The 113,144-nt window shown below is 64.4% G+C and carries 101 protein-coding genes, 1 tRNA gene and 2 pseudogenes (1 of these 104 only partly in view); 46 read left to right on the top strand and 58 right to left on the bottom strand.

Going from position 1 to position 113,144, the window contains the following annotated elements:
* The 13 genes from lnt to murJ form a co-directional block, all read right to left on the bottom strand.
* On the bottom strand, positions 1–1,469 hold the 5' portion of the coding sequence (lnt, locus tag IVA98_RS10420) for an apolipoprotein N-acyltransferase (protein WP_247303842.1). It extends 145 nt beyond the left edge of the window; only the first 1,469 of its 1,614 coding nucleotides appear in the window; it begins with the start codon at positions 1,467–1,469; its stop codon lies off the left edge, out of view.
* Complete coding sequence (locus IVA98_RS10425; protein ID WP_247303839.1) at positions 1,466–2,584, bottom strand: hemolysin family protein; 1,119 nt, start codon at positions 2,582–2,584, stop codon at positions 1,466–1,468. Before IVA98_RS10425 ends, lnt begins: the two co-directional genes overlap by 4 nt.
* Before the next feature lies 1 nt (position 2,585).
* Positions 2,586–3,095: an rRNA maturation RNase YbeY gene (gene ybeY, locus IVA98_RS10430; protein WP_247303837.1), complete on the bottom strand. Its 510-nt coding sequence runs from the start codon at positions 3,093–3,095 to the stop codon at positions 2,586–2,588.
* 58 nt (positions 3,096–3,153) lie between these two features.
* Positions 3,154–4,149: a PhoH family protein gene (locus tag IVA98_RS10435; protein ID WP_247303835.1), complete on the bottom strand. Its 996-nt coding sequence runs from the start codon at positions 4,147–4,149 to the stop codon at positions 3,154–3,156.
* A gap of 64 nt (positions 4,150–4,213) precedes the next feature.
* Entirely contained in the window at positions 4,214–5,608 is a 1,395-nt protein-coding gene (miaB, locus tag IVA98_RS10440; RefSeq protein WP_247303833.1) for a tRNA (N6-isopentenyl adenosine(37)-C2)-methylthiotransferase MiaB, read from the bottom strand.
* Between the two features lie 188 nt (positions 5,609–5,796).
* The gene (locus tag IVA98_RS10445; protein WP_247303831.1) at positions 5,797–6,477 is read right to left on the bottom strand and encodes an HAD family hydrolase; all 681 of its coding nucleotides are present in this window, start codon (positions 6,475–6,477) and stop codon (positions 5,797–5,799) included.
* A gap of 4 nt (positions 6,478–6,481) precedes the next feature.
* Positions 6,482–6,937, bottom strand: coding sequence for a Fur family transcriptional regulator (locus IVA98_RS10450; RefSeq protein ID WP_247276470.1), 456 nt, complete (start codon positions 6,935–6,937; stop codon positions 6,482–6,484).
* 37 nt (positions 6,938–6,974) lie between these two features.
* Positions 6,975–7,460: a ribosomal protein S18-alanine N-acetyltransferase gene (gene rimI, locus IVA98_RS10455; protein ID WP_247303829.1), complete on the bottom strand. Its 486-nt coding sequence runs from the start codon at positions 7,458–7,460 to the stop codon at positions 6,975–6,977.
* A complete protein-coding gene (tsaB, locus tag IVA98_RS10460) occupies positions 7,457–8,152 on the bottom strand; it encodes a tRNA (adenosine(37)-N6)-threonylcarbamoyltransferase complex dimerization subunit type 1 TsaB (protein ID WP_247303826.1) in 696 nt (231 codons plus the stop codon). Before tsaB ends, rimI begins: the two co-directional genes overlap by 4 nt.
* A 157-nt stretch (positions 8,153–8,309) precedes the next feature.
* Positions 8,310–8,879 (bottom strand): NifU family protein, encoded by a 570-nt coding sequence (locus tag IVA98_RS10465; RefSeq protein WP_247303824.1) that lies wholly within the window; start codon positions 8,877–8,879, stop codon positions 8,310–8,312.
* 176 nt (positions 8,880–9,055) lie between these two features.
* The gene (locus IVA98_RS10470; RefSeq protein ID WP_247354825.1) at positions 9,056–9,529 is read right to left on the bottom strand and encodes a universal stress protein; all 474 of its coding nucleotides are present in this window, start codon (positions 9,527–9,529) and stop codon (positions 9,056–9,058) included.
* A 97-nt stretch (positions 9,530–9,626) separates the two neighbouring features.
* Positions 9,627–10,679 (bottom strand): tryptophan--tRNA ligase, encoded by a 1,053-nt coding sequence (trpS, locus tag IVA98_RS10475; RefSeq protein ID WP_247303820.1) that lies wholly within the window; start codon positions 10,677–10,679, stop codon positions 9,627–9,629.
* 94 nt (positions 10,680–10,773) lie between these two features.
* Positions 10,774–12,306, bottom strand: coding sequence for a murein biosynthesis integral membrane protein MurJ (gene murJ / locus IVA98_RS10480; RefSeq protein ID WP_247303818.1), 1,533 nt, complete (start codon positions 12,304–12,306; stop codon positions 10,774–10,776).
* A gap of 123 nt (positions 12,307–12,429) precedes the next feature.
* Here murJ and IVA98_RS10485 point away from each other — a divergent pair, with 123 nt between their 5' ends.
* The gene (locus IVA98_RS10485; protein ID WP_247334536.1) at positions 12,430–13,431 is read left to right on the top strand and encodes an adenosine kinase; all 1,002 of its coding nucleotides are present in this window, start codon (positions 12,430–12,432) and stop codon (positions 13,429–13,431) included.
* Between the two features lie 290 nt (positions 13,432–13,721).
* Here IVA98_RS10485 and IVA98_RS10490 read toward each other — a convergent pair whose 3' ends face one another.
* The gene (locus tag IVA98_RS10490) at positions 13,722–14,918 is read right to left on the bottom strand and encodes a serine hydrolase domain-containing protein (RefSeq protein WP_247303814.1); all 1,197 of its coding nucleotides are present in this window, start codon (positions 14,916–14,918) and stop codon (positions 13,722–13,724) included.
* 327 nt (positions 14,919–15,245) lie between these two features.
* On the opposite strand from IVA98_RS10490, the gene IVA98_RS10495 reads away from it, so the two are divergent.
* Positions 15,246–15,566: a hypothetical protein gene (locus IVA98_RS10495; protein WP_247303812.1), complete on the top strand. Its 321-nt coding sequence runs from the start codon at positions 15,246–15,248 to the stop codon at positions 15,564–15,566.
* Between the two features lie 164 nt (positions 15,567–15,730).
* The gene (locus IVA98_RS10500; RefSeq protein WP_247303810.1) at positions 15,731–17,224 is read left to right on the top strand and encodes an NAD-dependent succinate-semialdehyde dehydrogenase; all 1,494 of its coding nucleotides are present in this window, start codon (positions 15,731–15,733) and stop codon (positions 17,222–17,224) included.
* A gap of 161 nt (positions 17,225–17,385) precedes the next feature.
* Here IVA98_RS10500 and IVA98_RS10505 read toward each other — a convergent pair whose 3' ends face one another.
* A complete protein-coding gene (locus tag IVA98_RS10505) occupies positions 17,386–18,300 on the bottom strand; it encodes a phosphoribosylaminoimidazolesuccinocarboxamide synthase (RefSeq protein ID WP_247334538.1) in 915 nt (304 codons plus the stop codon).
* 63 nt (positions 18,301–18,363) lie between these two features.
* Positions 18,364–19,281 carry a pirin family protein gene (locus tag IVA98_RS10510; RefSeq protein ID WP_247303806.1) on the bottom strand — a complete coding sequence of 306 codons (918 nt, stop codon included), beginning with the start codon at positions 19,279–19,281 and terminating at the stop codon, positions 18,364–18,366.
* Between the two features lie 211 nt (positions 19,282–19,492).
* Between IVA98_RS10510 and IVA98_RS10515 the strand changes: the two genes are divergently transcribed.
* The gene (locus IVA98_RS10515) at positions 19,493–20,431 is read left to right on the top strand and encodes an AraC family transcriptional regulator (RefSeq protein WP_247354827.1); all 939 of its coding nucleotides are present in this window, start codon (positions 19,493–19,495) and stop codon (positions 20,429–20,431) included.
* Positions 20,432–20,637: 206 nt separating this feature from the next.
* The gene (locus IVA98_RS10520) at positions 20,638–22,062 is read left to right on the top strand and encodes a serine hydrolase domain-containing protein (RefSeq protein WP_247334540.1); all 1,425 of its coding nucleotides are present in this window, start codon (positions 20,638–20,640) and stop codon (positions 22,060–22,062) included.
* Between the two features lie 202 nt (positions 22,063–22,264).
* On the opposite strand, the gene IVA98_RS10525 is transcribed toward IVA98_RS10520, so the two are convergent.
* Positions 22,265–23,635, bottom strand: coding sequence for an MmgE/PrpD family protein (locus tag IVA98_RS10525; protein WP_247303803.1), 1,371 nt, complete (start codon positions 23,633–23,635; stop codon positions 22,265–22,267).
* Positions 23,636–23,757: 122 nt separating this feature from the next.
* Between IVA98_RS10525 and IVA98_RS10530 the strand changes: the two genes are divergently transcribed.
* Positions 23,758–24,873 (top strand): FUSC family protein, encoded by a 1,116-nt coding sequence (locus IVA98_RS10530; RefSeq protein ID WP_247303801.1) that lies wholly within the window; start codon positions 23,758–23,760, stop codon positions 24,871–24,873.
* Between the two features lie 101 nt (positions 24,874–24,974).
* Positions 24,975–25,373, top strand: coding sequence for a VOC family protein (locus IVA98_RS10535; RefSeq protein WP_247303799.1), 399 nt, complete (start codon positions 24,975–24,977; stop codon positions 25,371–25,373).
* A 34-nt stretch (positions 25,374–25,407) separates the two neighbouring features.
* Here the strand turns inward: IVA98_RS10535 and IVA98_RS10540 are convergent, their stop codons facing one another.
* The gene (locus IVA98_RS10540; protein WP_247303797.1) at positions 25,408–26,349 is read right to left on the bottom strand and encodes a LysR family transcriptional regulator; all 942 of its coding nucleotides are present in this window, start codon (positions 26,347–26,349) and stop codon (positions 25,408–25,410) included.
* Positions 26,350–26,465: 116 nt separating this feature from the next.
* Here IVA98_RS10540 and IVA98_RS10545 point away from each other — a divergent pair, with 116 nt between their 5' ends.
* Complete coding sequence (locus tag IVA98_RS10545) at positions 26,466–27,455, top strand: Bug family tripartite tricarboxylate transporter substrate binding protein (protein WP_247303794.1); 990 nt, start codon at positions 26,466–26,468, stop codon at positions 27,453–27,455.
* A 5-nt stretch (positions 27,456–27,460) separates the two neighbouring features.
* Complete coding sequence (locus IVA98_RS10550; RefSeq protein ID WP_247303792.1) at positions 27,461–28,051, top strand: dioxygenase family protein; 591 nt, start codon at positions 27,461–27,463, stop codon at positions 28,049–28,051.
* Positions 28,052–28,063: 12 nt separating this feature from the next.
* Here the strand turns inward: IVA98_RS10550 and IVA98_RS10555 are convergent, their stop codons facing one another.
* The 10 genes from IVA98_RS10555 to rpsT all read right to left on the bottom strand — a co-directional run bounded on the left by IVA98_RS10555 (position 28,064) and on the right by rpsT (position 40,478).
* A complete protein-coding gene (locus tag IVA98_RS10555) occupies positions 28,064–28,552 on the bottom strand; it encodes a DUF2867 domain-containing protein (protein WP_247303790.1) in 489 nt (162 codons plus the stop codon).
* Positions 28,549–29,940 carry an MATE family efflux transporter gene (locus tag IVA98_RS10560; RefSeq protein ID WP_247303787.1) on the bottom strand — a complete coding sequence of 464 codons (1,392 nt, stop codon included), beginning with the start codon at positions 29,938–29,940 and terminating at the stop codon, positions 28,549–28,551. Before IVA98_RS10560 ends, IVA98_RS10555 begins: the two co-directional genes overlap by 4 nt.
* 207 nt (positions 29,941–30,147) lie before the next feature.
* Positions 30,148–31,443 (bottom strand): UDP-N-acetylglucosamine 1-carboxyvinyltransferase, encoded by a 1,296-nt coding sequence (murA, locus tag IVA98_RS10565; protein ID WP_247354828.1) that lies wholly within the window; start codon positions 31,441–31,443, stop codon positions 30,148–30,150.
* A 119-nt stretch (positions 31,444–31,562) separates the two neighbouring features.
* A complete protein-coding gene (locus IVA98_RS36955; protein WP_256466489.1) occupies positions 31,563–31,685 on the bottom strand; it encodes a hypothetical protein in 123 nt (40 codons plus the stop codon).
* A 123-nt stretch (positions 31,686–31,808) separates the two neighbouring features.
* Entirely contained in the window at positions 31,809–34,244 is a 2,436-nt protein-coding gene (gyrB, locus tag IVA98_RS10570; RefSeq protein WP_247303784.1) for a DNA topoisomerase (ATP-hydrolyzing) subunit B, read from the bottom strand.
* Positions 34,245–34,463: 219 nt separating this feature from the next.
* Complete coding sequence (gene recF, locus IVA98_RS10575; RefSeq protein ID WP_247303782.1) at positions 34,464–35,612, bottom strand: DNA replication/repair protein RecF; 1,149 nt, start codon at positions 35,610–35,612, stop codon at positions 34,464–34,466.
* Between the two features lie 89 nt (positions 35,613–35,701).
* The gene (locus tag IVA98_RS10580; RefSeq protein ID WP_247303781.1) at positions 35,702–36,067 is read right to left on the bottom strand and encodes an endonuclease domain-containing protein; all 366 of its coding nucleotides are present in this window, start codon (positions 36,065–36,067) and stop codon (positions 35,702–35,704) included.
* 124 nt (positions 36,068–36,191) lie between these two features.
* Positions 36,192–37,310, bottom strand: a complete 1,119-nt coding sequence (gene dnaN, locus IVA98_RS10585) for a DNA polymerase III subunit beta (RefSeq protein WP_247303780.1) — start codon at positions 37,308–37,310, stop codon at positions 36,192–36,194.
* 247 nt (positions 37,311–37,557) lie between these two features.
* Entirely contained in the window at positions 37,558–38,967 is a 1,410-nt protein-coding gene (dnaA, locus tag IVA98_RS10590; protein WP_247282031.1) for a chromosomal replication initiator protein DnaA, read from the bottom strand.
* A gap of 1,244 nt (positions 38,968–40,211) precedes the next feature.
* Positions 40,212–40,478: a 30S ribosomal protein S20 gene (gene rpsT, locus IVA98_RS10595; protein ID WP_247303779.1), complete on the bottom strand. Its 267-nt coding sequence runs from the start codon at positions 40,476–40,478 to the stop codon at positions 40,212–40,214.
* 401 nt (positions 40,479–40,879) lie between these two features.
* Here rpsT and IVA98_RS10600 point away from each other — a divergent pair, with 401 nt between their 5' ends.
* The 3 genes from IVA98_RS10600 (at position 40,880) to IVA98_RS10610 (ending at position 43,047) form a co-directional block, all read left to right on the top strand.
* Positions 40,880–41,197: a hypothetical protein gene (locus tag IVA98_RS10600; RefSeq protein ID WP_008540289.1), complete on the top strand. Its 318-nt coding sequence runs from the start codon at positions 40,880–40,882 to the stop codon at positions 41,195–41,197.
* Positions 41,198–41,322: 125 nt separating this feature from the next.
* The gene (gene msrA / locus IVA98_RS10605; protein WP_247303778.1) at positions 41,323–41,979 is read left to right on the top strand and encodes a peptide-methionine (S)-S-oxide reductase MsrA; all 657 of its coding nucleotides are present in this window, start codon (positions 41,323–41,325) and stop codon (positions 41,977–41,979) included.
* Between the two features lie 321 nt (positions 41,980–42,300).
* Positions 42,301–43,047 carry a polysaccharide biosynthesis/export family protein gene (locus tag IVA98_RS10610; protein WP_247334543.1) on the top strand — a complete coding sequence of 249 codons (747 nt, stop codon included), beginning with the start codon at positions 42,301–42,303 and terminating at the stop codon, positions 43,045–43,047.
* Between the two features lie 164 nt (positions 43,048–43,211).
* Here IVA98_RS10610 and IVA98_RS10615 read toward each other — a convergent pair whose 3' ends face one another.
* From IVA98_RS10615 to IVA98_RS10630, 4 genes are all read right to left on the bottom strand, one after another.
* The gene (locus IVA98_RS10615) at positions 43,212–43,820 is read right to left on the bottom strand and encodes a hypothetical protein (RefSeq protein WP_247303776.1); all 609 of its coding nucleotides are present in this window, start codon (positions 43,818–43,820) and stop codon (positions 43,212–43,214) included.
* Between the two features lie 75 nt (positions 43,821–43,895).
* Positions 43,896–44,567, bottom strand: coding sequence for a dienelactone hydrolase family protein (locus IVA98_RS10620; RefSeq protein WP_247303775.1), 672 nt, complete (start codon positions 44,565–44,567; stop codon positions 43,896–43,898).
* Between the two features lie 162 nt (positions 44,568–44,729).
* A complete protein-coding gene (locus IVA98_RS10625; RefSeq protein WP_247303773.1) occupies positions 44,730–45,065 on the bottom strand; it encodes a hypothetical protein in 336 nt (111 codons plus the stop codon).
* A gap of 24 nt (positions 45,066–45,089) precedes the next feature.
* Complete coding sequence (locus IVA98_RS10630) at positions 45,090–45,854, bottom strand: alpha/beta fold hydrolase (RefSeq protein WP_247303772.1); 765 nt, start codon at positions 45,852–45,854, stop codon at positions 45,090–45,092.
* Positions 45,855–46,354: 500 nt separating this feature from the next.
* Here IVA98_RS10630 and IVA98_RS10635 point away from each other — a divergent pair, with 500 nt between their 5' ends.
* The 3 genes from IVA98_RS10635 to IVA98_RS10645 all read left to right on the top strand — a co-directional run bounded on the left by IVA98_RS10635 (position 46,355) and on the right by IVA98_RS10645 (position 50,563).
* Complete coding sequence (locus IVA98_RS10635; protein WP_247282023.1) at positions 46,355–46,843, top strand: (2Fe-2S)-binding protein; 489 nt, start codon at positions 46,355–46,357, stop codon at positions 46,841–46,843.
* Positions 46,840–49,122, top strand: coding sequence for a xanthine dehydrogenase family protein molybdopterin-binding subunit (locus tag IVA98_RS10640; RefSeq protein ID WP_247303769.1), 2,283 nt, complete (start codon positions 46,840–46,842; stop codon positions 49,120–49,122). The genes IVA98_RS10635 and IVA98_RS10640 overlap by 4 nt, the downstream gene beginning before the upstream one ends.
* A 346-nt stretch (positions 49,123–49,468) precedes the next feature.
* Entirely contained in the window at positions 49,469–50,563 is a 1,095-nt protein-coding gene (locus IVA98_RS10645; protein WP_247303767.1) for an HD-GYP domain-containing protein, read from the top strand.
* A gap of 74 nt (positions 50,564–50,637) precedes the next feature.
* On the opposite strand, the gene IVA98_RS10650 is transcribed toward IVA98_RS10645, so the two are convergent.
* Complete coding sequence (locus IVA98_RS10650; protein WP_247334550.1) at positions 50,638–52,215, bottom strand: ATP-dependent acyl-CoA ligase; 1,578 nt, start codon at positions 52,213–52,215, stop codon at positions 50,638–50,640.
* 231 nt (positions 52,216–52,446) lie between these two features.
* Positions 52,447–52,857 carry a VOC family protein gene (locus tag IVA98_RS10655; RefSeq protein ID WP_247303763.1) on the bottom strand — a complete coding sequence of 137 codons (411 nt, stop codon included), beginning with the start codon at positions 52,855–52,857 and terminating at the stop codon, positions 52,447–52,449.
* A gap of 124 nt (positions 52,858–52,981) precedes the next feature.
* Here IVA98_RS10655 and IVA98_RS10660 point away from each other — a divergent pair, with 124 nt between their 5' ends.
* The 5 genes and pseudogenes from IVA98_RS10660 to IVA98_RS10680 all read left to right on the top strand — a co-directional run bounded on the left by IVA98_RS10660 (position 52,982) and on the right by IVA98_RS10680 (position 56,052).
* Positions 52,982–53,956 carry a Bug family tripartite tricarboxylate transporter substrate binding protein gene (locus IVA98_RS10660; protein WP_247354830.1) on the top strand — a complete coding sequence of 325 codons (975 nt, stop codon included), beginning with the start codon at positions 52,982–52,984 and terminating at the stop codon, positions 53,954–53,956.
* A gap of 147 nt (positions 53,957–54,103) precedes the next feature.
* Positions 54,104–54,385, top strand: a complete 282-nt coding sequence (locus IVA98_RS10665) for a DUF3551 domain-containing protein (protein WP_247303759.1) — start codon at positions 54,104–54,106, stop codon at positions 54,383–54,385.
* A 105-nt stretch (positions 54,386–54,490) separates the two neighbouring features.
* On the top strand, positions 54,491–54,949 hold the full coding sequence (locus tag IVA98_RS10670; RefSeq protein ID WP_247303757.1) for an ArsR/SmtB family transcription factor: 459 nt from the start codon (positions 54,491–54,493) through the stop codon (positions 54,947–54,949).
* A gap of 11 nt (positions 54,950–54,960) precedes the next feature.
* A pseudogene (locus IVA98_RS10675) lies at positions 54,961–55,293 on the top strand (SRPBCC family protein); the annotation flags it as partial.
* A gap of 21 nt (positions 55,294–55,314) precedes the next feature.
* Complete coding sequence (locus IVA98_RS10680) at positions 55,315–56,052, top strand: DUF899 domain-containing protein (protein WP_247282058.1); 738 nt, start codon at positions 55,315–55,317, stop codon at positions 56,050–56,052.
* A 78-nt stretch (positions 56,053–56,130) separates the two neighbouring features.
* Here IVA98_RS10680 and IVA98_RS10685 read toward each other — a convergent pair whose 3' ends face one another.
* On the bottom strand, positions 56,131–57,378 hold the full coding sequence (locus IVA98_RS10685) for a S1C family serine protease (RefSeq protein ID WP_247354832.1): 1,248 nt from the start codon (positions 57,376–57,378) through the stop codon (positions 56,131–56,133).
* A gap of 198 nt (positions 57,379–57,576) precedes the next feature.
* Between IVA98_RS10685 and IVA98_RS10690 the strand changes: the two genes are divergently transcribed.
* The 5 genes from IVA98_RS10690 to IVA98_RS10710 all read left to right on the top strand — a co-directional run bounded on the left by IVA98_RS10690 (position 57,577) and on the right by IVA98_RS10710 (position 60,686).
* Positions 57,577–58,194, top strand: a complete 618-nt coding sequence (locus tag IVA98_RS10690; RefSeq protein ID WP_247303752.1) for a hypothetical protein — start codon at positions 57,577–57,579, stop codon at positions 58,192–58,194.
* A complete protein-coding gene (locus IVA98_RS10695) occupies positions 58,181–58,555 on the top strand; it encodes a transcriptional regulator (RefSeq protein ID WP_247303750.1) in 375 nt (124 codons plus the stop codon). The genes IVA98_RS10690 and IVA98_RS10695 overlap by 14 nt, the downstream gene beginning before the upstream one ends.
* A gap of 28 nt (positions 58,556–58,583) precedes the next feature.
* Positions 58,584–59,324: a di-trans,poly-cis-decaprenylcistransferase gene (locus IVA98_RS10700; protein ID WP_247303747.1), complete on the top strand. Its 741-nt coding sequence runs from the start codon at positions 58,584–58,586 to the stop codon at positions 59,322–59,324.
* A 164-nt stretch (positions 59,325–59,488) separates the two neighbouring features.
* Positions 59,489–60,175 (top strand): DNA-3-methyladenine glycosylase I, encoded by a 687-nt coding sequence (locus IVA98_RS10705; protein ID WP_247303745.1) that lies wholly within the window; start codon positions 59,489–59,491, stop codon positions 60,173–60,175.
* Between the two features lie 217 nt (positions 60,176–60,392).
* Positions 60,393–60,686, top strand: a complete 294-nt coding sequence (locus IVA98_RS10710; protein WP_018319488.1) for a hypothetical protein — start codon at positions 60,393–60,395, stop codon at positions 60,684–60,686.
* 57 nt (positions 60,687–60,743) lie between these two features.
* Here the strand turns inward: IVA98_RS10710 and IVA98_RS37215 are convergent, their stop codons facing one another.
* Positions 60,744–61,085 (bottom strand): ATP-binding protein, encoded by a 342-nt coding sequence (locus IVA98_RS37215; protein ID WP_346657705.1) that lies wholly within the window; start codon positions 61,083–61,085, stop codon positions 60,744–60,746.
* Positions 61,086–61,123: 38 nt separating this feature from the next.
* Positions 61,124–61,474: pseudogene (locus IVA98_RS10715) on the bottom strand (Y-family DNA polymerase); the annotation flags it as partial.
* A gap of 220 nt (positions 61,475–61,694) precedes the next feature.
* On the opposite strand from IVA98_RS10715, the gene IVA98_RS10720 reads away from it, so the two are divergent.
* Complete coding sequence (locus IVA98_RS10720) at positions 61,695–61,904, top strand: hypothetical protein (protein WP_247303743.1); 210 nt, start codon at positions 61,695–61,697, stop codon at positions 61,902–61,904.
* Between the two features lie 27 nt (positions 61,905–61,931).
* Here IVA98_RS10720 and IVA98_RS10725 read toward each other — a convergent pair.
* The 10 genes from IVA98_RS10725 to IVA98_RS10770 form a co-directional block, all read right to left on the bottom strand.
* Positions 61,932–62,008 (bottom strand) — tRNA-Arg (locus tag IVA98_RS10725).
* A gap of 59 nt (positions 62,009–62,067) precedes the next feature.
* Positions 62,068–63,120 carry a sensor domain-containing diguanylate cyclase gene (locus IVA98_RS10730; protein ID WP_247303741.1) on the bottom strand — a complete coding sequence of 351 codons (1,053 nt, stop codon included), beginning with the start codon at positions 63,118–63,120 and terminating at the stop codon, positions 62,068–62,070.
* A complete protein-coding gene (locus tag IVA98_RS10735; protein ID WP_247354834.1) occupies positions 63,120–66,230 on the bottom strand; it encodes a bifunctional diguanylate cyclase/phosphodiesterase in 3,111 nt (1,036 codons plus the stop codon). The genes IVA98_RS10730 and IVA98_RS10735 overlap by 1 nt, the downstream gene beginning before the upstream one ends.
* Before the next feature lie 135 nt (positions 66,231–66,365).
* Entirely contained in the window at positions 66,366–67,451 is a 1,086-nt protein-coding gene (locus tag IVA98_RS10740; protein WP_247303737.1) for a branched-chain amino acid ABC transporter permease, read from the bottom strand.
* Complete coding sequence (locus IVA98_RS10745) at positions 67,448–68,458, bottom strand: branched-chain amino acid ABC transporter permease (protein ID WP_247354836.1); 1,011 nt, start codon at positions 68,456–68,458, stop codon at positions 67,448–67,450. The genes IVA98_RS10740 and IVA98_RS10745 overlap by 4 nt, the downstream gene beginning before the upstream one ends.
* On the bottom strand, positions 68,455–69,177 hold the full coding sequence (locus IVA98_RS10750; protein WP_247303734.1) for an ABC transporter ATP-binding protein: 723 nt from the start codon (positions 69,175–69,177) through the stop codon (positions 68,455–68,457). Before IVA98_RS10750 ends, IVA98_RS10745 begins: the two co-directional genes overlap by 4 nt.
* A complete protein-coding gene (locus IVA98_RS10755) occupies positions 69,174–69,950 on the bottom strand; it encodes an ABC transporter ATP-binding protein (RefSeq protein WP_247303732.1) in 777 nt (258 codons plus the stop codon). Before IVA98_RS10755 ends, IVA98_RS10750 begins: the two co-directional genes overlap by 4 nt.
* Positions 69,951–70,121: 171 nt before the next feature.
* On the bottom strand, positions 70,122–71,306 hold the full coding sequence (locus IVA98_RS10760) for a substrate-binding domain-containing protein (RefSeq protein WP_247354838.1): 1,185 nt from the start codon (positions 71,304–71,306) through the stop codon (positions 70,122–70,124).
* 225 nt (positions 71,307–71,531) lie between these two features.
* Positions 71,532–73,265 carry a putative bifunctional diguanylate cyclase/phosphodiesterase gene (locus tag IVA98_RS10765; RefSeq protein WP_247303729.1) on the bottom strand — a complete coding sequence of 578 codons (1,734 nt, stop codon included), beginning with the start codon at positions 73,263–73,265 and terminating at the stop codon, positions 71,532–71,534.
* Between the two features lie 427 nt (positions 73,266–73,692).
* Entirely contained in the window at positions 73,693–74,658 is a 966-nt protein-coding gene (locus IVA98_RS10770) for a sensor histidine kinase (protein ID WP_247303727.1), read from the bottom strand.
* A 180-nt stretch (positions 74,659–74,838) separates the two neighbouring features.
* On the opposite strand from IVA98_RS10770, the gene IVA98_RS10775 reads away from it, so the two are divergent.
* Positions 74,839–75,678 (top strand): SDR family NAD(P)-dependent oxidoreductase, encoded by an 840-nt coding sequence (locus IVA98_RS10775; protein WP_247303725.1) that lies wholly within the window; start codon positions 74,839–74,841, stop codon positions 75,676–75,678.
* An 82-nt stretch (positions 75,679–75,760) separates the two neighbouring features.
* On the opposite strand, the gene IVA98_RS10780 is transcribed toward IVA98_RS10775, so the two are convergent.
* Entirely contained in the window at positions 75,761–77,137 is a 1,377-nt protein-coding gene (locus tag IVA98_RS10780) for a cytochrome P450 (RefSeq protein WP_247334568.1), read from the bottom strand.
* 330 nt (positions 77,138–77,467) lie between these two features.
* On the bottom strand, positions 77,468–78,703 hold the full coding sequence (locus tag IVA98_RS10785; RefSeq protein WP_247303724.1) for an LLM class flavin-dependent oxidoreductase: 1,236 nt from the start codon (positions 78,701–78,703) through the stop codon (positions 77,468–77,470).
* Between the two features lie 605 nt (positions 78,704–79,308).
* Between IVA98_RS10785 and IVA98_RS10790 the strand changes: the two genes are divergently transcribed.
* Positions 79,309–80,475, top strand: coding sequence for an extracellular catalytic domain type 1 short-chain-length polyhydroxyalkanoate depolymerase (locus tag IVA98_RS10790; protein WP_247303723.1), 1,167 nt, complete (start codon positions 79,309–79,311; stop codon positions 80,473–80,475).
* 26 nt (positions 80,476–80,501) lie between these two features.
* Here the strand turns inward: IVA98_RS10790 and IVA98_RS10795 are convergent, their stop codons facing one another.
* Positions 80,502–80,804: a hypothetical protein gene (locus IVA98_RS10795; RefSeq protein WP_247303722.1), complete on the bottom strand. Its 303-nt coding sequence runs from the start codon at positions 80,802–80,804 to the stop codon at positions 80,502–80,504.
* 138 nt (positions 80,805–80,942) lie between these two features.
* Between IVA98_RS10795 and IVA98_RS10800 the strand changes: the two genes are divergently transcribed.
* Entirely contained in the window at positions 80,943–81,329 is a 387-nt protein-coding gene (locus IVA98_RS10800; protein ID WP_247303721.1) for a winged helix-turn-helix transcriptional regulator, read from the top strand.
* 4 nt (positions 81,330–81,333) lie between these two features.
* Here the strand turns inward: IVA98_RS10800 and IVA98_RS10805 are convergent, their stop codons facing one another.
* On the bottom strand, positions 81,334–82,002 hold the full coding sequence (locus IVA98_RS10805) for an MBL fold metallo-hydrolase (RefSeq protein WP_247303720.1): 669 nt from the start codon (positions 82,000–82,002) through the stop codon (positions 81,334–81,336).
* A gap of 174 nt (positions 82,003–82,176) precedes the next feature.
* On the opposite strand from IVA98_RS10805, the gene IVA98_RS10810 reads away from it, so the two are divergent.
* A complete protein-coding gene (locus tag IVA98_RS10810) occupies positions 82,177–83,778 on the top strand; it encodes an alpha-amylase family glycosyl hydrolase (protein ID WP_247334569.1) in 1,602 nt (533 codons plus the stop codon).
* A 169-nt stretch (positions 83,779–83,947) separates the two neighbouring features.
* Here the strand turns inward: IVA98_RS10810 and IVA98_RS10815 are convergent, their stop codons facing one another.
* Positions 83,948–85,648 carry an alpha-amylase family protein gene (locus IVA98_RS10815; RefSeq protein WP_247303717.1) on the bottom strand — a complete coding sequence of 567 codons (1,701 nt, stop codon included), beginning with the start codon at positions 85,646–85,648 and terminating at the stop codon, positions 83,948–83,950.
* A 287-nt stretch (positions 85,649–85,935) separates the two neighbouring features.
* Between IVA98_RS10815 and IVA98_RS10820 the strand changes: the two genes are divergently transcribed.
* Positions 85,936–86,427, top strand: coding sequence for an MmcB family DNA repair protein (locus tag IVA98_RS10820; RefSeq protein ID WP_247303716.1), 492 nt, complete (start codon positions 85,936–85,938; stop codon positions 86,425–86,427).
* 120 nt (positions 86,428–86,547) lie between these two features.
* Here IVA98_RS10820 and IVA98_RS10825 read toward each other — a convergent pair whose 3' ends face one another.
* Together IVA98_RS10825 and IVA98_RS10830 are read right to left on the bottom strand one after the other, a co-directional pair.
* Positions 86,548–87,102 carry an ActR/PrrA/RegA family redox response regulator transcription factor gene (locus tag IVA98_RS10825; protein ID WP_164934823.1) on the bottom strand — a complete coding sequence of 185 codons (555 nt, stop codon included), beginning with the start codon at positions 87,100–87,102 and terminating at the stop codon, positions 86,548–86,550.
* Positions 87,103–87,205: 103 nt separating this feature from the next.
* A complete protein-coding gene (locus tag IVA98_RS10830) occupies positions 87,206–88,528 on the bottom strand; it encodes an ActS/PrrB/RegB family redox-sensitive histidine kinase (RefSeq protein ID WP_247303715.1) in 1,323 nt (440 codons plus the stop codon).
* A 108-nt stretch (positions 88,529–88,636) separates the two neighbouring features.
* Between IVA98_RS10830 and IVA98_RS10835 the strand changes: the two genes are divergently transcribed.
* From IVA98_RS10835 to IVA98_RS10850, 4 genes are all read left to right on the top strand, one after another.
* Entirely contained in the window at positions 88,637–89,443 is an 807-nt protein-coding gene (locus tag IVA98_RS10835) for an ABC transporter ATP-binding protein (RefSeq protein ID WP_247303714.1), read from the top strand.
* A 187-nt stretch (positions 89,444–89,630) separates the two neighbouring features.
* Positions 89,631–90,449: an ABC transporter permease gene (locus tag IVA98_RS10840; protein ID WP_247303713.1), complete on the top strand. Its 819-nt coding sequence runs from the start codon at positions 89,631–89,633 to the stop codon at positions 90,447–90,449.
* Between the two features lie 122 nt (positions 90,450–90,571).
* Positions 90,572–91,900 (top strand): polyhydroxyalkanoate depolymerase, encoded by a 1,329-nt coding sequence (locus IVA98_RS10845; RefSeq protein WP_247354839.1) that lies wholly within the window; start codon positions 90,572–90,574, stop codon positions 91,898–91,900.
* Between the two features lie 217 nt (positions 91,901–92,117).
* Positions 92,118–92,957: a M48 family metallopeptidase gene (locus IVA98_RS10850; RefSeq protein ID WP_247303711.1), complete on the top strand. Its 840-nt coding sequence runs from the start codon at positions 92,118–92,120 to the stop codon at positions 92,955–92,957.
* A gap of 276 nt (positions 92,958–93,233) precedes the next feature.
* Here IVA98_RS10850 and IVA98_RS10855 read toward each other — a convergent pair whose 3' ends face one another.
* A complete protein-coding gene (locus IVA98_RS10855; protein ID WP_247303710.1) occupies positions 93,234–95,444 on the bottom strand; it encodes a transglycosylase domain-containing protein in 2,211 nt (736 codons plus the stop codon).
* Between the two features lie 168 nt (positions 95,445–95,612).
* Here IVA98_RS10855 and IVA98_RS10860 point away from each other — a divergent pair, with 168 nt between their 5' ends.
* Positions 95,613–96,038 carry a DUF1330 domain-containing protein gene (locus IVA98_RS10860; protein WP_247335618.1) on the top strand — a complete coding sequence of 142 codons (426 nt, stop codon included), beginning with the start codon at positions 95,613–95,615 and terminating at the stop codon, positions 96,036–96,038.
* Between the two features lie 116 nt (positions 96,039–96,154).
* Here IVA98_RS10860 and IVA98_RS10865 read toward each other — a convergent pair whose 3' ends face one another.
* The gene (locus IVA98_RS10865) at positions 96,155–97,381 is read right to left on the bottom strand and encodes an ABC transporter substrate-binding protein (protein ID WP_247303708.1); all 1,227 of its coding nucleotides are present in this window, start codon (positions 97,379–97,381) and stop codon (positions 96,155–96,157) included.
* Positions 97,382–97,711: 330 nt separating this feature from the next.
* On the opposite strand from IVA98_RS10865, the gene IVA98_RS10870 reads away from it, so the two are divergent.
* Positions 97,712–98,242 (top strand): methylated-DNA--[protein]-cysteine S-methyltransferase, encoded by a 531-nt coding sequence (locus IVA98_RS10870; RefSeq protein ID WP_247303706.1) that lies wholly within the window; start codon positions 97,712–97,714, stop codon positions 98,240–98,242.
* Positions 98,243–98,289: 47 nt separating this feature from the next.
* Here the strand turns inward: IVA98_RS10870 and IVA98_RS10875 are convergent, their stop codons facing one another.
* Complete coding sequence (locus tag IVA98_RS10875; RefSeq protein WP_247303704.1) at positions 98,290–101,079, bottom strand: [protein-PII] uridylyltransferase; 2,790 nt, start codon at positions 101,077–101,079, stop codon at positions 98,290–98,292.
* A gap of 187 nt (positions 101,080–101,266) precedes the next feature.
* Here IVA98_RS10875 and IVA98_RS10880 point away from each other — a divergent pair, with 187 nt between their 5' ends.
* From IVA98_RS10880 to IVA98_RS10900, 5 genes are all read left to right on the top strand, one after another.
* The gene (locus IVA98_RS10880) at positions 101,267–102,238 is read left to right on the top strand and encodes an aliphatic sulfonate ABC transporter substrate-binding protein (protein WP_247303702.1); all 972 of its coding nucleotides are present in this window, start codon (positions 101,267–101,269) and stop codon (positions 102,236–102,238) included.
* Positions 102,239–102,278: 40 nt separating this feature from the next.
* A complete protein-coding gene (locus tag IVA98_RS10885; protein ID WP_247303955.1) occupies positions 102,279–103,124 on the top strand; it encodes an ABC transporter permease in 846 nt (281 codons plus the stop codon).
* 4 nt (positions 103,125–103,128) lie between these two features.
* On the top strand, positions 103,129–103,914 hold the full coding sequence (locus IVA98_RS10890) for an ABC transporter ATP-binding protein (protein ID WP_247303700.1): 786 nt from the start codon (positions 103,129–103,131) through the stop codon (positions 103,912–103,914).
* A 54-nt stretch (positions 103,915–103,968) separates the two neighbouring features.
* Positions 103,969–104,478: an OsmC family protein gene (locus IVA98_RS10895; protein WP_247303698.1), complete on the top strand. Its 510-nt coding sequence runs from the start codon at positions 103,969–103,971 to the stop codon at positions 104,476–104,478.
* Between the two features lie 167 nt (positions 104,479–104,645).
* Positions 104,646–105,443 (top strand): hypothetical protein, encoded by a 798-nt coding sequence (locus tag IVA98_RS10900; RefSeq protein WP_247335621.1) that lies wholly within the window; start codon positions 104,646–104,648, stop codon positions 105,441–105,443.
* 106 nt (positions 105,444–105,549) lie between these two features.
* Here IVA98_RS10900 and mutS read toward each other — a convergent pair whose 3' ends face one another.
* Entirely contained in the window at positions 105,550–108,288 is a 2,739-nt protein-coding gene (gene mutS, locus IVA98_RS10905) for a DNA mismatch repair protein MutS (protein ID WP_247303695.1), read from the bottom strand.
* A gap of 215 nt (positions 108,289–108,503) precedes the next feature.
* On the opposite strand from mutS, the gene pcaF reads away from it, so the two are divergent.
* The 4 genes from pcaF to IVA98_RS10925 all read left to right on the top strand — a co-directional run bounded on the left by pcaF (position 108,504) and on the right by IVA98_RS10925 (position 113,111).
* Positions 108,504–109,712: a 3-oxoadipyl-CoA thiolase gene (gene pcaF / locus IVA98_RS10910; protein WP_247303694.1), complete on the top strand. Its 1,209-nt coding sequence runs from the start codon at positions 108,504–108,506 to the stop codon at positions 109,710–109,712.
* A gap of 197 nt (positions 109,713–109,909) precedes the next feature.
* Positions 109,910–110,611 (top strand): protocatechuate 3,4-dioxygenase subunit beta, encoded by a 702-nt coding sequence (pcaH, locus tag IVA98_RS10915; protein ID WP_247354841.1) that lies wholly within the window; start codon positions 109,910–109,912, stop codon positions 110,609–110,611.
* Positions 110,612–111,214, top strand: coding sequence for a protocatechuate 3,4-dioxygenase subunit alpha (gene pcaG, locus IVA98_RS10920; RefSeq protein ID WP_247281972.1), 603 nt, complete (start codon positions 110,612–110,614; stop codon positions 111,212–111,214).
* Positions 111,215–111,422: 208 nt separating this feature from the next.
* Entirely contained in the window at positions 111,423–113,111 is a 1,689-nt protein-coding gene (locus IVA98_RS10925) for a methyl-accepting chemotaxis protein (RefSeq protein WP_247303689.1), read from the top strand.
* Positions 113,112–113,144 lie beyond the last annotated feature (33 nt).

The raw sequence follows: 113,144 nt of genomic DNA on the forward strand, positions 1-113,144 counted from the left end.
CCGAGACCGAGGCTGGCGATGGTGCGTCCCATCGGATCGATCACTGCGGAGATGCCGGTGTTGGCGGAGCGGACCAGCGGCAGGCCGAGTTCGATCGCGCGCATCCGCGCCTGCTCGAGATGCTGATAGGGGCCGGTCGAGATGCCGAACCAGCCGTCATTGGTGAGGTTAACGATCCAGCCCGGACGTTCGCTGCGTGCAGCCACCTCACCGGGAAAAATGGCTTCATAACAGATCAGCGGCAGCGCGGGCGGCGCGCTGGCGACCGGCAGCGCATGCCGCACGGTGCCGGCAATGAAGCCACCGCGCACGCGCGTCAGCTGCTCGAAACCGAGCTTCTCCATCAGCTCCTGATAAGGAAGAAATTCGCCGAACGGCACCAAATGCAGCTTATCGTACACTGCGAGCACGCTGCCATCGTGGTCGATCACGTAGATCGAATTATAGGCGCGCGTGATCGGTGTGCCCCGCGGCAGGTCCGGCGCGCGGACCGACCCCGTGATCAGCACAGTGCCCTTCGGCAGCAGATCGGCGATTTGCGCCATCGCGTCGGCTTCGCGGGTCAGGAAGAACGGAAAGGCGGATTCCGGCCAGATCAGGATGGTGGCATCGCGAACGCCGGTCGATTGCGGACCAGAGGCGCGGTCGGACAGCGCCAAATATCTCTTCATCACCTCCGCTTTGGCGGCGTAGTTGAATTTCGCGTCCTGCTGCAGGTTCGGCTGCATCAGGCGCAGCTTGGCGCCAGCAACCATCGTGGTCGGAGGCAGCGACAGGCGGATCGCGCCGAAAATGCTCATGACGATCAGAAGCGCGATTGCGGCGGCCGGTGCGCGCCATTGCAGGCGGCCATCGGGCGCGCGATCGATCAGCGTCGCAGGGCTCGCGAAGATCGCGACGGTCAGGAACGTCATGCCCCACAGGCCGATCAGCGATGCCGTCTGCGCCAGCGGCAGCGGCTCGGACAGCGCGTAGCCGAACGCGTTCCAGGGAAACCCGGTCAGCGCGTGGCCGCGCAGCCATTCGCTAATGGTGAGACTTGCTGCGAGCGCCAGCACGCGCGTGGCGTTCTTGGTCCAGAGCAGGCGCGCCAGCGCAAAGCCCATTGCCGTGAAGATCGAGAGATAGGCCGGCAGGCCCAGCACGGCGAACGGTGTGAGCCAGGCGAACACGTCGGCGTCGACGAAGAATGCGTAGCCGATCCAGTAGAGACCGGGGACGAAATAGCCGAGCCCGAACCAGTAGCCAGTCAGCGCCGCGGCAGGAACGCCGCCATATCGTCCGGCGCCGGCGCCGTCGATCAGCCAGACCAGCACCGGGAAGGTGAGGAACAGCACCGGAAACAGGTTGAACGGCGCCAGCGCCAGCACCGACAGCGCCCCGGCCGCCATGGCGATGACGGCGCGCTTCCATCCCCAGGTGAGGATGACGGCAAGCGCAATCTGCCGGAGTCGTTGCAATGGGCTCACTGCGGACCGGTCCCGTCGCTTGGCGGCGGGGTAGGCGTGTCACTGGCCGGTGGTTGGCCGCTCTCCGGCGCAGCCTCGCGGCGTCGGCTCTCGCGCTGGGTGCGGGGCGCGGGACGTTCCTTCCGCGTCGAGATGCGCAGCCGCTTGACGCGGCGCGGATCGGCATCGAGCACCTCGACCTCGTACGTGCCGGGGCCCGAGATCACTTCGCCGCGCACCGGCAGGCGCCCGACGAAGCTGACGAGATAGCCGCCCAGCGTCTCCACTTCCTCGCCGGCCTCGCCGGTGACGAAATCCTCGCCGATCACCGCGCGGACGTCGTCGAGGCTGGCACGGGCATCGGCGATGAAGGCGTTGTCGGGCAGGCGCACGATCGAGGGCGGCTCGTCGCTGTCGTGCTCGTCGTCGATCTCGCCGACGATCTGCTCGACGATGTCCTCGAGCGAGACCAGCCCGTCGCTGCCGCCATATTCGTCGACCACCAGCGCGAGGTGGATGCGCGTGGCCTGCATCTGCGCGAGCAGGTCGATCGCCCGCATCGAGGGCGGCACGTACAGCAGCTTGCGGATGATGCGCGCATCGTGAAGCGGCAGCGCGAGATCGACGGCGCGCAAATCGAGCCCGGCCGGCAGCGGTTTCTTGCGCTTGGTCTTGGTGGCCTCCGACACGCGCGCACGGGCGGTCATGAAGGCGAGCAGGTCGCGGATGTGGACGATGCCGACGGGATCGTCCAGCGTCTCGTTGTAGACGACGAGACGCGAATGGCCGGCGCTCTCGAAGCGGTCCATCAATTCGCCAAGCGGGATGTCGCGCTTCACCGCGACGATGTCGGCCCGATGGACCATGACGTCGGCGATGCGGCGCTCGTGCAGGCCGAGGATGTTGCGCAGCATGGTGCGCTCGACCGCGGAGAAGCCGGTGTCGTCGGGGGTGGCCGCGTTGAGCACGACCTGGAGATCGTCGCGCACCGATCCCGCCTTCCAGCCGAACAGCGTCCGGATGGCGCGCAGCAGCCAGCCTTCCGCGGTCGGCCGCATCACCTCACCTTGGGTCACGACGGCGGGTAAATTGCGCGTGTTGCGCGGGTTGTCCTGGATTGGATCGGAATCCGGCATCTCAGTTCGTCCCCGGGCGGTCAGCATAGGGGTCGGGGATGCCGAGATGCGCCAGGATCTGCGTCTCCAGCGCTTCCATCTCCTCCGCGTCGTCGTCGTTCTCGTGATCGTAGCCGATCAGATGCAGGAAACCGTGGACGGCGAGATGGCTCAAATGATGACCGAACGGCTTGTGTTCCTCGTCCGCCTCGCGCCGCATGGTCTCGTAGGCGATCGCGATGTCGCCGAGCATGCGCGGCGCATCGCCCGGCTTCCATTCGCCTTCGGGCTGGAGCGCGGGGAATGACAGCACATTAGTTGGCTTGTCGATGCCGCGCCAGTTGCCGTTGAGGGTGCGGATGCCGGCGTCATCGGTCAGCATCACAGCCACTTCCGCGTCGGCGAGGTCTTCGTCGACGCTCTCGGCGGCTGCCGCAAGCGCGCGCTGGATCACGGTCTCGGAATCGGGCTCGCTCTGCCAGCAATCGGCGACGACGAGGACCTCGGTGATGGGAAGGTTGGGATGGGACATTGTGCTGTCTGGGACGAAAAGGCGCCGTCCGCGCCCGCTTGGTCCGGCTGTTGTCTCGTCAGGATTGACCGCTGGCCGGCCGCTGCGGCGACCCTTCGTAGGCGGCGACGATCCGCGCCACGAGCTCGTGGCGGATCACGTCCTCGGCTTTGAAATGCACTTGCGCAATCCCCTCGACCCCGTTCAGGAGCCGGGTTGCTTCCGCCAGTCCCGAGGTCTGGCCGTTCGGCAGGTCGATCTGAGAGGGATCACCCGTCACGATCATGCGGCTGTTCTCGCCAAGGCGGGTCAGGAACATCTTCATCTGCATCGACGTGGTGTTCTGCGCCTCGTCCAGGATGATGGCGGCGTTGGTGAGCGTGCGGCCGCGCATGAAGGCGAGCGGCGCGATCTCGATCTCGCCGGTCTGGAGCGCCCGCTCGACGATGCGCGCATCCATGAGATCGTAGAGCGCGTCGTAGATCGGGCGCAGATAGGGATCGACCTTCTCGCGAAGATCGCCTGGCAAAAAGCCGAGCCGCTCGCCGGCTTCCACCGCCGGGCGTGACAGGATGATCTTGTCGACCTCCTTGCGCTCGAACAGCTGCGCGGCATGCGCGACCGCGAGCCAGGTCTTGCCGGTGCCGGCGGGACCGATGCCAAACACCAGCTCGTGGCGCTTCAGCGCGCGGATGTAGGAATCCTGCGCGGCGGTGCGCGCGCGCACCGGGCGCTTGCGCAAATTGATGCTGTCGAAGGTCGATTTGGCCGATTTGGCGTCGAACTCGAACAGCGAGCCCTGGGCGATCACGGCCCGGATCGCGCCCTCGACCTCGCCCTGGTCGAGATCCTGTCCCTTCACGGCTTGCGCGTAGAGCGCCTCCAGCACGCGGCGTGCGGCATCGCAGCCGTCGCGCGTGCCGCCGATGGTGATGTGGTTGCCCTTGGAGTCCACGACCACGCCGAGGCGCCGCTCGATCTGCGCGAGATGCTGGCCGTAGGGGCCGACCAGCGCGGAAGCGGCACGGTTGTCATCGAAATCGATGACGACCTGGGTCTCGGGCGGAACTTGCATGTCGCGGTCAAATTTGCGGCTGGGAGCGAACGAAGGCGAATCCGATGCGCTTTTTGGCAAGGGTTCAGGCTCCAGTGGCTTGCGATGAAGCGGGCTCGCGCGCGTTGCGCGGCGTCGCGAGGTCGCCGAGAAAGCTGTAGCGTTCGAGGCTGTCGATCCGGACCGGCAGGATCTGCCCGATGATTTCGGCCGAGGCCATCACATGCGCGGGCTGGAGGTAAGCGGTGCGGCCGACGATCTGGCCTTCCTTGCGGGCCGGACGCTCGAACAGCACGTCCACCGTTGAGCCAATCGCAGCCTTGTTGAAGGCCGATTGCTGGCTGTCGATCAGTTCCTGGAGCCGCTCCAATCGCTGGTCCATCTCGGCGGGGGACACCGTCTCCTGCATATCCGCGGCCGGCGTTCCCGGCCGGGCGGAGTATTTAAACGAATAAGCCGCAGCGTAGCCGATTTGCGTGACGAGCGCGAGAGTGGCGAGAAAATCTTGCTCGCTCTCGCCGGGGAAGCCGACGATAAAATCTGATGAAAAAGCAATGTCTTGGCGTGCGGTGCGGAAACGGTCGATGACCCGCCGGTAATCATCGGCGGTATGTTTGCGGTTCATGGCGGCCAGAATCCGGTCCGAGCCCGACTGCACCGGCAGGTGCACGAACGGCATCAGCGGGCCGAGATCGCGATGGGCCGCAATCAAACTGTCATCGACGTCGCGGGGATGGCTGGTCGAATAGCGCAGCCGCGCGATGCCCGGGATTTGCGCCAGATGCTCGAGCAATCGGCCGAGCGGCCAGGTTTTTCCGTCCGGCCCCTCGCCGTGATAGGCGTTGACGTTCTGCCCGATCAGCGTCAGCTCGCGCACGCCGTTGTCGGCGAGCCGCTTCACGTCCTCCACGATCTTCGCCACCCGACGGGAGACCTCGGCACCGCGCGTATACGGCACGACGCAGAACGTGCAGAACTTGTCGCAGCCTTCCTGCACCGTGACGAAGGCGGAGATGCCGCGCGCGCGAATCGCGTCGGACTTCGGCTGGGCCAAGAAGCCGAACTTGTCCTGAGCGGGAAATTCGGTCTCGATCGCGCGACCTTCGTCGCCCGCGCGCTTCAACAGCTCGGGCAGATGATGATAGCTCTGTGGTCCGACCACGACGTCGACGACGGGCGCGCGGCGCACGATTTCTTCGCCCTCGGCCTGCGCCACGCAGCCCGCGACCGCAATCTGCATCGCGCGGCCGCCCCGCGCCGCCTCGTCCTTGGCCACGCGCAGCCGGCCGAGTTCGGAATAGACCTTTTCCGAGGCCTTCTCGCGGATATGGCAGGTGTTGAGGATGACGAGGTCGGCGTCATCAGCGCTGGCCGTCTCCACGAATCCTTCGGGGGCCAGCGTGTCCACCATGCGCTGGGCATCGTAGACGTTCATCTGGCAGCCATATGATTTGATGTGCAGCTTGCGCGGCGGCGTCATGGAACCCGGAATTGAGGTGGAGGACGGCCCTCAGATATAGGTTGGAGCGGCGAAAATCCAGCGAATGGCGCCCCCTTGGGCCGTCATTCCGGCGCGACGCAGTCGCAAAGTCCGGAATCCAGAGGTTTTGGCGCGATTCCGGGTTCACGCGCCTCGCGCCGACCCGGATGGCGGTCAGAGACCGAAAATCAGCCTGCCAGGGCCTTCGCCTCGGCCGGCCGGATCAGCTCCGGCAGCCGATGCATGTCGGCAAAGAGCAGGTCGGCGCCGGCTTGGCGCAGCGTTTCGGCATAGCCCTCGCGGCAATGGCTGCCACCATAAAAGCCGAACACAGTCATTCCGGCCGCCCGGGCGCCGGCAATCCCGGCCAGGCTGTCCTCGATCACGACACAGCGCCCCGGCGGCACGCCCATCTGCTTTGCCGCGAACAGGAACAGATCGGGCGCCGGTTTGCCGTTCTTCACCTGCGAGGCCGAGAAGATGTTCGGCGCGAGGCGTTCGTAGAGGCCCGTGCTCCCCAGGCTCACGCGCATGCGCTGGTGCGAGCCGCTCGAGGCGACGCAGACGCGTTGAGCGACGATATCGAGCACATCATGGATGCCGCGGATCGCTTCGAGGTCGGCCTCGAAGGAGCGGAATAGCTCGTCCTGCAGATCGCCGTGATAGGCCTCGGGCAACTTGCGACCGAGCTCGGTCTCAATCTCGAGATTGGCCTGCCGCGTCGAGCGGCCAAGGAAGCGCTCGAACACCTGCTCGGACGTGATCGGATAGCCGTGCCTGGTCAGCACATCCGCATGCGCACGACAGGAGATCACCTCGCTGTCCACGAGCACGCCGTCGCAGTCGAAGATGATGAGCTCGATGGGCACTAAACTAAGACGTCGGCTTGTCGTCGTCGAGCGGGACGCAATAGAGCTCGAGCCGGTGATCGACCAGCTTGTAGCCGAGCTTGCGGGCGATCTCGGCCTGGAGCTTCTCGATCTCCTCCGAGGTGAACTCGATCACCTTGCCGTCGCGCAGGTTGATCAGGTGGTCGTGATGGCTGTCGCGCATCGTCTCATAGCGCGCGCGGCCTTCGCGGAAATCGTGGCGTTCTATGATGCCCGCATCCTCGAACAGCTTCACCGTTCGGTAGACCGTTGAGATCGAGATCTTGTCGTCGACGGCGACGCAGCGCCGGTACAGTTCCTCGACGTCAGGATGATCGACCGATTCCGCGAGCACGCGGGCGATGACGCGGCGCTGCTCGGTCATGCGCATGCCGGTGGCGGCGCACCGTGCCTCGATGCCGGACGCCTTGGATGCGGAAGAAGTTTTCAGTGCGGTCATGATTGTCTGCCTGACGGGGCGCTTTCTGCCATCAATGTTACGCCAAGTCACGTCGCATCAGAAGGGCGTTCAGCTGTTCCCCGGTCGGCTGCTTATAGTAGCGTTCGCGGCGTCCGACCACCGTGAATCCGGCCCGATCGTAGAGTCGACGCGCCGCTTGGTTATTTTCCTCGACTTCGAGAAATATTGTGCGCACGCCGCGTCCCGCGAGATGGCCGAGATGGGTCATCAGCAGCGTGCGGGAGAGACCGCGGCCGCGATGGGCCTGATCGAGCGCGATCGAGAGGATTTCCGCTTCGTCCGCGCCGATCCGCGACACCGCAAAGCCGATCGTCTTGCGGCCGAGGCGCAAGCGATGCACCAGCGTGTTGCGCTCGCTGATCATGCTCTCAAACTCGCCTTCGCCCCAGCCGCGTGCGAAACAGGCGCCGTGAAGCTGCGCCAGCCGTGCGGCATCGCGCGCGGACGCGGGCTCAACGGCGGCGGTGCCGCCGCGCCACCATTGCGAAAACCATCTCATCATGAGGTTGCGGCTTTTGCTGCGAGCTGTGGCTGCGCGGCCGGCTTGGCATCGGGTGCGCGCAGATAGAACGGCCGCGCTGGGGTCGCGTCGGGATTGGCCGCGGCGCCAAGCCAGGCGACCCAGGCGATATCAGGCGCAGCCTGTGCGTCGACCGCGACGGGTTGCGGTGCATCCTTCGGCCAGCGCTCGGCGAGAATGTTTGCGGCATTGCCGACCAGATGCGGCGCGCCGAATTGCGAGGCCGCGATCGCCTCATCGATGCCGGCGACCCTCGGTCGCACCAGCTGGCTGCCGTCGCCGGCGACGATCTGGAAATAGACGTGGGCGTGCCGCGCGTCGATCGCGGAGATCACGGGCGCCGATCTGTTCTGGCCGACGACGGCGGCGGCATAGGCCGACAAGGTGGTCAGGCCGATGGCCGGCCGCTTCGCCGCCAGCGCAAAGCCGCGCGCCGCCGAAATACCGACGCGCAGGCCGGTGAAGCTGCCGGGACCGACCGTGACCGCGATGCGGTCGAGCGCGGTGAAGCTGAGCTCTGCCGATTTCATCACCCGCGCGATCAGCGGCATCAGCGCTTCGGCATGCCCGCGCTTCATCGGCACCGATTCCTGCGCGCGAAGCTCGGCCGTTTCGGTGTCGAGCACCGCGGCCGCGCAGGCGTCGAGCGCAGTATCGATGGCGAGGATCAGCATAACGCGATCATAGCATTGGCAATTGGATGATGCCTAAAGTTCTGGCGGCCATGGCCGGGCTTGACCTGGCCATCCACGACTTTGCGGCCCCAAAAACGTGGATGCCCGGGACAAGCCCGGGCATGACGGAGCGAAATCGGTGCGCAGACCGTGCAACTCACATCGGCCGGACTTCGACGACGTCGGGCACGAAATGCTTCAAGAGGTTCTGGATACCGTGCTGGAGCGTTGCGGTCGACGACGGGCAGCCCGAGCAGGCGCCCTTCATGTTGAGATAGACGATGCCGTCCTTAAAGCCGCGGAAGGTGATGTCGCCGCCGTCATTGGCGACCGCCGGCCGCACCCGGGTCTCGATCAGGTCCTTGATCATATCGACCGTCTCGGCATCGGCCTCGTCGAAGAACTCGTCCTCGTCCTCGATCTCGGCATCGCTTTGCGCTGTGCCGTCGGCGAGCAGCGGCGCGCCGGACATATAGTGCTCCATGATGGCGCCGAGGATCGCGGGCTTGAGCTGCTGCCACTCACCGCTCGCCTTGGTCACCGTGATGAAGTCCGATCCGTAGAACACGCCGGTGATGCCGGGCACGTCGAACAGCTTTTCGGCGAGGGGCGAGCGGCTTGCGGCTTCGCGGCTCGAAAATTCCATTGGGCTGCCGTCGACCACGACGCGGCCGGGAATGAACTTCAGCGTGGCGGGATTGGGGGTGGCTTCGGTTTGAATGAACATGGTTCTCTCCAGACGTCGCCGGTTCAAGGCCGGCGCGTGCTCTCTTCCCTAGCAGATGGCGATGGCGAACGCACGATCAAGGGGAGAAGAGACATTAGTCAATGAAAATCAGAGGCTTGGGCCATTTACCCTGCCCTGGAGGGGGAGGCACCGCGCTACGATAGCGAATCCACGCTCTAGTCACTCAGCGCGCCGGAGATGATCGTCACCGGAACGGGAAACGTTCCAAGCGCATGCGCAAGCAGCGAGACCAATGGCCCCGGTCCCTCCGCACCAGGACTTGCGGCCAGCACCAGCATGGCGATGTCGGGGTCCTCGTCGATCACTGCGAGCAGCTGTTCCATCGCGGCGCCTTCCCGGATCACCCGTTCCGGCGTGATCGCGGCGATCCCGTTGGCGCGGCCGGCGGCGCGGTCGAGCGCGGCTTCCGCCGCTTCATGCGCCTCGGCGCGCATGATGTCGGCGACACCCAGCCATTCCTGGCTCTGCTGGTCGGGCTCGATGATGCGAAGCATCACCACGCCGCCGCCGCCGCGGATCGCCCAGCGGCTGGCGTAATAAACCGCCCGATCCCATTCGGCGGTGTCATCGACGATGACGAGGCATTTGGGCTTGTGACCCGGCTCGAAGCAAAGTCGCTTGCTGGTCATGCATGTCCCGCGTGTGCACGGCTGGCATGCTGCCACACTCCCGCAATGTTTGGGAGAGGGGAGTGGCCGGCGCTATGACGCCGGCCAGACGCGTTGATCAGCGCCGGCGGATGAAGCCGACGATGTCTTTCGAAAGCTTCATCGTTTCGTCGGCGATGGCGCGGGCCCGGTCCGAGCCTTCGTTCAGGATTGCGTCGATATGGCCGGGGTCGGCCACGAGGCGCTTCATCTCGCCCGCGATCGGCGCGAGCTTGGTGACGCACAGCTCGGCCAGCGCGTTCTTGAAGCTGGAGAATTGGCCGCCGCCGAAATCGCGCAGCACGTCGGCCTTGGAGCGGCCGGAGAGCGCGGCGAAGATGCCGACGAGATTGTCGGCTTCGGGGCGTGCCTCCAGGCCCTTCTCCTCGGTCGGCAGCGGCTCCGGATCGGTCTTCGCCTTGCGGATCTTCTGCGCGATGGTGTCGGCATCGTCGGTCAAATTGATGCGCGAATTGTCCGACGCATCGGACTTCGACATCTTCTTGGTGCCGTCGCGCAGGCTCATCACGCGCGTTGCCGGACCCGTGATCAGGGGTTCCGGCAGCGGGAAAAACAGGCCGTCATTGCCGCCCTGGCTGCGGATCGAGTCGCCGAAATCGTTGTTGAACTTCTGCGCGATGTCGCGCGACAGCTCGAGATGCTGCTTCTGGTCCTCGCCGACGGGCACGTGGGTGGCGCGGTAGAGCAGGATGTCGGCCGCCATCAGCACGGGATAATCGAACAGCCCGACCGAGGCGTTCTCGCGGTCCTTGCCGGCCTTCTCCTTGAACTGGGTCATGCGGCCGAGCCAGCCCATGCGCGCGACGCAATTGAAGATCCAGGCGAGCTCGGCGTGTCCCGAGACCTGGCTCTGGTTGAACACGATGTGCTTCTTGGGATCGATGCCGGCAGCGATGAACGCCGCGGTGACCTCGCGGGTGTTGCGCGTGAGCTCGGCCGGCCCGCCCCAGACGTCGACCCCTTGCGTGATCGCGTGCATGTCGACGACGCAATAGATGCAGTTGTGGGTCTCCTGCATCTTCACGAAGTTGACGATCGCGCCGAGGTAATTGCCGAGATGCAGATTGCCCGTCGGCTGGACGCCCGAAAAGACCCGTTCAACGAATGGCATGGTTAGTTTTCCTGGCAAGCCTTCCTGAAGCTATTCGGCCGTCGTTTCCAACAGCGGCGCAGCCCCGTCAAGGGCAATTCGAGGGGCTCGCGATTTAGGTCGGTCGTTTCAACGCGTTCACCGCCTCGCGCCAGGAGGCTGCGCCGAGAATTTGCAGGAGCAGGCCGTAGACGACGATCCCGGCCGCGATCTGCACACCCAGCGCGACGAATTTGATGAAGCCATAGGTCTCGGCAGGTACGAGACCCATGGTCAGCCAGAGCAGGGCGCCCATCGCCGAGGCGGCCAGCACGATCCGCGGCAATCGCGTGCGGGCGCTCGCGTCGACCGAGAAGCCGAACTCGCTCGTGCCTTTCCGGAGCAGCGAGAGCGCGCTGCTCCAGGCACCGGCCGCGATACTCGCCGCGATCCCACTCGCGCCGAAGATATGACCGAGCAGGAGCGCGAGCACGACCGTCACCACGACGCCTTTGGCGGTTGCGCGCAGCGGCGTCATCGTGTCGCTGCGGGCATAGAAGGCCGGTGACAGCGCCTTGATCAGCACATGCGCCGGCAGGCCCAGCGCCAGCCACACCAGTGCGTGCGCGGTGGCCGCGCTGTCATCGGCGCTGAAGGCACCGTGCTCGAACAATAGCCGTACGATCGGGTCAGCCAGCACGATCAGACCGAGCGTGGCCGGCACGGCGAGGCCAGTCGCCAGCTCCAGCGCACGCGATTCCGCGTGCGCCACCGCGACGCGGTCGCCGCTACCGACCGCGCGGGTCAGTTCCGGCACCAGCACCGTACCCATGGCGACGCCGACGATGCCAAGCGGTAGCTCGATCAGGCGGTTGGCGAAATAGAGCCAGGATACGGCCGACGGTGTTGCGGAGGCGATGATCGCACTCGCGACGATCAGCCATTGCGGGCCCGAGCTTGCGATCATGCCGGGGATAGCCTTGGCGAAGAAGGCCCGCATCTCCTTGTCAAAACTCACGCGCAGTGGCGTCGCAAGGCGCGCGCTTCGCTGCGATAGCAGCATCAGCAATTGCAGCAGACCGGCAATACCGACGGTGGCGGCGAGCATCCACGCCGCGAGGGCCGCATCGGCGTGCCACAGCAGCAGCGCCGCGATCGCGGCGATCAGCGCGATGTTGAACAGCAGCGGCGAGAACGCCGTCAGCGCAAAGCGCCCTTGCGCGTTGAGCAGTCCCATCAGCACGGTCACGGGTCCGGCGAAGGCGAGATAAGGCAGCATCAGCCGCGCGTTCTGCACAGCGAGATCGAGCGTGCCGCTTCCGAGAAATCCCGGCGCGATCACTGTGATGATCAGCGGCATCAACACTGCAATGCCGATCGAGATCGCAACCAGGGCCGCGCAGACCGTGCCGAGCACCCGTCCCGCGAATGCCGCCGCAGCCGTCTCGTCATCGCGGTCGCGGACCCGCAACCAGGCCGGGACCAACGCCGCATTCAGCGCCCCCTCGCTGAGCAGCCGGCGCACCACGTTGACGAGCTGAAACGCCGCCAGGAACGCGTCCGCCACGGCGCCGGTGCCGAGCAGCGCCGCAATCAGGGAATCGCGGGCAAAGCCCAGCAGCCGCGAGGCCAGCGTTCCCGTCGAGACGGTCAGGAAGGAGCGGATCATCGGGCGCAATATTACCGTTGCTTGCCCGCGAAGGGCTGGTCGTGATAGGCCGCGAGCCGGATTTCGGGCCGACAGGAAGCGGATTTCCCCGGTAATCGCAATCGGGCAACAGGATCAAGGTGAATGGCTGACGTGAAATATGACGTTCTCGGCATCGGCAACGCGCTGTTCGACGTGCTGGTCAGGACCGACGAGGCCTTTTTGGCCAAGCATGGCATGACCAAGGGCAGCATGTCCCTGATCGACGAGGCACGGGCGGCCGCCATCTACAAGGACATGGGCCCGGCGACGGAAGTCTCGGGCGGCTCGGCCGCTAACACCATCGTCGGCATCGGCAGTCTCGGCGCACGCGCCGCTTATGTCGGCAAGGTTAAGGACGACCAGATCGGCAAGCTCTATGTCCACGACATCCGTGCCGCCGGCGTCGCGTTCAACACGCCAGCCGCAACGGACGGCCCCGCCACCGGCTGCTCCTACATTCTGGTCACCGGCGACGGCGAGCGCACCATGAACACCTATCTCGGCGCGGCGCAGGACCTGTCGCCCGCCGATATCGATCCGGCCGATGTCGCTGGCGCTGGCATCGTCTACCTCGAAGGCTATCTCTGGGACCCCAAGAACGCCAAGGACGCCTTCGTCAAGGCGGCCAAGATCGCCCATGACGCCAAGCGCAAGGTGGCGCTGACGCTGTCGGATTCCTTCTGCGTCGATCGCTATCGCGACGAGTTCCTGTCCTTGATGCGCAACGGCACCGTCGACATCGTGTTCGCCAACGAGGCCGAGCTGCATTCGCTCTACACGACCTCCGACTTCGATACCGCGCTGAAGCAGCTGCGCAACGACGTCAATCTCGGCGTCGTCACCCGCAGCGAGAAGGGCTGCATGGTGGTGTCAGCGGAAGATTCCGTTGCCGCGCCGGCATTCCCGGTCGAGAAGGTGGTCGACACCACCGGCGCCGGCGACCTCTTCGCCGCCGGTTTCCTCTATGGCCTGGCGCGCAACCTGCCCTACAAGCAGTGCGGCCAGCTCGGCGCGCTCGCGGCCGCCGAAGTGATCCAGCACATCGGCGCCCGCCCGCAGGTATCGCTGAAGGAGCTGGCCGGCCAGCGCGGGCTGACGGACTAGCTTTTACCCTCCCCTGGGGGAGGTCGATCGCGCGCAGCGCGAGCGGGGTGGGGTGACGGTCTTTCAGCACGTTCGGTGCTGCGTTCTGGCCCGCGTGCATTCGCGGCTGTTACGTTGGCCTTCTATATGAGATCTTCGCCGCGGCCTCACCCCACCTCGGTTCGCATGCAGCTTTGCTACATGCGAACCTATCCTCCCCCTCCAGGGGAGTATGGGAGGAGGTTCACGTCTCTGCCGCCGTCTCACTTCGACACGGCCGATCCGCCGCGAATGGCGAGAGCATCAGCTCCTCACGCCGCCTTCTGCCCGCTACCAGCAGCATCGAGCCCGGCGTAAACCCCGCGCTCGAAGCCCGCGAACGCCTCCAAACACTTCGCGTCGGCGAACGGCAACAGCTGCATCAGGATCACGCCGGTGACGTCGCGCGAAGGGTCGATCCAGTAATAGGTGTTGGCGAGGCCCGCCCAGGCCAGGCTACCTGCGCTGCGCCCTTCAGCGGTCTTGGCGGTGTTGATCATGAAGCTGAGACCCCACTTCTTGATTTGCTCAGGGTAGAGATCGACGTCATTGGTGTACATCGGCGCCGCCGTGGTCATCTTGCCCATGGCAAGATCGCCGATGTGGTTCTGTCCCATCGTCGCGACCGTCTCCGCCTTCAGCACCTGGTTGCCGTTGCCGCGGCCCTTGTTGAGAATCATCTGGGTGAATTTGATATAATCGCCGGCGGTCGAATAGAGGCCGCCGCCACCCATGTGGAATTCCGGCTCCTGTTCGAGCTCGAATGGGATCGATGCGAGCTGGCCGTCCTCGCCGCGCGCATGCATGCCGACCAGGCGCTTGCGCATGCTATCGGTGATCTTGAAAGCGGTGTCGCTCATGCCGAGCGGCGCGAACATATTATCGCGCAAATAGGCATCGAGCCGCTTGCCGCTGACGGCCTCCACCGCCTTGCCGACGAAATCGATATTGGTGCCGTATTCCCAGCGCGTGCCGGGATCGGTCATGATCGGCGTCTTCAGCGCCGCGTTCTGGCAGGTGGTAATGGCGGGAATGCCGGTCTTGTCCAGATAGACGGCGAGATCGCCGTTCCACATGTTGTAGCAGAAGCCGGCGGTGTGGGTCATGAGCTGGCGCAGCGTGATCGGCCCCTTGGCCGGCCGCAACTTCGGCTCGCCCTTGGCGTCGAAACCTTCGAGCACTTGCGGCTCGGCAAGATCGGGCAGCACTTCACCGATCGGCGCATCCAGCGACAGCTTGCCCTGTTCGACGAGTTGCATCGCGCCGGCGGTCGTCACCGCCTTCGTCATCGATGCGATCCAGAACACGCTGTCCGCAGTCATCGCATCGGGCTTCGACAGGTCGCGCTTGCCGAACGCACCCTGATACAGCACGTCGTTGCCGCTGGCGGCGATGGCGACGACGCCGGGAATCTCCTTGGCGTCGCTCTTCTGACGCAGAACTTCGTCGATCTGGGCTTGGCTTTGCATGCGGGTTTCCTCCGGTTTGATTATTGTTGGAAGTGATCGATTGTCCTCCCGGAGGTCGCGTGCAGCAAGCATCTCGGCTGCCGCGGCGGTCGCGATGTCGTGACTTGACGGCCCGCGACCAGCGCAGCACGAGAGCGGCTGAACGGTGACGCAATCTGCGGTGGACGACCGCACCTCGCGCTCACCTTGGATGGCTTGAGGCAATATGTTTCGTGAGTTTTCGAACGCTTGAAACATTTCGTGAGCTGTCGCGTTCAGAACCCGGCCCGATCGATGGACCGATTAAGACTTGATGCAAATGTTGCCGACCGGCGAGGGGGACCTCAGATGATTTCGACCTGGAGTGAATGGAAGCGCTATCCCCGTCCCGGGCGGGGCGAGAATCTGGAGGCGCCTATTTCGCCAGGGATCTACGAAGTCCGCATCGCCGGTACCGGCGCGCTGTATTCCTTCGGCGCGGTCGACAACCTGGCGCAAGCGCTCGCACTGCTGCCGGTCGGTTCAAAATCCTGGTTCGGTCGCCGCGACACCTCTCATGTCCCCGAGCTTGAATACCGCACCTGTGCGACATCCTCGAAGGCGGACGCCAAGGCAGCAGCCGAGCGCATGATCGGCCGCCGCGAGACTTACCTGAGCGGCGCGGCCTAGCTAGTGCGGTGATCGCGATGCCTTACCTCTCCCCGCTGGAGAGAGGTAAGGGACCTGCGGCTCTCAGTTTAACTCCCAGCAGATGTGCGTTGCGGGGCGGTGCATTGCGCGCCGTCTGCCCCTATATTCCGGGCCAATCCGATCGCGCCCTGAGGAGTAACGCCATGACCCCGACCGCCGCCGCCCGCGCCCCGCAAGCCTCGTCCAATCTGCGCGACCGGTTGAAGGACCCGTCGCTGCTGAAGGAAGCCTGCTACATCGATGGCGTCTGGGTCGGCTCGCCGGTTTTCGCCGTCAACAATCCCGCCACCGGCGTCGAGCTTGCAAAAGTCCCGCAACTTGGCGCGGACGATACCACCAAGGCGGTCGAAGCCGCCGAGCGCGCGTTCCCGGCCTGGGCCAAGCTCACCGCCAAGCAGCGCTCCAACATCTTGCGCAAATGGTTCGAGCTGATCGTCGCCAACCGGGAGGACCTTGCGCTGATCCTCACCTCCGAGCAGGGCAAGCCGCTCGCCGAGGCGCTCGGCGAGGTCGACATCGGCGGCGCCTATGTCGAGTTCTTCGCGGAGGAAGCTCGCCGCGTCTATGGCGAGACCATTCCGACGCAGCGGAGCGATGCGCGGCTGCTCGCGATCAAGCAGCCGATCGGCGTCTGCGGCGCGATCACGCCGTGGAATTTCCCGAACTCGATGATTACGCGAAAGGTCTCGCCGGCGCTCGCAGCCGGCTGCACCGTGGTGCTGAAGCCCGCGAACGAAACGCCGCTGTCGGCGCTGGCGCTCGCGGCGCTTGCCGAGAAGGCTGGTGTGCCCAAAGGCGTGTTCAACATCATCACGGGCGACGCGCCGCCGATCGGCAAGGTGCTGTGCGAGCATCCGGCGGTGCGCTTCGTCGGTTTCACCGGCTCGACCGCCGTCGGCAAGATTCTCTACCAGCAGGCCTCCGTCGGCGTGAAGCGGCTCGGCCTCGAGCTGGGCGGCAACGCGCCGTTCGTGGTGTTCGACGATGCCGACATCGACGCCGCAGTCGAAGGCGCCATCGTGTCGAAATACCGCAACATGGGCCAGACCTGCGTCTGCGCCAACCGACTCTATGCCCAGGACGGGATCTACGACGAGTTCGTGCAGAAACTGTCGAAGAAGGTCGCGGCGATGAAGATCGGCGACGGGACCGAGAGCGGCGTCACGCAGGGTCCGCTGATCAACATGAAGGCGGTCGACAAGGTCGAGCGTCACATCGCCGACGCCGTCAAGCGCGGCGCCAAGGTCGTCACCGGCGGCAAGCGCAGCGATCTCGGACGCTCGTTCTTCGAGCCGACGGTGCTTGCCGACGTCAAGCCGGACTCGCTGGTGTCGCAGGAGGAAACCTTCGGTCCGCTCGCGCCCGTCATCCGCTTCAAGGACGAAGCGGATGTCATCGCGATGTGCAACGCCTCGCCGTTCGGCCTCGCCTCTTACTTTTACTCCCGCGATCTCGGCCGCGTCTGGCGCGTCGCCGAAGCGCTGGAATCAGGCATGGTCGGCGTCAACACCGGCCTCATCACCACGGAAGTCGCACCCTTCGGCGGCGTCAAGGAGAGCGGCCTCGGGCGCGAAGGCTCACATCACGGCATGGACGAATATGTCGAGATCAAATACGTGATGATGGCGGGGGTGTAGGCCGCCGCCGGTGTTGTCTTGAATATGAAGCAGGCGAGCGCCACGCCAGAGAGGCAGCCTCGCCCCTCAAAGTCGTTGCGAAATCGCTCCGCGGAGGCAGTCTGGATTTGCTTCGTCGCAAGAGCTCCTCGCAATGGCGGAGCGAGGTGCAAGAGCAGAGGCTAAATCTTCAGCTCTTTCCCAGTCACGCGGCGATACGCCTCAAGATAGCGCTTGCTGGTCGCCTCCACCACGCTCGCCGGCAGCGGGGGCGGGGGGGCGTCGCCGTTCCAGCGGCCGGCGCGGCGCTCAACGTCGAGATAGTCGCGCAAGGGTTGCTTGTCGAAGCTCGCCTGCGGCTGGCCGGGCTTGTAGGTATCGACCGCCCAGAAGCGCGAGGAATCCGGCGTCATGACTTCGTCGATCAGGATGATGCGGCCGTCCTTGTCGCGGCCGAACTCGAACTTGGTGTCGGCGATGATGATGCCCTGCTCGCGGGCCAGCTCCTCGCCAAGCGTGTAGATCGCGCGCGTCATGCTCTCCAGCGTGTAGGCAACCTCGTCGCCGACCACGGCGCGCATCTTCGCGATGGTGATGTTCTCGTCATGGCCGCTCTCGGCCTTGGTTGCCGGGCTGAAGATGGCAGGCTCCAGCTTCTCGCTCTCGACGAGCCCTGCCTTCAGCTTCTCGCCGGCCAGCGTGCCGCTCGTGGCATATTCCTTCCACGCCGAGCCCGAGAGATAACCGCGGATCACGCATTCGATCGGGAACACGGTGGTGCGCTTGCACAGCATGGCGCGACCGAGAATCTCGGCGCGGTGGGGCATCAAGGCCGGCACGGCCGAGATGATCGCGTCGGTGTCGGCGCTGATCATGTGATGCGGCACCACGCCTTCCAATTCGTTGAACCAGAACGCGCTGATTTGAGTCAGCACCGCGCCCTTCATCGGGATGGTCTCGGCCATCACAACGTCGAAGGCGCTGATGCGGTCGGTCGTGACGAGCAGCAGACGGTCGTCGTCGACGGCGTAGATGTCGCGCACCTTGCCGCGTCCGATCTTGGAGAGCGGCAGGTCGCTGGAGAGCATGTTGGTCATCGGCACAGCCTTCGCACAAGGAATCCGGCCGCGGCTGACAGCGCGGCCGAAAACCGGGATAGCCTATTCCGGCAGCGGAATGAACTCATGTTCCTGCGGAACTGCGGCGAAGCGGCCGGTTTTCCAGTCCTGCTTGGCCTGCTCGATCCGCTCCTTGCTGGAGGAGACGAAATTCCACCAGATGTGGCGCGGGCCCTCCAGTGCATCGCCGCCGAGAAACATCATCCGCGTGGCCTTCAGTGCCTTCACCGTGATGCGGTCGCCGGGGCGGAAGATCAAGAGCCGCGGCCCCTCGTAGCGCTCGTTCGCGATCTCGATCTCGCCGTCCACCACGTAGATCGCGCGTTCCTCGTGATCGGGATCGAGCGGCACGCTCGCGCCCGCTACCGCCGTGACCTCGGTGTAGAACCAGGGCGACACCATCGTAACAGGCGAGGCGATGCCGAACGAGGAGCCCGCGATCACCCGCGCGGTGAAGTCGCGCTCGGACACCATCGGCAGGTCGCCGGCGGCATAGTGCTGAAATGACGGCGCGATCTCTTCAGATCCGGCCGGCAGTGCGATCCAGCTTTGCAGGCCGAGCATCTTCTGACCCGCGGCGCGCTGCGCGTCGGGCGTGCGCTCGGAATGGGCGATGCCGCGCCCTGCGGTCATGAGGTTCATCGCGCCGGGCGCGATCTCCTGGACATTGCCTTCGCTGTCGCGATGCATGATCGCGCCGTCGAACAGATAGGTGACGGTGGCAAGCCCGATGTGCGGATGCGGCCGCACGTCCATGCCCTTGCCGGAGACGAACTGCACCGGGCCAAAATGATCGAAGAAGATGAAGGGCCCGACCATCTGCCGCTTGCCATGCGGCAATGCGCGCCGCACCACGAATCCGTCGCCGAGATCGCGCGTGCGCGGCACGATGACGAGATCGAGCGCATCGCAGGACATGGGATCGCCGAGCACGGGATCATTGGAGGGTTGCCAGCTCATGGATGGACTCCTTTTTGTCTTTATTCGGCGCGATCGTAGCACGATTTCGCATCGCCGTCGCGTCAGAGCCTGCTGCCATGCCCCGCGAAGGCGGGGCATCCAGTGCGCTGCAGCCTTTCGGTTGAATCGCAACCGTCTCGGAGTACTGGATCGGCCGGTCCCGTCTCCGCAACGCTGCGCCGGGCCCACAGCAATGCTCGGCCGGCGAAGCTTGAGCGAAGACGGCAAGCCGGACGAGCTGGAGCGCGAGAAGAACGTCATCGTGCAGGCCTGGCATCTGCCGCTGATCGCATTGTCGACGGGCAACATCGTGGTGTTTTGGCTGTTCACGCGCGCGCTGTTCGACGACGAGTTTCGCCTGCGCTGGTGGCACGGATTGATCTGGGGACTGGTGACCGCGTTCAGCCTCGTCAACTGTCTCTGGATCGCGCGGAGCGGAAACGTCCGGCCTGCTGTGACCATCGTCAATCTGATCGTGCTCGGTTTCATTGCGCTCGCGGTGGTGCAGACGATCAAGTCGTGGTCGGCCGATCTGGTCGAGCGTCGTCGCCGCGTTCGCGTCTTCATCGTCTGCGCGGCCGCGCTCTGTGGCGGGGTGAACGCGCTGCTCCAGATTGGCGTGGCCGGCACCGAGATTGGCGATATCGCCAAGATGATCAATGCGGGCGTGCTCGCCTGCATCGTTGCGGCCATCGCCTGTGCGATGATGCGCGTCGATGGCGCCGACCTGTTTCCGATTGCCGCTGAAACAGCGCGGCCTATTGTTTTGAGCCAACCCCCAGCGGCAGAGGACGCCGCCGACCAGAAGCTCACCGACGCCCTGATGCGGCTAATGGCGGACGAGCGGATCTATCGCCAGGAGAACATCACTATCGGCGCGCTGGCGAACCGGCTGAAGATTCCCGAATACCGGCTGCGCCGGCTGATCAACCAGCGGCTCGGCTACCGCAACTTCAATGTGTTCCTGAATAATCACCGGATCGAGGGTGCCAAGGCCGCGCTCGCCGATCCCGCCCAGGCCGAGGTCCCCGTCATCACCATCGCCATGGATGCCGGCTTCCAGTCACTCGGTCCCTTCAACCGCGCCTTCAAGGCGGTGACCGGCATGACCCCGACGGAATATCGGCGGCTCAAGGCCAGCCCGGCGTGATGGGCTCTTCGCTTCTCCCCGCAAGCAGCGCGAGGGGACTGAGCGCCGTTGCCGCGGCATTCCCTATAGTTCTGAAATAGCTCACTTATTTCAAAATCGGCCAGGCCATGCGCAATTCCGGCGAGGCCGTTTTCCAAATCCGGCGAGCAGTCCTCCCACGCCTCCTGCTTCGTCTCCGGCACACGCCCCAAAGCCGGAGACAGCCCGTGACCCGTCGCCGCAAGATCGTCCTCCTCACCGCCATCGCCTGTGCCGGCCTCGCGCTCGGTGTCGCGCGCGCCGGCGACGTGCCGAAGGTTGCCACCGGCTTTGTCGCCGGCATCCTGTGTTCGGAGACCTTCGTCTCCGGTCTCGATCCGCGGCGCACCTTCACCGAAACCAACGATGCGATGCCCGGGACCGGCCTGATCAGCTGGGCGATGGACTACCGGATCGATCGCGTGCGCAAGGACGTTACGGTGACACTGTTTGGCCTCGGCCGCAGCCATGCCGTCTATCGCGAGCGGCTCGGCTGCACGCTCGCGCATGGCGAGCCGCTTGCCGAAGTCATACCGCCGCCGGACGACAGGCAGCCCGCGCTGCTTTCAGAGATCGCCGGCCCCGCGATCGTGCCGCCGCAAAGTCCCGAGCTTGCTGCCGCGCTCGACCGCGCCTTTGCCGAGCCGGTGCAGCCGCCCTATCGCCGCACCCGCGCAGTCGTCGTGGTGAAGGCGGGCCGCGTCATCGCCGAGCGTTACGCCGACGGTATCGGACCGGAGACGCCGCTGCTCGGCTTCTCCATGACCAAATCGGTGATATCGGCGCTCACGGGCGTACTGGTGCGCCAGGGCAAGCTGAAGCTCGACGTGCCTGCGCCGGTCGTCGCCTGGAACGATCCGGATGATCCGCGCCATGCCATCAGCGTCGATCAATTGCTGCGCCACACCGCAGGGCTCGCGCTCGGCAGTTCGTTGCAGACCTCGCTCGGCTCCGCGTTCGAGCCGGTCAACCGCATGAAGTTCGTCGAAGCCGACATGGCGGCCTATGCCGCCAGCATGCCGCTGGCAACCACGCCGGGCGCGGCGTGGAATTATCACGACGGCAACACCATCATGCTCTCGCATCTGATCCGCAATGCGGCCGGTGGAACTCCCGCAGATGCACTGCGCTTCGCGCGCCGCGAATTGTTCGCCCCGCTCGGCATGCGCCATGTCACGCTCCAGCTCGACGGTGCCGGCACGATCGAGGGCTCGAGCGAGATGCTGGCATCGGCGCGGGATTGGGCGCACTTCGGCCAGCTCTATCTCAATGACGGCATCGCCGGCGGCAAGCGCATCCTGCCCGAGGGCTGGGTGAGCTATTCGTCCTCGCCCACGCCGAAGGCCTGGGTCGGCATCGGCGCCGGCTTCTGGACCAACCTGGGCGACAGTTTTGGCGCGAAGTTTCGCATCGCGCGCGGCTGGCCGCGCGATGCCTTCTTCGCCAAGGGTACGATGGGACAGTACACCATCGTGATCCCCTCGGAGCGGCTGGTGATCGTGCGGCTGGGACGTTCGCCGAACTGGCCGCCTGAAGCGGACGGCGTGTTCGATCTCGTGCGCGACGTCGTGGAAGCAACGCGCGAGAAGGGGAAGGTAACCGGGATGAATTGATGAAAGCAGAGCGAAGTGCCGCCTTTTCTTCCTTCTCCCCTTGTGGGAGAAGGTGGCGCGAAGCGCCGGATGAGGGGTCTGCATCGGCGAGTTCAACTGCTGAAGAGTTTGCGGAAGCAGACCCCTCACCCGTCTCGCCGCTATCGCGGCGAGCCACCCTCTCCCGTAAGGGAAGTAGGGTGCAGCGTTCGTGTGCGAGAGCTTACGACCTTCCCAGCTCCGTGGCCTTCGCCACGCGGTCGAACCGCTCCAGCGTCATGATCGCATCCGCAAACTTCTGCGCCCGCGCGTTCAGCACGGGCCGCGCCAGCGTCAAAAACTTCTGCTGCATCGCCTGCGTGTCCGGAAACGAATTCGGTTCGCCCGACGGGTCGGCATAGAGCCGCTCATGCACGCCATCGTCCGTCGTGATGCTGACGCGGGCGCCGAACGGATGGGTGCGGCCGATTTCGAGCCGGTCGTCCTGCACGACGTCGAACTTGTCGGCGAGCGCGTCGATGGCGGCATCGCCCAGGCGGCTGTAATCGTCCCAACCAAATGAGCCCTGGTCCAGCGCGAGCGCGCCGGTGAAGAACATCGAGAACTGACCGCCGACGATCGAGGTCGGATGCCGCTTGGTTGCGGCATCGCCGGTCAGCGTGATGCCGTTGCGATGCAGGCCGATCTCGACGCGCTTGACCTGGTCCGGCGTCAGATTGTGCTCGCGCCGCATCGCGATCAGCGCGTCGATCGCGGCATGGGTGTAGCGGCAGCTCGGATAGGGTTTGACGCCGATCTTCATGGTCTCGTAGCTCTTGCCGAGCGCGGCGACCGCCTTGTCCGGATGCGCGTCGTCAGTGTAGCCGGCGAGCAGGCCGTGCTTGCCCTCGACCGATTCCGTCGCGCCGACGAAATCGTTGCGCGCCAGTGTCGCGGCGATAACCCCGTTCATTGCGGCAGCGCCGACCTGGTAGCGCTTGTTCCAGGCGCCGTTGACCAGGAATTGCAGCGATCCGGCGGCCTGGCTGCCGGAGACGCCGAAGGCGGCGATGATCTGTTGCTCGGAGAGGCCGAACAGTTTTGCGGCGGCCGCGGCCGCACCATAGGTGCCGGCGGTCGCAGTCGGATGAAAGCCGCGCGCATAATGCGAGGTCGGATCGAGCGCATTGCCGAGCCGGCAGCAGACCTCATAGCCCGCGACGATCGCCGTCAGCACGTCGCGGCCCGACGCGCCAACCATCTCGCCGACCGCGAAGGCGGCCGGCACCACCGGAGCGCTCGGATGCAGCGAGGAATCGGCGTGGGTGTCGTCGAAATCGAGCGAATGTCCTAACGCGCCGTTGAGCAGGGCCGCCACCGCCGGCGTCCAGGTCTTGCTGTCGCCGAATACGGTGGCCTCGCCCTTGGTGTCGAGCGCGAGGGCTTCTAGCGTCTTCAGCATCGACGGGGTCGATTCCGCCTCGCTGCGGGCGCGGATGGCGCTGCCGAGGAAGTCCAGCGTCAGCACTTTGGCGCGATCCAGCACCTCCGCCGGAATATCCTGGTATTTCAGATTGAAGATATAGGCGGCGAGCGTTGCGGTTTCGTGGGCCATCGTGTTTCCTCGTTTTGGCCGGCAAGTTAGGCGGGCTGATTTCGCCTTTCAAGCGGCCATGCGGGGGCGGGCATCAGCCATGCTTTTGCCTGGCTCAAGAGGATTGGACCGGGACGTTGACGATGACACGCGCAAGAGAGCTGTTCGACCGGATCCGGTCACGACGGACGCAATTGGGGCTGGCGATCCGGGTCACCGTGGCGGCGGTCGCGGCCTATGCCATCGCCACCGCGCTGCATCTGCTCTTGCCGCTCTGGGCAGTGCTAACCTCACTGATCGTGACGCAGATGAGCGTCGGCCGCTCGCTGAAGGCGACGCGCGACTACATGCTCGGTACCATCGGCGGCGCCATCTATGGCGGCGCCATCGCGATCCTGATCCCGTACTCCAGCGAAGCGGGCCTGTTGGGGCTTCTGGTGCTCTCGGTCGCCCCGCTCGCCTTCATCGCCGCGATCAATCCGAGCCTCAGCGCCGCGACGGTCACGGCCGTGATCGTGCTTCTGGTTCCGACCATGCATCACTCCGATCCCATGACCTCGGCGATCGATCGCGTCAGCGAGGTCGCGGTCGGCGCCATCACGGGGCTGCTCGTTTCGTTCCTGGTGCTGCCGTCGCGCGCGGTGCGGCAGATCCGCGCCAGCGCAGCAAAACTGCTCGAGCTGATCGCCGATGCCTTTACCGAGCTGCTCGCGGGCCTCACGCGCGGGCGCGACAACGATGCCCTGCACCGGATCCAGGACGGCATCGGCGCTGCCATGGTCAGCCTCAACGCCATTGGCGCCGAAGCCGAGCGCGAGCGCGCCGCGCGTCTGTCGAGCGGGCCGGACACCGGTCCCTTGCTGCGAACCATCCTGCGGTTACGGCATGACGTCGTGATGATCGGCCGCGCCACCGTGGTGCCGCTGCCGGCCGAAGTGCAGATGCGGCTCGCCGCCCCGCTGATGGAGGTCTCGACGGTGATCGCGCGTTTCCTGCGCTCGGCCGCCGCCGCCTTGCGCGAGGGCGCCGGTGCGCCGCCGATCCATCCCGTCCACGTCGCGCTCCAGCACTACGCGGAGGCCGTCGCCGCCGTTCGCCACGACGGCCTGATCCGCGGCCAGCCCAGCGATACCGCCGAGCGCTTCTTCGCGCTCGGGTTCTCGCTGGAGCAGATGCACCAGAACCTTTGCGATCTCGACCGCGTTGTCGGCGAATGGTCGGAGGCTGCGGCCGACAAGCCGGCGCGGTTGGCGGAATGAGTTAGGGTATGTCCTCGTAGCGTGGGCCTCCGGCAGCAAAAGCGAATACGTTCAGCTACGAACCATGCTTGCAGGACAGGAAGAAAAAGGAAGGAGAGAGCATGTTAGGGAACGCAAAGGTAGCAACCCGGCTTCCGGCCAAAGACCTAAACCGCGCGCGGGCGTTCTACTCCGAGAAACTCGGGCTCGAGCCGGTTGAAGAGCGTGTGGGCGGGCTGCGCTATGTCTGCGCGGGAGGCGAGTTTGCGATATTCATCTCAGCCGGAATGCAATCCGGCACACACACACAGATGGGCTGGGAAGTCGAGAACATCGAGGCAACGGTACGCGAGCTTCGCACGCGCGGGGTCGAATTCGAGGAGTACGATCTGCCCGGCCTGAAGACGGTTGATGGGATCGCGGAGATTGCCGGGAATTATCCCAGCAAAGGAATAGGAGAGCGGGGTGCGTGGTTTCGCGACAGCGAAGGTAACCTCCTGGGTATCGGTCAGCCGACGTGAACTCGACGGACGATTGCATCGCATAACGACGCGCTCAAGTCTTTCCAACAAGCGACGTCGTGACATCTCGTGCGCAGCGTACAAATGCGCTGACGGCCGGGCTGAGCGTCCGGCCTTTCAAGACCACGATTTCCGCCGAAATTCGCGGCCCCGTGTCTTTCATCGGCAAAATTCTCAGGGCAGCTCGATGTGCACTTAGTGCCGCGACGGATTTCGGAAGAATTCCAACAAAGTCACCGCTGGCGATTAGCGACACCGTCAGCTGAATGGCTATCGTCATCACCAGCGGCTTCGGCGGTGCAAGCCCATTCGCCTGAAAGACCGCTGCGACGAGCGCGCCCGGCGCGCTGTCATAGGAGGGCAGAACCCAATTCGATGTCATGATGTCCTTGAGGGTCGTCCGCCGGTTTTGCGCGAATCCGCTGTTTGCGCCCACGACAAAGACAAAAGGCTCTTCGAAAAGAGCCTCGGAATGGAAGCCTTCCCGCACTCCTGTCGCCCTCGTAATCAGCAGATCTATCCTACGCTCGCGCAACTGTTGGATCTGATGCTCTCCGGGATTTGCGAGGTTCACCTCCAATTGCACGCCGGGATATTGCTTCGAAAATCTCCGGACGATCGGCGGCACCAGGCTGTTCAGGATGATGTCGGTGCACCCCAATCTGACCTGGCCGATAGTCGGATCGGATAGATATTCCAGGGAACGGAGACCCTGCTGCATCTCATCGAATATATTGATGCCGCATCGAAGCAGAACTTCGCCATGCGGTGTCAGCTCGGTCCCTTGCGATCCGCGGTCCAGCAATCGGACGCCGAGGGTACCTTCGAGATCCGATACCGTCTTTGAGATCGCCGGGTGCGAGATCCCGAGTTTGGCCGCTGCTTTTGCCATGCTGCCGCTGTCGGCGATCGCCATCAAGATGCGGAGGTCACGCAATTTGATCAGGCTGGCGACGCGGTCGGGCCGGTGGTGCATGCGAGGCAAGGCCTTAACCGAGAGGTTACAGGGATGTCGTGAGATTTAGCCTACCAGATAAGGGGCTCATCGACCAGAGTGGGCGGGTACACGACACGAGGTCGACGGAGGTCCCGATGACGACGCGACGGACGGCCATATCGCTGGCCTGCGGTAGTGCTCTTGCTTCGGTGTTTGCGGGCTTACCGTTTTCAGCGCGGGCGCAAACCAGCCACAATGTGGCACGTTTGCTGGTCGGATTTGGCGCGGGCGGCGCCATCGACGTGATCGCGCGTATGCTTGCCGGCGGAATGAAGGATTATCCAGCTTCATTCATCGTCGACAATCGCAACGGCGCGGGCGGTCGTGTCGCGCTTGGCGCTCTCAAGACCGGTCCGGCCGACGGCACGTCGATGATCCTGACACCGGCGTCCGCCATCACAGTATTTCCCCATGTCTACAAGAAGCTCTCCTACGACGCCTTCAAGGACTTCGCTCCGGTCAGTACGGTTTGCTCATTTCCCTTCTTGATCACCGCAGGACCATTGGTGCCCTCCGACGTGAGGTCGCTTGCGGATTTCGTCCGGTGGTGCAGGACCAATCCGAATTTGGCGACTTATGGCACGGCTGCAGCGGGTTCGATGCTGCATTTTACCGGCGTGAGCCTGGCCAAGGCAGGCGATTTTCAATTTGTGCATCTGCCTTATGCCGGACCAGCCGGTATTCAGGACCTCATAGGAGGCCGCATTGCCGCGACGATCTATCCTATCGGTACGGCGTTGCCGCACGTGCAATCCGGCGCTATTCGGGCGCTAGCCACAACGGGGCTTCAGCGATCACCCCTGCTTCCCGATCTGCCGACGGTTCGGGAAGCCGGATATCCTGGTCTGGAAGCGACCGAATGGTTCGGCGTATTTGTCCCGGCGAGCACTCCGCCCGAGACCGTGAGCCGCCTCAACGGCGCTATCCGCATGGCAGTCAATACTGAGGCGTTTCGGACGGGCCTGGCTAAACTCGCCGTCGATGCGATGGCCCTCACGCCGGAGGATTTTGCGCAGCTGATCAGGTTGGATTTCGAGCGCTGGGGACCCATTGTCCAGACTTCCGGGTTTTCACCGGAGGATTGAAGCTCATGACCACGCCGCCGGACTTGCCCGCCAATCGCATCGCGAGGCACCGAACGCCGGACCAGATATTAGGTCCATACTTCCCGCTTGGACGCCGTCATGTCGAACGCTGCGACCTGACCGCAATCGAAGGAGCGAACGGGATCGCGCAAGGGGAAATCATCGAAGTGGCCGGCCGCATCCTCAATCGCGAGGGTGAGCCTGTCTCCGGCGCGAGCGTGACGATCTGGCAAGCCAACACCTTTGGCCGCTATACCCATCCTGACGACACCAACCCAGCCCCGCTGGATCCGAATTTCGTCGGCAATGCCGACGTTCGGTCGGGCGCGGATGGAAGCTATCGCATCAAGACAGTGAAACCGGGTGCCTATCCCGCAGGTCCGGACTGGAAGCGTCCGCCGCACATTCATTTTGAAGTTCACGGGCAATTTGAACGGCTCATCACTCAAATGTATTTCCCCGACGAGCTCTTGAACGCGAGTGACCGGCTGCTCAATGCCGCACTCCGTCCTGATCTGCTGATCGCGTCCGTTTCTTCGCAGGATCAAAGTCGTCATCGCGTGTTCAGGTTCGATATCGTGCTTTCGCGAGGGTAAACCCTTATCCCCTCATCGAGCCGGCTCCACGATGCATCCCATCATGCTGCGCGCCACGAGCTTGTGGAATGGCTTGATGAGGGTGAGATAGGTCCGGCCGAATCGATTGTGCGTCTGCACCAGTGTGGTCAATGTTACGTGCCGGCTTGCGGCATCGCCGCTGACGTCGACGACGATGCGGAAGTTCAAGTGAGAATCGTCAAAGCCCGCGATCAGCCGCTCCGGTGTTTCGCTCCGCACTGGAAACAGGCCGATCATCCCGCCCGGCGCCGGAGCGCCTTCGCCCGATGTTTTCAGCCCGAACGGCGTCACCAGGATGTTGCGCAGGCGAATCAGCACACCGATCCAGCGCGGCCCGTGCAGCACCATCCGGATGCAGGCCTCACGGGCATTCACGGTCGCAGCGCCGATCTCGACGCGAAACGCGTCGACGAACTGCGCGCCTGACAGCAGCGTGCCGGCATCGACATTGGGGGTGACTTCGCGGACTGTCCCGATCATCCCGCCAATCTGCGCGTCAGCGTGCGGAAGCGCAAGATCAGGAGACCGGCATAGACGAAGGTCCCGACCGAGAACCCGATCCAGACGCCGACTGCGCCAAGGGCGGCGTTGAAAGCCAGCAGCCAGGCGATCGGGAAGGCGACGCACCAATAGCCGATCACCGCGAACAGCAGCGTCATCCGGGTGTCGTTGATGCCGCGCAGCGCGCCGCCCATGATGGTCTGGAGGCCGTCGGCGATGAAGAAGGTCGCGCCGACCACCAGCAGTGTCGCCGTCAGCTCGACGGTTGCCGCGCTTGTCTCGCTGCTGCCGAAGAACAGCCGTCCGAGCTGGTAGCGGCCGAGGATGATGGCGACCGTCAGCGCGGAGATCAGGACGATTCCGAGCACGGCCGCGACCAGCCCTGCGCGGTTCACCGCGAGCGGGTCGTGGCGACCGAAGGCGTGGCCGACCCGCACGGTGGCGGCCATGCCGATGCCGAGCGGCACCATGAACAGCACGGCGGTGACCTGGAGCGCGATCTGATGCGCGGCGAGCGCGGTGGTCGAGATCAGTCCCATCAGCAGCGCCGCCGAGGAGAACAGGCCGTATTCCATCAGCAGCGCGAACGAGATCGGCGCGCCGATCGCGATGAGCTGGCGCATCAAGGGCCAGTCGATCCGCCACAGTCGGGCGAGCGGGTGATAGTCTGCGAACGGTTTTCGCCATGCGGCAATGGCGAGCGCGGCGAGGAAGGTGCCGAGATTGACCAGCGTGGTCGCAAGCCCCGCGCCGAACAGCCCGAGCTTTGGCAGGCCGAACAGACCGTGGATCAGGACGTAGACCAGCGCGGCATTGGCGGGAATCGCGGCGAGCGTGATCCACAGCGGCGCCTGCGGCCGGTTCACCGCGCTCATCATGCTGCGCAGCGCGATGAAGCCGAGCGCCGGCGCAATGCCCCAGGCCAATCCGTTGAGGTAGCGCTGCGCCAGCGCGGCCGAATCCGGCGCTTGCCCGAGCGCGAGCAGGATGTGCTCGCCATAAAGCGGCGAGGCCATCATCGGCAGCGAGATCAGCAGCGCGACCCACAGCCCAACGCGCAAGGAGCGGCGTATCAGCCTGACGTCGCCGGCGCCAAACGCCTGCGCGGCGAGCGGCGACACCGCCGACATCAATCCGAGCCCGAAGGTGAAGCTGACGAAATAGACCGTATGCGCCAGCGCCGCCGCGGCCACCGCGTCCTCGCCGAGCCGGCCGATCATCGCCAGATCGGTCGTGATCATCGCGATCTGCCCGAGCTGGGTCAGCATCAGCGGAACAGCCAACCGCAACGTCTCGGCGAATTCCACGGCGAGATGATTTGACGGCACGCCGGCTTGCGGCTGCGAATGATGGACGGTGTCGAGCATGGCCGTCCTTAGCACAGCCACACGTCGAAAACATGGCCTGCGTTTTTCCCCTCTCCACTTGTGGGAGAGGGTGGCTCGCCGCGATAGCGGCAAGACGGGTGAGGGGTCTCTCTCCGCGAATTCAAATCAGAGTTTAGTTCACCGATAGAACCCCTCATCCGGCGCTTCGCGCCACCTTCTCCCACAAGGGGAGAAGGGAAGAAAAAATCACCCCTTCCTCTCCGGCACGCGCTTGATCTTGGCGCCGAGCGCGTTCAGGCGTTCCTCGATGCGCTCGTAGCCGCGCTCGATCTGGTCGGCGTTGTTGATGGTGGAGGTGCCCTCTGCGCAGACGGCCGCGAGCAGCATGGCCATGCCGGCGCGGATGTCGGGCGAGATCATCGATGCGCCGCGCAGACGGCTAGGACCGGCGATGATGGCGCGGTGCGGATCGCACAGAACGATGCGCGCGCCCATCGCGATCAGCTTGTCGACGAAGAACATCCGCGATTCGAACATCTTCTCGAACATCAGGATCACGCCCTCGCATTGCGTGGCGGTGACGATCGCGATCGACATTAGATCGGCCGGGAAGGCCGGCCAGGGCTGGTCCTCCAGCTTGGGCACGTGGCCGCCGAAATCGTCCTGGATCTTCAGCGTCTGGTTCGAGGGCACGATGAGGTCGTCGCCCTCGACGCGGCAGAGGATGCCGAGCCGCTCAAACCCCATGCGGATCGAGCGCAGATGCTCGACGCCGGCACGGGTGATGCGTAAGGATGAACGCGTCACCGCCGCAAGCCCGATGAGCGAGCCGACCTCGATATGGTCGGGCTGGATCCTGTAGGTCGCACCGCCCAGCGTGGCCTGACCGTGCACGATCATGGTATTGGTGCCAATGCCCTCGATCTTCGCGCCGAGCGCGACCAGGAAGTTGGCGAGGTCCTGCACATGCGGCTCGGACGCGGCATTACGCAAATAGGTGACGCCGTCGGCGGAGACCGCCGCGACCAGCGCGTTCTCGGTCGCGGTGACGCTCGGCTCATCCAAAAATACGTCCGCACCGGCGAGCTTTGGCGCGCGGAATTCGAGCCGGTCGGTTGCGGTCACCTTGGCACCGAGCTGTTGCAGCGCCAGCACATGGGTGTCGAGCCGGCGCCGGCCGATGACGTCGCCGCCGGGCGGCGGCAGCATCACTTCGCCGCAGCGGGCGAGCAGAGGACCTGCGAGCAGGATCGAGGCGCGGATGCGCACGCACAGCTCCGGGTCGAGATCGGCGGCACGGATGCTCTTGGCGTGGATGTGCAGCGTATTCCGCTCGGTCCACTCCGCCGCGGCACCGACCGAGCGGACCAGCTCGACCAGTGTCTCGGTGTCGCGGATCCGCGGCACGTTCTGAAGCGTCACCGGTTGCTCGGTGAGCAGCGCGGCCGCGATGATCGGCAGCGCCGAGTTCTTGTTCCCGGACGGCTCGATCGAGCCCGAGAGCCGGTGACCGCCCTCGACGATGTATTGGATGCGCGCCAAATGGGGTCTCGCTGTCTTGTTGGTGGGGGGCGGTTTTCGAGCCGGAAACTACAGAGAATTGAGTGCGGGAGCAATTGCGCTTGCTGCCGCTGACGTCCGTCCGTCAGCCCCCGAAAGGCTCAAAGCAGGCCGATGATATTGCCGACCAGATAGAGAATTGCGATCAGGATCAGCGCACCGATCATGACGAAGGAGATCTCGATCGCAATGGCGCCGGTGCCGAGAATGGCCGCACCGGCCAACGGTTCATGCCACTTCGTCGCGATGGCAGGTGGGCAGGTTCACCTTTCCGCCGGGGAGAGGTGTGCCCGCACCGAGCGCCAAGGAGAGGTGTGCCCGCACCGAGCGCCAAAGCGCAGCACGCCTCAGATATCGATCGTCGCGCTGAGCGAATGTTCCTGGATAAAGTCGCGGCGCGGCTCGACCACGTCGCCCATCAGCTTGGTGAAGATGTCGTCGGCCTCGTCGACCTCCTTGACCTTCACCTGGAGCAGCGAGCGCCCGTCGGTGTTCAGCGTCGTTTCCCAGAGCTGTTCCGGGTTCATCTCGCCGAGGCCTTTGTAGCGCTGGAGCGTGATGCCCTTGCGGCCGGCGTCGGTGACGGCCTCGAACAGATCGACCGGACCGTAGACCATGTGCTCGACATCTCTGCGCCGCAGCTTGCCTGGGCGGGCATAAACATCTTGAAGCTTTACCGTGTACTCGTCGAGCTTGCGGGCCTCGGCGGACCCCAGGAAGGCGTCGTCGATCACAGCGGCTTCCTTGACGCCGCGCACCGTGCGCTCGAACTGAAAGCCCTGGCCCTCGACATATTGCCCGACCCAGCCGCGCTCGACCTCCTCGGCCTGGTTGTCCAGCCGGCCCGCAATGTATTGCGCCGCAGCCGCGGCCTTCTCGGGATCGCCGTAGATCGCCTTGTTCAGCACGCCGGTAATGGCGGCCTGCTCGATGACCTTGCGGTTGTAGCGGCTGTGCAGGTTGCGCAAAATGCTGCGGACCACGCGGGCGTCGTCGACCAGCGAGCGCAGGTCGCGGCCCGTACGGTCGCCGCCGGTTCCGGGAACGAAGACGCAATCATCGAGGCCGGTGTCGATCAGATAATCCTCCAGCGCGCGTTCGTCCTTCAGATATTGCTCGGACTTGCCTCTGGAGACCTTATAGAGCGGCGGCTGGGCGATGTAGAGATAGCCGCCGTCAATGATGTCGCGCATCTGCCGATAGAAAAAGGTGAGCAGCAGCGTGCGGATGTGGGCGCCGTCGACGTCGGCGTCCGTCATCACGATGATCTTGTGATAGCGCAGCTTCTCGATCGAGAACTCGTCGCTGACGCCGGTGCCCAGCGCGGTGATCAGCGTGCCGATCTGCTCCGACGACAGCATCTTATCGGGACGGACGCGCTCGACGTTGAGGATCTTGCCGCGCAGCGGCAGCACCGCCTGGAATTCGCGGTTGCGGCCCTGCTTGGCGCTGCCGCCTGCCGAGTCACCCTCGACGATGAAGAGTTCGGATTTGGCCGGGTCCTTTTCCTGGCAGTCGGCGAGCTTGCCGGGCAGCGAGGAGACCGACAGCGGGCTCTTGCGGGTCAGCTCGCGCGCCTTTCGCGCAGCCTCGCGGGCCGCGGCCGCCTGGATCACCTTGCCGACGATCACCTTGGCTTCGCTCGGGTGCTCCTCGAACCAGGCCTGGAGCGCCTCGTTGAGGATGTTCTCGACCACGGGACGCACCTCCGAGGACACCAGCTTGTCCTTGGTCTGCGACGAGAATTTCGGGTCGGGCACCTTCACCGATAGCACGGCGGTGAGGCCTTCGCGGCAATCGTCCCCGGTCAGCGCGATCTTTTCCTTCTTGGCGTTGGCCTCGGCATAGCCGTTGACCTGGCGCGTCAGCGCGCCGCGGAAACCGGCCAGATGGGTGCCGCCGTCACGCTGCGGGATGTTGTTGGTGAAGCACAGCACATTCTCGTGGTAGCTGTCGTTCCACCACAGCGCGGCCTCGACGCCGATGCCGTTGGCTTCCGCGCGCACCATGATCGGCGCCGGCACGATCGCCTTCTTGTTGCGGTCGAGATATTTGACGAACTCCTCGACGCCGCCGGAATAGTGCATCTCCTCGCGCTTCTCGACCGCGTGGCGCATGTCGGAGAGGGCGATGTTGACGCCGGAATTGAGGAAGGCGAGCTCGCGCAGCCGGTGCTCGAGCGTGGCGAAATCATATTCGATGTTCTTGAACGTCTCGGTCGAGGCGAGGAACGTCACCTCGGTGCCGCGCTTGCCTGGGGCATCGCCGACGACCTTGAGCGGTGCGACGGCATCGCCATGGGCGAACTCGATGTAGTGCTCCTTGTTGTCGCGCCAGATCCGCAAGCCCAGCTTGCTGGACAGCGCGTTGACGACGGAGACGCCGACGCCGTGCAGGCCGCCGGAGACCTTGTAGGAATTCTGGTCGAACTTTCCGCCGGCATGGAGCTGGGTCATGATGACCTCGGCCGCCGAGATGCCTTCGCCCTTGTGGATGTCAACCGGAATGCCGCGGCCGTCGTCGCGCACCGTGACGGAATTATCGGCATTGAGGATGACGTCGACGCGCGTCGCGTGGCCCGCGAGTGCCTCGTCGATCGCGTTGTCGACGACCTCGTAGACCATGTGGTGCAGGCCCGAGCCGTCGTCGGTGTCGCCGATATACATGCCCGGGCGCTTGCGGACGGCGTCGAGACCCTTGAGCACGCGGATCGATTCCGCGCCGTAATCGCTCGCGTTGGAGAGCTCGTTTTCGGCAGCGGACTGCCGAGCAGGTTCTGTCATGAGAGGCCTTCGAGATGTCGCCCGAATCAGCGGCGCAAAAGGCGCTGATTTGCGGGCTATTTGTGCCATGAAAGAGGGTTTGCGCCTAGCGCAAAGTATGCTGTCGCAACCCTTTGAGCAGATAGGGTTTTTCGACCGATTTTCAAGGCTCGTGAGAGCCGATTCCAAGCCTCAAAAAAAGCGCGATTCGGGGAGGCGTTTACGGGCCCGGAAGGGCGTTCAATGCCGCTTTTGGCTTCGGGCAGAGACTCGTCCGTTTTCGACGTCAAAGACTTCGCCGCTGGCGCCGATCTCGGCGAAGGCAGCGGGGTCCGCGCCGGTCAGCCAGACCTGCGCGCCGAGCTTTTTCAGCTCCTCGAACAGCGCCGCGCGCCGGTTCGGATCGAGATGCGCGACGACTTCGTCGAGCAGCAGCAGCGGCGCGATGCCAGTCATCTCGGCAACCAGACTCGCATGCGCCAGCACGAGACCGATCAGCAGTGCTTTCTGCTCGCCGGTCGAGGCGTCGCGCGCCGGCATGCTCTTGGGCGCATAGACCACCTGGAGGTCGGTGAGATGCGGGCCGTCGGTGGTGCGGCCGGCGATGGCATCGCGCGGACGGTTATCGCGCAGGATCTGGCGGTAGCGGTCCTCGACCGACGTCGCGGTCTCGCTAAGCAGCGCGTTCTCCATCCAGCCGTCGAGCGCGATGTGCGCCGACGGGAAGGCGGAGGCCTGCGCGCGCGCATTGAGCATGCCGGTCAGCCGTGCCGCGGTCTGTCCGCGCATTGCGGCGACCGCGACCGCAAGCTCGGCGGTCTCGCGCTCGATCGCGTCACACCAATGGTCGTCGTAATTGCGCGTCTCGAGCAGGCGGTTGCGCGAACGCAAGGAACGCTCCAGCGCCGCGATACGGCTGGAATGGTCGCGGTCGATGGCGAGCACCAGGCGGTCGAAGAAGCGCCGTCGCTCGGAGGCCGCGCCCATGAACAGGCTGTCCATCGCCGGCGTCAGCCACACCATGCGGATGTGGTCGCCGAACGAAGCGGCGGAATTGACCGGCTCGCGGTCGATACGGCAGCGCCGGCTCACGGAGCTGTCGGGCCGCGGCGCATCGATGCCGGTGCCGAGCGTGGCGAGCCCGAGCGCGCCCTCGACCTGCGCCGACACCGCCCAGGAGCCGTCGCCCTGGTTGTCGGCGACATCTTCCAGCCTCGCCCGGCGCAGGCCGCGCCCCGGCGACAGGAACGAGATCGCCTCGATGCAATTGGTCTTGCCCGCCCCGTTCGGCCCGACCAGCGCCACCATGTCAGCCGCCGTCTCGAGCCCCGCCGCCCGGTAATTGCGAAAATGCGTCAGCGTCAGGCGATGAATGCGGGAGGGGGTCATCAGTTCTTCGTCGTGAACGGGATTCTTCCCCTCTCCCCTTGTGGGAGAGGGTGGCGCCTCACGTAGTGAGGCGACGGGTGAGGGGTATGTTACCGCCCGGCAAGCTTTGCAAGGATGTCCTCCAATACAGAGGCGGGCTGCTGTAGCACGTCATTATTCCAATAGCGCGCTATAGAGAAACCTTCCGCGGAGAGCGCGGCTTCACGAGCTGCATCGCGTTGCGATTCAACGTGCTGGCTTCCGTCGATCTCGATCACAAGACGCTTCTCGAAGCAGACGAAGTCGAGAATGTAATTCTTGAACGGGACTTGCCGGCGAAACTTGAAGTCCGACAGGCGTCGCTCCCTGAGCAGCCGCCACATCGCGCCTTCCGCATCGGTCGGCTCGCGCCGCATATTCTTCGCAAACGCGCGGAGATGTTTGGGGACCGGCCGATGGGACGGCTCTTGCGGCACTAACCCCTCACCCGACCGAATGTATATCTGCCAGCGGAGCTGCCCTCTCCCACAAGGGGAGAGGGCGCAATAATGCGCGTCGCGCCTGGCTCACGAAGGATTTCGGGGCCGAGAGCCACCTCCCTCACACCCGCATCGGCATCAGCACGTACAGCGCGCTCTTGTCGTCGCGGTCTTGCACCAGGGTGGGCGAGCCGGGGTCGGCGAGCCGGAGCGTTGCGACGTCGCCTTCGATCTGGGCGGCGATATCGAGCAGGTAGCGGGAGTTGAAGCCGATATCGAGGGCATCGGAGGCGTATTCGACCTCCAGCTCCTCGGTCGCGCTGCCGGAATCCGGATTGGTCACCGACAGCACCAGCTTGCCCGCCGACAGCGAAAGTTTTACCGCTCGCCCGCGCTCGCTCGAAATCGTCGAGACACGGTCGACCGCGTTCTCAAAATCCTTCTTGTCGACGACGAGCTCCTTGTCGTTGCCTTGCGGGATGACGCGGCCGTAGTCGGGGAAGGTGCCGTCGATCAGCTTCGAGGTCAGCACCACGTTGCCGATGGTGAAGCGGATCTTGGCCTGTGACAGCTCGATCGTCATCTCCGCCTCGGTGTCCTCGATCAGGCGCTGCACCTCGCCGACGGTCTTGCGCGGCACGATCACGCCGGGCATGCCCTCGGCACCCTTGGGCTGAACCAGGTCGAGCTGGGCGAGGCGATGGCCGTCGGTGGCGACGCCGCGCAGGGTCGCGGCCTTAGGCGTGCCGGCCGCATGCAGATAGATGCCGTTGAGATAGTAGCGCGTCTCTTCCGTCGAGATCGCGAACTGGGTGCGGTCGATCAGCCGCTTGACGTCCTTGGCGGCGAGCGAGAACGAGTGCGACATGTCGCCGGCGGCGAGATCCGGAAAGTCGTTCTCCGGCAGGGTCTGCAGCGTGAAGCGCGAGCGGCCGGCGCGGATCGCCAGCACCGCACGGTCGCCGTCGGCCTCCAGCACGATCTGCGAGCCGTCCGGCAGCTTGCGCACGATGTCGTAGAACATGTGCGCCGGCACGGTGGTGGAGCCCGCGGTTGCGGTCTCCGCCGGCAGCGTCTCGGTCACCTCGAGGTCGAGGTCGGTCGCCTTCAGCGACAATTTCGCGCTCTCGGCGCGAACCAGCACGTTGCCGAGGATCGGGATCGTGTTGCGGCGCTCGACCACGCGATGGACATGGCCCAGCGACTTCAGGAGTTGCGCGCGTTCAACCGTAACCTTCATTGCACTACTCGCCCGATCCCCAAGATGAGAAGGCCGGGCGGCGGGACGCGCGCCACGGCACCGAAGACCCCAAAAAGCCGGATCATCCTGCCGATATGACCAAAGCTGTCAGGGTCGCGCAAGGTGGCGCGGATGGCCTCCGGATTCAAGGGATCGGAGGCAGTTCCCCCACGATTTACCGCCCAGAACGAAGGCCGCCGCCCAGGCCTGGCCGGGGCGGCGGGAGCATGGCGGGAGCTCTAGGCGTTTATTCCTGAAGCTGGCGCTTCAGCGATTCCACTTCCTCGGACAGCGCGGTGTCCTTGGAAACCAGCGCCTCGATCTTGCGCACCGCATGCAGCACCGTGGTGTGATCGCGTCCGCCGAAGCGGCGGCCGATCTCGGGCAGCGAGCGCAGGGTGAGCGTCTTGGCGAGATACATCGCCACCTGGCGCGGGCGGACCACGTTGGCGGTGCGACGCGAGGACAAGAGATCGGAGCGGCTCACGTTATACTGCCGCGCCACCACGCGCTGGATGTCCTCGATCTTGATGCGCTTGGGCTCCTGCGGCCGGACCAGGTCGCGCACCTCGTGCTCGGCCATTTCCAACGTCACCGGCCGGTTGTTGAGTTTCGAATGCGCCAGCAGACGGTTGATCGCGCCTTCGAGGTCGCGGCCGTTGTGTGTGATGGTGCGCGCCAGATAGTGCAGCACCTCCTCGGGCACCTCGAAAGTTGCATGGTGGGCGCGGGCCGCCGCGACACGCGACTTGAGAATGCCGTGCCGCAGCTCCTCGCCGAGCGAGCCCATCTCGACCACGAGGCCGCCGGCGAGCCGCGAGCGGACGCGATCGTCCAGGCTCTCGAGGTCGGACGGCGGACGGTCGGCCGCGATCACGACTTGGCGGCCGGCGTCGATCAGCGCGTTCAGCGTGTGGCAGAACTCGGCCTGGGTCGACTTGCCTTGCAGGAACTGGAGATCGTCGATGACGAGCACGTCGATGCCGCGCAGCGCTTCCTTGAAGGCCAGCGCCGTCTGCGTCTTCAGCGCGGCGACGAAGCCGTACATGAATTTCTCCGCAGTGAGATACAGCACCTTACGCTCGTTGCCGGAATTGCCGGCCCAGGTCACCGCCTGCAGGAGATGCGTCTTGCCGAGGCCGACGCCGGCATGGATGTAGAGTGGGTTGAACATAACGGGGTCGCCGCGGCGTCCTTCGGCGACCTGGCGAGCGGCTGCATGCGCCAGCGTGTTGGAGCGGCCGACGACGAAGCTCGCGAAGGTCAGGCGCGGATCGAGCGGCGAGCCGCCGAGCGCGTCATGATTGGCCGAGACCGGCGCGGTCGCGGTCGAGCGCAGCTCCGGCGCCGGCGTGCGGCGCGCCTCGACCGGGGCGGGCGCCTCCTTCGGCTGCGCCAGCGGGCGCACCGCCGAGCGGACCGTGAGATCGATGCGATGCACTTCCGGCATCTCGGCCTGCCAGCACGACAGCACGCGCTCGGCGTAATGGGCCTGAATCCAGCTCTTCAGGAAGCGAGTCGGGACCGAGAGCCGCACGCTCTCGTCCTGCACGCCTTCCAGATCCATGCGTGCAAACCAGCTCGTGTAAACGTCTTCGCCAACGCTCGAGCGCAGCCGACCCTTCACGCGTGACCAGCGATCCTGTTCCATTGTCATCGTCTGAAAAACTTCTCTTGAGAGATAAGGTTGCGTTGTGAGCGCCATGCAGGGTTCCTGCCGGAATCCCTGGAATGGCACGACCTCAAGCGAGTCCATCGTCAGGCATGGCTCGACCGTCCGGCGAGAACGCCGCGTCCGATCAGCGATGTCAGAGATGAAGGGGGTCGCGAGGTCAGCGCGTACTCTGCGCGCTCTCACACGTGGGAGGCTGGCCGTATGACGGATCGGAGACGGCATCGCCGCAAGATGGACACTGTGTCAATACCGCGTTGAATCCGTAGGACATGATACCTCCCCGTCCCGCCGTGATTGCTCACGACAAGGTCCTGCGTGTGAAAGACAGCCGCACCTGAAAGCCCCAGTCGCGGATGCCCTGCCCGTCTATACTCGTCGTCCGCTCGACGTCGCCGCCTTGCGAGCCGGGGTAGCCTTGCGATGTCTCTCGTGAGCGCTTGGCGCGAGGCGGGAAGATCCCGCTTGGAGACATTCAGACAAAAAACTACCATTCCCATATTGCTATGGGTTTTGCACCGACATCGCTTGTTGAAGCGTCGCCTACGTGCCCATCGCCGCCGATTTGCACGCTCGCCCCGTTTCCTAAACCGCGCTGGTCTCAAGATCGTGGGCGCCGCTGACGACTTAAGGAATACACTAAGCGGAAAGACTCGCAATCGAATTGATTCACACTTGAGGCATCAAAAAACTTGATCTGCGTTAATGGCGCGCCCGAGTTGTTCACAGGCTCCGAAGCAAGTTTTTGGATTCGTGCACAGAATCGAGAACGCCGCGCCTCATGTGACAAATTCTCCGCCACTGCCAATTTTTTTTAACAAATTCGTCACGCCCCTGACGTGCCGGCGATTTTTCCAAACGCTTGCGATCACTATGTCGATAAGTGATTAGCGAGACATCGTTTTTTGAGTCTCGTTTTGCAGGGTAACTCCACGCCGACGTGCGTTCCTGTGAATCTACGGTGTGTAGAACTTTCGTCGCTCGCGGATTCAATTCGGGCCGGCAGCGCAGGGGTTTTTGCAACGCGGTGAAAGTTTCCGCTGTTGCAGAACATCTGCAGGTAGAATTACGGGACGAAGAATAGCGCAGACGATCCAGATCTTCCAATGCGAAGATCGAGCAATGGCGTCACTGCTTGCGTGAATATGAAGCCAACGAAAAAGCCCGGCGCGAGGCCGGGCTTTGTTTGACGTGCTGATCGGGTCGGCCGATCAGATTACGCCGCGCGATTACTTGGCGAGCTTGGCGATCTGCGCGGTGAGGCGCGAGACTTTGCGGCTGGCGTTGTTCTTGTGAATGATGTTGCGCTGGGCGGCACGCATCAAGGCCGGCTCGGCATTCGCCAGCGCCTTCACGGCAGCGGCGCGATCGCCGGTGTTGATGGCTTCCTCAACGGTGCGCACGGCGCCGCGCATCTGAGTGCGGCGCGACTTGTTGACGGCGGTGCGGCGGGCGATCTTGCGCGTCGCTTTCTTGGCGGAAGTGGTATTGGCCATGGTCTCAATGTCCTTTGCGGTACCGGTCGCGTCTTGGTCGGGTAGCGCCGGCTGCTTGACCGCTTAATCGACGCTCGGATTTAGGGTGTTCGGTTGCTGGGCCGTTCCCGGAACATGAGCGACGGCCTTGCGGCCGTCTCTGAGGCTCCAAAGAGTCTTAAGCTCAAGGTGCCTGCAACTGCTCAAAGAACAGCGGCGGCAGGATTGCGCCCACCGCCAGTTAGCGCCCTTATAGAGAGGGTCTTCGGCACCGTCAACGCTTTCGGAGTTGGAAAAGCGGCCGCGAACGGGCTGGAGGCCGGCCGTAAGGCCCTGAACAGGTTGAATTTCTGCCGTCGCCCGGCTATTGGCTGGCGACGTTCTGCAACGCCGTCCGCTCGGACGAGCATCGTAGGTGAGGCATGATCCGCGGCTTTTTTCGACTTATTGGGCTGTTGCTGCTCGCCGGCGGGTTCATTTTCATGGTCTATGACGGCGCCCGCTGGGTGGCCGACCAGACCCTCAAGTTCACCCGGTTCGGGCAGTTCTGGAACGACATCAATCAGGCCAGCCAGACCGCGTTCCGGACCTGGGTCGAGGCCAAGGCGCCCTGGCTCTGGACCTCGGTGATCCGCCTGGTGCTGGATCAGCCGGTGTTCGCCGTCCTCGGCGTTCTCGGCATCCTGCTGATGATCCTGTTCCGCCCCCGGAAACCGCTGATCGGCTATTCCCGGGATTGAGCGCGCGCGGGGGGCGTAACAGAGCTACCTCTCGCTGCGTAGATGCTTATATTCCCCACTGATCGCGAGCTCGCCGCCTGAGCGCCTGTCTCATGGACCGGTCGGCTCGTTGCGGAGACCCAACCATGCTGTTCATGCGCAAGACCACCGCATTGCCGAGCGCAACTGAGGCGCTGCCGGGCCGTGCGCAAGCCATCCCGACTGCGACCACCCATTTCGTCAACGGTGCGAAGCTGCAGCCGCCTTATCCCGCCGGTCTCGAGCAGGCGGTATTCGGCCTCGGCTGCTTCTGGGGCGCCGAGCGCAAGTTCTGGGAGCTCGGCGATGGCGTCCATGTGACTGCCGTCGGCTATGCCGGCGGTCACACGCCGAACCCGACTTATGAAGAGGTCTGTTCGGGCCGCACCGCCCACACTGAAGTGGTGCTGGTCGTGTTCGATCCCAACAAGATCTCCTACGACAGGCTCTTGAAGACGTTCTGGGAGAGCCACAATCCCACGCAGGGCATGCGCCAAGGCAACGATGTCGGCACGCAGTACCGCAGCGCGATCTACACCTTCAGTGACGCGCAGAAGAAGGCCGCCGATGAATCGAGAGCGCTCTATCAGAAGGCGCTTACCGCAAAGGGTCTCGGCGACATCACCACCGAGATCGCGCCCGCCGGCGCATTCTATTTCGCCGAGGACTACCATCAGCAATATCTGGCGAAGAACCCCGCCGGCTATTGCGGCTTAGGGGGCACCGGCGTGTCCTGCCCGATTGGAGTCGGTGTGGGCGCGTAATTGTAAGTGGTCGAACCGTGCTGCGCTTATCCTCCCTTGGAGGGTAGAGCAATCGCGTATACTTCCGGCAATGCCGGAGCGCACGCCTCGTCCTTCGAGACGACCGCTTCGCGGTCTCCTCTGGATGAGGCTAAGCAGCACCGTGCTGGTTGACGCTACTGCCACGCATTCCGTCCCTTATCCTGAGACGCCCGCCTAAAGCGGGCGTCTTGAAGGACGGTCACAGGAACCCGCTCTCAACCTCCAGGCGAGGGTACGAAACGCTTTATTAACCATAATCAGTGCAAGACGGGAGCTGTCTCGTTTCGAGGGATGGGTCCGGTGCCGGTTGCACGCGCGTTTCGATGGTCGAGTTTGGCAGCGTCCCTGGCAGCGTCCGCCGCGCTTGCCCTTGGCGGCTGCATGCAGGCCGCCGGCCCTGTCGCGGTGATGCAGCCGCGCCCCGACCTCGACTCCATGGCCTATGGCCAGCCCTATAGCGCGCCGCAGCCCGTTGTCGTCGCCGACGGTGGCGGCGCCATCGGCGCGCTGCGCAATTCCTTCGCCTCGTCGCCCGCGCCCATGCCGGTCGGCTACGCCGCGCCCAGGGCGGCGCCGGTGCGCTATGACTCTTCCTACCATCTCGATGCTGGCGACAAGCTGCGCGTCGTGGTCTACGGCCAGGAAGGTCTCACCAACAGCTATGCGATCGATGCCGGCGGCTCCATCACTATGCCGCTGATCGGCGCGGTGCCGGCGCGCGGACGCACCACGGCGGGCCTTGCCGGCGAAATCGCCGCACGCCTGCGCAACGGCTATATCCGCGAGCCCTCGGTCGCCGTGGAGATCGAGGCCTATCGCCCGTTCTTCATTCTCGGCGAGGTCCTCGCGCCCGGCCAATATCCTTACGTGCCGAACATGACGGTCGAAAGCGCGGTCGCCATCGCCGGCGGCTTCTCGCCCCGCGCCAAGCGCGATGTGGTCACGGTCACGCACACCGAAGCTGGCGGCGCTCTGCGCGCCATCGTCCCGCTCGGCACGCCCTTGGCGCCGGGTGACACCGTGTTCGTCGGCGAGCGCTGGTTTTAGGTTTCAGCCGAACCATCTCTGTCATCATTCCGGGGGCGCGCGTGAGCGCGAGTCCGGGATCCATTCCTCCACCAACTCCGTGGCACGATGGATTTTTCGGGTCTGCGCCTGTCGGCGCATCCCAGAATTGACGATGGTGAGAGTGGGGGCGCTACGTCCGCATTTCACCTTCGAAAATCCAGCCGCCCGTTCGGAAAACACCCGTCGATCCGCGTATCGTCGATCACGCGCCCGACCCATGGCCGTGTGATCGCGGGCGTGGTCAGGTTGATGTACTTGCCAACCAGGCGATCCGCGCCCTCCCGCGCCGCATCGATCAGCCCGTGCCGGCGGCCGTTGTCCCAGTCGAAGCGCAGGTAGATGCGGCCTCCCGTGATGCGGATTTCCGCGTGCCCTTCTTTCCATCTGTCCGATGTATCGCCGGCAATGGTCGGATCGGCGCCGCCATTCCAGCGGCTCTGCCAGCAGCCCTCGAGCGGATCAGAAGGCGAAGCGGCTATTGCCCACGCCGCCGCGTTGACGTCCGCGGCATCGCCGGACAGCGTGGCCGTCGCAGCATAGTTCCTCACTTCGGAATCATCGGGTTCTGGCACGTCCATGGTTCCGAACGGATTGCGGCGGACGAGGTGCGTGATGGGTTGCTGCATGGCGAAGCTCCGGAGCGAGTTGGCTTGATCGGCCAGCTCTATCGCCGCGCGGCCTGATGCAGCCACCCGATTTCCGCTCTCTCCGTCATGTCCGGGGCGCGACAACGTCGCGAGCGCGGAATCCATATCTTCCACGAACTCTGACGCACAACGGATTCCGGGCTCGCGCTCCGCGCGCCCCGGAATGACGGATGCTGCGCTCTACTTCAAATGCTTCGCGAAAAACTCCATGCTGCGCGGCCAGGCGATGTCGGCGCTGGCCTTGTCGTAGCTTGCCCGCTCGTCGCAATGGAAGCCATGCTGCGCGCCCGGATAGACGAAGACTTCGATATCGGGCCGCTTCGCCTTGATGGCGTCGACGTCGGTCAGGGGAATGCCGGCATCCTTCTCGCCGAAATGCAGCTGCGTCGGCACCTTCGGCGTCTCGTCCGCGAAGCGCACCACTGCGCCGCCGTAATAGCCGATCGCGGCCTTGAGACCCGACAGCCGCGTCGCCGCGAGGAAGGCGATGCTGCCGCCAAGACAAAAGCCGATGATGCCGACCGGGCCTACGCTTCTGGCTGCATCGATCGCCGCCTGGGTGTCGCGCAGCATCGCGGCCCAGTCCGGATTGGCGACGAATTTGCGCGCCTCCGCGATCTCGTCGGGCGAATAGCCCGATTGGAAATTCGGCGCGGTCCGATCGAAGATCGACGGCGCGATCGCGACATAGCCTTCTCCTGCAAGACGGTCGCAGACCGAGCGGATGTGGTGATTGACCCCAAAGATCTCCTGGATCACCACCACCGCGCCTTTCGGCGTGCCTGCGGGATCGGCGCGATAGGCGCCCAGCTGGAAATTGTCCGAAGCCGTCAGCTTGATGTCTTGTCCCACGCGGGTTGTCCTTCTTGGTTGGTCTTCGATTCGAAAGTTGTCTCCCCTCATACTGAGGAGCGCGTCAGCGCGTCTCGAAGGATGCCAGGCCGAGATGTAGCCGCGGGGCCTTTCATGGTTCGAGACGCGGCTTCGCCGCTCCTCACCATGAGGAGGTCCACCTCACTCCCACATCCAGTTCTCGCCGTAATCCTCCTTCCATCCTGCCAGCCGGCCGTGACGGAATTGCAGGAACAGGCGGTGGCGGTTGGGGATCAAGCGGCTGCCGCCGATGTTGCGCAAAGCAAGATAGATTTCGTCGCCGGGACGCCCGCGCACATATTGCAGCGGTTGGCCGAGGGCACGGGCGGTCTGTTCGGCATCCATGCCGAACGCGAGCGGCGTGTTGTTCGACAAGGTTGCGACGAAGGGCTGGCGCGGCGGCACCGCGCCGAACGGCTCGGCCTGCGCAGATATCGATAGCAACATCGTTCCAGCAGCCAGCATCGCCCGCTTCATTGCCTACGTCCTTGCTTGATCGGTCTATCCCGGCAAGTTCTTCAGGAAAGGCGCGATCGCGTCAACAAAAGCCTCGGGCTGATCGATGTTGACGGCGTGTCCGGCGGCGGGGATCACGACCTTTTGTGCGCCGGGGATCTTTGCCGCCATATAGTCGGACGCCGCCAGGAACGGCGTGTCGTCGGCGCCGACCACGATCAGCGACGGCACCGTGATGTCGGGCAATAGCTCGATCACGCGCGCGTCGCGCTGGGTCAGCATGCCGCGTGCGGCGAGCGCTAGCCCGTCGGCGTTGCGATGGCTGGCGGTGGCGCGCTCGCGCGTCGCCGATTGGAGGACGTCGAGGCCTTCGCGGTCGAGCCTGTCGGCGGTGGCAAGCGCGCGCGCGTTCCAGGCCTCGCGCGCATCGTCCTTCTTGAAGCCCGGGCCAGTGTCGATGATCAGCAGCGCGCGGGCGCGTTGTGGGTAGGCGCGATAGAACGCGAGCGACATGTAGCCGCCGAGCGAGAGACCCCCGATGATGGCGCGCTCAGTGCCGATATCGTCGAGGATCGCCGCCATGTCGCCGACCGTGAGTGCTTCACTGTAGGCATCGGGATCATCGGGGTAATCGGACTGGCCGTGGCCGCGCATGTCCCACAGCACGAGCTTGTGGTTCTTCGCGAGCGCATCGATTTGCCCATGCCACATCGCCGATGTCGATGAATAGCCGTGAGTGAGCAGCAACGGCGGCCCGTTGCCGTGAACCTCATAGTAGATCCCGACGCCGTCTCGATCGATCCTTGGCATTGCTTCCCGCCCTGTTGTTTCTGGTCTCGTCGCCGCGATAACGGTGCACCCTCTCCCCTTGTGGGGCCCCTTGTGGGAGAGGGTGGCTTCGCGGAGCGAAGCCGGGTGAGGGGTTCTCTCCTCACAAACGGTCTCGCGAGCCGAGAGATACCCCTCATCCGACGCTTCGCGCCACCTTCTCCCACAAGGGGAGAAGGGACACTGCGCCGCCATTTCGTTTCATCACTCTAGCGCGCCAAGTTACCTGGAAGAAACTGCCTGAATGCGATGGCACGCATGTCGGATGCGCTTGCTGTTGTGTCCAGTGGCTACACCGCGTTCTTGGCGCGGCGCACAACGAGCAAGTGCAGAGCTGGTTTTTTCGACCCATTCCAAATTGCATTTGCCTCCGCGCGTGAACGCGATCATGCTCGCCGTCTAGGCCGACGCCAGCCCGGTGGGCGTCCGCCGCACAAGTTGCCGCCGTAAGCGGCTTCATGCACCGGCAGGGGAAGACGCCTATGCCAACACTCACCATCAACGGGCGGAGTCTGTCCGTGGATGCGGCGAACGACACGCCGCTCCTCTGGGCGATCCGCGAGCAATTGCAGATGACCGGCACCAAGTTCGGCTGCGGCGCCGGGCTGTGCGGTGCCTGCACCGTGCACGTCAACGGCGAAGCCGTGCGTTCGTGCCAGACCATGGTCGGAGACGTCGCTGGCAAGAAGATCACCACCATCGAAGGCCTCTCCGCCAAGGGCGATCATCCCTTGCAGAAGGCCTGGATCGCCGAGCAGGTGCCGCAATGCGGCTATTGCCAGTCCGGGCAGATCATGCAGGCAGCCTCGCTGCTGTCGAAAAATCCCAATCCGACCAAGGAAGAGGTCGTCGCTCACATGGATGGCAATCTCTGCCGCTGCATGACCTATTCGAGGATCCAGAAGGCGATTATGCGGGCCGCGTCCGAGATGCGCACCGCATCCACGGCCACCGAACGGAGGCCCACATGAATAAGCACGTGAACAACGTCGCCCCAGAGGCGACCGATCTCAGCCGCCGCTCCTTCCTCGTCGGCACCGCCGCGACGGGTCTCGTGCTCGGCTACGCCGGCGTGCCCGGCATCAGCGACGCGCTTGCGGCGCCTTCGAACTTCGAGCCGAGCGTCTGGTATGCGATCTCGCCGGACGGTCTCGTCACCGTGACCTGCGGCAAGGCCGATATGGGCCAGCACATCGCCTCCACCATGGCGCAGATCGTCTGCGAGGAGCTGGGCGCGAAATGGAGCGACATGCGCGTGTCGCTTGCCTCCAACGACCCGAAGTTCAACGATCCCGTGCTGGGCGCGCAGATCACCGGCGGCAGCTGGTCGACCATGATGAACTTCGACGCCATGAGCCGCGCGGGCGCTGCGGGCCGCATGGCACTAACGGAAGCCGCGGCCGCCGCCATGGGTGTGCCGGCCTCGGAGCTCGTGGTGCGCGATTCCATGATCGTGCATCCGAAGTCGAAGAAGCAGATGTCGTTCGCCGATGTGGTGAAGAGCGGCAAGGCGACCAAAACCTTCACGCCGGATGAGCTGAAGGCGATCAAGCTGAAGACGCCGGATCAATACACCATGATCGGCGTGTCGGTGCCGCAGCTCGACATCCCCTCGAAGACCAATGGCACGGCAAAGTACGGCATCGACGTGATGTTGCCGGGCATGGTCTATGGCGCGGTGGTCACGCCGCCGGTGCGCTTCGGCGCCACGGTGAAATCGGTCGACGACAGCGGCGCCAAGAAGGTGCCGGGCTTCATCAAGGCCGTCACGCTCGACGACAAGACCGGAACGACATCGGGCTGGGTCGTCGCGGTGGCCAGCACCTACGCCAACGCCAAGAAGGCGGCGCAAGCGCTGAAGATCGCCTATGACAATGGCCCGAACGCCAAGCTGTCGAGCCAGTCGCTGCTCGATGAAGCCAAGCGGCTTCAGATGTTAGAGGATTCCGGCCAGTTCTTCGTCAAGGACGGCGATCCCAATGCAGCCCTCGGTTCGGCCGCCAAGGTGTTGGAGGCCGAGTACACCACCAGCATCAACATCCACGCGCCGCTGGAGCCGATGAACGCCACAGCGGAGTTCAAGGGCGACATCCTGCACATCTATTCCGGCAACCAGTTCGCGACACGCTCCGGCGCGATCGCCGCAGGTGCAGCCGGGATCGATCCGAAATTCGTGGTCATGCACCAGATGTGGCTGGGCGGCGGATTCGGCCGGCGTCTCGATGCCGACATGATGATTCCGGCGGTGCAGGCGGCAAAGGCGGTCGGCAAGCCGGTGAAGGTGATCTATTCGCGCGAGAACGACATGACGATGGATTTCTCGCGCCCGCTTACCTATCAAAAGGTCAAGGCCGGCGTGGACGGCGATGGCAAGCTCATTGCGATCAGCCACGACGTGGTCTCGGCCTGGCCGACCGCGCGCTGGGGAATCCCGGACTTCCTGACGCCGTCGGTCGATAAGAAAGGCCCGCTCGATTCCTTCACGGTGAACGGGGCCGACTTCTTCTACACCGTGCCCAACCATTATGTGCGCGCGATCAAGAACGAGCTCGCGCACAACGCCACGCCGTCCGGCCAGCTCCGTTCGGTAGCGCCGGGCTGGACCTTCTGGGCGGTCGAAAGCATGATCGACGAGATCGCGGCGGCGACGGGCAAAGACCCCGCGCAGTTCCGCATCTCGCTGCTCGATGGTGCCGGCAAGAACGACGGCGGCGCGCAGCGGCTGCGCAACACGCTGCTCGCCGCGATGGGATTGTCCGGCTATGGTACCAAGCAGCTGCCGAAAGGCGAGGGCATGGGTGTGGCCTGTGTGTCGTCGCAGGAGCGTGCGACTGCGAGCTGGACGGCTTGCGTCGCCCATGTCGCGGTGGCGCCATCGGGTGAGGTGACGGTGAAGAAGCTCACGGTCGCAACCGACGTCGGCACCCAGGTGCATCCCGACAACATCCGCGCCCAGGTCGAGGGTGCGGCGCTGTGGGGCCTGTCGCTGGCGATGTACGAGAAGGCGACACTCAAGGACGGTGGCATCGAGCAGACCAATTTCGACAGCTATACGCCCTTGCGCATGAGCCAGACGCCCGAAGTCGCCGTCGCCGTGATCGCCAATGGCGAGAAGGCAACCGGCGTCGGCGAGCCCGCGGTGACGGTGGTGGCTCCCGCCATCGGCAACGCCATCTTCAACGCCTCCGGCGCCCGCGTCCGGGCGCTGCCGATCACGGCCGAAGCCGTGAAGGCGAGCATGAAGGCGTAAGGCTGGCCAAGGCTGCTTGAGACGATCCGCCGGAGGGCAACCTCCGGCGGATTTGTTTTGGCGCCGCCTCCACACGCTCACTGTCATGCCCGGTCAAGGCGGGCGATGACAGCGGAGGGTGTGGCGATGGCGCCCAAAATACTCCTTACGCCTCAATGACATGGCTACTGTGCATGGGGTTGTTTTTCGACTTTTTTGTTTGGCGCCGCCCCACAGCGGAAATTCCTCAAATTGCCTCCAATTGCGCAGGGTTCCATTGAGCACGCCTCTTAAGGGCCAGAGAACCTGATCCGGCTTAGGCTTAAGGCCAATACGCCCGTGCTCTCGGTGCCCTTTTGGGGAAGTCATGAACGCCTCAGCCAAACCCGCCGCCAAACGCCGGCTTCTGCTCGCTTCCGACCGGAGCGACGAGAGCAGCGAGCTCGTCAGCATCCTGAAAGCGGTCGGCGAGGTCTCGACGGTGACGACCCAGGACATCCCCGACAAGCCGTCGCGGGATCTCTCCGGCCTCGTCGTCGATATCAATCTGCGCTCGCCCGAGAGCGTGCAGCGGGTGCGCAACAAGCTGCGCGGCGATGCTTATCGGTCGATGCCGCGCCTGTTCGTACTCGCCGATGCCCTCCACCACGGCACCATGCAGGCCTGGGCGCTAGGCGCCACCGACACCATCTCGCGCCCGCTGCAGGCGGACGCCATCCTTCAGCGCATCCACTCCGCCTTTCCGGACACCGCCCTCTATGACGCGACCGACCGCGGCAAGACGCTCAACCGCGGCGTCGAGGCGGCGCATGCCGTTTTGGCAAAGATGTTCGAGAAGCTTCCGCTCGGCGTGCCCCTGACCTTCGACGACGTCATTGCCGCCGAGAGCAAGATTCTGAAAGCGATCAAGCACTCCTCACTGCGCGAATGGCTCACCACGGTCGGCTGCCACCATGTCGGCAGCTATCGGCACTGCCTGTTCGTCACCGGCTTTGCCGTCGCTTTCTCGCAGCATCTCGGCATGCGCGAGGACGACCAGCGCCGCCTGACTCGCGCCGCGCTGCTGCACGACGTTGGCAAGGCCTTCGTTCCCTCCGCACTGCTCGACAAGCCCGGCAAGCTCACCGACGAGGAGATGGCCGAGGTGCGCCAGCATCCCCGCCGTGGCTATGACGCGCTCGCCGCGCAAGGCGGCTTCCCGCCGGAGATGCTCGACGTGGTGCTGCATCACCACGAGTTCCTCGATGGCTCCGGCTATCCGAATGGGCTGTCGTCGAACCAGATCAGCGACATCGTGCGGCTGACGACGATCGTCGACATCTACGCCGCTCTCGTGGAGAAGCGCGCCTACCGCATGCCCTTCACCCACTCGCGTGCGTTCACGATGATGGAAGGCATGGGCGGCAAGCTCGACCAGCAGCTGTTGCAGGCGTTCCGCCCGGTGGCGCTGGGATCGTTCTGAGCGAGACGTTGCAATTGCAGAGGCGCGCGGCCTGCTTACCCTCCCCCTCAAGGCCCCCTCAGGGGAGGGTGAAGTCACCCCACCATCTTGCGCAGCTCCGCCTTCGCCACCTTCTCCAGCGTCGAGCGCGGCATGTCGTCGACGAGCCTGATCTCGCGTGGCACCTTGAAGTCGGCGAGGCCGGCGCGGCAGGCTGCCATCACGCGATCATGCAGGTCGGGCGCCGCATCGGCGACGCCGCCCTGCGGAATGATGAAGACGACCGGCACCTCGTCCAGCATCGGATGCGTCTTCGCCACCACCGCGGCCTCGCGCACGCCGGGAACGAGCGCGATCACCTGCTCGATCTCGGAGGCCGCGACGTTCTCGCCGCCGACCTTCAGCATGTCCTTGGCGCGGTCGCCGAACTTGATGTAGCCGTTCGCCAGCCGTTCGACACGGTCGCCGGTGAGGAAGAAGCCGTGCTCATCAAAACTCTCGCGCGTCGCCTTCTCGTTGTGCAGATATTCGGCGAACAGCGATAGGCCGGGGATGCCCTTGATCGAGAGATTGCCGGTGCCGCCGACTTCCGTCGGCCGGCCGTCGTCATCGGTGATGCGGATCTGGTACTCCGGCGCGGCGCGGCCGATCGACATGGGTATGTTGGGCTGGTCGACCTCGCCGACGATGCCGTGGGTGATCGTCTCGGTCATGCCCCACCAGCCGATGATCTTGACGCCGAACGCGGCGAACGCCGGCGGCTCGTTGATCGCGCTACCCCACAGGCGGAATTTGTGATCATGGGGGATCTCCTGCTCGAGCAGCGCTTTCATGCAGAACGGAATCGTCGAGGTCCAGGTCGCGCCGTGCTCGCGCGCGACGCGCCAGAACCGGCTGGCGGAGAAGCGCGGCTGGATCACGCAGGTGGCGCCGACCCACAGCGTCGCCAGCATGGAATAGGCCAGCGCATTGGTGTGGAACAGCGGCAGGTAGGTCTGGTGCACGTCGCCGGCATGAAGGTCTTCATGCGCGGCGTTGATCTTGGCGCCCCACAGCGCGTTGGCGTGGGTCCACAGCACCGCCTTGGGGCGCGACGTCGTGCCCGATGTGTACTGCACGCTGCACGGCGCGAGCGGATCGGTGGCGCGCCTGGGACGGTCGGCACTGTCGGCGAACAGGGATTCAAAACTGTCGCCGCGTGCGACCGCTTGCGCGGGCGCTGTGCCCGCATCGTGCGAGGTCACCGCCATCCAGCGGATGTTGCGGCAGTTCTGCGCGACGACTTCCGCATAGGACGGCTGCGTGATCGCGGCGACCGCGCCGCAATGATCGGCGAAGTACGCGATCTCGGCTGGCGCCGAGCGGGTGTTGGTGGTCACCGCGATTGCGCCCAATTCGACGCAGGCGAACCAGGCCAGCATCGCCTCGATGCAATTGTCGAGATGGATGAGCACATATTCGCCGGGCTTGACGCCGCGCTTGGCGAGGCCCGCCGCGAGCGCGCCGACCCGCTCGTGAAACTCGCCATAGCTCCAGCGCCGCGCCGGCGCATCGAACGGCGCCCAGATCAGGAACGGATGTGAGTTGCGCACCTCGGCGCGCAGCTTCAGCAGCCAGGACACGTCGAGCCCGTCGAAAGGGCCTATGATCCCGGCGGTCTGTGGATTGGTCATGTGTCCTCCCGTGCAGCCTGCATCTTGATGGCGGCTGTCTTTGGATGATTGCGTCTTCCTGCCATTGGATCGCGCGGGGAGCAACTCGGCGGGGCGGCATGGATTAACCAGCGCTCGCTCTCTCACCGTCATGGCCGGGCTTGACCCGGCCATCCACGTCTTGCCGCACAAAGAACGTGGATGCCTGGGACAAGCCCGGACCTGATGACGTAGGACAAGCGCGAGCGCGCCCTAATCGGCGTAAGACGAGATCTCGATCAAGCTGCCGTCGGGATCTCGGCAATAGACCGAGCGCAGCGTGCCGCGGGCGCCTTGCCTCGGGCCCGGCCCTTCCTCGATCGTGACGCCGTGCGCCTGCAAATGCGCCATCACCTCTTCGGGCGCGGCGGAGGTGAGGAAGCACAGATCCTCGCTGCCGGCGGTCGGGTTGTCCGCGGTGAACCACTCCACCTTATCGCCATCGCGCGGCCGCACGTTGATCTTCTGGTCACCAAATACGAGCGAAGTCCGCGGCGCTTTGCCGCCGCCGGGGTCGAACACCTTGACTTCCATGCCGAGAATCCTGCGGTACCACTCCGCGGTCGCTGCGACATCGGCGACATTGATCACGAGATGATCCAGGGCATGAACCTTGACCGGCATGTCTTATCCTTTCGTCGTGATGCGCCCCGTGCACTTTCCGCCTGCGGCAAGCTTTGTTACAACCGCGCCGACGACGCTTTCAAGATATCCGGCTTTCAAGAACAACACTGGGAGAACCCTTGAGATGATCACTCGCCGTACCGCGCTGGGCCTGCTCGCCGCCAGTCCGCTTGCAGCCGCCCCGCTGTCCAAGGCCCTTGCCGCCGATTATCCGGCCCGTCCGGTGAAATGGGTGGTCGGCTATCCACCGGGCGGGGCCACCGACATCCTGGCGCGGCTGATCGGCCAGCGGCTGTCGGAAAGGCTAGGCCAGCAATTCGTGATCGAGAACAAGCCTGGCGCCGGCAACAATATCGCCACCGAATCGGTCGTCAACGCCGAGCCCGACGGCTACACGCTGCAGCTGGTCAATCCGGCCAACTACATCAACGCCTCGCTGTACACCAACCTGAAGTTCAACTTCGTGCGCGACATCGCCCCGGTCGCCTCGTTCCAGCGTGTGCCGAACGTGATGACGGTCAACAAGGACGTGCCGGCCAAGAGCGTCGCCGAGTTCATTGAATATGTGAAGGCAAATCCCGGCAAGGTGAACATGGCCTCGTCCGGCAACGGCACCTCGGTGCATCTGTCCGGCGAGATGTTCATGGCCATGACCGGCTGCAAGATGCAGCACGTGCCCTATCGCGGCGCGGCGCCCGCGATCACCGACATGCTCGGCGGCCAGGTGCAGGTGATCTTCGACAACATGCCCTCGATCATCCAGCACATCCGTTCCGGCAGCTTGCGTGCAATCGGCGTCACCACCACGGAACGCTCGGCGCAATTGCCCGACGTGCCCGCGATCGCCGAGACCGTCAAGGGCTATGAGGCCAGCGCGCTGTTCGGCATGGGCGCACCCAAGAACACGCCCAAGGAGATCATCGCCAAGCTCAACAATGAGGTCAACGCGCTGATGAAGGAGCCCGACATGACCAAGCGTCTGGTCGAGCTCGGCGGCGAGCCGCGGGTGCAGACGCCCGAGGCGTTCGGTGAGGAGATCAAGGCCGAAACCGAGAAATGGAAGAAGGTCGTCGAGTTCGCCGGCCTGAAGGTCGAGTAGAGATCTTGTGATCAACGCGATTGGAGCCCTGCCGTCCGGCAGGGCTTTTTTCTTGCCGCGCGCTACACTCGATCTGGAATAAATTGGCGCGACCAAACCTGATGAGGATGGTGGCGTATCTCACGCCAGCAGGAGAGGAGTTGGATCATGCGCAATATTCGATTGGCGCTGCTGACGCTCGGCATGACGGTCCTTGCCGGTTTCGCCGCCATTCCCCCAGCCGCCGCGCGCGACTATCCCTGGTGTGCCCAAGGCGGCGAGTACGACTATCCCGGTGAATGCGCCTACAGCACCTATGAACAATGTCAGGCCAGCGTCTCCGGCCGGCTGCTGTACTGCGATCGCAATCCCCGTTTCGGCTACGGCCAGCTGCAGCCGCTGCAACCTCAGCCGCGGATGCACCGCAGGCGGGCCGTCGCGCCGTATTAGCCGCGCCCCACGTCTCACTGACCGCTGCCTGATCACGCGCTCGTGCAGAACCGCGTGCGGGGTTTCTCGCTTGATGCGTCACCGCGCGCGCCTATACTAAACCTCATGGTTAAGTATCAGGACGAGACGCTGGACCGGACCTTTGCGGCGCTATCCGACCCGACGCGGCGTGCCCTGCTGGCACGGCTCGGCGAGCAGGACGGCCTGTCGGTGAGCGAGCTGGCCGCACCGTTCCCGATCTCACTGCCGGCGATCATGAAGCATCTCGACGTGCTCACGGATGCGGGTCTGATCGTCCGGGAGAAGACCGGGCGAACGGTCGCCTGCCGGCTCACCGCGCAGCCGATGGAGCAGGCGATGAACTGGCTCAATCGCTACGCCCAATTCTGGTCCGACAATCTCGATCGCCTCGCCGCCTTTGTGGAGGAAGAGACATGGCCAACGCAGCCGCCGCCGAACGCTCAACGGAACGCCCAAAGGAAAGTCCAAGCCTCACGCTCACGCGCCGGCTCCGCGCGCGGCCGGAAAAGGTCTACGCCGCCTGGACGCAAGCCGAGCAGCTAGCGCAATGGTTCGGGCCGCCGAACATGAAGCCGGCGACCCTTCGGGCCGAGCTCGACGTCCGCACCGGCGGCAGCTTTCGCATCGGCTTCACCCGTGACGACGGCGAATATTTCGAGGCCGGCGGTACCTATCGCGACGTCGTGCCGAACGAGCGGCTGGTCTTCACCTGGGCCTGGCATTCGACGCCGGAACGCGAATCGCTGGTGACGATCACGCTGAAGCCGGACAGCGCCGGCACCTTGATGGTCTTCCATCACGCCCAGTTCTTCGACGAAACCGCCCGCAACAATCATTTGCGCGGCTGGAGCTCGTTCTTCGACAAGCTCGACGCCTTCGTCGGCTGACCCCGATCAGAGGAGGATACCATGCAGCAACATCAGATCGTCTCGCGCGAGCAATGGATCGCCGCCCGCAAGGTTCATCTGGCCCATGAAAAGGAGCTCACTGCCGCCCGCGAGCGTCTGGCCGAGGAGCGCCGTGCATTGCCCTGGGTCAAGGTCGACAAGAACTACGTGTTCGACGGACCGAACGGCAAGCTGACGCTCGGCGATCTGTTCAAGGGCCGGCCGCAGCTCGTGGTGCAGCACGTGATGTTCGCACCCGATTGGGACGCCGCCTGCAAGAGTTGCTCGTTCTGGGCCGACGGTTTCGAGCGCATGGTGCCGCATCTGGCGGCGCGCGACACCAGCATGGTTGCGATCTCGCTCGCGCCTGTTGCCAAGCTCGACGCGTTCAAAAAGCGTATGGGCTGGACCTTCGACTGGGTCTCCTCGGGAAGCAACGACTTCAACTACGATTATGAAGTCTCGTTCACGCGCGAACAGATCGACAAGGGCGTGCCGAAGTACAATTTCGGCACCACGCCGTTCTATGGGCCCGAGCTGCCCGGCATCAGCGTGTTCTTTCGCAACGAGGCGGGCGAGATCTTCCACACTTACTCATGCTTCGCCCGCGGGCTCGATATGATGAATGCCGCCTATCAGTACCTCGACCTTACGCCGCTCGGCCGTCACGAGGACGGTTTGCCCTATCCGATGGACTGGGTTCGCCTGCGCGACGAGTACGAACCGCAGGCGGCGAAGGAGGCGTGCTGTCACGGCTGAGAGGCCGCCTCGTTCAGTAATGTCGTCCTGGCCTTCGTCGGGACGATGCCGGCGTGTGGGACGCCGCCAGCCGCCGTTCTACCGCTTCGCGTCGGCCTGCTCGGTCGCATTGCACGAGATCAGCATCGTGTAGGCGCGGGCATTGCCGGCGATGTCGGTAGTCTTGAGCTCGCCCTTCGGCTCGGCGGTCTGGTACGGCACCACGGAATTGTCGAGGAAATCGCGTAGCGCGCCGGTCTTGATGGCGAAGTTGATGTTCTCGGGAATATCGCCGGTCGCAGCGGCGATGCGCAATCCGGGGATCTTGCCGGTGACCACGCCCACGATCTGGCCGGTGGTGTCGAACAACGGGCCGCCACTATTGCCGGGTTGCACGGGTGCACTGATTTGCAGAAAGCGCGTGTCATTGCGCATGCCGCTGAGCGAGCTCACGATACCGGTCGTCACGGTGAAGTCCGAGCTGAGCAATCCGTGGTAGGGAAAGCCGATCGCGACGACGGAATCGCCGGAGTGAAACGAGCGGTCGCGGATCCGGGCAAAGTCCTTGAATGCCGTCGTCGACGGCGCCTGAAGGAGAGCAAGATCATTGTTGGCGTCGGTCGAAACGACGCGCAGCACCATTGCGGCCTCGCCGGTGAGGTTGCCCCTGATGTCGCCGACGCAGCCATTGATCACGTGATTGTTGGTGACAACATGGCCGCCGGCGCTGACCACAAAGCCGGTGCCGCTCCTTGCCCTGGCAACTTTGCTTCCAGCCGGCGGAGACGCCTGCTTCTCCGCCGTGGCCGCCGGCTTGGCCGCACCCTTGGTGAAGTCGCCGGCCTTGTCGAGCCCGTCGGCCTTCACCTTGCTCACGCAATTGGCCAATGCCGCGATGACCGGCCCGGTCGATGTCAAATCGAAATTCAGTACGGCGCGGCCGGCTGTTGCCACCATAAGGCTCGCCTTTTGAAACGTACGCACGACATTGAGCGGCATGATGGCCGTGAGCATGTTGGACTGATACGCCGTAGCGTACAGCCTAGCTTGCTCCTGCCCGTCAAAGGTCACGTCGATCGCGGCGTTCTCGCCCTTGTTGAAGCGGTAACCGGGACTCGCAAAGGCGAGCGACCAGGTGCCGGCGGCGTTTTGGCTCACGACGAGGATCACGCCGTTCGCATAGGGCGTCGTTGCAGCGCAATGGGAGAAGCCGTCCGTTTGGTCATTGCTGAAGGCGCCGCCGATCCAGTTGCCGACGTTGACGGAGCCGAACGGTCCCGCCGCATGCGCGGCGCTGATGACACCCACTTGCAACAAAGACGCAACGACAAACGATTTAAGCCACATACCAGCCCCCGGGAATGCTTTGGCTGCATCTTAGCCGTGGCGGGATCGGCAACGCAACCGGCAGTTGCTCGCGCGGACAACATCTCCTTGCCGCGACATTCGGGCTTGCCTTTACTTTGCAGTGCCATATACTTTGTAATACAAAGTGGCGGGAATAATCCCGGGAAGCATGAGCGGAACGAGATTTTGGCGTTGCCAATGCGCGATCTCGACAAGGCACTGGCCGATATCGTGGCGATCCGCAGCCAGATCGCGGCGGGCACCGCGTTCCGCGGCTACGGCCCGGCGACTATGGCGGCGACAGGTGCCGTCGCGCTCATCACCGCGATTCTGCAATTCTGGCTGCTTGGCGATCCCACCAGCCAGCCGCTCGCCTTCTTCATCGGCTGGTTCATTGCCGCCGCGCTCTCCGGCCTCCTGATCGGGATCGAGATGCGCGCGCGCTCGCGCCGCCATCATTCCGGTCTTGCCGATGCCATGATCCACCAGGCGGTCGAGCAGTTCCTGCCTGCAGGCGCTGCGGGCGTGCTGCTTGCGGTGGTGATGTGGAAGTTCGCGGCCGAAACGCTGTGGCTGTTGCCCGGCTTGTGGCAGATCCTGGTATCGCTCGGCATCTTCGCCTCCGTCCGCTCGCTGCCGCGCACCGTCGCGCTCGTTGGCGCCTGGTATTTCGTGTCCGGCTTTGCGGTGGTGGCGCTGGCGAGCCAGACCAAGATGCTGTCGCCATGGACCATGGGTCTGCCCTTCGTGATCGGGCAGTCGGTGATGGCCGCCATTCTGTATTTCGCATCCGGAGACCATGATGTCGAAGCCTGACAGCGCGCCCTTCTCCTATGAGGGGCTTGATCGCGTCATCCACGAGAAGGCGAGGCTCGGCCTGCTGACCTCGTTGATGGCGCACCCCAAGGGGCTGGCATTCGCCGACCTCAAGCAGCTCTGCGGCCTCACCGACGGCAATCTCAGCCGGCACATCGCCGTGCTCCAGGAGGCCGGCCTCGTCGAGGTGACCAAGGGTTATGAAGGCAATCGCCCGCACACGACTTGTCGTCTCACCAAGTCCGGCCGCCGCCGCTTCCTCGATTATCTCGCCGTGCTCGAACGCCTCGTGCGCGACGCCGCCAAGGCCGCCGGCCGCGAGGCGCCGCCGCTCGGCCGTCTCGGTTTCGCTTCGACTTGATCCTCTTTTTTTGACCGGAGACTTTGTAATGCAAAGTAAGCCTGTGTCCTGCGACGACAAGCTTCACGTCGGTATCATCATGGACGGAAATGGCAGATGGGCGACGCGGCGAGGCCTGTCGCGCGTGCGCGGCCACGAGGCCGGCGTCGAGACCATCCGCCGTATCGTCGAGGCCGCGCCCAAGCAGGGCATCGGCACGTTGACGCTCTACGCCTTTTCCACCGACAATTGGCGCAGGCCGAGGGCCGAGGTCGCCGCGCTGATGACGTTACTGCGCTTCTACCTTTCCAATGAAGTGCAGAGCCTGATCAAGAACGGCGTGCGCCTCACCGTGATCGGCCGCCGCGACCGTCTGCCCGACGGCATCGCCAGCGCGATCGCGCGTGCCGAAGAGGCGACCGCCCATGGCAGCACGCTGCATTTGCGCATCGCCGTCGACTATTCCGCGCGCGATGCCATCCTCAATGCCGCGGCGAAAGCAGCAGCGCTGACCAGCCTCACCCGCGAAGCGTTCTCGCAACTGGTCACCGGCGAGGCCAGCCTGCGCAACGTCGATCTCATCATCCGCACCTCGGGCGAGAAGCGGCTGTCGGATTTCCTGCTCTGGGAGGGCGCCTATGCCGAGCTGCACTTCACGGAGCGGATGTGGCCCGAATTCGACGCGGGCGATCTCGCCGAAGCGCTCGCTGCTTTCCACGGCCGCGAACGCCGCTTCGGCGGCCTCCAAGCGATCATGCCCGAGGAGGTGCCCGCGCTCTCGCGAGCGTGATGGAAACGCGCGCGCGATCGATCTTGGCCTGAGACGATCGCCGGCGGTGCCATGATCATCGCTGCGAGAGCACGCTGCGGCACGCATGGCGATCGGGTCGCGCAGGACTGGACCGGATCATCGAATTCTGATCTCGTGACGCACCCTCAACCGCTCTTGTCCGCATGACCTCCTTCAAGACCATTCGTGCCCGCGCCGAGAAACGCAAGGGCGGGCCCAAGGCGCTGGAGAAGTTGATGCCGGCAAGGCCAGACCTCAAGCGCCTGGCGAAGCTTGGCGACGACCGCATCCTCGCCGAGATGACCAGGCGGGTGTTCTGCGCCGGCTTTGCATGGAGCGTGATCGACTCGAAATGGGCCGGTTTCGAAGCCGCCTTCCTGCATTTCCAGCCGGCCAAGCTCAGCTTCCAGCCCGAGGATTATTGGGAAGGCCTGCTGCGCGATGCACGCATCGTACGCAATGGCGCCAAGATCATGTCGGTGCGCGACAATGCCGCTTTCGTGCAGGAGATCGCGAAGGAGCACGGCAGCTTCGGCAAGTTTCTGGCGAAATGGCCATCGTCCGACGAGATCGGCCTGCTCGATCTCCTCACCAAGCGCGGCAGCCGGTTAGGAGGCAATACCGGCCAGATGCTGCTGCGCTTTGTTGGCTGGGACGGTTTTGTGACTTCCAAGGACGTTGTCGCCTGCCTGCGCGATGCAGGTCTCGACATTGCCGAAGAGGTCAGATCGAAGGGTGATCTCGCCAAGGTGCAGGCGCAATTCAACGCCTGGGCCGAGGAGACCGGCCTGCCCTACACCTATCTATCACGCATCTGCGCGCTGTCGGCCGGCGGGGACCGGAGCGAGTAGCGGGTTAGTAGAAGGTCGTCGGGTCGCTGGATCGTGTGCTTCCTGTGGCGATCTCGTGCCGCGAGCGCGGCAGACGCGGCGCGCGATCACGAAATACATTTCTCAGGAACATTTGTGCGCAGCACTTGTTCGGACGTTTGAGCCAGGCGCATCGAGGCAGGGAACGACCGCTCTGGCTCAGCTCAACGAAACCCGACGTGACAGAACGGAGCAGCTCATGAAGCTCACATCCGAACAGGTGAAGCAGACCGTCAACCAACTCGGCGCTCAGGTGCTGCCCGACGAGCATCCGGCCATGCCGCAGCTCAACAGCATGTTCGGCGAGCACACCTTCTTCGTCGACGAGATGGGCCTCAAGGTCCTCGAGCCCACACCGTCGCTCGGCGCCGACCGCCAGAGTGGCGAGGTCGTCAGCCTCGCCGATTGGGGCGATTCCGACCTGACCCGCCTCATGGCGCACGAGCCCGAGCCGACCGGCGTGATCGTGGTGTTCGAGCACGTGAGGCATTGATCGGCCCGAGCGGATCGACTTTCACGGGTGGCGGGATTTGAAAAAATTCCGTCACCATCAGTCCCGGACCCGCCTTGCTCTCGAGGCGCAAGCGCCCGTTGAGCGATGAGACAACCAGATTGAACGCGATGTGGAGCCCCAGGCCGGCGCTGCCACGCTGCCGGCTGACGTAACGAACGGATCGAAGATGTGAGCCTGCAATGGCTCGAGGATTCCGACGCCTTCATCGGCGCAGACCAGGCGAACTGACGTCGGGTCCGGTTGGCTAACCGTAATGACAAACCTGCCGCCTCTCTTGTCAGGGTACGCGTTCGAGGCATTGTTGAGAGCGAGATTGCTGATCACCTGAGCGAGCGCTCCGGGATAGCTGTTGAGCGTGATTCCGGCCTGGCATTGCACGTCGACCGTCAGGGCGTGGTGCGACAATAGTGGCCCGACGCCTCGTCGAGCGACAACGGCTCGATGATGGGCGTGTGTTCGGCAAAGATGTCGCGGATTTGCCTGCTGATTGCCTTGTAGACCTCGAAGCGCGGCTTGACAAAGATCAGATCGGGGCACTGCCGCTTCGCAGTCACGGATGGCATGGCAGAGCGAACACCGAACTTGCGGGCTTCATAGCTGGCGGCCGCGACGACGCCGCGTTCCGCAGAGCCTCCGACTGCGACCGGCTTTCCGCGCAGGTCCGGACTATCGCGCTGCTCCACGGACGCATAGAAAGCATCCATGTCGATATGGATGATCTTGCGGACGGGCGAGGCTTCGCCGGTCATCGTGTCGGATCCGGTCATGGAAGGATAATACAATTGAGAGAAGCGAAGCGCGAGGTGAGGGACGTTTCAGTTGTCGCTCTTCGTCACCACCGTGTTCGGCATCGTCTGGCTGAACTCAGCCGTATGGCCCGACGCTGCGCGACGCTCTGGAATGTATCGGATCATCAACGGGCAATCTCAGGCTTGTGAGTGGCGAGCGCGGGCCTGCAATCTAATATAAGCCGGCGGAGGACAGCCAATGCAATACAGCTCCGAGCTCATTCAGACGATGCGGCAGGCGCTGGAGGCCGTGATGGCGAGCGTACCGGCCGATCAGTCGGTGTTCGGCCTCAAAGCGGCCGTAGCGGAATACGTCTTGAAGGCTGCGGCACACGGTCAGACGTCATATGACGGGCTGGTCTCGTCCGCCTCCGACCAGATCCAGACGATCGTCTCGATGCTGACCTAAGCGCCGGCATGAAAACGGCGACAAGGCTGGCGCACCCGACACGATTCGAACGTGTGACCTTTGCCTTCGGAGGGCAACGCTCTATCCAGCTGAGCTACGGGTGCAGTGAGCTTCATGTAGCCGATTGGGGAGGGGCGGGCAACCGCTTCTCACCGGCTCGCGATTAAGCCGATTTGCGCCGGACCGGCGCCGGAACCGGCTCGTCCTCCCGGCCAAGGTCGGCGAATTCGGCGAGCAGCCGTTCCGCGCAGATGACGCGGTTGCGGCCGAGCCGCTTGGCCGCATAGAGCGCCTGATCGGCGGCGCCGAGCAGCCGGTCCGGCCCGCCATCGGCTTCGCCGGGAATGTGGCTGGCGACGCCGACGCTGAGGGTGACGTGGTCGCTGGCGCCAGTGGCGCCATGGGCGATCCGCAAGCCCGTGACAGCGCAGCGGATCTCGTCGGCGACGGCGCAGGCGGCGTCGCAAGTCGTGTCCGGCAGGATCAGCGCGAACTCCTCGCCGCCATAGCGGCTGGCGAGATCGAGCGGCCGCACGGCGTGCCGGCTGACGGAAGCGGCGACCGCGCGCAGGCATTCATCGCCGGCCTGGTGGCCGTGGCGGTCGTTGAACAGCTTGAAATGGTCGACGTCGACGAACAGCACTGCCAGCGGCTTCTGCGTGCGCTGGGCGCGGGCCCATTCGCTCATCAGCATCTGGTCGAAGGAGCGGCGGTTCGACAGGCCGGTCAGCCCATCCTTGGTGGCGAGCTCCTTCAGCGCCATCTCGGCGCGCTTCTGGTCGGTGAGGTCGCGCAGCGTTTCCACCACCGCGATCAGTTGGCCGGCCTCGTCGTGGATCGGGCCGGCGTCGATGGCGAGATAGAGCTGGCTGCCTAGCTTCGGCATCACGCACCAGTTCTCCGCGGAAAAGCCGAGGCCGTTATGACCGCGCGCCGCATATTCCGAATAGAACTCGGGCAGCTGCTCCGGCCGGTCGAGCGCGACCAGGTCGGCGAGACAGGGGCGCTTGGTCTCGTAGAAGGCCTGCCAGTGCTTATTGGTGCCGATCACCTCCGAGGCGGCGACGCCGGTCAGCCGCTCGCATGCACGATTCCAGATCACGACGCGGCGCTTCGGATCGATCACGAAAGTCGGCACCACCAGATGCTGCATCAGCCGCACTGCGTAGGAGTCCGCGACGTCGACGATCTTGGAAGGACTCTTTGACTTGGTCATCACGCCACCGCCGCCACCGGCGCGGCATCGCCCGTGCGAAACAGCTTTCGCACCTCGCTGGCCGGCTTCGGCGCGCTGAAAAGATAGCCCTGCATCTCCGTGCAGCCGAGCTTGCGCAGCATCTCGCGCTGGGCCTCGGTCTCCACGCCTTCGGCGACCGTGGTCATGCTGCTGGCGGCGGCGATGTTCACCACGGCCTGCACGATCACCGGCGCGCCGTTCGTCTCGGCAATGTCGGCGACGAAGCAGCGATCGATCTTGATCTTGTCGAACGGGAAGCGCTTCAGATAGCTCAGCGAGGAATAGCCGGTGCCGAAATCGTCGAGCGCGATGCGCACGCCGATGGCGCGGAGCTGGTGCAGGATCGAGAGCGCCGCCTCGTCGTCGCGGATCAGCACGGCCTCGGTGATCTCGAGCTCGAGCCGGCGCGGGTCGAGCCCGGAGGCGGCGAGCGCGCCGGCGATCCGCAACGCCAGCGTGTCGCATTTGAGCTGCACCGGCGAGACGTTGACCGCAACCCGCACATGCGCCGGCCAGGTCGCGGCCTCGTTGCAGGCCATGCGCAGCACCCAGTCGCCGAGCTCGTTGATCAGGCCGGTGTCCTCGGCGATTGGAATGAACTCGGCAGGCGACACCATGCCGCGCTCGGGATGGCGCCAGCGCAGCAACGCTTCGCAGCCGGAGACTTCGCCCGAGCGTAGATCGACCAGCGGCTGGTAGTGAATCTCGAAGCCGCCGTTCACCAGGGCCTGGCGCAGATCCTGCTCCATGGTCAGACGCGCCTTGGCGCTGGCGTCCATCTCCGGCTCGAAGAAGCGGTGGGTGCGACGTCCTTCGGCCTTGGCGCCGTACATCGCGAGGTCGGCATTCTTGATGAGCTGATCGAGATCGGAGCCGTCCTGCGGTGCCAGCGCGATCCCGATGCTCGCGTCGGTGGAGAGCTGATGGCCGAGACAGTGATAGGGCTGCCGGATCGCTTCGTAGATCCGCGTCACGAACGACACCACGTCGGCGGAGGACTGGATCCCGGTCTGGATGACCGCGAATTCGTCGCCGCCGAGCCGCGCGATCAGGTCGCCCTGCTTCAGGCAGCCGCGTAGACGGCCCGCGATTGCCTTCAACAGCTCGTCGCCGACATGGTGGCCGAGCGAATCGTTGATGCCTTTGAACTCGTCGACGTCGATGTAGAGCAGCGCGAACTGCCCGCCGCCGGCGACCTCCGCCAGCTCGCGTTCGATCTGCTCGCGAAACAGCGTGCGGTTCGGTAGATCAGTCAGCGCATCGTAATGCGCCATGTGCGCGATCTTCTCGTCGGCGCGACGCCGCTCGGTGACATCATCGATGACATGAATGAGATAGCGCGGCTCGCCGGCTTCGTCATGGATGCCGATCCGGGTCGAAGTGATGTAGCGAAGCCCCATGCCTGGCATCTGCCAGGGATGTTCGTCCTTGAACAATCCCTTGGCCGATTTCAGCGCGCTGCTGTCGTCTTCGGTGATACGGGCGGCCGGCGCCTCAGGGAAGATGTCGAAAGCGGTCTTGCCGACGACATCCTGGCGAGACTGGCCGAACAATTGTTCGGCGACGCCATTGAGCAGCAGATATTGCCGCGTGCGCGCATCCTTCACCGTGATCTGCGAGGGAATGTGGTCGATGATCTCGCGCAGGAAGGTGTGGTTGCGGTCGCGCTCCTGCTCCAGGTTGCGACGCTCGGTAATGTCTTCGATCGTGGCAACCCATCCGCCTTGCGCCAGTGGCGTGTTGATGACCTGGAATGCGCGGCCGTTGGCTAGCTGATGAGTTCGCGTGGAGACCGTGCCTTCCGCCGCGATCCGCATGACCTCGGCGCAAAATTCCTCGACATTGCCATCGAACGCGCCGCGCTCCTTGCGGTGATACATCGCCTCGCGGATGTGGCAGCCGGGTTTGATGACGTCGTGCGAGAGACCGAACATGTCCGCGTAGCGGCGGTTGCAAATGACGACATATCCGGCGGCATCGTACAGGATCAACCCCTGCGACATGTTGTTGAGGGCGGTGTCAAGCCGCTGCCGCTCCAATTCGATTCGCTCCTGGGCCTCGCGGTTCTGCCGGTTGATCTGCCGGATGATCAGATACAGGATCAGCGCGATCATAACGGCCGAAAGCATCGCCGTCGTAACCATGAAACCGGTCTGCTGCCGCCAGTCGGCAAGCGCAGCCGACATCGTATTGGTGGCGACGATGACCAGGGGAAAATGGTTGAGGGACGCGGCCGAGCCCAGCCGCTCCTCGCCGTCGATCGGACTCCTGACGCGAAGCGTGTGCTGACCGCCGTTGGTCAGCGCCTTCCGCATCAGCGGGGCATCCTTGAAGCTCCGTCCGATCAATTCTTCGACGTGCGGATAGCGCGCCAGCATCTTGCCTTCGCGATCGAACAGCGAGATCGCCGTGCCCTCGGCAAGCGCGACAGATGCAAAATATTGCCGGTAGCTGTCGGGATCAATTCCCCGGACCATCGCGCCGAGGAAGGCACCGTCGGCGCCGTTCAGCCGCCGCGCGACGACCGTGGTCCATTTGCCGATGATGTAGCTGCGGACGGATTCCAGGATGACCGGCTCGGCCTTGGGATCGGATTTGAACGACTGGAAGTAAGCGCGAGAAGAGATGTTGATCTTCGGCAGCGGCTGGGCCCGCGACCAGTTGATCAGCTCGCCGTCGGCGTCGTAGATCGCGATGTCGCCAAGATAGGACACCGAACTGATCTTGCTGCGTAGCATCTGGTTGGTCGCGAGCCCGGACATGTGCTCGCGGAACATCGCGGGCGAGCTGATCTCCGGCAGGTTCATCTGCGCGATCACATCGGTGGCGACGACGTCGGAATCCTCGAATTGCTGATCGAAGTGCCGAGCGATCAGCTGCACCGTGTTTTCCAGCTCGCGTTCGCGGTTGGCCAGGGTTCGCTCGCGAAACTCGCCGACGGCCATGGCGGTCACGGTGAAGATGCCCGCGACCAGCAGCACGCCGCACAGGGTCAGCCACAGCACTGGCCCGCGCCGAATGGCCGCCCTCCAGCCGTTGCTCACGGCCTGCGACATTCGGGCAACGATCGTTGCAAATACCTGGCGCATTCCCCCTCCCGCAAGAGCAGGGATACACGACACAAATGGCCTAAAGCTTAGGAAAGCCAGTTACCTGAGCATTAATGCCGTCGCGCGATCACGGCTGTGCGCAGCGAACCGCTGCGCTGCATCACTAACAGCGGCTTAATGCGAGGCGCTGCCGCTCTTGGCGCTGCCGGCGTTGCGCAGCCGTCCGACCACGCCGGTCGGGAAGAAGTACACGCTGGCGATGAACAGCAGCCCGAGCCACAGCAGCCAGCGGTCGGGATGCAACAGCCCCGGCAGCAGCGGCAGCCCGGCTTCCGACGCCGCCTTGGACGCGAGGCCCATCAGCGACTGCAAATAGTTCTGCGCGAGGATGAAGATGGCAGCCCCGATGATCGCGCCGTAGATCGTGCCCATGCCGCCGATCACGACCATCAGCAGGATGTCCAGCATGATGGAGAAGCTGAGGGAGGTGTCGGGCCCGGCATAGCGCAGCCACAGCGCATTCAAGATGCCGGCGCTCGCGGCGACCGATGCGGCGATGCAGTTGGCGTAGGTCAGGTGGAAGACGGTGCGGAAGCCCAGCGCCTCGGCGCGAAAACGGTTCTCGCGGATGGCCTGGAGCACGCGTCCGAACGGTGAGTTCACCACCCGCAGCAAAGCGAGGATCATCAGGGCGGAGATGGCGAATACCAGGTAGTAGGTGAGGATGCGGCCGTTGATCTCGAAGCCGAACAGGTTCTTGGAGACCAGCACCGTGCCGGGTCGCAGCAGCTCGGGCAGCTGAAAACTGCGCCCATCCTCGCCGCCGGTCAGCCAGGACAGCTGCGAGGCCAGCACCTGGAAGGCGGAGGCGACCGCGAGCGTGATCATGGCAAAGAAGATCGCGGCCACCCGCAGCGAGAACAGCCCGATCGCGAGCGCCAGCAGGGCCGCGAGCGGCAGGCCGATGACGATGCCGGTTGCGACCGCGGCCCAGTTCGGGCCCATCCCGTACAGCGCGATCGCGATCGCGTAGCTGCCGATGCCGTAGAACATGGTGTGGGCGAACGACACCGAGCCGGTATAGCCGAGCAACAGATCGTAGGATGCGACAAGGGCGGCGAAGACGCAGATCTTGGCTGCGACGTTGAGCGCCTTGGCGCCTGGGAACAGGAATGGCGTCGCCGCCAGCGCCAGGATGATGAGGACGAGAACAAGCGTGAGAACACGGCTGCGCGGCGGGTCGCCTGAGAGAATCATCATCGGCTGGTCACCGCATAGAGGCCGCGCGGCCGCCACATCAGAATGGCGACCATCAGCAGGATGTTGGAGACGAGGGCGAGCTTCGGCACCAGGAAGCCGCCGTAATTGGCAACCATGGCCACGAGGATGGCGCCGATGAAGCAGCCGCCGATCGACCCGAGCCCGCCGATGATGACGACGATGAAGATCAGCACGGTGAGCTCGTCGCTCATGGAGGCATGGACCTGCTCGCGATAGAGCGCCCACATCACGCCGCCGAGGCCCGCGAGCGCCGATCCCGTCATGAACACGCCCAGGAACAGGCGGCGGATACGATAGCCGAGCGCCTCGACCATCTCGCGGTTCTCGACGCCGGCGCGGATCAGGAGGCCAAGCTTGGTGCGGTTGAGCACGAGCTGGATCGCGATGAAGACGGCGAGGCCGATCAGCATCGCCAGCGCGCGGTATTTGGCGATCGCGACTTCGCCGAGAATGAAGGAGCCGCGCAGCGAGGTGGGCAGCGGCATCGGGATGATCTGCGGTCCCCACAGCGCATACAGCGTCTGCTCGGCGACGATCAGGCCGCCGGTCGTCATCAGGATCTGCTTCAGATTCTGGCCATAAACAGGAAGGATCAGCACGCGCTCGACGACCAGGCCGAGCGCGCCGGACACCGCCATCGACAGCAGCGCTGCCGGCGCCAGCACCGCGAGGTTCACCCACAGCGAATCGGCCTGGATCGAGGCTGCAAACGGCGCCAGCACCAGGGTCGCGACGTAGGCGCCGACCGCGATGAAGGCGCCGTGGCCGAAATTGAGCACGTCCATCAGGCCGAACACCAGGGTCAGACCGGAAGCCATGATGAAGATCATCATGCCCATGGCGAGGCTGGCGGCGGTCAAGGTCAGCCAGGTGCTGGGCGAGCCGATCAGCGGGATCATGACAAGCGCGAGCGCGACCGGCAGCAGGATCGGTGCGATGTCGCGCTTCGGCTTCGGCAGCGGATCATTTGCGGCGAGGTCAGTCACTGATGCGCCTCCAGGCTCAGGCCGAGCAGTCGCTCTTGCAGCGGCATGTCGGCGGCCAGCGCCGCCATCTCGCCGCGATGGACGATGGTACCGTTGTCCATCACCAGCACGTTGTCGCCGAGCTCGCGGGCGGCAAAGAAATTCTGTTCGACCAGCAGGATCGTCGCGCCCCTGCGCTTGATCTCCTTGAGGCACTCGATCAGCGCCATGACGATGGCAGGCGCGAGGCCCTTGGTCGGCTCGTCAATCAAGAGTAGCTTGCGCGGCTCGACGATGGCCCTTGCGATCGACAACATCTGCTTCTGCCCGCCCGAGAGGCTTCCCGCACGCGACAGCCAGAACCGGCGCAGCGCCGGGAAGAAACCAAAGATCCAGTCGAGTTGGGCATCGTCCAACGGACCATCGCGCGCCGCCAGAACCAAGTTCTCTTTCACCGTGAGGTCGGAAAACACGGCCATGCTCTCAGGCACGTAGCCGACGCCGAGCCGCGCGATGTCGGGCGTGGCGCGGCTCTCGATCCGCTCCCCGGCGAAGCTGATCTCGCCGTGCGAGGCCCGCCAGAGCCCCATGATGGTGCGCAGCGTCGTGGTCTTGCCGGCGCCATTGCGGCCGAGCAGCATCGTGGTCTGCCCCTGCGGAACCGCGAGATCGATGCCCTGGAGAATGTGATAGCGGCCGATATGGGTGTGCACGCCGGAGAGTCTTAAAAGGTCGGTCATGCTGCACTCCCTGCAGCCGTCTTGGGCGCCACGCCGAGATAGGCCTCCTGCACGATCGGCGAGGCGATCACTTCGGCAGGCCTGCCGTCGGCGACGAGCTGGCCGTTATGCAGCACGATGATGCGGTCGGCGAGCGAGCGCACCACGTCCATCTTGTGCTCGACGAGCAGGATGATCTTGTTTCGGTCCTGTTTGAGCTGCGCGATCAGGTTCAGGACGACGGGCACCTCGTCGATGCTCATGCCGGCGGTCGGCTCGTCGAACATGAAGACCTCAGGCTCCAGCGCCATCATCAGCGCCACCTCGAGTTTGCGCTGGTCGCCATGCGACAGGGCGGTCGCGGCGACCCCGCGCCGGCTGCCGAGCGCGACCTGGTCGAGGATGCTGTCTGCGCGGGTGATCAGGTCGCGGCGGACCATCCAGGGCCGCAGCATGTCGTAATGGGTGCCGTTCGAAGCCTGCACCGCGAGGCGGACGTTCTCCTCCACCGTGAGGTTCGGGAAGAGATTCGTGAGCTGGAAGGCACGCCCAAGGCCTGCGCGCGTCCGCATCGGGGCGGACTGCCCCGTGATATCGATGCCGTCGAACAGGATGCTGCCGCTGGATGCGCGCAGCTGACCCGAGATCAAATTGAAATAGGTGGTCTTGCCGGCGCCGTTCGGCCCGACGATCGCGGTGAGCTCGCCCGGGCGGAACGTGCAGGTGACGTTGTTGACCGCGACATGGCCGCCGAAGCGGATGGTGAGGTCGCGAGTTTCGAGGGTCAGCGGCATTGGAGTCCGGCGAATGATGGGAACGGAGATATATCCGCGATCACGCTGCGCTCCCTCCCCCGCTTGCGGGGGAGGACTGGGGAGAGGGCTGTTTCGACAATCGAGAATCCCTAACAGGAAAAACCCTCTCCCGGCCTCTCCGGCAAGCGGGAGAGGTGAAGCACCACCGCCCTACCGCTTGTTGCGGACCGGCACGTCCATGTCATCGATCTTCAGCTCGCGCACCGGCTCGAGCACGGCCCAGGCGACGTTCGGATCGACCTTGACCTTGAAGTGATACATGCTCTGGAGCGCTTGATGGTCCTCTTTGCGGAACACCATCTTGCCCTTCGGCGTGTCGAACTCCAGGCCTTCCATTGCCGTGATCAGCTTCTCGGTGTCGGTCGACTTCGCCTTGGTGACGGCGGCGACGACGGACATCGCGGCGGCAAAGCCGCCAGCGGTGAAGAAGTCCGGCGGCGCTTTGAAGCGCTTCTGGTGCTCGGCGACCAGCCAGTCGTTCACCGGGTTCTTCGGGATCTCGTAGAAATAGTAGGTCGCGCCTTCCATGCCGGGCAGGCCCTTATAGGCCGCGAGCGCCGGCAGGATGTTGCCGCCGGTCGACAGCTCGATGCCGTAGCGCTTGGGATCCATGTCCTGGAGCTTGGCCAGCGGATTGCCCGCGCCGGCCCAGATCACCCAGATCACCTTGCGGCCCGGCTTGTCCTTCAGCGCGTCGAACAGGCGCTGGCCGACGGCGGTGAAGTCGGTGGTCGAGGTGGGCGCGTATTCCTCGGCGGCGAGCGTCGCGCCGGTCTTGGCGAGCGCCTCCTTGAAGGCGGCGACGCCGTCACGGCCGAAGGCGTAGTCCTGCGCCAACGTCGCGACTGTGACGCCCTGCTTGCCGATGGCGACGGCGTTGGAGATCGCGTCCTGCGAGGAGTTGCGCGCGGTGCGGAAGATGTAGCGATTCCACTTCTCGCCGGTAATCTGATCCGCGACCGCGGGCTCGACGATCAGGATCTTCTTGTTCTCCTCGGCCACGGGAAGGATGGCGAGCGCCGCGGCCGATGAGGTCGTGCCGATCGCGATGTCGGCCTTGTCGTCCTGATAGGCTTCCGCGAGCGCGGCCTTGGCGAGATCGGGCTTGCCCTGGTCATCCTTGGTGATGACGACGATCTTGCGGCCGTCGAGCGTCATGGTGCCCTTGGTGGCGTATTCAAAGCCCATTTGCAGACCGGTCTCGGTCTGCTTGGCATAGGCCTCGAGCGGACCGGTCTTGCCGTAGATCAGCGCGATCTTGAGATCGTCGGCCCGTGCGGACGCGCCCGCGGCGAGCGCGAGGACGGCTGTTGCTATGATAAATGATCGACGCACGATATTCCCTCCTGATTTAAAGCTTCTGGCAACAGCGATTTGCACACGCCGAGAAACTTTGCAATTCCCCCTTACGGTGGTCTGGCGCGTGAGACCATGTGTGAGAGCGACTTGATCGCCGGTTGCGGCCTGCCCAGGAAATCGGCAGAGCAGATCTTACAGGTACGCCGCGATCATCTCGGGATCGGGTTACCGGGTTTTGAATCTACCGCCTGAAAGCAATCCTTATCGCCGGTACCCGCTCGCCCGCGAATAGCCTTGGCGGTTCTGCTGCGTCGGGCGGCTCACCATGTTGACCCGCGCTTCGCTGGAGATTGGCGTTACGAGCTTCAGCTCCTCCAGGAAGATCGGCCGGGAGAAGTAATAGCCCTGCGCGTAGCGGATCTTGGTCGCGGCCTGGAGATAGGCCAGCTCCTCGTAGGATTCGAGGCCTTCGGCAATCACGGTCATGCCGAGCGCTTCGCTCAAGGATTCGATCGCGCGCAAAATGCCCTGGCTGCGCGGACGCTTATGGATGTCAGTGATGAAGGAGCGATCGATCTTGATCTCGTCGGCGGTGATGTCGGCGAGCGCCGAGAGGGAGGAATAGCCGATGCCGAAATCGTCGATCGAGATGCCGACGCCGAGCTTGCGAAACATCGGCAGGATTTCGGCCTGGAAATGATTCTTGGCGACAAAGGCGTCTTCCGTTACTTCGATCATGAAGCGGCTGGGAAAGCCGGTGTCGTCCAGCGCTTGCGCGAAGCTGCGCATGAACTCGGGGTTGCCGGCCTGCTTGGCGGCGACGTTGATGCTGATGGTTGCTTCTGCGCCGAAGGTCTCGTTGATCAGGTCGATCGACTTGACGATCTCGGCCAGCACGAGATGGGTCAGCTCGTCGATCAGTCCGAGCTCGCTGGCGAGATTGATGAACGAGCCGGGCGCCTGGATCACGCCTTCGTCGTCACGCAGGCGCACCAGGGCCTCGATGCCCGTCACGGCCTGCGTCCTGATGTCGACCTTGGATTGGAATGCGCAGCAGAAGCGCTTCTCCAGGATGGCAAGTCGCAGCGACTGCTCGACCTTCATCCGCGCCAGCGCCTCTCGCTCCATGCTGGAATCGAAGAAAGCCGCCGACCCCTTGCCTTCGTTCTTGACGCGGTACATCGCGATGTCGGCGTTCTGGCGCAGGGTTTCGAAGCTGCGTCCGTGATCGGGGTAGAGGCTGATGCCGACCGAGGTGGAGGCGAAGACTTCCGAAGTGTCGATGAAGAACGGCGCGGTGAGCCGCTCCAGGGTCGATTGCATGAATTCGGCGACTTCCTCCTGGCTCTGGATCGGCGACAGCAGCAGGAGGAATTCGTCGCCAGAGATGCGCGAGAGCATGTCGGAATCGCGCAAGTCGCGTCCGAGCCGCTTCGACAGCTCGACCAGCAGCGCATCGCCGACGGCGTGGCCGTAATAGTCGTTGATGTGCTTGAAATTGTCGACGTCGAGAAAGGCCAGCGCAAACCGCTCGCCGCCATCGCGCGCGAGCAGGCCGTTGGCGTGATGCTCGATCACGCGCCGCGAGGGCAGCCCGGTCAGCTCGTCGAAATAGGCCGAGCGGAACAGTTGGTCCTCGAAGTTCTTCTGCTCGGTGATGTCGGAGGAGGCCGAGATCAGGAGCTCGCGTCCGGCGAGGCGGACGGGACGATGGGTCGTGAGCAGCACCTGGCGCGCGGCGCCGTTGTGAATGGCTTCTTCGATGACGACTGCCTGGCCGGCGCTCAGCGCCTGCCGACAGGCTTCGCGGCGCGGCGACAGATCGGGCGAGGGACGGCTGCCGTCCATGCCGAGCTGGGCAGCCGCGGCGTCGTTAACCAGCAGCAGCTCGCCGTGCGCGTCCTGCACGGTCAGGCCGGCCGGCAGCATTCTAACGATTTCCTTGAGAAATCCGAGCTCGGCTTCGCTCGCGCCAGAATATCTATTGTCGTTCATAGAAGTCATGAATCTTGTTGTTTCAGCGCGCTTTTGCAATGGGCGCGATCTTGCGCGGTTCCCTCTTAGGTTTGGTTAAGGGGTCAGAAGAAATACGGGGGTGTTTTGGCCGAAACTTGCGACGATGCGACGCGCGATGTCGATCGTCATTAACAGAGCGTCAATGCGCCCAGGGAAACTGCAAGCAGAGTGCGCGATCCACTTTCGCTTGTATCGAACCGGATCGCGATGAGCTTTGGCTGAACCGATGCGAGCCTCGGGCTCGATCACCTCTCCCGTAGGGAGAGGTCGGATCGCATCGCAAGATGCGATCCGGGTGAGGGGTTAAGCTCTCACTGAACGCTGCGGCCCCTCATCGGGATTGCTGCGCAATCCGACGTGTCCCCGCCGGGGAGAGGTGGCCCGATCGACCGAGCTTTGTTGTCTGTCAGCCGCTCTTGGGGATACGGCATTGCATGATGCAATGAAGGCCGGTCTTCAAGAATGAGAGCTCGGTCTTGCCGTCGAAGGCGGTAAGCGCCGACTTCAGCAATTTGGTGCCGAAGCCCGGTGCCGACACCTCGCCGATGCTCGGCCCCTCGGTCTCATCCCAGGTGATGGTCAGGCGATCGCCGGTGACCGTCCAGGACACCTGCAACAATCCGCGCGGCGCAGAGAACGCGCCATATTTGCCTGCATTGGTGGCGAGCTCGTGAAACATCAGTGACAGCGTGACCGCGAGCTTCGGCGGCAGGAACAGCCGGTCGCCGTTGAGGGTGAAGCGCACATGGCCGTAAGGCCCGAGCTCCGCGATCAGGAGGTCGCGGATATCGCAGCCCGCCTTGTCGATCCGTGAGATCAAATCGTCGGTGCTGGCCAGCGACCGCAGCCTCGGATCGATCCGGGCCCAGACCTGCGGCTGGTCGTGCAGCACCTGATGCAGCACGGCGTGCACCGTCGACAGCTTGTTCTTGAGTCGGTGCTGGAGCTCATCGACCAGCAGCTTGCGATAGTCTTCTTCCTCGATCAGGCGTTTGGAAATCCGGCGCTGCTCGATCAGCAGGGTGCGATAGTGCTCGACACCCCAGATGGTGAGCGCACAGACCACCCAATAGAGCGTCAGCAGCGCAAACCGGGCGCGGTCGGCAGAGGCATCGCCGAAATTGACGATCACGCCGAGCACGCCGCCGAAAAGTGCCGTCACGATGCCGATCCGGAAGCCGCCGAACGCGGCGGCGAAGAACACGGCTGGGAAATACGGGGTGAAGTAGACGTCTGGCCGGATATGGGCGAGAGCCCAGCGCGACAGCGTCGCGAGCAGCAGGCAGGCGACCGCGAAGGCGATGCTCAGACCGAGCGATGGCGGTGCCACGCCCTGCCAACCCTTGCGGAACTCGTCGATCAGCTTCCCCATGCCCAGCCCGGTCGCGATGCCCGTCCGAAAGTCGAGCCATGGGTGCGAATGTTACGCATGTCGGACACGCAAGCAAAGCTTGCCTTGCCGCGGGCCGGCGGGAATAGTGACCGTCGCGGCGCCGTCATCTGTCAGTGTCCGCCATCTGAAAATCAAATCATTCGAAAACGGGAACATTCCATGGGCAGGTTGGACGGCAAGGTTGCGATCATCACCGGCGCGACGAGCGGGATCGGATTGCGTACCGCGGAAGTCTTCGTTGCCGAAGGTGCCAAAATTGTGATCGCCGGCCGGCGCGTCGCCGAAGGCGAGGCGCTGGCGAAGCAGCTCGGGCCGACGTGCGTCTTCCGCCAGACGGACGTGACGGTCGAAGCGCAGATGCAGGCGCTGATCGCGCTCGCGGTGGACACATTCGGCAACATCGATTGCCTCTTCAACAATGCCGGCGGTCCGGCGCAGACCGGCGGCATCGAAGGCCTCGAGGTCGAGCGGTTCGACGCGGCGATGGCGACGCTGGTGCGCAGCGTCATGCTCGGCATGAAGCACGCGGCGCCCCACATGAAGAAGCAGGGTTTTGGCAGCATCATCAACAATGGCAGCATCGCCGGCCGTCTCGCCGGGTTCTCGTCCTCGATGGTCTATAGCGCGGCCAAGGCGGCGGTGATCCATCTCACCAAATGCGTGGCGATGGAGCTCGGCGAGTCAAACGTGCGCGTCAACTCGATCTCGCCCGGCGCGATCGCAACCGGCATCTTCGGCAAGGCACTGGGGCTGTCGACCGACGCCGCCGAGAAGACGCCGGCGGTGATGCGCGAGGTCTACAAGACCGCGCAGCCGATCCCGCGCGCCGGTCTCCCTGATGACATCGCTCAGGCCGCGGTGTTCCTGGCGAGCGACGAGTCCAGCTTCATCAACGGCCATGACCTCGTCGTTGACGGTGCAATGACCGGCGGCCGCAACTGGAGCCAGCAGCAACAGGGTTACGTGGCCTTGCGCAAGGCGTTCGATCAGGGGGCGTAGCGGCGAGCGGGCGGCGAAGCATCCAGCCTGTTTCCGCGGAGATAGTCTGGATTGCTTCGCTTCGCTCAATGACGGTGTGGCGCTAAATCGCCTTCACCCGCACCTGCAAGCCGTCCCGCGGCTTCGGGATCGGCCACATCTGCCAGTCCGGTTTGTAGCCCGGCTCCAGCGACACCTCGATGTTCTGCAAAAAATGCCGCGCGAAGCATTTCGCCTGCATATAGGCGAAGTGCAGGCCGAGGCACATATGCGCGCCGCCGCCGAACGGCACAAAGGCGAAGCGGTGGCGATTGCGCTGGGCTTCCTCGGTGAAGCGCAGAGGATCGAAACGGTCCGGCTCCGGCCAGATGTCCTTCATGTGATGTGTGTAGAGCGGATTGACGCCGACAGCGGTGCCGGCCGGGATCGTAAAGCCCTTGAAAGTGAAATCGCGCATCGCGCGGCGCGGCATCGATGGTACCGGCGGCTTGATCCGTAGCGCCTCCTTAAACGCCATCTCCGACAGCGACATCTTTTCGAGATCGTCGAAGCTGCTCGGCGCATTCGGAGCGAGCCCCAGCGCGAGGATCTCCTCCCGCAGCCTGTTCTGCCAGCCCGGATTTGCCGCGAGCTCGCCGATGAAGGAGGTCAGCGACGAGGTCAGCGTGTCGTGCGCCGCCATCATCAGGAAGCTCATATGGTCGACGATATCCTGCTCCGACAGCAGCGCGCCGTCTTCATGGGTGGCGCGGCAAAGCTGCGAGAACAGGTCGTCGCCGCCGTGATTGCCGCGTCGCAGCGGAATCTGCTCGCGGAAATAGGCGACGATGCGTTTGCGTCCCTTCACGCCTCGCGCCATCTGGGTGCCCGGCAGGGGGCGGCGGATCGGGGCGACGGCGGCCGCGACCATGTCGACGAAGGCACGGTTGATCTCGTCGACTTCCGGTCCGATGTCGGCACCGAGGAACGAGGCCGCAGCGAGATCAAGCGTGAGCTGCTTCATCGCCGGATAGAGCTGCATCTCGCCGGGCTTGGCCTTCCACTGCGCGACGCGCGCGGAAATGCCGCGATCGAGATCGCGCAGATACGACTTCATCGGACCGGACTTGAACGCGACCGATAGCGCCTTGCGATGCAGGCGGTGCTCATCGAAATCGAGCAGCATCAGCCCGCGCGGAAATAACAGACCGAGCACCCTGTTCCAGCCGTGTGTCGACGAGAACAGCTTCTGCTGGTCGAACAGCACGAGCTCGTTCGCTTCCGGACCGAGCAGCACGACATTGGTCTCGCCGAAAATGTGCGTGCGGTAGACCGGGCCGTATTTGGCGCCGTTCGCCTCGACGTGGCCCTTGGGGTCGGCGAGCACCTGAAAGGTCTTGCCGATAATCGGCCAGCCCTCGTCGCCGGGGATGTGCGTCAGCTCATTGCGCCTCGGTGGGCTGACGGCAAGCGGAGGGGCGGCCACATTCTGCATCGACATGACGATCGCTCCGGTTGGCGGACACGGTCAGCATAGCACAGCCGATTGCGGTGACGCGGCGGTCGTTTGCGCACAAAATCGTCACACGCACGTCGTTGTCGTCCCGGCGAAGCCGGGACAATCGCATTTGAGAGCGGTCCTTGCGACCGATCCTTCGAGACACCCGCCTTTGGCGGGCCCTCAGGATAAGGACTGAGCTCGCGGCAGCAGATTCGGCGGAGGCCGATGCCGCTTAGCCTGATCCCGAGGAGACCGCGCAACGGTCGTTAAGGACGAGGCGCTCGCTCAGGCGCCGCCAAGTATATGAGATAGCGCTCTGCGGGAGTGCGCCTACCGCTTCGCCGCTTCCTTCTGCAAATCCGGTGCGTTGACGGCGGGAATCGCGACGCGGCCGGGGCCGGTCACCTTCAGCGCCTCGGCGGCCTTCTCGTTCTCCATGATCTTGGCCATCACGGCCTGGCCCGCGCGCTCGAAGATCGCGCGATTCTCGATCACGAATTTTTGCGACCTGCGAAGACCGTCGATATAGCCGTTGATCTCCGGCACGACGTAGCGCGCGACCATGTCCCAGCTGCGGCGCGTATTCTCCGGATTGGCCCAGTCATGCACGAAGCCGATGATGGCGCCGACGCCGCCGGACACTTGCATCACATTCTTGATGGTTTTGACGAGATCGTCGGGCGTGCCGATGGTGGATGCCGCGCCTTCGACGAAGGCGGTCTTGTCCACGGCCTCATCAGGTGAGGAAAAAGCCGTGAGGCCCGGACGTTGCAACGTGCCGACATTATATTCGTTGTGCCAGCGCATCAGCCCTGCACCGGCCTCGCGGCGCGCCTGCTCGCGTGTCTCGGCGATATGCCAGGTCAGGAGCACGCGCCAGTCGGCGCGGCTCACATTGGTGCCGTGTTTTTTCGCCGCGTCCTCGGCGAACTGCCATTGCTGCTGCAGCGACATCAGTCCCTGCGTCGTCATCGAGCCCAGCGAGATGATGCCGATGCCGTATTTTCCGGCGAGCGTCATGCCGGAGGGAGAGATCTGCGAGGCCACTACGAACGGCATCTCCTCCTGCAAGGGCAGGATCTGGAGCGCGGCGTCGTTCATGGTGAACCAGTCGCTCTTCGCGGTGACGCGCTCGCCGTTGAAGAGGCGGCGGATCACGCCGATCGCCTCGTCCTGGCGGTCGCGCTGCGTCATCGGGTCGATGCCCAGCGTGTGCGCGTCGGACGCCAGCGCGCCCGGGCCGGAGCCGAAGATGGCGCGGCCGCCGGTCATATGGTCGAGCTGCACCATGCGCTGGGCGACGTTGAAGGGATGGTGATAGGGCAGCGACACCACGCCGGTGCCGAGCTTGATCCGCTTGGTGCGCTCGCCGGCCGCGGCCAGGAACATCTCGGGCGATGCGATCATCTCCCAGCCGGAGGAGTGATGCTCGCCGCACCAGAACTCGTCATAGCCGAGGCTATCCAGCTGCTCGACCAGGTCGAGGTCGCGCCGGAACTGGAGCATCGGATGCTCCCCGATCGGATGATGCGGGGCAAGAAAGGCTCCAAACTTCAGGCGTGCCATGGCATTCTCTCCGGCTTTGATTTTCTGTTTGTTGAAGCGGCGAGGCTACGTGCTCGCGGAAGCGAACGCAATCGCACGATGTCCCGCATGGCGGAATGCACGCATGCGTCTGTCTTTTTCCTCTCCCATTCTTGCGTGCAGGCGCTTACGGCCGGGCTTGTCCCGGCCACACCCGCGACCTTTGTCAGGGAACGAAGAACGTAGATGCCGTGCTCTGCGCCGGAAGGCGATCGCGTTTGATCATTCACAGGAGATCGTCATTCTCCGACGGTGGCTGGCGCAGGGCGCGACCGCCGCCTTGATGGTGCGAGCAGGTGCCGGCGATGTTGCATCTGTTGGTCACCCTAATGGGGCTGCCGGGCCTTCAGCGCGCAGGATTTCTCGTCTCGCTTGGGCTGTCTGTCACATTCACATGATCTGCGCCGCATTTCTGGCGTGAATGCGCCCCGCATCGGCACGAACTCAGGGCATTGCGGTTAATGAGCGCAGATTCCACGGGAAATCCTGTCGATTCTGCAGGATTGACAGCACACGGCCTTTTTATTTCGCAACGCAGCAACTATCTGGTTTGGCTGGAGTTGAACCTCGCTCATCAGGAAGTTGCAGTGTCGTTAGCCAGAAATGTCGATCTCTTGAGACGTCTGCCAAAGCTGGATGGTCTGCGCTTTGCCGAACTCGGCCGCAGCGCAGATTCATCCAGCCCACTGCAAGAGGTCACGGGCTTCGGTGTCAATCCCGGGGCCTTGCGCATGTTCGCGTTCGTGCCGGCGCAGCTTCAGCAGCCGCGCGCGCTCGTCGTCGTGCTGCACGGCTGCGGCCAGACCGCTTGCGGCTACGATCTCGGCGCCGGCTGGTCGACGCTGGCGAAGCATTACGGCTTCGCGCTGCTGATGCCCGAGCAGCAGCGCATCAACAACGGCAACACCTGCTTCAACTGGTTCAATCCGGAAGACACCGCACGGGACAGCGGCGAGGCGTGTTCGATTCGCGAGATGATCGCGCACATGGTGGAAGCGCATCGCATCGACCCCAGGCGCATCTTCATCACCGGCCTGTCCGCCGGCGGCGGCATGACCTCGGTGATGCTCGCGACCTATCCGGAAGTCTTCGCGGCCGGCGCGATGATCGCCGGCTTGCCCTATGGCATTGCCTCGAACCTGCGCGAGGCGCTGGACGGCATGTTCCATTCCCCGGCGCGTCCGGCGCGCGAGCTCGGCGATCTCGTGCGCCGCGCCTCTGATTATCGTGGTCCCTGGCCGAAGGTGTCGGTGTGGCACGGCAGCGCCGACCGCACCGTCAACCCCGGCAATGCCAACGAGATCGTCAAGCAATGGCTCGATTTACACGATCTGCCCGAGGTGCCGATGGCGGAGACCATTGTGGACGGCTATCCGCGTCAGGCCTGGTGGAACGAGGACGGCGAGACGCTGGTCGAGTCCTACGCCATCACCGACATGGCGCACGGCACGCCGCTTGGTCTTGCCGACAACGATCAGCGCTACGGCATGGAAGGCGCATTCCTGATCGAGGCCGGCATCTCCTCGTCCTATCACATCGCAAAGTTCTTCGGTCTCACCGGCTGGATTCCGGAGGCGAAGAAGGCGCAAGCCAAGTCATCGAAGCCGGCGCTGACGCCCGCGCCGCATCTCGCCCGCTCGATCCTGACCGCTGTCGCCGAAAAGCCGGCCGAGCCGAAGCGCGAGAGAACACGCAGCTTCGATCTCGGCCAGATCATCACGCGCGCGCTGACGGCGGCGGGGTTGATGAAGTAGTTTGTCGCGCAGGCAGGTGATACTCACTACGCCGTTGCGCCAATCATCTCGATCGGCGTCACCGTGACCTCGCCGCCGGCCACCTTGCGCGTCATCTCCTGATAGGCTCGAAAGAAGTCGCGCGATTGCAGGGTTTTTTGCGCGGTATCGTCCATGACGCTGGCGAGGTGGATATAGCTGCCGTCGTCGCGGTGCTTCAGGACACGATAGCCGATCCGCCCTTTCAGCTCCGGATCGCCGTCGATCGCCTTGATGAAACGGCCGACCTCCTGGTGCCAGGCCTCCGTCGTGCCGCTCCTGAATTCATACTTGATCATGAAGTGCTTCATGTGACGCTCCCTGTTCGTCATGTGCGTCATCATCTGCGCCTTGCAAGCGATCCTGCAAGTATGGACAAAATTGATAGTATGGATTTTTTCGGCGCCGCCCCTATTCTCGTCAAGCTGGATGCGCATGGAGGAGACGACATGGCCACGGCAATGGTGAAGGCAACAGCGAACCCGGCGCGCACCTGTCCGGTCGCGGCGTTTCAGAAGATGATCAGCGGCAAGTACAAGCTGCGCATCGTCTGGGATTTGAAGGATGGTCCGCGCCGCTACGGCGAGATCAGGAGCGGTCTGCTCCGCGGTACGGAAGGCAGCGCGGAGATCACCCCGCGCGTGCTCAGCCGCGAATTGAAGGCGCTGACGGCGAGCGGCCTGATCGACCGCAAGGATTTTGGCGAGGTGCCGCCGAAGGTCGAGTATCGCCTGACCAGCAAGGGCAGGAGTTTTGTGCCGGTCGTCGCCGCGATCCGGGAATGGGGCGACCGTAACCTGAGCGAACCCGCGGCGCTGGCGGACGCCGCCGAGTAGAACCTTACATCTCGCCGGTGATGAACGGATTGGTCATCCGCTCCTGGCCGATGCTCGAGCCGGCGCCGTGTCCGCAGATGAAGCCGACGTCATCGCCGAGCGGCAAGAGCTTGGTCTTTATCGAGTTGATCAGCGTGGCGTGACTGCCGCCAGGCAGGTCGGTGCGTCCGACCGAGCCGGCGAACAGGACGTCGCCGACATGCGCAAAACGCAAGTCCTTGTTGAAGAACACCACACTGCCGGGCGAGTGGCCGGGGCAGTGCAGGATGTCGAACTGCAAGCCGCCGATCGAGACGCTGTCGCCTTCGTCGAGCCAGCGGTCCGGCGCAAAGTTGCGCACCCCCGTCATGCCGAAGCGCGCGCCGCTCTCGACCACATTGTCGAGCAGGAACTTGTCCGCTTCATGCGGGCCCTCGATCGGCACCTTCAGCGCCGCGCGCAGATCGGCCGCGCCGCCGACATGGTCGATATGGCCGTGGGTCAGCCAGATCTTCTCCACGGTGACCCCGGTCTGCTTGATCGCATCCAGAATCTTCGGCACGTCGCCGCCGGGATCGATCACCACGGCCTTTTTGGAGGGCTCGTCCCAGATGATGGTGCAGTTCTGCTCGAACAGCGTCACGGGAACGATGATCGCCCCGGCTTTGGCTTTGGTGTCATTTTGCTCGGTCATGGCCTCACAATGCCGATTTTTGCCAGGCCGCCAAGCAAAAGATTCGGGCCAAACAGCCGGAACGAGTCCGGGAACAATCGTCACACGGCGGTCCCAATTGATCTGCCAATTTGAACCGGGGCGTCGCTGTCGCGTTCTCCCGCGCGAGGGCGCAGATTTGGGTGGTCTTTCGGCATGGCTCAAGGCAATGCGAATTGGTGGCGCGACGGCATCTTCTATCAGATCTACCCGCGCTCGTTTCAGGATTCGAATGGCGACGGCGTCGGCGATCTCGCCGGCATCCTCAGGCGGCTGCCTTACGTCAAATCGCTCGGCGTCGACGCGATCTGGCTGTCGCCGATCTTTCCCTCGCCGATGGCGGATTTCGGCTACGACATTTCCGACTATACCGGCATCGAGCCGCTGTTCGGCACGATGGACGATTTCGATGCGCTGCTCGCGGCCGCCCATGACAACGGCCTGAAGCTGATCCTCGATCTCGTTCCCAACCACACCTCGGACCAGCATCCCTGGTTCATCGAGAGCCGGTCCTCACGCGACAATCGCAAGCGCGACTGGTACATCTGGCGCGATCCGGCGCCGGATGGCGGCGTGCCGAACAACTGGCTGTCCGAGTTCGGCGGCAGCGCGTGGCAATTCGACGAGACTACGGGCCAATATTACTACCATGCTTTCCTGGCCCAGCAGCCGGATCTCAACTGGCGCAATCCGAAGGTTCGCACGGCGATCTACGACGTGATGCGGTTCTGGCTGGAGAAGGGCGTCGACGGCTTTCGCGTCGACGTGATTTGGCACCTGATCAAGGACGCCGAATTCCGCGACAATCCACCGAACCCGCACTACGTCGAGGGCCGGCCGCCGAACGAGAAGATACTGACGCAATACTCGACCGATCAGCCGGAGGTGCATGACGTAATCGCGCAGATGCGGCGTGTCACCGATGCCTTTGGCGCGCGCGTCTTGATCGGCGAGATCTATCTGCCGCTGCATCGCCTGATGGCCTATTACGGCAACGATCTGACCGGCGCGCAGATGCCGTTCAACTTCGCGCTGCTCTCGACCTTCTGGAGCGCGCGCTCGATCGAGAAGATCATCGAGGATTACGAGAAGGCGCTGCCGCGCGGCGCCTGGCCGAACTGGGTGCTCGGCAATCATGACCGTCCGCGCGTTGCCAGCCGCGTCGGTCCCGAGCAGGCGCGTGTCGCCGCCATGCTGCTGCTGACGTTGCGCGGCACGCCGACGCTCTATTACGGCGACGAGATCGGCATGCATCAGCTCGCGATCGCGCCCGAGGACGTGCGCGACCCCTTCGAGAAGAACGTGCCCGGCCTCGGTGTCGGCCGCGACGGCTGCCGCACCCCGATGCAATGGGATTCCTCCAATTTCGCCGGCTTCTCGGAGGTCCGGCCGTGGCTGCCGCTGCCGGAAGATCACATCCGCGAAAACGTCGTCAGTCTCGAAGCCGATCCACGCTCGATCCTCACGCTGTACAAGCGCCTGATCGCGTTGCGGAAAGCCTCCCCGCCGCTGGTCGCGGGTGATTATCACCCGATCTCGGCGCAAGGCGATCTCCTGATCTATTGCCGCGAGGCCGGCGGCAAGGCGGTGATCGTGGCGCTCAATCTCGGCGCCGATCCGATCGCTGTCACCACCAGCGCCATCCGCTTCGGCAGCGAGATCCTGCTGTCGACGTTTCTCGATCGCGAGGGCGAGCAAATCGAAGGCGTGCTGAATCTGCGTGCCAATGAGGGCGTGGTGGTGGCGCCGTCTTCGTAGCCCTTGCCTTCGGCAGAAGAACGGTGGAGGAGATGACCACCGCTATCTCCTCGTCATTGCGAGCGCAGCGAAGCAATCCAGAATCTTTCCGCGGAGGCAGTCTGGATTTGCTTCGCTGCGCTCGCAATGACGATCGTTGAAACGGCGGAGCAAACTAAGGCATCCCCGCTTACCCCGGATGCTTCTTCGCCCGCACCGTACTCCCGTCGATGTCGCTCCGCTTCAACAGATAATCCAGCCCGCCGACGCGATACCAGCGATAGCCGTAGGGCTCCAGCACGACGCGATGCTGGCCGCGCTTGTCGGCGTGGCTGTGGTCTTCCGCGAGCAGATTGATGAGGTGCGCGCCGGCCCCATCAGGCAATCCGGCCGAGAACGCGATCTCGCGCGGCTTCTCGTCGAGATTGTGCACGAACAGCACCGAATTGTTGCGCCAGTCATAGCGCATGATGAACACGGCGGGATCGCGCACAGGAATGATCGCGAAATCGCCCCAGCCGACTTCCGGCACCTCCTTGCGCATGCGCACGATGCGTTCGGTCCAGTTCAGCATCGAGTTGGGATCGCGCCGCTGCTTGGCAACGTTGACGTGGTCGTAGCCGTAAGGGCCCTTGTCGATGACGGGGCATGCCGGCTTGTTGCTCTTGGTGAAGCCGCCATGCGGCTCGGTCGACCATTGCATCGGCGTGCGCGCGCAGTTGCGTTCGGGCAGCGAGAGATCGTCGCCCATCGCGATCTCGTCGCCATAACGGATGACGGGCGTCCCCGGCAACGTGCACATCAGGCTGTAGGCGAGCTCGAGCCGCCGGCGGTCGCCGCCCAGCATCGGTGCGAGGCGTCGCCTGATGCCGCGGTCGTAAAGCTGCATGTCCTTGTCGGGACCGAAGCATTTGAACACGACCTCGCGCTGTGCCTTGGTCAGGCGGCCGAGATCGAGCTCGTCGTGATTGCGCAGGAACAGCCCCCATTGCGCGGTGGCAGGCCGCGGCTTGGTCGCCTTGAGCGCCTTCGCCAACGGCCGCGAGTCGGCCGAGGCCAGCGCGTAGAACAGGTTCTGGTTGACGTGGAAGTTGAACATCATGTGCATGCGATCGCCGTCGCGCCCGAAATATTCCATGTCCGTCTTCGGCAGCACGTTGGCTTCGGCAAGAATGATGGCGTCGCCCTGGCGCCATTGCAGGAATTCGCGGAAGGCGCGCAGCATGTCGTACTGCTCGACCGGCTTCCTCACCTTCGCGCCCTTGGTCGCGATCACGAAGGGCACGGCATCCATGCGGAAGCCGGAGACGCCGAGCTGGATCCAGAACCCCATGATCTTGAGGATCTCGGCCTGCACGCGCGGGTTTGAGGTGTTGAGATCGGGCTGGAAATCGTAGAAGCGATGAAAGTACCAGGCACCGGCTTCCTTGTCGCGCGTCCATGTCGATTTCTGCACGCCTGGAAACACCATGCCCTCGTTGGCGTTGGCCGGCTTCTTGTCGGACCAGACATACCAGTCGCGATAGGGCGAGTTCTTGTCGCGCCGCGCTTCCTTGAACCAGGGATGCTGATCCGAGGTGTGGTTGACCACGAGATCGATGATGATTCGGATGCCGCGCTGCTTGCAGCCATGGGCGAACTCGACGAAATCGCCGAGCGTGCCGTAGCGGGAATCGACGCTGTAATAGTCGGCGATGTCATAGCCGTCGTCGCGGCCCGGTGAGGTCTGGAACGGCATCAGCCAGATCGTGGTGATGCCAAGCCCGTGCAGATAGTCGAGCCGGCGGAGCAAGCCCTTGAAGTCGCCGATGCCGTCGCCGTTGGCGTCCATGTAGGAGCCGACGGACAGGCAATAGATTATGCCGTTCTTGTACCAGAGATCGTCGATCATGCGCCGCAGCCTCGATGGATCCGCCCGGGCGCGGCGGCTGCGTGATAAGTGTGAAGGAGAAGGGAGGTTCCGCCTTCTCGCCTCACACTCGCTGTCGTCCGGGGCGCGTAGCGAGCCTGGGACCCTTAACCCCAGGAAGAAGCCTGACGAAGATTCGGAGTGACCGTTTTGGCTAAGCAACCACTCCCTGTGGTTATGGATTCCGGGCTCGCACCAAGCGGGCGCGCCCCGGAATGACGGGTGGGGAGACAGTGTCCGTCCCTCATGGAATCGGCTATCCTCCTCCCATGGACAACACCGCCCGCAACATCGCCTTCGTACCGCCGCCGGACCGTCGCCAGTCGGAGACGGCGCTTGCGATCGCGCGCGGGACGGCGCGGCTGTTGCGATCGCTCGGCTTCTCATGCATCAGCGAATTGCCGCTGCCGTCGGGCCGCCGCGCCGATCTCGTAGCGTTGAACGAACGCGGCGAGATCTGGATCGTCGAGATCAAGTCGTCGGTGGAGGATCTGCGCGCCGATCAGAAATGGCACGAATACCGCGCCCATTGCGACCGGCTGTTCTTCGCCTTCACGCAGGATCTGCCGTGCGAGATTTTTCCTGAAGGTACCGGCCTCATCATTGCCGACGCCTACGGCGCGCACATGCATTGCGAGGCGCCCGAGCACAAGCTTGCTGCCGCCACGCGCAAGCAGATGACGGTGCGCTTCGCGATGGCGGCAGCGCTGCGGATCAACCGCCTGGTCGATCCGCAGGGACACGCGGATTTCTGGGAGTAGCGGCGCTACGAGCAGGCGCCGTAGGGTGGGCAAAGCGTAGCGTGCCCACCATTCAACATCAGAATTGAGGCAGAAGCAGTCGGCACGACGCTACGCGCCTTTGCCCACCCTAGGAGACCATTACCTCGGCGCGCGCTTGGCCAAAATCCGCTGCAACGTGCGGCGGTGCATGTTCAGCCGGCGCGCCGTCTCCGAGACGTTGCGGTTGCACATTTCGTAGATGCGCTGGATGTGTTCCCAGCGCACGCGATCGGCCGACATCGGATTGGTCGGCAGTTCGGATTTCTCCGCGCTGGTCGAGAGCAGCGCCGCGACGACGTCGTCGGCGTCCGCGGGCTTGGAGAGATAATCGATCGCGCCCATCTTTACCGCGGTCACGGCGGTGGCGATGTTGCCATAGCCGGTCAGCACGATCGCGCGCGCGTCCGGGCGCTTCTTCTTCAGCGCCGAGACCACGTCAAGGCCGTTGCCGTCGCCGAGCCGCAAATCCACCACGGCGAAGGCCGGTGCCGATTTGCCGATCTGCGCAAGACCGTCCGAGACGGTGTCGCAGGATGTCACGGCAAAGCCCCGCGTCTCCATCGCGCGCGATAGCCGCTCCAGAAACGGCTTGTCGTCCTCCACGATGAGAAGCGAGCGGTCGGTCTGTTCGTTCAGTTCGGCGATGGCGTTCAAGGTGTTGTCCTCTCTCCAGCGCATTGACATATGGCGTCGCAATCGTTCGGTGCCAAGGCGGCAAATAGTCGATCGGCCCCGTTGTGCGACGCAAGGTCGCGGCCTATCCTATTGTTTCTTCAAGCGTCTCGATAGCCTCAAAACGCTCTCGCGGCCAATTGATCTGGACCACCGCGCCGTGATCCGGAAAGGTCCGGTTGGTAAACGAGACCTTGGCGCCGGTGCGTTCGAGCAGCGTGCGCGCGATGAACACGCCGAGACCGAGGCCGCGCCGGTCGCCGCCGCCTTCATCCTGGGTGCGCCGCCGCGACAGATAGGGCTCGCCGATCCGGTTGAGGATGTCGGGCGGGATGCCGGGGCCGTCGTCGGAGATCACGAGTTCGATATGGTCCTTGTTCCACCAGGCGTTCACCTCAACGGTGGTGCGAGCGAAATCGACTGCGTTCTCGACGATGTTGCCGATGCCGTAGAGGATCGCGGGGTTGCGTGAGCCGACCGGCTCGGCCGCGACGGCCACCGCGATCCGCACCTTGATCTCGACACCGAAGTCGCGATGTGGCGCAACCACCTCCTCGATCAGCTCCGACAGCTTCATGCGGTCGAACGGCGCGCCGGTGGAGGACAGCTGCGTGATCTTGCTCAAGATGTCGCGGCAGCGCTGGGTCTGCTCGCGCAGGGTTTTCAGGTCGGCGGCGATGGCCGGATCGTTCACCGTCTTTTCCAATTCGCGCGAGATCAGGAAGATGGTCGCAAGCGGCGTGCCGAGCTCATGCGCGGCTGCGGCAGCTAATCCGTCGAGCTGGGTCAGATGCTGCTCGCGCGTCAGCACGAGCTCGGTTGCAGCCAGTGCGTCCGCAAGCTTGCGCGCCTCCTCGGTCACCTGGAAGGAGTAGAGGCTGGTGACGCCGATCGCGAGCGCGATCGAGAGCCAGACGCCGATCAGATAGATCGGCGGCAGCACCAGGGGATCATCGGAATCCCAGGGCAGCGGCAGATGAAAGAAGAACAGGATCGAGGCGCAGGCAACGGCGAGCAGGCCGAGGCCAAAGGTGAAGCGGGCGGGGAGCGCCGTGGCCGAGATCAGCACGGGTGCGAGGAACAGGAACGAGAACGGGTTCTGGAGGCCGCCGGTGAAGAACAAAAGTCCAGCCAATTCCACGATGTTGAGCGCCAGCAGTCCGGCCGCCTGCATCGGCTCCAACCGCTGCATCGGATTGGCCACCGTCTGGAGCGCCAGGTTGAGTGCTGCCGACAGGAAGATGATGCTGACGCAGGGGACGATCTCGACGTCGAATTCCAGCCCCTGCGCCACGATGAAGATCGCGGCGAGCTGCCCCAGCACCGCGAGCCAGCGCAGCCGCAGGATCGTGTCCAGGCGGATATGCCGCTGCGCGTGGCGAAAGCCGGAATCGGCAATTTCGGTCATGTCGGCCAATGTGCAGGTGCCTTCTCGATCACAAACGCTGGGCTCACGGAACCACCCAGGAATTACAAGCCTTGCGCTATCGGCTGCAATAGCAGAAGAACGGCCAGCATGACTGAGATTGACAAGGCTTCAAGTCGGCCGACTGTCGCGGATCGCAGCGCACCTGCGGCGATTGCGGTCGATCATCTCGTCAAGGTCTACAAGCAGACCCGCGCCGTCGATGATATCTCCTTTTCGCTGCCGCGCGGCAGCATCACCGGGCTGCTCGGCGGCAACGGCGCCGGCAAGACCACGACCATTGCGATGATCATGGGCCTGGTGCTGCCGACCTCCGGCCGTGTGCAGGTGCTCGGGCGAAGGATGCCTGAGGAGAGCGCGTCCGTGCTGGGGCGGATGAATTTCGAGAGCCCCTATGTCGACATGCCGATGCGGCTCACGGTGCGACAGAACCTCACCGTGTTCGGCAAGCTCTACGCGGTGAAGAACCTGTCCGAGCGCATCGCCGAGCTCGCCGATGATCTCGACCTCGGCGATTTCATCGACCGTGCCAACGGCAAGCTCTCCGCCGGGCAGAAGACCCGCGTCGCGCTGGCGAAAGCGCTGATCAACCAACCCGAGCTGCTCTTGCTGGACGAGCCGACCGCCTCGCTCGATCCTGACACCGCCGATTGGGTGCGGGCGCATCTGGAGCGCTATCGCCGGCACCACCACGCCACCATCCTGTTGGCCTCGCACAACATGCTCGAGGTCGAGCGGCTATGCGACCGCGTCATCATCATGAAGCGCGGCCGCATCGAGGACGACGACACGCCCGAGGCGATCATGGCCCGCTACAACCGCACCACGCTGGAGGAGGTGTTTTTGGACGTCGCACGCGGGCGGGTGAACGGTGCGCGAGAGGAGGCGGCGAAGTGAGACGGCAGCGGGTGCTCCTTTCGTCATTGCAAGCGAAGCGAAGCAATCCAGAATCTTTCTGCGCAAGGACTCTGGATTGCTTCGTCGCATCAGCGCAAAATTGCTGCACAATTTTGTCGCGAGCTCCTCGCAATGACGTCTTGGATAGATCGTGCGCGGCATTTCCATCGCTATGCGGGAGGGTGCCATGAGCGAGCTCTCCCTCCACCGCGGCATCTCCGCACATCGCATCGGCGCGATGGTCCTGCGCTATTGGTATCTGTTGATGTCGTCCTGGCCGCGGCTGCTCGAGCTGTTGTATTGGCCGGCGCTGCAAGTCATCACCTGGGGCTTCCTCCAGCTCTATATCGCCGAGAATGCCAATTTCTTCGCGCGCGCCGGCGGCACGCTGATCGGCGCCGTTATCCTCTGGGACATCCTGTTCCGTGGGCAACTCGGCTTCTCCATCTCGTTCCTCGAGGAGATGTGGGCGCGCAACATCGGCAACCTCATGATGAGCCCTTTGAGGCCGATCGAATTTCTGCTGTCGCTGATGGTGATGAGCCTGATCCGGCTTGCGATCGGGATCATTCCGATGACGCTGCTCGCGCTGTTCCTGTTTCACTTCAATGTCTATGCCCTCGGCCTGCCGCTGATCGCCTTCTTCTGCAATCTGATCTTCACGAGCTGGTCGGTCGGCATCTTCGTCTCGGGCCTGGTGCTGCGAAACGGCCTCGGCGCCGAGAGCATCGTCTGGACCTTGATGTTCGCAATCCTGCCGCTCGCCTGCGTCTACTATCCCGTCAGTGTGCTGCCTGCCTGGCTGCAATACGTCGCCTGGGCGTTGCCCCCGACCTACGCCTTCGAGGGAATGCGCGCGCTCCTGATCGAGCAAACCTTTAGGACCGATCTGATGCTGGAGGCGTTGGCCATCAACGCAGTGCTGCTGGTCGCATCTTTTGGGGCATTCCTTGCCCTATTGCGAAGCGCCAGGAAGCACGGTTCGCTGCTCTCGGCTGGCGAATAACGTCACTTTCCCGTGGATTCATGCTGGTTTTGGCGTTTCCGCTACGTAGATGTACGGAACCATGCATTGACGCAATATTGCGCATTCGGCAGTATGCTGCGATGCGAAGAGGAATATAAGCGATGCCTATTGGTGAGTTTGGCGGCGCGCCGCCCCTGGCGGCTGAAGGCAGTCCGGTCCTGACGACGCCGATGTACTGGATGTACGAGATGGCGCAAGCCTCTCTCAATCCGGCGCGCGCGGTCACCGATGCGACCAAGCTCCTGTTTCAGAATCCTCTCAATCCCTGGGCGCGGACCGAGGTCGGCAAGTCGGTCGCCGCGGCCTGCGAATTGTTCGAGCGCACCACGCGCCGCTACGGCAAGCCGGAATGGGGCCTCAACGACACCGAGGTCAATGGCATCCGCGTCCCCGTCGAGATCCGCTCGGTCTGGGAAAAGCCGTTCTGCAAGCTGCTCTACTTCGATCGCAAGTTCGCTCGCCCCTTGCGCAGTCCGCAGCCGCGCGTGCTGATCGTGGCACCGATGTCCGGCCATTATGCGACGCTGCTGCGCGGCACGGTCGAGGCCTTTCTGCCCGCGCATGAGGTCTACATCACCGATTGGGCCGATGCCCGCATGGTGCCGCTCAGCGAGGGCCGCTTCGATCTCGACGACTACATCGACTATGTCATCGAGATGCTGCACGGTCTCGGCGGCAACACTCACGTCATGGCGGTGTGCCAGCCCTCCGTCCCCGTCGTCGCCGCCGTCTCGATCATGGAAGCACGGCGTGATCCCTTTGTGCCGACCTCGATGACGCTGATGGGCGGGCCGATCGATACCCGCCGCAATCCGACCGCGGTGAACAACCTCGCCCAGGAGCGCGGCATCGACTGGTTCCGCAACCACGTCATCACCAAGGTGCCGTTCCCGCATCCGGGCATGATGCGCGACGTCTATCCGGGATTCTTGCAGCTCAACGGCTTCATCAGCATGAATCTCGACCGGCATATGGATGCCCACAAGCAGCTCTTCGCCAATCTGGTGAAGGGCGACGGCGATCTCGTCGACAAGCATCGCGAATTCTACGACGAATATCTCGCAGTCATGGATCTCTCCGCGGAGTATTATCTGCAAACCGTCGACACGGTGTTCGTGAAGCACGCACTGCCGAAGGGCGAGATGACCCATCGCGGAACACGCGTCGATCCTTCGAAGATCACGCGCGTGGCCTTGATGACGGTCGAAGGCGAGAAGGATGATATCTCCGGTCTCGGTCAGACCGAAGCAACGCACACTTTGTGCAGCGCGATTCCCGATCATCGCCGCGTTCATTACGTCCAGAAGGGCGTCGGACATTACGGCGTGTTCAACGGCTCGCGTTTCAAGTCGGAAATCGTGCCGCGGATCCATGATTTCATGGTCTCGGCGGCGAATCCGACCTCGCTGCAGGCGCTCGCGGCCGAATAGTCGCGTATTTCGGCTTTCCCGTCGAAAATTCAGGCCCTGTCGGAGCCTCCTGGAGAGCACGGTTCCGTCCAGATTCGCGGTATTGAGGTAGCCTCATAGGAGTGAGTCGCCACTCACCCCTTGGGGGCGCCTCATGCGTCCAGCGGGGGCGAAAATTGATGGTTCCAACCCCAGTCTGTAGGGTCTCCCGGACGCCTGACCGCTGTATATTGGGCAAATGATTTGTTTTTGCGCCGAGCGCTTCCCATGGCGGCGGTTATGGCAGAATCCGGGCGCCCTCCTGCCCCCCGGACTGACAGACATGGCCACTCGCGCGCTCCTTTATCGGCGGCCCCACGAACCAAAGACCCTCGTCATCACCCACGGCTCGCAATTTTTTGCGATCCGGCTGCGCCGCCACAGACGCGCGCGACGCTATACGCTCAGAATCCATCCGAGCGACCGCGAAGCCATCCTCACCATGCCGCCGCGCGGCACGCTCGCCGAAGCAAAAGACTTCGCGCAGCGTCACGGCGCATGGATCGCCGCACGCCTCGGCCGGTTGCCGAAGGCGGCGCCGTTCCAGCCAGGCACGGTGATACCGTTGCGCGGCACGCCCCATCGCATCGTTCATCGCGCCGGACAGCGCGGCACGGTGTGGACCGAGATGCGCGAGTCCGGCGAACGCATTCTCTGCGTCGCCGGTGGTCTCGAGCATGTCGACCGCCGCGTCAGCGACTTCCTCAAGCGTGAGGCGCGCCGCGATCTCCAGCGCTCAGCCGAGGCCTACGCGGCCGAGCTTGGCGTCAGGGTCAAGCGGCTCTCGATCCGCGACCAGTCCAGCCGCTGGGGCTCCTGCACCTCGGCGGGCTCGCTGTCGTTCTCCTGGCGGCTGATCCTCGCACCGCCCTTCGTGCTCGACTACCTCGCTGCCCACGAGGTTGCCCATCTCGTCGAGATGAACCACTCGGCGCGGTTCTGGCGCGTCTGCGGTAAGATCTGCCCGTCAATGGAACGCGCCAAGAAGTGGCTCGACACGTACGGGAATGATCTGCACCGGTATGGGGTCGAGGATTAGGCCCTGCTTTTGTCGGGCGCTCGCGCACTGGAGCGGGCGATCCGGTATTCGAGAGGCAGTGATTGTTTGGTCGAGAAGCTGCTGCGCTGGATCAAAGCCCAGCCAGCATCGGCCTCGCCGAACGCTGCTGTTTTGAGCCGACGTGTCAAATGGTCTTGCCGCCAGCGTCGGCTGTTCTGCGATCCGCGTAAGCCGTTGATTCCTCTATCACCGGCTACTGTGCATGGGGTTGTTTTCGCAGTTTTGTTTTGATGCGCTCAGGACCTCAACCCGAACCTATCGATTTCCGCCGAACAGCCGGTCCATCAACCAGCCGTCGAGCCCTGCCGCCGCCTCGGGGCGTACGTTGGCGCGCGTCGGAGGCGGCGGCCGATAGCCGCCATTGTTCGTCGGGGCCGGTCCGGCCGAGGTCGGCGCGGAGACCTGCGAGGCGGCCTGCGCAAGGTTCGAAAGGCCCCAGCCGCCTGGTGAGCTCGGCAAGGCGGCCACCGGCACACCCTCATGTGCCGTGCGCATGAAGCGCGTCCACACTTCCACCGGCAGCCCGCCGCCGGTCGCCTTCTTGGTCGGCGAGTTGTCGTCATTGCCGAGCCAGACGCCGGTGACGAGGTTGGCGGTGTAGCCGATGAACCAGGCGTCGCGGTAATCCTGGCTGGTGCCGGTCTTGCCGGCCGCCGGCCAGCCCGGGATCTCGGCCTTCTTGGCGGTGCCGTTGATCAAGGTCTCCCGCATCATCGTGTTCATCATGCCGACATAGCGCGGGTCGATCACCTGGTTGCGCTCGTCCGGCTGGCGCATGTAGAGCAGCTTGCCGCCGAGCGTCTTGATCCGCGTCACGACATGCGGCGCCACCGCGAGGCCGCCATTGGCGAACGGCGCATAGGCGCCGACCAACTCGACGACAGAGACTTCCGATGTTCCGAGCGCGATCGAGGCGTTCGGCTCGAGCTTCGAGGAGATGCCGAGCCGGTGCGCCGTGCGCACCACGTTCTTCGGTCCGACCTCGAGGCCAAGGCGGATCGCGACCGTGTTGAGCGACATCGCCAGCGCCTGCGTCAGCGTCACCGCGCCGAAATATTCGTGGGTGTAGTTCTCAGGCCTCCAGCCCTTGACCTCGATCGGGGCGTCCTGGCGCACGGTATCCGGCGTCAGCCCCTGCTCGAGCGCCGTCAGGTACACGAACGGCTTGAACGAGGAGCCCGGCTGGCGTTTTGCGGTGACCGCGCGATTGTATTGGCTGTCGGAATAGTTCCGCCCGCCGACCATGGCGCGCACCGCGCCGTCAGGCGTCATCGCCACCAGCGCACCCTGGCTGACGTTGAACTTCACGCTCTTGGCCGCGAGCTCGTCGATGATGGCGGCTTCCGCCACGCTCTGCAGCTTCGGATCGATCGTGGTCTCGACCTTGATGCTCTCGTCGATCTGGCCGACGAGATCGTCCAGCACCTCGCCGATCCAGTCGGCAACGTAATTGACCGTTCCGGCGCCGACCGGCTTCACGTTATAGGAGGGGTGGCCGATCGAGGCCTTGGCTTGCGCGTCGGTGATGAATTTTGCATCCGCCATCGCCGCGAGCACGATTTGTGCGCGCGCTTCCGCGCCCTCGGGATTGCGGTTCGGCGCAAGGCGCGAGGGCGATTTGACGAGGCCCGCCAGCATCGCGGCTTCGGCGATCGTCACGTTCTTGGCCGACTTGCCGAAATAGCGCTGCGCCGCGGCCTCGACCCCATAAGCGCCGGAGCCGAAATAGACGCGGTTGAGGTAGAGCTCCAAAATCTCGTTCTTGGAATGCTTGCGCTCCAGCCAGATCGCGAGCTCCGCCTCCTGCAGCTTGCGCTGCATGGTTCGCTCCTGGGTCAGGAACAGGTTTTTGGCGAGCTGCTGTGTCAGCGTCGAGCCGCCCTGCGAGACGCCGCGATGGAGCACGTTGGTGACGAGGGCGCGCAGGATGCCGACCGGGTCGATGCCGAAATGGGAATAGAAGCGGCGGTCCTCGATGGCGATGAACGCCTTGGGCAGATAGGGCGGCAGGTCCTTCAGCGCGACGTTGGCGCCGGCCATCTCGCCGCGCTGTGCCAGCATGCTGCCGTCGATGCCGACGATCTGGATCGTCGGCGGGCGCTTAGGGATTTCCAGCGACTGGATCGGCGGCAGATGGGCGCCGACATAGATCACGACGCCGATCACGGCGATCACGCCCCACAAGCTCAGCACCGCGCTCCAATAGACCAGACGGCCGAGGCTGAAGCCTCCGCGCGACTTTGGCCGCCGCTTGGCGCCGCTACGGCCGGCCGATGCCTTGCGTTCGCGCGGCGGCTCGTCGCCGGCATCGTCGCTCTTGCGCTTGGCGGATGATTTCGCTGATTTCTTGGGCTTGTCGTCGCCACCGGGAATGCGGTCCGCCGCGGTCAGGCGCAGGTCGGCGAGCGCCGCAGGCAAGCCGAATAGCGGCTCCTTCCGCCCACCCTTCTTCTTTCCCCACGCCATACGCCAAACGCCCGGTCAGCCCGCCCCGCCGCACGCTAGCGGTTGCTGTTTAAGGCCCGGTTAACCAGAGCTTAACGCGCAATTAGGAGGTGCGGCATTCGCCGGCCGCAGTTCCGCTTCTGGAGCGCCAGAGCTAGGATCGCTCGCATCAAGAAAAAGGAAACTCGCATGGGCCATATCGATCCGACCAAGGAGATCTTCGCGCAATTCCGGGAGAACGACCGCCCGGGCCCGATCCACATGCTCAATCTGGTGCGGCTGCGCAAAGAGGCGGCCTATCCGGACGGCCGCAAGGCGAGCGGCGCCGAAGCCTATGCGGCCTATGGCCGCGAGAGCGGCCCGGTGTTCGAACGCCTCGGCGGCCGCATTGTCTGGCAAGGCAAATTCGAGCTGATGCTGATCGGTCCCCCGGAGGAGCGCTGGGACCATTGCTTCATCGCCGAATATCCGAGCGTCTCAGCCTTCGTCGAGATGATCCGAGATCCCGTCTATCGCGAGGCGGTGAAGCATAGGCAGGCAGCGGTGGAGGATTCGCGCCTGATCCGACACGCGGTGTTGCCGGTGGGGAAGAATTTTGGGGAGATACCGGAGTAGGCCCCGTCATTCCGGGGCGATGCGAATGCATCGAATGATGGTGCGCACTTGCGCACCTGAGAATCTCGACATTCCGGGTCTGGCGCTTGCGCGCCATCCCGGAATGACCGTTTAGCCTAGCCCGACGGCCCCGTGTCCTCGATGACCGGCCCGAACAGCTCCCAGCGTTCGCCGTTGAATTTCATCATCTGCATCTGCTTGTTGACGCGGTAGTCGTTGGGACCGGTGGTGATCTTGATGCCGGGCAGCGCCAGGCTCGGCGTATAGCCCTTGATGTTGGCGACCTGCTTCATGACGTTCTCACGCGTCAGGTCGTCGCCGCATTGCTTCAGCACCTGGACCAGGAGCTCCGCCACCGAATAGGCATAGGTGTTCACGGTGTTGAGCTTGTCGCCTTCCGGGAAATACTTGTCCATGAAAGCGAAGAAGGCCTTCACACCCGGATCGTCCTTCCACTGGGGATCGCCGGGGTCCTTGCCGTAATTGGTCGAGATGATGCCCTTGGAAATATCGAGGCCGGCCGGCTTCAGCGTCGCCGACACCGGGCTCGCATTGATGTCGAGGATATGCACCGGAGACCAGCCGAGGTCTGCGAGCTTCTTGATCGCCTGCGCCGCGAATTTTGGCGTCGAAGCGTCATAGAACAGATCGACGCCCATCGACTTCAGCTTGACCACCTGGGAGTCAACGGTCGGATCAGTGACCTCGTAGGAGACCTCGCCGACGATCATGCTGGCGGCCTTGTCACCGAGGCCGCTCTTGAGGCCCGCGAGATAGTCGCGGCCCATGTCGTCGTTCTGGTAGAGCACGCCAATCTTGGCATTGGGGTGATTGGCGAGAATGTACTTGGCGTAGATCCGTCCTTCGGACACGTAGTTCGGATTGTAGGCAATGGTCCAGGGAAAGTTCTGCGGATCGTTGAAACGCGCGGCGCCGGTGGACGCCAGCAGTTGCGGCACCTTCTTGCCGTTGAGATATTTTTGCACGGCGGCATTGGCCGCGGTGCCGATCAGCTGGAAGGTGAACAGCACCTCGTCGCCTTCGACCAGCTTGCGGACCTGCTCGACCGTCTTCGGCGGCGAATAGGCGTCGTCATACTGGATCAGATTGATCTTGCGGCCGTTGATGCCGCCCTGATCGTTGATCATCTTGAAATAGGCGGCCTGGGTCTTGCCGATATTGGCGTAGACCGAGTAGGCACCGGAGAACGGAACGGTCTGGCCGATCTTGATCTCGGTGTCGCTCGCGCCGGTGTCGTATTTCTTCTGGGCGAGGGCTTGGCTCGCGGAGAATGCGAAGGCGAGCGCCGCCGTGGCAGCTAGGAAGGCTCTGCGATTGTTCATGTTAGTTCGTTCCTCCTGACGGAATTATCGATCGATGGTCTTTGTCCGTTGATTGCAACGGTCGCCATCGCTGCCAAAGATTGTGGAGGAACGTTCGCCGCCGCGCAAGGATCACGGCGCTGCGCCGTAGCGTCTCAGGCTAAAAACTAGGCCAGGAACAATGCCATCAGCGCAAACCGTCGCCGGCCACGTCACGCACAGCTTTGTCCGGAAACGCTAAGGTTGGCGATCAAAATCAGGTTGGCTCCCCCAAAGCGTCAGCTTTCGGGTGGACGATAGTACGGCCGGCGTGGCAAGTCCGGCGGCGTGTTTCGATGCAATGGTGCCGCAATGCCCGCTGGACCAACCAAAACGCCTGAACGCTTTGGTCTCGATCGCCTGGTGACGCCGATCGGGATCGCCCTGCTCGTCACAGATGCCGATGGTGCCTTGCGCGCGCTCGACTGGGCGGATTACGAGCACCGCATGCGCGAGCTGTTGCGCCTGCATTATGGGGTGGTGGATCTGAGCGATCAGCCTGCGCCGACGCAGATGCGGGCTGCGCTGTCGGGCTATTTTGAAGGCGATCTCGGCCAGCTCTCGGGCGTCGCATGGCGTATCGGCGGCACGTCGTTCCAGCGGAAGGTCTGGACCGCACTTGCGCGGATTCCCGCCGGCACCACGATGAGCTACGGCGCACTCGCGGCAAAGATCGGCATGCCCAAAGCCATTCGCGCCGTCGGCCATGCCAACGGCTCCAATCCGATCAGCGTGGTGCTGCCGTGTCATCGCCTGATCGGCGCCGATGGCTCGCTGGTGAAATACGGCGGTGGGCTCGAGCGCAAGCGCTGGCTGCTGCGGCATGAGGGGGTGGAGCTTTAGGTCTCTCCTTTTCGTCATTCCGCGGCACCCCGGAACAACGGACGAGATCACGCCGCCGGCTGCACCGCCTTGTCGCCGGCCATCACATGGGTCAGCGCGCTCTTGATCGCGGCCTGGCGGGTCGGCGCGTTGATCTGTGCGCCCAGGAGGTCGGTGACGTAGAACACGTCGCGCGCGCGCTCGCCGAAGGTCGCGACATGCGCCGAGGCGATGTTGAGGTTGAGCTTGGAGATCGCGGTGGTCAGCTCGTAGAGCAGGCCGGGGCGGTCGAGGCCGGAGACCTCGATCACGGTGTAGCGGTCGGACCATTGGTTGTTGATGGTCACTTCCGGCTCGATCACGAACGGCTTCGCCTTGCTGCGCACGGTGCGCCGCGCCACCACTTCCGGCAGGCGCAGCTTGCCTTCCAGCACGTCCTCGATCATCTCGCCGATCCGGGTGGCGCGCCGTCCCTCGTCCTCGTCGCGGTCATACTCCCGCGAGATCGAGATCGTGTCGAGCGCACGGCCGTCGGTGGTGGTGTAGATCTGGGCGTCGACGATGTTGGCGCCGGCCGAGGCGCAGGCTCCGGCGATGATCGAGAGCAGCCAGGGATGGTCGGCGGCGAAAATCGTGAGCTCGGTGACGCCACGCACCTCGTCGAAGCCGACATTGATCGCGAGCTTGTGGCCGGCCTGCTCGCTGGAGCGGACGAAGCGGGCATGGCGGATTTTTCGCGGCAGCTCGACCTTGAGCCAATAGGCTGGATAGTGCCGGCCGATATAGGCATCGAGCTCGTCAGCCGGCCATTCGGCGAAGGCCATGCGGAATTCGGCGTACGCAACGGCGAGGCGCTTTCCGCGGTCGACCTCCGAGAAGCCGCCGGTGAGCACCGGCTCGGTCTCGTAATAGAGCGAGCGCAGCAGCTGCGCCTTCCAGCCGTTCCACACGCCCGGGCCGACGCCGCGGATATCGGCGGTTGTCAGGATGGTCAACAGCTTCATCTGCTCGACCGATTGCACCACCGCGGCGAAATTCTCGATCGTCTTGCGGTCCGAGAGGTCGCGCGACTGCGCGACCGTGGACATCGTCAGATGCTCCTCGATCAGCCAGGCCACGAGCTCGGTATCGGCCGGGCTGAAGCCGAGCCGGGGGCACAGCCGCCGCGCCACCTTGGCGCCGGCAATGGAGTGATCCTCGAGGCGGCCCTTGGCGACGTCGTGCAGCAGCGTCGCGATGTAGATGACAGGCCGGTGCTCGGGCCTGATCTTGCGGAACAGGTCGCTGGCCAGCGCGAACTCCTCGATCCCGCCGCGCTCGATGTCCTGAAGGAAGCCGATGCAGCGGATCAGGTGCTCGTCGACCGTGTAGTGATGATACATGTTGAACTGCATCATCGAGACGATCTTGCCGAAGGCGCGGATGAAGTGGCCGAGCACGCCGGTCTCGTTCATCCGCCGCAGCACGATCTCGGCATTGTCGGAGATGAGGATCTCCATGAACAGCCGGTTGGCCTCGGGATTCTCGCGCAGCTGGGCGTTGATCAGGCCCAGCGAGCGCGTCACACCGCGCATCGCATCCGGATGGAAGGCGAGGTTGTTCTTCTGCGCCAGGCGGAAAATGCGGATCAGATTGACCGGATCGTGCTTGAAGACGTCGGGCGCGGCGATGTTGATGCGATTGTTGTCGACGATGAAGTCGTCGCTGTCAGGCACGCGCCGCTTCACGGTGCTGGGCCGCAGCCGCGCCATCATCCGGCTCAGCACCGGCGCGGGCTTGGCCTGCTGGTCCTCGAGCTTGGCGCAGAGAATGGCGGTGAGGTTGCCGACTTCCTTGGCGACCAGGAAGTAGTGTTTCATGAAGCGCTCGACGTCCTGCATGCCGGGATGCGAGGTGTAGCCGAGCCTGACCGCGATCTCGCGCTGGAGGTCGAAGGAGAGGCGCTCTTCGGCGCGATTGCAGTAGAAATGCAGATTGCAGCGTACCGACCAGAGGAAATCGGCGCAGCGGCGGAAGCTGCGATATTCCTGCGCGTCGAACACGCCGCGCTCGACCAGCTCGTCGGTATCGCGGACGCGATAGACGTACTTTGCGATCCAGAACAGCGTGTGCAGGTCGCGCAGGGCGCCCTTGCCGTCCTTGACATTCGGTTCGACAAGATAGCGCGACTGGCCGCCGCGGCGATGCCGCTCCTCGCGCTCGGCGAGTTTTGCGGTGACGAATTCGGACGCGGTGCCCTGCACCACGTCCTTGTCGAAGCGCTCGACCAATTCGTCATAGAGCGGCTTGTCGCCGGTCAGGAAGCGCGTCTCCAGGATCGCGGTGCGGATCGTCATGTCGCCGCGCGCCTGCCGGATCGACTCGTCGACCGAGCGCGTGGCGTGGCCGACCTTCAGCCCCATGTCCCAGAGGCAGTAGAGGATGGCTTCAGCGACCTGCTCGCCCCAGGCGGTCTGCTTGTAGGGCAGGATGAACAGCAGATCGATGTCGGATTCCGGCGCCATCAGCCCGCGGCCATAGCCGCCGGTCGCCACCACCGCCATGCGCTCGGCGCCGCTCGGGATTGGCGAGCGGTAGAGATGCCGGGTCGCGGCCGAATACAGGATGCGGATGATCTCGTCCTGGACGTGGCACAGTCGCTCGGCGCAGCGCCTTCCGTGGCGGTCCTTGAGCAGGATCGCCTGTGCGGCGGCGCGCGCCGCGATCAACTCGGCCTTGAGCAATTGCGCCATGGCGGTGCGGAACGCGTCCTCGCGGCCCTCGTGCTTTTCGGCGAGCGCATCGACCGCGGCGGTGATCCGCGCGCTGTCGAAGCGGTCATCCGTTTCGGGCTTCTGCTCAGTCGCGATGCTGTCCATGCCTCACCGGATATAAGAGGCGGCAGGCGCTGTCACCCGCGATTCTCTGGCAATAGTCGTTCCATGCTGGAAAGCTGCGGCTTTGGGCAAATCTGTTCTCGGGCTGCGCGCTTGCAAGGGACGGATTTTCTCGTTGACCTCTAGAAATAACTCCTTGAAAAACAATGAAATTTTGGAGGAGCTGGGCATGACCAGGATTACACGACGCATTCTGTTGGCGGGAGCCGTAGCGCTCGCATTGACCCCTGCGGCACGGGCGGCGGATCCGCTCAAGGAGATCCGCATCGACTGGGCGACCTACAATCCGGTGTCGATGGTCCTGAAGCAGAAGGGACTGCTGGAGAAAGAGTTCGCCAAGGACGGCATCACGATCACCTGGGTGCAGTCCGCCGGCTCGAACAAGGCGCTCGAATTCCTTAACGCCGGCTCGATCGATTTCGGCTCGACCGCGGGCTCGGCCGCGCTGGTCGCCCGTATCAACGGCAATCCGATCAAGTCAATCTATGTCTATTCGCGTCCGGAATGGACGGCGCTGGTGACATCAAAGGATTCCAAGATCGCTGGCGTTGCCGATCTCAAGGGCAAGCGCGTTGCGGTGACGCGCGGCACTGATCCGCACATCTTCCTGGTCCGCGCGCTGCTTGGCGCGGGTCTCACCGAAAAGGACATCACGCCGGTGCTGCTCCAGCACGCCGACGGCAAGACCGCGCTGGTCCGCGGCGACGTCGATGCCTGGGCCGGTCTCGATCCGATGATGGCGCAGGCCGAGGTCGAAGAGGGCGCAAAGCTGTTCTACCGCAAGGCCGATGCCAACACCTGGGGCATCCTCAATGTGCGCGAGCAGTTCCTGAAGGATTATCCGGACACTGCTCGCCGCGTCCTCGCGGTTTACGAGGAAGCGCGGAAATACGCCCTGGCGAATTACGACGAGCTGAAGAAGACTTTCATCGCGGTCACAAAACTGCCCGAGGCGGTCGTCGACAAGCAGCTCAGGGAGCGCACCGAGCTCACCCATAGCCGCATCGGCGCGCCCCAGCGCGAATCGATCCTCGCCGCGGGTCTCGCGCTCCAGCAGGCAGGCGTCGTCGACGCCAAGGTCGACGTCAAGGCGACGCTGGATGCCCTGATCGACGACCAGGTTCCGCTGCCGACGAATTGAGGCTCCTTGCATTCCCCGACCAGACGCGCTTGCTATGGCCATGATCTCCGACGCGCCAGTCCTGCAACAATCCTCGGAGCCGGCCGAAACCGCGGCTGCGCCTTCGCGCATCGCCCGCTACGCGCGGCCGGTGCTGGGTGTGCTGCTGCCGCTGATGCTCGCGCTTGGCTGGGAGCTCGTGGTCTGGCTCGGCTGGTCCAACGGGCGGCTGGTGCCATCGCCCTCGCGCGTGTTTGCCACCATCACCGAGCTCGCCCGCTCCGGCGAGCTGGTGCGCCACATCACAGCGACGCTGTGGCGGGTCGCTCTCGGCTTCGCCTTCGGCGTGGTCGCGGGCACGCTGTTAGGCGCCATCTCCGGCTATTGGTCGCTGGCGCGGCGGCTGCTCGATCCGACCGTGCAGGCGCTGCGCGCGATCCCTTCACTGGCCTGGGTGCCGCTTTTCATTCTCTGGCTCGGCATCTTTGAGACCTCGAAGATCGCGCTGATCGCGGTCGGCGTGTTCTTTCCGGTCTATCTCGGCGTGATGGGCGCGATCCTCGCGGTCGACCGCAAGATCGTCGAGGTCGGCCGCACCTTCCGCCTCTCAGGGCCGGCCATGATCCGGCGCATCCTGTTGCCCGCGGTGCTGCCGGCCTATGTCGTGTCCTTGCGCGTCGGCCTCGGTCTGGGCTGGATGTTCGTGGTGGCGGCCGAGCTGATCGGCGCCTCCGAAGGCCTAGGCTATCTCCTGCTCGACGGCCAGCAGCTCGGCAAGCCCGCACAGATCCTCGCGGCCATCGTGATTTTCGCCATCCTCGGCAAGCTCACGGACTGGCTGATCGAAGTCGCGGCCGCGCCCTTCCTGCGCTGGCAGGATGCCTTCGGACGCGCGAAGGGAGCGTGACGCGATGCTGGCGCTCCACCGGGTCAGCAAGACCTATCCCAACGGCGTGGAGGCGCTGGCGCGCTTCTCCGCCGAGATCCGCCAAGGCGAGATCGTCGCCATCATCGGCGGCTCCGGCTGCGGCAAATCAACATTGCTGCGCGCCATCGCCGGCCTCGATCGCGCCAGCTCCGGCACAGTGACGCTCGACGATGAGGCGATCGCCGCGCCGCACGCCAAGATCGGCATCATCTTCCAGGAGCCGCGGCTTTTGCCCTGGCTCAGCGTCGCTGACAATATCGGCTTCGGACTTGCCGATCTGCCCGCAGCCGAGCGGCGCGAGAAGGTGGCGCGCGCGCTCGAACGCGTCGGGCTCACCGAGAAGGCGCAGGCCTGGCCGCGCGAGCTCTCCGGCGGGCAGGCGCAGCGCGTCGCGATCGCACGCGCACTGGTGCCGCAGCCGGAGGTGCTGCTGCTCGATGAGCCGTTCTCGGCGCTTGACGCCTTCACCCGTCGCGACCTTCAGGATCATCTGCTCGACCTCTGGGCCGATACGCGGCCGACCTTGATGCTCGTCACACATGACGTCGACGAAGCCGTCGTGCTGGCCGATCGCGTGCTGGTGATGCGGCCGCGGCCCGGCCGATTGTTCGATCAGATCGAGATCAATCTGGGTCGGCCGCGCGACCGCAATTCGCCGCTGTTCGAGAACTTCAAAAGAAGTGTGCTGACCTCACTCGACCGCTCACTCGACCGCAGGGTGCCTGACCGTGACGCAACCCAGGGTCCCGGTCAGGCCATGTGGTGGTGACAATTCGTCTCCAAGCCGGTACATCGAGGGGAAATCTTCCGGGAGAGAACGAACATGGACGCTGCCCAATTGCGCCAGATGCAGGCCCCGATCAAGGAGCGCTACAAGACTGATCCGAAGGCTGCGCTGATCACGCTGAAGGCGAAGGGTTCGACAGACAGCGAAGGCATCGCCTGCAAGGTCGAGACCGGACGCGCCATTGCGATGGCCGGCCTGCATCCGGCCACCGGCGGCTCCGGCCTCGAACTGTGCTCCGGCGACATGTTGCTGGAAGCGCTGGTCGCCTGCGCCGGCGTCACGCTGAAATCGGTTGCGACCGCGATCGAGGTGCCCTTGAAGACCGGCAACGTCTATGCCGAGGGTGATCTCGATTTCCGCGGCACGCTCGGCGTCGATAAGGAGACCCCGGTCGGCTTCGCCGAGATCCGGCTGCGCTTCGAGGTCGACACCGACGCGCCGCAGGACAAGCTCGATCTGCTGCTGAAGCTCACCGAGCGCTATTGCGTGGTCTATCAGACCATCAAGAACGGCCCGAAGGTGTCGGTGTCGATGCAGCGGATGTAGCTGCCCACTTCCATTGCGAGAGGTTGCGCCGACGGCGCGGGTGAGGGGCGTTCTCTCGTGGGGACCTGAAGTCCTCACCCGATGTGCTGTGCAAATCGACCTCTCCCTCCGGGAGAGGTGAACGAACCCGCGGCTAATTCGCCTCAACGAAAATCATCCCGCGCTAGATGTCCCCCGATCTCCACCTCATCCTTTTCCTTCTCCTGCGCATGGCGATCGCGGCGGCGTTCGTCGTGACGGCGTCGATCATCACCGAACGTTCCGGCCCAGTGATCGGTGCGCTGGTGGCGACGCTACCGATCTCAGCGGGCCCTTCCTATGTCTTTCTCGCGCTCGACCATAACGCCGCCTTCATCGCGCAAGGCGCCCTGTCGAGCCTTCCCGTCAACGCCGCGACGATCGTCCTTGGCCTCTGTTATGTCGTGCTGGCGCAGCGGCACAATCTGCTGGTGAGTGCCGGCAGCGCGATCGCCGTGTGGATCGTGCTGGCCTCCATCATCCGCCTGTTCGACTGGACCTTGACGGCCGGACTCGCCGTGAACCTGATTGCCTTCGGCATCTGCATTCCGCTGCTCGCTAAGTACCGCCATGTGAAGATGCCGTTGGTGACGCGTCGCTGGTACGATATTCCGTTCCGCGCCGCTTTGGTGGCAACGCTCGTCGCCATCGTGGTTTCCACCTCGGGCTGGGTCGGCCCGCGGGTCTCCGGTGTCATCGCGCTCTACCCGATCGTCTTCACCAGCATGATGGTGATCCTGCATCCGCGCATCGGTGGCCCGCCGACCGCCGCGGTGCTTGCCAATTCTGCCTGGGGCTTGCTCGGGTTCGGTATGGCGATTGCGGTGATGCATGTCGGCGCCGCAAACTTCGGCTCCGCGATCGGCCTCAGCATGGGGCTCGCCACCTGCATCGTGTGGAACCTGACGCTGTGGTGGAATGGACGAAGGAAGCGGCTGGCGCACTAACCTCCGTCGTTGCGAGGAGCGAGGCGACGAAGCATCCAGACGATCACGGGGAGAGAGAATGGATTGCTTCGCTCCGCTCGCAATGACGATTGCGGTCGCGGCGTGCTTATTGCTTCGGCAGCTTGGCCTTCAACGCATACAGCGCATCCAGCGCCTCGCGCGGCGACATTTCGTCGGGATGTAACGCCTTCACCGCTTCCATTAGAAGCTCCGCTTCGCTCGGCGGCGCGGCCTCCGCCGCGGCGCGCGAGGGCACGGCGAACAGCGGCAGATCGTCGGCGGGGGCGCGGGCGGTCTGGCCGCGGTCCTGGGCCTCCAGCTTGGCCAGCACCGATTTGGCCCGCGTGATCACGGCCGGCGGCAGGCCGGCGAGCTTGGCCACCTGAATGCCGTAGGAGCGATCGGCCGAGCCCGGCAGCACCTCGTGCAGGAACACGACATTGCCCTGCCATTCCTTCACGCGCACGGTGGCGTTGAACATGCGCGGCAGTTTTGCCGAGAGCGCCGTCAGCTCGTGATAATGCGTGGCGAACAGCGTGCGGCAGCGATTGCTCTCGTGCAGATGCTCGATCGCGGCCCAGGCGATCGAGAGGCCGTCGAAGGTCGCGGTGCCGCGGCCGATCTCGTCGAGGATCACGAGTGCGCGCTCGCCGGCCTGATTCAGGATCGCCGCGGTCTCGACCATCTCGACCATGAAGGTGGAGCGGCCGCGGGCGAGATCGTCGGCCGCGCCGACCCGCGAGAACAGGCGATCGACGATGCCGATCCTCGCCCGCGCGGCCGGCACAAAACTGCCGATCTGCGCCATCAGGGCGATCAGCGCGTTCTGGCGCAGGAATGTGGATTTACCTGCCATGTTGGGACCGGTGAGCAGCCAGAGTTGGCCTGACTTCTGTCCGGGCGCCGGCGAGAGGTCGCAGGCATTGGCGATGAACGGCTCGCCATTGCGCTTGAGCGCCTGCTCCACCACGGGATGGCGGCCGGCTTCGATCGCAAAGCCGAGCGAGGTGTCGACCTCGGGCCGCACGTAGTTCTCGTCGACGGCCAGCTTGGCCAGCGACGTCGCGACATCGAGCAGCGCAAACCCGTGCGCGGCGGCGCGCAAGTCTTCACTGATCTCGAGCGCCTTGGCGCAGAGCCGCTCGAAGATCTCGAGCTCGAGCCCGAGCGCGCGCTCGCCGGCATTTGCGATCTTGGCCTCGATCTCGCCAAGCTCCGAGGTGGTGAAGCGTACCTGGCCCGCCAGCGTCTGGCGATGAATGAAGGTCGCATTCAGCGGCGGCGACATCAGCTTGTCGCCGTGCTGCGCGGTCACCTCGACGAAATAGCCGAGCACATTGTTGTGCCGGATCTTCAGGGCCTTCACGCCGGTTTGGTCGGCGTAGCGGGCTTGCATTGAGGCCACCACCAGGCGCGAAGCATCGCGCAGGTTGCGGGCTTCGTCGAGCGCAGGCTCAAAGCCTTGACGAACGAAGCCGCCGTCGCGCTTGATCAATGGCAGTTGCTCATCGAGCGCGCCGGCAAACTCCGTCGCCAGCGCGCGAGATGGCTTTTGCAGCGCCGCCATCACCGCCACGATCTCCTGCGGCGGCTGGTCGAGTTCGGACAGCCGCGTCAGCACCTGGTCGGCGGCGATGATGCCGTCGCGGATGCCGGCGAGGTCGCGCGGTCCGCCGCGGCCGACGGAGAGACGGGCCAGCGCCCGCGACATGTCCGGCGCGCCGCGCAGGATGCTGCGGATGTCTTCGCGCGCGGCGGAATCGGCAACGAAGGCGCCGACGGCGTCGAGCCGCCGGGCGATCGCCGGCGCATCGGTCAGTGGCGCCGCCAGTCGCTGCGCCAGCAGCCGAGAACCGGCCGAGGTCACCGTGCAGTCGATGGCGTCGAGCAGCGAGCCGCGGCGTTCGCCGGCGAGCGTGCGCGTCAATTCGAGATTGGCGCGGGTGGCCGGATCGATCGCCATGGTTGCGCCCGAGGCTTCGCGCGCCGGCGGCGACAGCGGCGGGTGCTTGCCGACCTGGGTGCGGTCGACGTAGGTGACGGCGGCGGCCGCCGCGGTGGCTTCCAGACGCGTGAGCTGCGCCAGCCCATCCATTGTGGCGACAGCGAAATAGTCGCACAGCCGCTTCTCGGCGGTGGCGCCGTCGAACACGTCGCGGGTCAGCGGCGTTACCGCCGGCAGCTCGCGCAACGTCTGTCCGAGCTCGCTGTCATTATAGAGCGCGTCGCTGACGATCGCCTCGTTCGGATTGATGCGCGCCAGCGTGGCGGCGAGCTCGCCGCCGCCGCACTCCGTCACCATAAATTCGGCAGTCGAGATGTCGATCCAGGCAAGGCCGAAGCGGTCGCCACCGGCGGAGGAGCGGGCGCGCGCGATCGCCAGCAGGTAGTTGTTCGCCCGCGCGTCCAGCAGGGTGTCCTCGGTCAGCGTGCCCGGCGTGACCAGCCGCACCACGCCGCGGCGCACCACGCTCTTGTTCCCGCGCGCCTTGGCCGCAGCGGGATCCTCGGTCTGCTCGCAGACCGCGACGCGGTGACCGGCCGAGATCAGGCGGTGCAGATAATCCTCGGAGCGTTCGACCGGCACCCCGCACATCGGGATATCCGTGCCCTGATGCTTGCCGCGCTTGGTCAAGACGATGCCGAGCGTCTTCGAGGCAATTTCGGCATCCTCGAAGAACAATTCGTAGAAATCGCCCATCCGGTAGAACAGCAGCAAGCCTTGATGCGCCGCCTTGATCTCGAGGTACTGTTCCATCATCGGCGTGACACGCGCGGCAGCTTCCGCCTGCGGCGCGGGCGTGTCGTCGGGAGGCGGTACAGGTATTGGCTGTTGCATTGTCATGGGCGGTGCAACCTACAAAATTTCGGCACCTGCTCCTATCGCTTTGGCCGCAGCGGCGAGGTTTTCCACGTTGTCCGCATTGCGGCATGCGTGGCTGGCGTGCGCCCCATCGGAACACGCGCGTATCAGTCAATTGACCGGCTGCGGGCGGCCTCCTAAAACTCCGCCGTCATTGAAGAATTCCGGCCGAACCACGGCATTCAGGGAGAACAGCGATGCGTGACGTCTTTATCTGCGATGCCGTGCGGACCCCGATTGGCCGTTTCGGCGGCTCGCTCGCCAAGGTGCGCGCCGACGACCTGGCGGCCGCGCCGATCAAGGCGCTAATGGCCAAGCATCCCAAGCTCGACTGGGCCCAGGTCGACGAAGTCTTCTTCGGCTGCGCCAATCAGGCTGGCGAGGACAATCGCAACGTCGCACGCATGGCGCTGTTGCTGGCGGGCCTGCCGGATTCGGTTCCGGGCCAGACCCTGAACCGGCTCTGCGCGTCCGGGCTGGATGCGGTCGGCGCCGCGGGGCGCGCCATCCGCTCCGGCGAGATCGAGCTTGCGATTGCCGGCGGTGTCGAATCCATGACCCGTGCCCCCTTCGTCATGGGCAAGGCGCAGGAGGCGTTCTCGCGTTCGGCCGAGATCTTCGACACCACGATCGGCTGGCGCTTCATCAATCCGCTGCTCAAGGCGCAGTATGGCGTCGACGCGATGCCGGAGACCGGCGAAAACGTCGCCGAGGAGTTCCAGGTCTCGCGCGCCGACCAGGACGCCTTCGCGATCCGCTCGCAGCAGCGTGCCGGCGCGGCGATTGCATCCGGCTATTTTGCGGAAGAGATCACGCCGATCACCATTGCCGGTGGCAAGGCCGGCCCCATCACGGTGGACCAAGACGAGCATCCGCGCCCCGAGACCACGCTGGAGGGGCTCGCCAAGCTGAAGCCGATCGTGCGCAATCCCGGCACGGTCACTGCCGGCAACGCCTCCGGCGTCAATGACGGCGCCGCCGCGATGATCCTCGCGTCCGAAGCTGCGGTGAAGAAGCACGGGCTGACACCCCGCGCGCGCATTCTCGGCCTCGCCTCGGCCGGCGTGCCGCCGCGCATCATGGGCATTGGACCCGTGCCGGCGACGCGCAAGCTGATGGAGCGGCTCGGCAAGAAGATCAGCGATTTCGACTTGATCGAGCTGAATGAAGCCTTCGCCTCGCAGGGCATCGCCTGCATGCGTCAGCTCGGCGTGGCTGATGACGCCGACTTCGTCAATCCGCATGGCGGCGCGATCGCGCTCGGCCATCCCCTCGGCATGAGTGGCGCCCGTCTCGCGCTCACCGCCGTGCATGGCATGGAAAAGCGCGGCGGCAAGCTCGCGCTTGCCACCATGTGCGTCGGCGTCGGCCAGGGCGTCGCGGTCGCGATCGAGAAGTTGAACTGACGGAGCGCGGCGCATCTCGTCATCCCCGGGCGCGGTGCGCTTGCACCGAACCCGGGATCTCAGGTTCAGCCCTCTCGGGCTGCCCCCGGAAACAACAAGTAATAGGGGCTGCGAAACCCGCTTCCCCAAATTAGTTATGTCCTATAATGATTGTCGAGCGTTGACCGGCCCCAGAACGGCCGGGGAGGAGTTCGCCAATGACATTCGTCTATCCCGTCGACAGCAACAAGGCGCATCCGCTGCCGCTGTCTCCCGAGTACAAGAGCTCGATCAAGCGCGCGCCGCACCAGCCCGTGATTCCGATGCGCCACACCCTGTCGGAGCTGACTGGCCCGGTCTATGGCCACGAGACCGTGCGCGAGGGCGACAATGATCTGACCCGCCAGCACAGTGGCGAGCCGCTCGGCGAGCGCATCATCGTGCATGGCCACGTCCGCGACGAGGACGGCCGCGGCGTGCCGAACTCGCTGGTCGAAATCTGGCAGGCCAATTCCTGCGGCCGCTATGTCCATGTCCGTGACCAGCACCCGGCACCGCTCGATCCAAATTTCACGGGCGCCGGCCGCACGGTGAGCGATGCCTCCGGTTACTACCGCTTCGTCACCATCAAGCCGGGCGCTTATCCCTGGGGCAATCATCACAATGCGTGGCGGCCCGCGCACATCCACCTCTCGGTCTTCGGCCACTCCTTTGTCACGCGCCTCGTGACGCAGATGTATTTCCCGAACGATCCGCTGTTCCCGTTCGACCCGATCTTCAATTCGGTGCCGGACGAAAAGGCGCGGGCGCGGATGGTCTCGTCGTTCGATCTCGAGAACACACAGCCCGAATGGGCGCTGTGCTATCGCTTTGACATCGTGCTGCGCGGCCAGAACGCGACGCCTATGGAGAACCATTAAGTGCAGGATTCTGTGAAGCCCAACGGGATCACCCCATCGCAAACCGTCGGTCCGTTCTTCAAGTACGGCCTGACGCCGAACGGCGAATACGCCTGGAACGACGCGTTCACCAACTCGACGCTCACGCCCGACGTTTCCGGCGACCGTATCCGCATCGAGGGCCGGGTATTTGACGGTGATGGCGTCGCCGTGCCGGATTGCATGCTGGAGATCTGGCAAGCGGACGCGCAAGGTCGCTTTGCCGACCCGCAGGACAAGCGTGCGCTGCCGAATGCGAGCTTCCGCGGCTTTGCCCGCTGCGGCACCGACAAGGACGGCAATTACGCCTTCGAGACCATCAAGCCCGGCGCCGTGCCGGATCCCGACGGCAAGCCGCAGGCGCCGCACATCCTTCTTGCGGTGTTCGGGCGCGGCATGCTCAGGCATCTCTATACCCGCATCTATTTCAGCGATGAGGCCGGCAATTCCGCCGATCCCGTGCTGGCGCTGGTGCCCACTGAGCGCCGCGCCACGCTGGTTGCGACGCGCGAGGCCGGCAAGGCGGTTTACCGGCTTGACCTGCGGCTCCAGGGCGACGACGAGACGGTGTTCTTCGACGTTTAACTCCCGCGTCGTCCCGGACCTGCGGACGGCTGAGACGCGCTTGTCCGGGACGACGGCCTGGCGCCTTCCGTATCGGAAGCCGCCCCTGACCGCTTTTCCCGTAGTTTCCCCGGAGTTCGCCGAGCGCAATTTCCGCGCGTAGCAATCCCGTGTTTACCGTAGTCGTTTAGCATCCATTTGGATTTCGACCGCGCGATCGGATTGTTCCATGAAAATTCGTTTTTCGCTTTCCTTGGCGATCATTGCATTCGGCATCGTCCTGGCCCTCGGCTTTACGGCCGTGGTCTCCACCAGCCTCTACGCCCTAAAAGAGCTCAAGGTCGGCGGCCCGCTCTATTCCGACATCAAGCTCGGCAACGACCTCATCGCCGATATCCTGCCGCCGCCGGAATATGTCATCGAAGCTTATCTCGAGGCCACGCTTGCCATGCGCGAGCCGGACCAGCTTGCCGCTCATGGCGAGCGCCTGGTTCAGCTCCGCAAGGATTACGACGAGCGCAAGGCAATCTGGGTCTCCTCCAGTCTCTCGGCAGACCTGAAGACCGCGCTGGTGTCGAAGTCCGATGCCGAGGTGCAGAAATTCTGGAAGGCGTCCGACCAGCTCCTGCCAGCCCTCAAGGCCAAGGACGCGGTCGCTTCCGAGCGCGCCTATGCGCAGCTCAAGGGCGCATACACCGCGCATCGCGCCGTCATCGACAGCATCGTCGAGAGTGCCAACAAGCAGAATGCCGCCATGGAGAAGCTGGCCGCGGAGCGCGACAGTTCGATGCTCTACATCCTCCTCGGCGTCTCCGCCGCCGTCCTCGCCTTCATTGCCGCAGGCCTGCTCGGCGTTGCGCTCGGCGTGGTGCGCCCGATCGTCCGCATGACGGACACGATGCAGAAGCTCGCGACCGGCGATCTCGCAGCCGACATTCCTTTCGCGCACCGCCAGGACGAGGTTGGCTCGATGGCGGGTGCGCTGCTGGTGTTCAAGCAGGCGGCGGTCGAGAATTCCCGCCTGCGCGAGGAGCAGTTGCGGCAGGAACAGGAGGCCGCGCGCGCCAAGCGCGGCGCCCTGCAGCAGATGGCCGAGACCGTCGAACGCGAGACCGGCCGGTCGGTCGACACCGCGAGCACGGCGGCGCACGGCGTCGAGCGGGTCGCCACCAGCCTGTCCGAGATCGCAAGTTCGCTCTCCGCGCAGTCGCAGGCGGTCGCCGCGGCCTCCACCCAGGCCCTCGGCAGCTCGCAAACCGTCTCGGCTGCGGCCGAAGAGCTGAGCGCCTCGATCCGCGAGATCGCGAGTCAGGTCGCGAGGACCAGCACGGTCACCAAATCTGCGGTCGCCGGCCGTGAGCAGGCGCGCTCGACCATTCAGGCGCTGGCCGGTTCGGTGAGGAAGATCGCCGAGGTCTCCGATCTCATCGGCGGCATCGCCGGGCAGACCAACCTCCTGGCGCTCAATGCCACGATCGAGGCGGCGCGTGCCGGCGAGGCCGGCCGCGGCTTCGCGGTGGTCGCCACCGAGGTGAAATCGCTGTCCGATCAGACCGCCAAGTCCACCGAGGAGATCGGGCGGCTGATTGCCGAGATCCAGACCGCGACTCAGGCTGCCGTCGACGCCGTCGAGACCATGGGGGGCCACATCGCCGAGATCGACGGTGTCGCGACCTCGGTTGCTGCCGCGATGGAAGAACAGGACGCCGCGACGCGTGAGATCACGCGGTCGATCTCCGAATCCGCGTCGGCGGCGAAGGAGGTCTCGGCCAAGATCGGTCATGTCAGCCGCGACGCCGCCTCCGTGAACGAGCGCGCCGCGGAGGTCAGGCAGGCGATCGCCGGCATGGCGGCCAATCTCGAGCAATTGCGGTCGGTCGTGGTGCGGACCGTGCGGGACTCGACGGCCGCGGCGTGACGCCCGGCGCGATGCCTGCCGCTGGTGCCGGCG

Origin of the sequence: Bradyrhizobium sp. 160, from assembly GCF_023073735.1 — a bacterium.
Taxonomy (GTDB): domain Bacteria; phylum Pseudomonadota; class Alphaproteobacteria; order Rhizobiales; family Xanthobacteraceae; genus Bradyrhizobium.

What these genes read in the sequence shown, in the direction of transcription:
- IVA98_RS10670 (WP_247303757.1), top strand. Translation starts at nt 54,491, where the DNA reads ATGGTTAAGTATCAGGACGAGACGCTGGACCGGACCTTTGCGGCGCTA.
- msrA (WP_247303778.1), top strand. Translation starts at nt 41,323, where the DNA reads ATGCTGTTCATGCGCAAGACCACCGCATTGCCGAGCGCAACTGAGGCG.
- IVA98_RS10680 (WP_247282058.1), top strand. Translation starts at nt 55,315, where the DNA reads ATGCAGCAACATCAGATCGTCTCGCGCGAGCAATGGATCGCCGCCCGC.
- IVA98_RS10540 (WP_247303797.1), bottom strand. Translation starts at nt 26,349, where the DNA reads ATGCACCACCGGCCCGACCGCGTCGCCAGCCTGATCAAATTGCGTGAC.
- IVA98_RS10600 (WP_008540289.1), top strand. Translation starts at nt 40,880, where the DNA reads ATGATCCGCGGCTTTTTTCGACTTATTGGGCTGTTGCTGCTCGCCGGC.
- IVA98_RS10845 (WP_247354839.1), top strand. Translation starts at nt 90,572, where the DNA reads ATGCCTATTGGTGAGTTTGGCGGCGCGCCGCCCCTGGCGGCTGAAGGC.
- IVA98_RS10780 (WP_247334568.1), bottom strand. Translation starts at nt 77,137, where the DNA reads ATGTCGATGCAGAATGTGGCCGCCCCTCCGCTTGCCGTCAGCCCACCG.
- IVA98_RS10495 (WP_247303812.1), top strand. Translation starts at nt 15,246, where the DNA reads ATGATTTCGACCTGGAGTGAATGGAAGCGCTATCCCCGTCCCGGGCGG.
- IVA98_RS10815 (WP_247303717.1), bottom strand. Translation starts at nt 85,648, where the DNA reads ATGATCGACGATCTCTGGTACAAGAACGGCATAATCTATTGCCTGTCC.
- IVA98_RS10560 (WP_247303787.1), bottom strand. Translation starts at nt 29,940, where the DNA reads ATGCTCGACACCGTCCATCATTCGCAGCCGCAAGCCGGCGTGCCGTCA.
- IVA98_RS10510 (WP_247303806.1), bottom strand. Translation starts at nt 19,281, where the DNA reads ATGAGCTGGCAACCCTCCAATGATCCCGTGCTCGGCGATCCCATGTCC.
- IVA98_RS10645 (WP_247303767.1), top strand. Translation starts at nt 49,469, where the DNA reads ATGAACGCCTCAGCCAAACCCGCCGCCAAACGCCGGCTTCTGCTCGCT.
- gyrB (WP_247303784.1), bottom strand. Translation starts at nt 34,244, where the DNA reads ATGACAGAACCTGCTCGGCAGTCCGCTGCCGAAAACGAGCTCTCCAAC.
- dnaN (WP_247303780.1), bottom strand. Translation starts at nt 37,310, where the DNA reads ATGAAGGTTACGGTTGAACGCGCGCAACTCCTGAAGTCGCTGGGCCAT.
- rpsT (WP_247303779.1), bottom strand. Translation starts at nt 40,478, where the DNA reads ATGGCCAATACCACTTCCGCCAAGAAAGCGACGCGCAAGATCGCCCGC.
- IVA98_RS10665 (WP_247303759.1), top strand. Translation starts at nt 54,104, where the DNA reads ATGCGCAATATTCGATTGGCGCTGCTGACGCTCGGCATGACGGTCCTT.
- IVA98_RS10750 (WP_247303734.1), bottom strand. Translation starts at nt 69,177, where the DNA reads ATGACCGACCTTTTAAGACTCTCCGGCGTGCACACCCATATCGGCCGC.
- IVA98_RS10775 (WP_247303725.1), top strand. Translation starts at nt 74,839, where the DNA reads ATGGGCAGGTTGGACGGCAAGGTTGCGATCATCACCGGCGCGACGAGC.
- IVA98_RS10860 (WP_247335618.1), top strand. Translation starts at nt 95,613, where the DNA reads ATGGGCCATATCGATCCGACCAAGGAGATCTTCGCGCAATTCCGGGAG.
- IVA98_RS10870 (WP_247303706.1), top strand. Translation starts at nt 97,712, where the DNA reads ATGCCCGCTGGACCAACCAAAACGCCTGAACGCTTTGGTCTCGATCGC.
- IVA98_RS10530 (WP_247303801.1), top strand. Translation starts at nt 23,758, where the DNA reads ATGACACGCGCAAGAGAGCTGTTCGACCGGATCCGGTCACGACGGACG.
- miaB (WP_247303833.1), bottom strand. Translation starts at nt 5,608, where the DNA reads ATGACGCCGCCGCGCAAGCTGCACATCAAATCATATGGCTGCCAGATG.
- IVA98_RS10730 (WP_247303741.1), bottom strand. Translation starts at nt 63,120, where the DNA reads ATGACCAAGTCAAAGAGTCCTTCCAAGATCGTCGACGTCGCGGACTCC.
- trpS (WP_247303820.1), bottom strand. Translation starts at nt 10,679, where the DNA reads ATGCCATTCGTTGAACGGGTCTTTTCGGGCGTCCAGCCGACGGGCAAT.
- IVA98_RS10555 (WP_247303790.1), bottom strand. Translation starts at nt 28,552, where the DNA reads ATGATCGGGACAGTCCGCGAAGTCACCCCCAATGTCGATGCCGGCACG.
- IVA98_RS10550 (WP_247303792.1), top strand. Translation starts at nt 27,461, where the DNA reads ATGACCACGCCGCCGGACTTGCCCGCCAATCGCATCGCGAGGCACCGA.
- IVA98_RS10640 (WP_247303769.1), top strand. Translation starts at nt 46,840, where the DNA reads ATGAATAAGCACGTGAACAACGTCGCCCCAGAGGCGACCGATCTCAGC.
- IVA98_RS10685 (WP_247354832.1), bottom strand. Translation starts at nt 57,378, where the DNA reads ATGTGGCTTAAATCGTTTGTCGTTGCGTCTTTGTTGCAAGTGGGTGTC.
- IVA98_RS10490 (WP_247303814.1), bottom strand. Translation starts at nt 14,918, where the DNA reads ATGCAAAGCCAAGCCCAGATCGACGAAGTTCTGCGTCAGAAGAGCGAC.
- IVA98_RS10925 (WP_247303689.1), top strand. Translation starts at nt 111,423, where the DNA reads ATGAAAATTCGTTTTTCGCTTTCCTTGGCGATCATTGCATTCGGCATC.
- IVA98_RS10700 (WP_247303747.1), top strand. Translation starts at nt 58,584, where the DNA reads ATGCAAAGTAAGCCTGTGTCCTGCGACGACAAGCTTCACGTCGGTATC.
- IVA98_RS10485 (WP_247334536.1), top strand. Translation starts at nt 12,430, where the DNA reads ATGGCTGACGTGAAATATGACGTTCTCGGCATCGGCAACGCGCTGTTC.
- IVA98_RS10880 (WP_247303702.1), top strand. Translation starts at nt 101,267, where the DNA reads ATGACCAGGATTACACGACGCATTCTGTTGGCGGGAGCCGTAGCGCTC.
- IVA98_RS10805 (WP_247303720.1), bottom strand. Translation starts at nt 82,002, where the DNA reads ATGACCGAGCAAAATGACACCAAAGCCAAAGCCGGGGCGATCATCGTT.
- IVA98_RS10655 (WP_247303763.1), bottom strand. Translation starts at nt 52,857, where the DNA reads ATGCCGGTCAAGGTTCATGCCCTGGATCATCTCGTGATCAATGTCGCC.
- IVA98_RS10885 (WP_247303955.1), top strand. Translation starts at nt 102,279, where the DNA reads ATGATCTCCGACGCGCCAGTCCTGCAACAATCCTCGGAGCCGGCCGAA.
- recF (WP_247303782.1), bottom strand. Translation starts at nt 35,612, where the DNA reads ATGACCCCCTCCCGCATTCATCGCCTGACGCTGACGCATTTTCGCAAT.
- IVA98_RS10505 (WP_247334538.1), bottom strand. Translation starts at nt 18,300, where the DNA reads ATGACCAACATGCTCTCCAGCGACCTGCCGCTCTCCAAGATCGGACGC.
- dnaA (WP_247282031.1), bottom strand. Translation starts at nt 38,967, where the DNA reads ATGACAATGGAACAGGATCGCTGGTCACGCGTGAAGGGTCGGCTGCGC.
- IVA98_RS10850 (WP_247303711.1), top strand. Translation starts at nt 92,118, where the DNA reads ATGATTTGTTTTTGCGCCGAGCGCTTCCCATGGCGGCGGTTATGGCAG.
- IVA98_RS10830 (WP_247303715.1), bottom strand. Translation starts at nt 88,528, where the DNA reads ATGACCGAAATTGCCGATTCCGGCTTTCGCCACGCGCAGCGGCATATC.
- IVA98_RS10625 (WP_247303773.1), bottom strand. Translation starts at nt 45,065, where the DNA reads ATGAAGCGGGCGATGCTGGCTGCTGGAACGATGTTGCTATCGATATCT.
- mutS (WP_247303695.1), bottom strand. Translation starts at nt 108,288, where the DNA reads ATGACAATGCAACAGCCAATACCTGTACCGCCTCCCGACGACACGCCC.
- rimI (WP_247303829.1), bottom strand. Translation starts at nt 7,460, where the DNA reads ATGATGAGATGGTTTTCGCAATGGTGGCGCGGCGGCACCGCCGCCGTT.
- IVA98_RS10770 (WP_247303727.1), bottom strand. Translation starts at nt 74,658, where the DNA reads ATGGGGAAGCTGATCGACGAGTTCCGCAAGGGTTGGCAGGGCGTGGCA.
- IVA98_RS10650 (WP_247334550.1), bottom strand. Translation starts at nt 52,215, where the DNA reads ATGACCAATCCACAGACCGCCGGGATCATAGGCCCTTTCGACGGGCTC.
- IVA98_RS10470 (WP_247354825.1), bottom strand. Translation starts at nt 9,529, where the DNA reads ATGACCAGCAAGCGACTTTGCTTCGAGCCGGGTCACAAGCCCAAATGC.
- IVA98_RS10740 (WP_247303737.1), bottom strand. Translation starts at nt 67,451, where the DNA reads ATGATGATTCTCTCAGGCGACCCGCCGCGCAGCCGTGTTCTCACGCTT.
- IVA98_RS10900 (WP_247335621.1), top strand. Translation starts at nt 104,646, where the DNA reads ATGTCCCCCGATCTCCACCTCATCCTTTTCCTTCTCCTGCGCATGGCG.
- IVA98_RS10615 (WP_247303776.1), bottom strand. Translation starts at nt 43,820, where the DNA reads ATGGATTCCGCGCTCGCGACGTTGTCGCGCCCCGGACATGACGGAGAG.
- pcaH (WP_247354841.1), top strand. Translation starts at nt 109,910, where the DNA reads ATGACATTCGTCTATCCCGTCGACAGCAACAAGGCGCATCCGCTGCCG.
- IVA98_RS10895 (WP_247303698.1), top strand. Translation starts at nt 103,969, where the DNA reads ATGGACGCTGCCCAATTGCGCCAGATGCAGGCCCCGATCAAGGAGCGC.
- IVA98_RS10525 (WP_247303803.1), bottom strand. Translation starts at nt 23,635, where the DNA reads ATGGCCCACGAAACCGCAACGCTCGCCGCCTATATCTTCAATCTGAAA.
- IVA98_RS10690 (WP_247303752.1), top strand. Translation starts at nt 57,577, where the DNA reads ATGCGCGATCTCGACAAGGCACTGGCCGATATCGTGGCGATCCGCAGC.
- IVA98_RS10855 (WP_247303710.1), bottom strand. Translation starts at nt 95,444, where the DNA reads ATGGCGTGGGGAAAGAAGAAGGGTGGGCGGAAGGAGCCGCTATTCGGC.
- IVA98_RS10765 (WP_247303729.1), bottom strand. Translation starts at nt 73,265, where the DNA reads ATGAACGACAATAGATATTCTGGCGCGAGCGAAGCCGAGCTCGGATTT.
- IVA98_RS10720 (WP_247303743.1), top strand. Translation starts at nt 61,695, where the DNA reads ATGCAATACAGCTCCGAGCTCATTCAGACGATGCGGCAGGCGCTGGAG.
- tsaB (WP_247303826.1), bottom strand. Translation starts at nt 8,152, where the DNA reads ATGCTGATCCTCGCCATCGATACTGCGCTCGACGCCTGCGCGGCCGCG.
- IVA98_RS10435 (WP_247303835.1), bottom strand. Translation starts at nt 4,149, where the DNA reads ATGCAAGTTCCGCCCGAGACCCAGGTCGTCATCGATTTCGATGACAAC.
- IVA98_RS10735 (WP_247354834.1), bottom strand. Translation starts at nt 66,230, where the DNA reads ATGCGCCAGGTATTTGCAACGATCGTTGCCCGAATGTCGCAGGCCGTG.
- IVA98_RS10545 (WP_247303794.1), top strand. Translation starts at nt 26,466, where the DNA reads ATGACGACGCGACGGACGGCCATATCGCTGGCCTGCGGTAGTGCTCTT.
- IVA98_RS10875 (WP_247303704.1), bottom strand. Translation starts at nt 101,079, where the DNA reads ATGGACAGCATCGCGACTGAGCAGAAGCCCGAAACGGATGACCGCTTC.
- IVA98_RS10755 (WP_247303732.1), bottom strand. Translation starts at nt 69,950, where the DNA reads ATGCCGCTGACCCTCGAAACTCGCGACCTCACCATCCGCTTCGGCGGC.
- IVA98_RS10425 (WP_247303839.1), bottom strand. Translation starts at nt 2,584, where the DNA reads ATGCCGGATTCCGATCCAATCCAGGACAACCCGCGCAACACGCGCAAT.
- IVA98_RS10660 (WP_247354830.1), top strand. Translation starts at nt 52,982, where the DNA reads ATGATCACTCGCCGTACCGCGCTGGGCCTGCTCGCCGCCAGTCCGCTT.
- IVA98_RS10465 (WP_247303824.1), bottom strand. Translation starts at nt 8,879, where the DNA reads ATGTTCATTCAAACCGAAGCCACCCCCAATCCCGCCACGCTGAAGTTC.
- IVA98_RS10795 (WP_247303722.1), bottom strand. Translation starts at nt 80,804, where the DNA reads ATGAAGCACTTCATGATCAAGTATGAATTCAGGAGCGGCACGACGGAG.
- IVA98_RS10635 (WP_247282023.1), top strand. Translation starts at nt 46,355, where the DNA reads ATGCCAACACTCACCATCAACGGGCGGAGTCTGTCCGTGGATGCGGCG.
- IVA98_RS10865 (WP_247303708.1), bottom strand. Translation starts at nt 97,381, where the DNA reads ATGAACAATCGCAGAGCCTTCCTAGCTGCCACGGCGGCGCTCGCCTTC.
- IVA98_RS10785 (WP_247303724.1), bottom strand. Translation starts at nt 78,703, where the DNA reads ATGGCACGCCTGAAGTTTGGAGCCTTTCTTGCCCCGCATCATCCGATC.
- IVA98_RS10500 (WP_247303810.1), top strand. Translation starts at nt 15,731, where the DNA reads ATGACCCCGACCGCCGCCGCCCGCGCCCCGCAAGCCTCGTCCAATCTG.
- pcaF (WP_247303694.1), top strand. Translation starts at nt 108,504, where the DNA reads ATGCGTGACGTCTTTATCTGCGATGCCGTGCGGACCCCGATTGGCCGT.
- IVA98_RS10820 (WP_247303716.1), top strand. Translation starts at nt 85,936, where the DNA reads ATGGACAACACCGCCCGCAACATCGCCTTCGTACCGCCGCCGGACCGT.
- IVA98_RS10810 (WP_247334569.1), top strand. Translation starts at nt 82,177, where the DNA reads ATGGCTCAAGGCAATGCGAATTGGTGGCGCGACGGCATCTTCTATCAG.
- murJ (WP_247303818.1), bottom strand. Translation starts at nt 12,306, where the DNA reads ATGATCCGCTCCTTCCTGACCGTCTCGACGGGAACGCTGGCCTCGCGG.
- IVA98_RS10800 (WP_247303721.1), top strand. Translation starts at nt 80,943, where the DNA reads ATGGCCACGGCAATGGTGAAGGCAACAGCGAACCCGGCGCGCACCTGT.
- IVA98_RS10840 (WP_247303713.1), top strand. Translation starts at nt 89,631, where the DNA reads ATGAGCGAGCTCTCCCTCCACCGCGGCATCTCCGCACATCGCATCGGC.
- IVA98_RS10705 (WP_247303745.1), top strand. Translation starts at nt 59,489, where the DNA reads ATGACCTCCTTCAAGACCATTCGTGCCCGCGCCGAGAAACGCAAGGGC.
- IVA98_RS10835 (WP_247303714.1), top strand. Translation starts at nt 88,637, where the DNA reads ATGACTGAGATTGACAAGGCTTCAAGTCGGCCGACTGTCGCGGATCGC.
- IVA98_RS10450 (WP_247276470.1), bottom strand. Translation starts at nt 6,937, where the DNA reads ATGACCGCACTGAAAACTTCTTCCGCATCCAAGGCGTCCGGCATCGAG.
- IVA98_RS10535 (WP_247303799.1), top strand. Translation starts at nt 24,975, where the DNA reads ATGTTAGGGAACGCAAAGGTAGCAACCCGGCTTCCGGCCAAAGACCTA.
- ybeY (WP_247303837.1), bottom strand. Translation starts at nt 3,095, where the DNA reads ATGTCCCATCCCAACCTTCCCATCACCGAGGTCCTCGTCGTCGCCGAT.
- IVA98_RS10710 (WP_018319488.1), top strand. Translation starts at nt 60,393, where the DNA reads ATGAAGCTCACATCCGAACAGGTGAAGCAGACCGTCAACCAACTCGGC.
- IVA98_RS10890 (WP_247303700.1), top strand. Translation starts at nt 103,129, where the DNA reads ATGCTGGCGCTCCACCGGGTCAGCAAGACCTATCCCAACGGCGTGGAG.
- IVA98_RS10695 (WP_247303750.1), top strand. Translation starts at nt 58,181, where the DNA reads ATGTCGAAGCCTGACAGCGCGCCCTTCTCCTATGAGGGGCTTGATCGC.
- IVA98_RS10630 (WP_247303772.1), bottom strand. Translation starts at nt 45,854, where the DNA reads ATGCCAAGGATCGATCGAGACGGCGTCGGGATCTACTATGAGGTTCAC.